General features: G+C 40.9%; 70 protein-coding genes, 3 tRNA genes and 1 other RNA gene (1 of these 74 only partly in view). 32 read left to right on the plus strand and 42 right to left on the minus strand.

Going from position 1 to position 94,943, the window contains the following annotated elements:
• Positions 1 to 142 carry the final stretch of a lysylphosphatidylglycerol synthase transmembrane domain-containing protein gene (locus tag JKG64_RS16360; protein ID WP_210355373.1) on the plus strand. The gene continues 740 nt to the left of window position 1, outside the view, so the window shows 142 of its 882 coding nt (coding positions 741–882); its start codon lies beyond the left edge, outside the window; it ends in the stop codon at positions 140 to 142.
• Positions 143 to 147: 5 nt separating this feature from the next.
• Here JKG64_RS16360 and miaA read toward each other — a convergent pair whose 3' ends face one another.
• The 4 genes from miaA to pdxA all read right to left on the minus strand — a co-directional run bounded on the left by miaA (position 148) and on the right by pdxA (position 4,292).
• A complete protein-coding gene (gene miaA / locus JKG64_RS16365; protein ID WP_317195851.1) occupies positions 148 to 1,065 on the minus strand; it encodes a tRNA (adenosine(37)-N6)-dimethylallyltransferase MiaA in 918 nt (305 codons plus the stop codon).
• 6 nt (positions 1,066 to 1,071) lie between these two features.
• On the minus strand, positions 1,072 to 1,659 hold the full coding sequence (locus JKG64_RS16370) for an IS1096 element passenger TnpR family protein (protein WP_210355374.1): 588 nt from the start codon (positions 1,657 to 1,659) through the stop codon (positions 1,072 to 1,074).
• A 49-nt stretch (positions 1,660 to 1,708) separates the two neighbouring features.
• Entirely contained in the window at positions 1,709 to 3,139 is a 1,431-nt protein-coding gene (locus JKG64_RS16375; RefSeq protein WP_210355375.1) for a CCA tRNA nucleotidyltransferase, read from the minus strand.
• A 97-nt stretch (positions 3,140 to 3,236) separates the two neighbouring features.
• The gene (gene pdxA, locus JKG64_RS16380) at positions 3,237 to 4,292 is read right to left on the minus strand and encodes a 4-hydroxythreonine-4-phosphate dehydrogenase PdxA (RefSeq protein ID WP_210355376.1); all 1,056 of its coding nucleotides are present in this window, start codon (positions 4,290 to 4,292) and stop codon (positions 3,237 to 3,239) included.
• A 189-nt stretch (positions 4,293 to 4,481) separates the two neighbouring features.
• On the opposite strand from pdxA, the gene rsmA reads away from it, so the two are divergent.
• The 3 genes from rsmA to JKG64_RS16395 are packed head-to-tail and all read left to right on the plus strand — an operon-like array spanning position 4,482 to position 7,362.
• A complete protein-coding gene (gene rsmA / locus JKG64_RS16385; protein WP_210355377.1) occupies positions 4,482 to 5,261 on the plus strand; it encodes a 16S rRNA (adenine(1518)-N(6)/adenine(1519)-N(6))-dimethyltransferase RsmA in 780 nt (259 codons plus the stop codon).
• Between the two features lie 12 nt (positions 5,262 to 5,273).
• Positions 5,274 to 6,434: an FAD-dependent monooxygenase gene (locus tag JKG64_RS16390; RefSeq protein ID WP_210355378.1), complete on the plus strand. Its 1,161-nt coding sequence runs from the start codon at positions 5,274 to 5,276 to the stop codon at positions 6,432 to 6,434.
• Between the two features lies 1 nt (position 6,435).
• The gene (locus JKG64_RS16395) at positions 6,436 to 7,362 is read left to right on the plus strand and encodes an NAD(P)-dependent oxidoreductase (RefSeq protein ID WP_210355379.1); all 927 of its coding nucleotides are present in this window, start codon (positions 6,436 to 6,438) and stop codon (positions 7,360 to 7,362) included.
• Here JKG64_RS16395 and JKG64_RS16400 read toward each other — a convergent pair.
• A complete protein-coding gene (locus JKG64_RS16400) occupies positions 7,351 to 8,211 on the minus strand; it encodes a UbiA prenyltransferase family protein (RefSeq protein ID WP_210355380.1) in 861 nt (286 codons plus the stop codon). The genes JKG64_RS16395 and JKG64_RS16400 overlap by 12 nt on opposite strands.
• Before the next feature lie 188 nt (positions 8,212 to 8,399).
• Here JKG64_RS16400 and acs point away from each other — a divergent pair, with 188 nt between their 5' ends.
• From acs to mnhG, 8 genes are all read left to right on the plus strand, one after another.
• Positions 8,400 to 10,316, plus strand: a complete 1,917-nt coding sequence (gene acs, locus JKG64_RS16405; RefSeq protein WP_210355381.1) for an acetate--CoA ligase — start codon at positions 8,400 to 8,402, stop codon at positions 10,314 to 10,316.
• Positions 10,317 to 10,574: 258 nt separating this feature from the next.
• Positions 10,575 to 12,884, plus strand: a complete 2,310-nt coding sequence (mbhE, locus tag JKG64_RS16410) for a hydrogen gas-evolving membrane-bound hydrogenase subunit E (RefSeq protein ID WP_210355382.1) — start codon at positions 10,575 to 10,577, stop codon at positions 12,882 to 12,884.
• 100 nt (positions 12,885 to 12,984) lie between these two features.
• Positions 12,985 to 13,410: a Na+/H+ antiporter subunit B gene (locus JKG64_RS16415; RefSeq protein ID WP_210355383.1), complete on the plus strand. Its 426-nt coding sequence runs from the start codon at positions 12,985 to 12,987 to the stop codon at positions 13,408 to 13,410.
• A complete protein-coding gene (locus JKG64_RS16420; RefSeq protein WP_021068689.1) occupies positions 13,410 to 13,766 on the plus strand; it encodes a Na+/H+ antiporter subunit C in 357 nt (118 codons plus the stop codon). Before JKG64_RS16415 ends, JKG64_RS16420 begins: the two co-directional genes overlap by 1 nt.
• The gene (locus JKG64_RS16425; RefSeq protein WP_210355384.1) at positions 13,763 to 15,271 is read left to right on the plus strand and encodes a proton-conducting transporter transmembrane domain-containing protein; all 1,509 of its coding nucleotides are present in this window, start codon (positions 13,763 to 13,765) and stop codon (positions 15,269 to 15,271) included. Before JKG64_RS16420 ends, JKG64_RS16425 begins: the two co-directional genes overlap by 4 nt.
• Before the next feature lie 4 nt (positions 15,272 to 15,275).
• Positions 15,276 to 15,752, plus strand: coding sequence for a Na+/H+ antiporter subunit E (locus tag JKG64_RS16430; RefSeq protein WP_133585489.1), 477 nt, complete (start codon positions 15,276 to 15,278; stop codon positions 15,750 to 15,752).
• A complete protein-coding gene (locus JKG64_RS16435; protein ID WP_133585490.1) occupies positions 15,749 to 16,021 on the plus strand; it encodes a monovalent cation/H+ antiporter complex subunit F in 273 nt (90 codons plus the stop codon). The genes JKG64_RS16430 and JKG64_RS16435 overlap by 4 nt, the downstream gene beginning before the upstream one ends.
• A complete protein-coding gene (gene mnhG / locus JKG64_RS16440; protein ID WP_210355385.1) occupies positions 16,014 to 16,439 on the plus strand; it encodes a monovalent cation/H(+) antiporter subunit G in 426 nt (141 codons plus the stop codon). The genes JKG64_RS16435 and mnhG overlap by 8 nt, the downstream gene beginning before the upstream one ends.
• Before the next feature lie 9 nt (positions 16,440 to 16,448).
• On the opposite strand, the gene JKG64_RS16445 is transcribed toward mnhG, so the two are convergent.
• The 3 genes from JKG64_RS16445 to tgt are packed head-to-tail and all read right to left on the minus strand — an operon-like array spanning position 16,449 to position 19,637.
• The gene (locus JKG64_RS16445) at positions 16,449 to 17,357 is read right to left on the minus strand and encodes a DMT family transporter (protein ID WP_210355386.1); all 909 of its coding nucleotides are present in this window, start codon (positions 17,355 to 17,357) and stop codon (positions 16,449 to 16,451) included.
• A gap of 15 nt (positions 17,358 to 17,372) precedes the next feature.
• Positions 17,373 to 18,455 carry an LptF/LptG family permease gene (locus JKG64_RS16450; RefSeq protein WP_210355387.1) on the minus strand — a complete coding sequence of 361 codons (1,083 nt, stop codon included), beginning with the start codon at positions 18,453 to 18,455 and terminating at the stop codon, positions 17,373 to 17,375.
• 51 nt (positions 18,456 to 18,506) lie between these two features.
• A complete protein-coding gene (gene tgt / locus JKG64_RS16455; protein ID WP_210355388.1) occupies positions 18,507 to 19,637 on the minus strand; it encodes a tRNA guanosine(34) transglycosylase Tgt in 1,131 nt (376 codons plus the stop codon).
• A 347-nt stretch (positions 19,638 to 19,984) separates the two neighbouring features.
• Between tgt and JKG64_RS16460 the strand changes: the two genes are divergently transcribed.
• Both JKG64_RS16460 and rsmG read left to right on the plus strand, forming a co-directional pair.
• Positions 19,985 to 21,124 carry a glycosyltransferase gene (locus JKG64_RS16460; protein ID WP_210355389.1) on the plus strand — a complete coding sequence of 380 codons (1,140 nt, stop codon included), beginning with the start codon at positions 19,985 to 19,987 and terminating at the stop codon, positions 21,122 to 21,124.
• Between the two features lie 61 nt (positions 21,125 to 21,185).
• The gene (gene rsmG / locus JKG64_RS16465) at positions 21,186 to 21,821 is read left to right on the plus strand and encodes a 16S rRNA (guanine(527)-N(7))-methyltransferase RsmG (protein ID WP_210355390.1); all 636 of its coding nucleotides are present in this window, start codon (positions 21,186 to 21,188) and stop codon (positions 21,819 to 21,821) included.
• A 69-nt stretch (positions 21,822 to 21,890) separates the two neighbouring features.
• Here rsmG and JKG64_RS16470 read toward each other — a convergent pair whose 3' ends face one another.
• Entirely contained in the window at positions 21,891 to 22,124 is a 234-nt protein-coding gene (locus tag JKG64_RS16470) for a hypothetical protein (RefSeq protein WP_210355391.1), read from the minus strand.
• A 115-nt stretch (positions 22,125 to 22,239) separates the two neighbouring features.
• On the opposite strand from JKG64_RS16470, the gene dprA reads away from it, so the two are divergent.
• The 3 genes from dprA (at position 22,240) to accD (ending at position 24,700) form a co-directional block, all read left to right on the plus strand.
• Complete coding sequence (gene dprA, locus JKG64_RS16475) at positions 22,240 to 23,340, plus strand: DNA-processing protein DprA (protein WP_210355392.1); 1,101 nt, start codon at positions 22,240 to 22,242, stop codon at positions 23,338 to 23,340.
• Between the two features lie 190 nt (positions 23,341 to 23,530).
• An RNA gene (gene ffs, locus JKG64_RS16480) (signal recognition particle sRNA small type) lies at positions 23,531 to 23,628 on the plus strand.
• Between the two features lie 229 nt (positions 23,629 to 23,857).
• Positions 23,858 to 24,700: an acetyl-CoA carboxylase, carboxyltransferase subunit beta gene (gene accD / locus JKG64_RS16485; protein ID WP_202101561.1), complete on the plus strand. Its 843-nt coding sequence runs from the start codon at positions 23,858 to 23,860 to the stop codon at positions 24,698 to 24,700.
• A gap of 118 nt (positions 24,701 to 24,818) precedes the next feature.
• Here the strand turns inward: accD and JKG64_RS16490 are convergent, their stop codons facing one another.
• Entirely contained in the window at positions 24,819 to 25,166 is a 348-nt protein-coding gene (locus JKG64_RS16490) for a hypothetical protein (protein ID WP_210355393.1), read from the minus strand.
• 138 nt (positions 25,167 to 25,304) lie between these two features.
• On the opposite strand from JKG64_RS16490, the gene JKG64_RS16495 reads away from it, so the two are divergent.
• A complete protein-coding gene (locus JKG64_RS16495) occupies positions 25,305 to 25,640 on the plus strand; it encodes a MerR family transcriptional regulator (protein WP_133585554.1) in 336 nt (111 codons plus the stop codon).
• Here JKG64_RS16495 and fbp read toward each other — a convergent pair.
• From fbp to JKG64_RS16510, 3 genes are all read right to left on the minus strand, one after another.
• Entirely contained in the window at positions 25,635 to 26,642 is a 1,008-nt protein-coding gene (gene fbp, locus JKG64_RS16500; RefSeq protein ID WP_210355394.1) for a class 1 fructose-bisphosphatase, read from the minus strand. The two genes, JKG64_RS16495 and fbp, sit on opposite strands and share 6 nt — an antisense overlap.
• A gap of 36 nt (positions 26,643 to 26,678) precedes the next feature.
• Positions 26,679 to 27,173: a metallophosphoesterase family protein gene (locus JKG64_RS16505; RefSeq protein ID WP_210355395.1), complete on the minus strand. Its 495-nt coding sequence runs from the start codon at positions 27,171 to 27,173 to the stop codon at positions 26,679 to 26,681.
• Positions 27,174 to 27,275: 102 nt separating this feature from the next.
• On the minus strand, positions 27,276 to 27,983 hold the full coding sequence (locus tag JKG64_RS16510; RefSeq protein ID WP_262897775.1) for a tRNA1(Val) (adenine(37)-N6)-methyltransferase: 708 nt from the start codon (positions 27,981 to 27,983) through the stop codon (positions 27,276 to 27,278).
• 125 nt (positions 27,984 to 28,108) lie between these two features.
• Between JKG64_RS16510 and JKG64_RS16515 the strand changes: the two genes are divergently transcribed.
• Entirely contained in the window at positions 28,109 to 29,191 is a 1,083-nt protein-coding gene (locus JKG64_RS16515) for a hypothetical protein (RefSeq protein ID WP_210355397.1), read from the plus strand.
• Here the strand turns inward: JKG64_RS16515 and mutS are convergent.
• Positions 29,188 to 31,794 carry a DNA mismatch repair protein MutS gene (gene mutS / locus JKG64_RS16520; RefSeq protein ID WP_210355398.1) on the minus strand — a complete coding sequence of 869 codons (2,607 nt, stop codon included), beginning with the start codon at positions 31,792 to 31,794 and terminating at the stop codon, positions 29,188 to 29,190. The genes JKG64_RS16515 and mutS overlap by 4 nt on opposite strands.
• A 90-nt stretch (positions 31,795 to 31,884) precedes the next feature.
• Entirely contained in the window at positions 31,885 to 32,874 is a 990-nt protein-coding gene (locus JKG64_RS16525; protein WP_246512633.1) for an isoaspartyl peptidase/L-asparaginase family protein, read from the minus strand.
• A gap of 167 nt (positions 32,875 to 33,041) precedes the next feature.
• Here JKG64_RS16525 and mtgA point away from each other — a divergent pair, with 167 nt between their 5' ends.
• Complete coding sequence (mtgA, locus tag JKG64_RS16530) at positions 33,042 to 33,770, plus strand: monofunctional biosynthetic peptidoglycan transglycosylase (protein WP_210355400.1); 729 nt, start codon at positions 33,042 to 33,044, stop codon at positions 33,768 to 33,770.
• 5 nt (positions 33,771 to 33,775) lie between these two features.
• Here mtgA and JKG64_RS16535 read toward each other — a convergent pair whose 3' ends face one another.
• On the minus strand, positions 33,776 to 34,876 hold the full coding sequence (locus JKG64_RS16535; protein ID WP_210355401.1) for a lactonase family protein: 1,101 nt from the start codon (positions 34,874 to 34,876) through the stop codon (positions 33,776 to 33,778).
• A 318-nt stretch (positions 34,877 to 35,194) separates the two neighbouring features.
• Between JKG64_RS16535 and JKG64_RS16540 the strand changes: the two genes are divergently transcribed.
• The gene (locus JKG64_RS16540) at positions 35,195 to 36,565 is read left to right on the plus strand and encodes a peptidylprolyl isomerase (protein ID WP_210355402.1); all 1,371 of its coding nucleotides are present in this window, start codon (positions 35,195 to 35,197) and stop codon (positions 36,563 to 36,565) included.
• Between the two features lie 52 nt (positions 36,566 to 36,617).
• On the opposite strand, the gene JKG64_RS16545 is transcribed toward JKG64_RS16540, so the two are convergent.
• The 11 genes from JKG64_RS16545 to JKG64_RS16595 form a co-directional block, all read right to left on the minus strand.
• Positions 36,618 to 37,487 (minus strand): nuclear transport factor 2 family protein, encoded by an 870-nt coding sequence (locus tag JKG64_RS16545; RefSeq protein WP_210355403.1) that lies wholly within the window; start codon positions 37,485 to 37,487, stop codon positions 36,618 to 36,620.
• A gap of 44 nt (positions 37,488 to 37,531) precedes the next feature.
• Positions 37,532 to 39,004: a cysteine--tRNA ligase gene (gene cysS, locus JKG64_RS16550; protein WP_210355404.1), complete on the minus strand. Its 1,473-nt coding sequence runs from the start codon at positions 39,002 to 39,004 to the stop codon at positions 37,532 to 37,534.
• 26 nt (positions 39,005 to 39,030) lie between these two features.
• Entirely contained in the window at positions 39,031 to 40,335 is a 1,305-nt protein-coding gene (gene der, locus JKG64_RS16555) for a ribosome biogenesis GTPase Der (protein WP_210355405.1), read from the minus strand.
• A gap of 248 nt (positions 40,336 to 40,583) precedes the next feature.
• Entirely contained in the window at positions 40,584 to 42,320 is a 1,737-nt protein-coding gene (locus JKG64_RS16560; protein ID WP_210355406.1) for a RagB/SusD family nutrient uptake outer membrane protein, read from the minus strand.
• Between the two features lie 18 nt (positions 42,321 to 42,338).
• Complete coding sequence (locus JKG64_RS16565; RefSeq protein ID WP_210355407.1) at positions 42,339 to 45,416, minus strand: SusC/RagA family TonB-linked outer membrane protein; 3,078 nt, start codon at positions 45,414 to 45,416, stop codon at positions 42,339 to 42,341.
• Between the two features lie 370 nt (positions 45,417 to 45,786).
• Positions 45,787 to 46,032, minus strand: a complete 246-nt coding sequence (locus tag JKG64_RS16570) for a GIY-YIG nuclease family protein (RefSeq protein WP_246512634.1) — start codon at positions 46,030 to 46,032, stop codon at positions 45,787 to 45,789.
• A 112-nt stretch (positions 46,033 to 46,144) separates the two neighbouring features.
• Positions 46,145 to 46,390: a GIY-YIG nuclease family protein gene (locus tag JKG64_RS16575; RefSeq protein WP_246512634.1), complete on the minus strand. Its 246-nt coding sequence runs from the start codon at positions 46,388 to 46,390 to the stop codon at positions 46,145 to 46,147.
• Between the two features lie 112 nt (positions 46,391 to 46,502).
• Positions 46,503 to 46,748: a GIY-YIG nuclease family protein gene (locus tag JKG64_RS16580; RefSeq protein WP_246512635.1), complete on the minus strand. Its 246-nt coding sequence runs from the start codon at positions 46,746 to 46,748 to the stop codon at positions 46,503 to 46,505.
• Between the two features lie 60 nt (positions 46,749 to 46,808).
• A tRNA-Met gene (locus JKG64_RS16585) sits at positions 46,809 to 46,880 on the minus strand.
• Positions 46,881 to 46,918: 38 nt separating this feature from the next.
• Positions 46,919 to 46,990: transfer RNA gene (locus tag JKG64_RS16590), tRNA-Met, on the minus strand.
• Positions 46,991 to 47,118: 128 nt separating this feature from the next.
• Positions 47,119 to 47,190: transfer RNA gene (locus JKG64_RS16595), tRNA-Met, on the minus strand.
• A gap of 116 nt (positions 47,191 to 47,306) precedes the next feature.
• Between JKG64_RS16595 and era the strand changes: the two genes are divergently transcribed.
• The gene (era, locus tag JKG64_RS16600) at positions 47,307 to 48,185 is read left to right on the plus strand and encodes a GTPase Era (protein WP_133585516.1); all 879 of its coding nucleotides are present in this window, start codon (positions 47,307 to 47,309) and stop codon (positions 48,183 to 48,185) included.
• Between the two features lie 61 nt (positions 48,186 to 48,246).
• Here the strand turns inward: era and uvrC are convergent, their stop codons facing one another.
• From uvrC to ispF, 4 genes are all read right to left on the minus strand, one after another.
• A complete protein-coding gene (uvrC, locus tag JKG64_RS16605; RefSeq protein WP_210355408.1) occupies positions 48,247 to 50,058 on the minus strand; it encodes an excinuclease ABC subunit UvrC in 1,812 nt (603 codons plus the stop codon).
• A gap of 137 nt (positions 50,059 to 50,195) precedes the next feature.
• A complete protein-coding gene (locus tag JKG64_RS16610) occupies positions 50,196 to 52,442 on the minus strand; it encodes a penicillin-binding protein 1A (RefSeq protein ID WP_210355409.1) in 2,247 nt (748 codons plus the stop codon).
• 16 nt (positions 52,443 to 52,458) lie between these two features.
• Positions 52,459 to 55,662: a type IX secretion system periplasmic lipoprotein PorW/SprE gene (gene porW, locus JKG64_RS16615; protein ID WP_210355410.1), complete on the minus strand. Its 3,204-nt coding sequence runs from the start codon at positions 55,660 to 55,662 to the stop codon at positions 52,459 to 52,461.
• A gap of 149 nt (positions 55,663 to 55,811) precedes the next feature.
• A complete protein-coding gene (gene ispF, locus JKG64_RS16620; protein WP_210355411.1) occupies positions 55,812 to 56,291 on the minus strand; it encodes a 2-C-methyl-D-erythritol 2,4-cyclodiphosphate synthase in 480 nt (159 codons plus the stop codon).
• A gap of 288 nt (positions 56,292 to 56,579) precedes the next feature.
• Between ispF and JKG64_RS16625 the strand changes: the two genes are divergently transcribed.
• Positions 56,580 to 58,085 (plus strand): SUMF1/EgtB/PvdO family nonheme iron enzyme, encoded by a 1,506-nt coding sequence (locus JKG64_RS16625; protein ID WP_210355412.1) that lies wholly within the window; start codon positions 56,580 to 56,582, stop codon positions 58,083 to 58,085.
• Between the two features lie 358 nt (positions 58,086 to 58,443).
• On the opposite strand, the gene pnp is transcribed toward JKG64_RS16625, so the two are convergent.
• The 3 genes from pnp to JKG64_RS16640 all read right to left on the minus strand — a co-directional run bounded on the left by pnp (position 58,444) and on the right by JKG64_RS16640 (position 62,447).
• Positions 58,444 to 60,624: a polyribonucleotide nucleotidyltransferase gene (pnp, locus tag JKG64_RS16630; RefSeq protein ID WP_210355413.1), complete on the minus strand. Its 2,181-nt coding sequence runs from the start codon at positions 60,622 to 60,624 to the stop codon at positions 58,444 to 58,446.
• 196 nt (positions 60,625 to 60,820) lie between these two features.
• Positions 60,821 to 61,099 (minus strand): 30S ribosomal protein S15, encoded by a 279-nt coding sequence (gene rpsO / locus JKG64_RS16635; RefSeq protein WP_210355414.1) that lies wholly within the window; start codon positions 61,097 to 61,099, stop codon positions 60,821 to 60,823.
• Between the two features lie 136 nt (positions 61,100 to 61,235).
• Positions 61,236 to 62,447, minus strand: coding sequence for an acyltransferase family protein (locus JKG64_RS16640; RefSeq protein WP_210355415.1), 1,212 nt, complete (start codon positions 62,445 to 62,447; stop codon positions 61,236 to 61,238).
• A gap of 315 nt (positions 62,448 to 62,762) precedes the next feature.
• On the opposite strand from JKG64_RS16640, the gene JKG64_RS16645 reads away from it, so the two are divergent.
• The 4 genes from JKG64_RS16645 to JKG64_RS16660 all read left to right on the plus strand — a co-directional run bounded on the left by JKG64_RS16645 (position 62,763) and on the right by JKG64_RS16660 (position 70,893).
• On the plus strand, positions 62,763 to 63,953 hold the full coding sequence (locus JKG64_RS16645) for an ROK family transcriptional regulator (protein ID WP_210355416.1): 1,191 nt from the start codon (positions 62,763 to 62,765) through the stop codon (positions 63,951 to 63,953).
• 11 nt (positions 63,954 to 63,964) lie between these two features.
• The gene (locus JKG64_RS16650; protein ID WP_210355417.1) at positions 63,965 to 67,063 is read left to right on the plus strand and encodes a SusC/RagA family TonB-linked outer membrane protein; all 3,099 of its coding nucleotides are present in this window, start codon (positions 63,965 to 63,967) and stop codon (positions 67,061 to 67,063) included.
• Between the two features lie 20 nt (positions 67,064 to 67,083).
• On the plus strand, positions 67,084 to 68,982 hold the full coding sequence (locus tag JKG64_RS16655) for a SusD/RagB family nutrient-binding outer membrane lipoprotein (protein WP_210355418.1): 1,899 nt from the start codon (positions 67,084 to 67,086) through the stop codon (positions 68,980 to 68,982).
• 174 nt (positions 68,983 to 69,156) lie between these two features.
• Positions 69,157 to 70,893 carry an alpha-L-fucosidase gene (locus JKG64_RS16660; RefSeq protein ID WP_246512636.1) on the plus strand — a complete coding sequence of 579 codons (1,737 nt, stop codon included), beginning with the start codon at positions 69,157 to 69,159 and terminating at the stop codon, positions 70,891 to 70,893.
• Between the two features lie 16 nt (positions 70,894 to 70,909).
• Here JKG64_RS16660 and JKG64_RS16665 read toward each other — a convergent pair whose 3' ends face one another.
• The 3 genes from JKG64_RS16665 to JKG64_RS16675 form a co-directional block, all read right to left on the minus strand.
• Positions 70,910 to 71,578, minus strand: a complete 669-nt coding sequence (locus JKG64_RS16665; RefSeq protein WP_210355420.1) for a copper homeostasis protein CutC — start codon at positions 71,576 to 71,578, stop codon at positions 70,910 to 70,912.
• Positions 71,571 to 72,560, minus strand: coding sequence for an isoaspartyl peptidase/L-asparaginase family protein (locus tag JKG64_RS16670; RefSeq protein ID WP_210355421.1), 990 nt, complete (start codon positions 72,558 to 72,560; stop codon positions 71,571 to 71,573). The genes JKG64_RS16665 and JKG64_RS16670 overlap by 8 nt, the downstream gene beginning before the upstream one ends.
• Positions 72,561 to 72,638: 78 nt before the next feature.
• A complete protein-coding gene (locus JKG64_RS16675) occupies positions 72,639 to 74,504 on the minus strand; it encodes an aminopeptidase P family protein (protein WP_317195852.1) in 1,866 nt (621 codons plus the stop codon).
• A 70-nt stretch (positions 74,505 to 74,574) separates the two neighbouring features.
• Between JKG64_RS16675 and dacB the strand changes: the two genes are divergently transcribed.
• The 5 genes from dacB to JKG64_RS16700 all read left to right on the plus strand — a co-directional run bounded on the left by dacB (position 74,575) and on the right by JKG64_RS16700 (position 86,753).
• Positions 74,575 to 75,996, plus strand: coding sequence for a D-alanyl-D-alanine carboxypeptidase/D-alanyl-D-alanine endopeptidase (gene dacB, locus JKG64_RS16680; RefSeq protein WP_210355422.1), 1,422 nt, complete (start codon positions 74,575 to 74,577; stop codon positions 75,994 to 75,996).
• Positions 75,997 to 76,067: 71 nt separating this feature from the next.
• Entirely contained in the window at positions 76,068 to 78,344 is a 2,277-nt protein-coding gene (locus JKG64_RS16685) for an NADP-dependent malic enzyme (RefSeq protein ID WP_210355423.1), read from the plus strand.
• Positions 78,345 to 78,431: 87 nt separating this feature from the next.
• Positions 78,432 to 79,016, plus strand: a complete 585-nt coding sequence (ruvA, locus tag JKG64_RS16690) for a Holliday junction branch migration protein RuvA (RefSeq protein ID WP_210355424.1) — start codon at positions 78,432 to 78,434, stop codon at positions 79,014 to 79,016.
• Positions 79,017 to 79,157: 141 nt separating this feature from the next.
• Positions 79,158 to 86,177 (plus strand): T9SS outer membrane translocon Sov/SprA, encoded by a 7,020-nt coding sequence (gene sov, locus JKG64_RS16695; protein ID WP_246512637.1) that lies wholly within the window; start codon positions 79,158 to 79,160, stop codon positions 86,175 to 86,177.
• Between the two features lie 102 nt (positions 86,178 to 86,279).
• A complete protein-coding gene (locus JKG64_RS16700; protein ID WP_210355425.1) occupies positions 86,280 to 86,753 on the plus strand; it encodes a GAF domain-containing protein in 474 nt (157 codons plus the stop codon).
• Between the two features lie 41 nt (positions 86,754 to 86,794).
• Here JKG64_RS16700 and JKG64_RS16705 read toward each other — a convergent pair whose 3' ends face one another.
• The 5 genes from JKG64_RS16705 to JKG64_RS16725 all read right to left on the minus strand — a co-directional run.
• Positions 86,795 to 87,688, minus strand: a complete 894-nt coding sequence (locus JKG64_RS16705) for a WD40 repeat domain-containing protein (protein WP_210355426.1) — start codon at positions 87,686 to 87,688, stop codon at positions 86,795 to 86,797.
• Positions 87,689 to 87,751: 63 nt separating this feature from the next.
• Positions 87,752 to 89,404, minus strand: a complete 1,653-nt coding sequence (locus tag JKG64_RS16710; protein ID WP_210355427.1) for a tetratricopeptide repeat protein — start codon at positions 89,402 to 89,404, stop codon at positions 87,752 to 87,754.
• Between the two features lie 151 nt (positions 89,405 to 89,555).
• Positions 89,556 to 91,499 carry an OmpA family protein gene (locus tag JKG64_RS16715; protein ID WP_210355428.1) on the minus strand — a complete coding sequence of 648 codons (1,944 nt, stop codon included), beginning with the start codon at positions 91,497 to 91,499 and terminating at the stop codon, positions 89,556 to 89,558.
• A gap of 11 nt (positions 91,500 to 91,510) precedes the next feature.
• Complete coding sequence (locus JKG64_RS16720; RefSeq protein WP_210355429.1) at positions 91,511 to 92,530, minus strand: PorP/SprF family type IX secretion system membrane protein; 1,020 nt, start codon at positions 92,528 to 92,530, stop codon at positions 91,511 to 91,513.
• Positions 92,531 to 92,541: 11 nt separating this feature from the next.
• Positions 92,542 to 94,943, minus strand: a 2,402-nt coding sequence (locus JKG64_RS16725; protein ID WP_210355430.1) for a DUF7507 domain-containing protein, incomplete at its 5' end; no start/stop codon positions are given.

Raw genomic sequence — 94,943 nt, forward strand, 5'->3', positions numbered from 1 at the left:
TGCTGAATACTATGCGCTAGATGCACAGATTGGCGTCGCAATAAGTTTATTTTTCTACGTTATATCAGCATTGGCTTCACTTCCTGGATTATACTTCGTCTTCTATAACAAGTCTCTGGAAGACTCACCCCTTGCGGACTAAAAAGACTAAGCCTTCAACTTATCAGCAACAAATTGAATTATCTCGTCCAGTTGTTCTGGCTCAAACCAAGTCGTATTACCGTATTTTTTAAACCAGGTAATCTGCCGCTTTGCATAGCGTCTTGAATTTTGTTTGATCTTGTCTACAGCCTCTTCCAAAGAAATATGTCCGTCAAAATAGTCGAACATCTCGGCATATCCAACCGTCAATAAAGCGGGTTTATTACGGAACTCGGATAAAGACCTAACTTCTTCTTGTAGTCCTGCTTCAAGCATCCTATCTACACGTAAGTTAATACGATCATATAGTGCACTCCTATCCATATTCAATCCAATGGTTACGACATCAAATGTACGCTCACGAACTTTATTCTTCTGGTAGTAAGACATAGGATTGCCCGTCGCTTCATAAACCTCTAGTGCACGTATCACACGTTGTGGGTTATCAATATCGGCAACTTCATAATAGGCAGGATCGACTTCTAAAAGACGTTGTTTTAAGGGCAACAGACCTTCCTTCTGAAATTGTTCGTTCAATCGATCTCGCACGCCTTCCGGCGCCTTAGGCAGATCATCGAGTCCCTCTGTAAGTGCCCTAACGAATAGACCAGAGCCTCCTACTGCGATAACGACATCATGTTTAGCAAAGAGTTCGCTTAGTAAACCCAATGCATCTCTTTCATAATCCCCCGCAGAGTATTCCTCTTCTATCGAATGAGAGTCAATAAAATGATGCACGGCAGCCTTTAATTCTTCCGAATCAGGTTTGGCAGTGCCTATAGACATTTCACGATAGAACTGTCGAGAGTCTGCCGATAGCACTTCTGTAGCAAAATGTTGTGCTAAAAAAATAGCCGTAGCAGTCTTACCTACTGCTGTAGGCCCAACCACTACGACTAGCGTCTTTTTTTTATCTGTAGCCACTATAGCTTAATAATCCTCTTCACCACCACCAAACTCCGCTTGGCCTTCTCCTTCTTCTCCATCCTCATCATCGCCATCCATAGTGTCATAGTCGTCGTCTTCATCGACGCCATATTCTTCTGTAGATTCTTCTACATACTCATCATCTTCGTCATCGTCACTGGCTACCGGGAAATTAGCTGCGGCAACCATTTTTGGTGCCTGTCCGACCGATTTAAAAATGGCAGGATATTCTTTTCCTTCCTCCTCTTTTAAAATCTTCACCAACTCCACATGAAAGTCATATGGACGATCAAAATTATAGATATAATAAAACTTCTGGTGCGGATCATCGATAAACTTACTCAAGCGAATATCTTCCATCAAGAGCACACCGGCATCGATCTTACGCTGAGATGGCATAAGTGCAATTTCAGTTCCCTTTTTCCATTGATCATTACTTACATAAAAAGAAGAAGAAGCATCGACCTGGTACCCCGTACTCTTATGGATTTCCTGATGCAATTCCACGAATGTACTTTTTGAAGGCATATCGATGTCACGATATATATCTTCGTAATCTTCAAATGTTACTCTAAATCTATAAATTGCCATAATCAAAATTGAAAATAAGCCTATGCCTATCCAAATGTAAAAATATAAATTATTTTGATGTCACTAAGGACAATGTTTCTTTCGGTTCTAAGTTGAGCCCCTTCGCTCGCGTTACCATAAATTGATACGCAGCTTCCCTTTCATTTGGGATTTCGCCTTCCAATATAGCTTCTCTAATAGCATTCTTGATTATCCCCACCTGCTTACCTGGCCCTAATCCAAAGACATGCATAATATCCTCTCCCGTTACCGGAGGTTGCCAGTTCCGCAAGTGATCCCGTTCTTCGACATCCTTTAGCTTCTGCTTTACCAGTTCGAAATTATCTCTATATTTCTTCTTCTTGAACTCATTTTTAGTAGTGACGTCAGCATGGCACAACAACATCAATGCATCGATATCATCCCCTGCTTCAAACAACAAACGTCTTACCGCCGAATCTGTCACAATATCTTGAGCTAATACGATAGGCCTCAAATGCAATTGTACTAATTTCTGAACAAACTTCATTTTTTCGTTCAGAGGCAGCTTTAGTTCTCCAAAAAGTTTAGGCACCATACGGGCACCTTTATCTTCATGTCCGTGGAAAGTCCAGCCTGCTTTCTTATCAAACCTTTTGGTGGCTGGCTTAGCGATATCATGCATAATTGCAGCCCATCTCAACCAAAGGTCATCAGAAAGCTCCGCAACATTATCCAATACCTCCAAGGTGTGATAGAAATTATCTTTATGACCACGACCTTCAACAATTTCAACACCGTACAGTTGTTGCATCGCCGGGAATATAAGCTCCAACAATCCCGTATCGAAAAGATAGCGAAAACCGATAGAGGGCTTCGTAGACAGGATAATTTTATTAAGCTCATCCGTAATACGCTCTTTCGATATGATTTTAATGCGGTCCTTATTATCCGCAATAGCCTGTATGGCTTTCATATCTATCTTAAAATTCAGCTGCGTTGCAAACCGTATAGCACGCATCATTCGTAACGGATCGTCAGAAAACGTTTCCTTTGGATCCAACGGTGTACGTATAATACGATTCTGTATATCTGCCACCCCATCAAATGGATCCAACAACTCTCCAAAAGTAGCCCCATTCAACGAATAGGCCATCGCATTGATGGTAAAATCGCGCCGATTTTGATCATCTTCCAACGTACCATCCTCTACGATAGGTTTACGCGAATCCCTTCTATAAGATTCTTTACGGGCACCTACAAACTCAATATCCAAACCATCATACACCAACATTGCTGTCCCAAAAGACTTATATAGTGCCACCTTGGTACGCAATTGTTCTCCCAACAGAGTAGCAAACTCAATCCCAGAACCAATCACCAATATATCCACATCGTATTTAAATGGCCGCCCCATAATGCGATCCCGAACATATCCGCCAATGACATAGCAGGTCGTATCCGTTTTATCGGCCAAATCTCTAATAATGGGAAATATAGGGTGTTGTAATTGTTCTATCATAGCTTGCGCATACAGACCTAGAGGCCTAACAAGTTACAAAAGTACTTATTTTAAAAGAATTTTCTGAACTATTAACAGAGTTAATTAAGTTATACTCCTAGTCTCTGTCTCTCGAAAGCTTACGGAAGGCTAGTGGACTTGCGCTCAGTTCAGCCTGCTCTCTACGATTCTTAACGATATGTACAGCCGTAAAAATAGCTTCTAGGAAAGACTCGTGCGATGCTAAGTTCTTTCCGGCTATATCATAACCCGTACCATGATCTGGAGAGGTGCGGACAATCGGAAGTCCAGCGGTGTAATTCACCCCTTTACGATCTGCAATATGCTTGAAAGGAATAAGCCCTTGATCGTGATACATAGCTAATACAGCATCAAATTTCAGATATGTCGTAGATGCAAAAAATCCATCGGCCGGATAAGGACCGAAGCATAGGATACCTTCCGCATTAGCTTTTGCTAAAGCAGGGCGGATGATCTCGTCATCCTCTGTACCGATTACACCATTATCTCCAGCATGGGGATTCAGACCGAGTACAGCGATTTTAGGTTTTTGAATCCAAAAATCCTTCTTCAAACTGCTATTCATAAGCCTCAGCTTCTTTAGTATTGCTTCTTCAGTAATCTGAACTGCGACATCCTTAATAGGAACATGTCCCGTCACCACGCCTACACGCAAATCATCACACAGCATAAACATGAGCACATCATCTGCACCAACCTTCTGCTGAAGATATTCAGTATGCCCTGGGAATCGAAAGCCTTCCTGTTGTATATTATGTTTGTTGATCGGAGCCGTGACCAACGCATCGATCTTTCCTGCTTCCAAATCTGCTACAGCCCTCTCTAAAGAAATAAATGCATACTTACCCCCGACTTCATTTTCTTCACCCAGGGTAATCTTTACATCTTCCTGCCAACAATTAATGATGTTAGCACGCTTCGCATTCGCTTGATCTGGACTTTGTATTACATTAAAGCTAAAATCATTAATATTATTTGCCTTACGGTGAAATGAAGCATTTTTAGTATTACCATATACAATAGGTGTAAAGTAATCCAGAACACGGCTATCTAACAGTGATTTAATAACCACTTCCATTCCGACTCCGTTTAAATCACCTATACTGATACCTACTTTTAATTTTTCACTCATTTCATTAAAGCATTTTATACTCAAAAGTAACAAAAATTAGGCAAGGAAAAACACTCGAACGCTGAAATTATCCTTATTATATGAAAAATAGTATTGCTCCATAACCTTTATTTTAAAGATTCATGACGTTTTTCTTCTTTTTACTTTTTACTTTTGGGCTTTGAGACATTTCATTTTTCGACATTTCACATGAGTACAGTACGTGCAAAAAAACATCTCGGTCAACACTTTCTAAACGATAAGAATGCCGCGCAACGCATTGTAGAGGCTTTGACCCCATCGCTAGGCTTCACGCAAGTGCTAGAGGTAGGCCCAGGGATGGGTGTTCTTTCTGATTTTTTATTACAAAAGACAGCGTATGAAACTTATCTCATCGATGTAGATGACGAATCCATTGAGTTTTTGGCGGACAAATACAGTGAACTGGGTAACCGTTTAATTCATGGCGATTTCCTAGCCCTTGACTTCTCTAAGTACTTTGGCGACAAAATGGCTATAATCGGCAACTTCCCTTATAATATCTCCTCCCAGATTCTATTCAAAATCTTGGACGAAAGACATCGCGTAATACAAATGGCGGGTATGTTTCAAAAAGAAGTCGCCGAACGCTGTGTAGCCAAACCTGGCAGCAAAGAGTATGGTATACTAAGTATCTTTCTACAAGCCTACTATAAGGTAGAGTACCTATTTACCGTCAAGGCTGGAGCTTTCAACCCTCCTCCCAAAGTGCTTTCAGGCGTGATGCGCATGACACGGAATGAGGTAGAAAAACTAGATTGTGACGAGCAACTATTCTGGAAAGTCGTAAAAGCGGGCTTTAACCAACGCAGGAAAACACTACGAAACGCATTGTCAGCTGTCGTCCAAAAAGATAAGATGAGTGACAATCCACTATACGAACTACGCGCCGAGCGCCTTACCGTAGGAGATTTTGTACAGCTCACCAACGAGATAGCGAATTCACGATAATTATAAAGTACTATGGACAGCGAATTTCTAATTATAGGAGGAGGTGTTGCTGGACTTACGACCGCAATAGCACTTCAATCGATCAACCGAGATTTTAGACTATTCGAACAAAGCCAACTACTACAAGGTATCGGTGCCGGATTTGGTTTGGCGGCAAATGCGATGCAAGCTTTAGAAATACTTGGGCTTAAAGAAGGAATCGAACAGTTGGGCTACTATATCGACAATTACAATATACGCAGTTCGAACGGTACCATCCTCTTCAGTCCTGACACCAAACGTCTCTCTAAACAGTACAGCCAAAAAAACTTCGCTATACATCGGGCCGACTTACATAGTCATCTACTGTCTCAAATTCGGACAGAAAACATCGTTTTAGGGAAAAGAGCAAACAGACTAGAACAGGACGAGCAATCTGTCCGTGTTTTCTTTGAGGACGGTAGCACACATACGACCAAATACCTGATAATCGCGGATGGTGTAAAATCACTGTTGCGCCAACAGCTTGTCCCCTTTTCCGTCCCTCGGTATTCGGGTTATACCTGCTGGCGTGCTACTATTGACAACAGTAGCATCAAACTAGACCAGGGCTTTGAAAGCTGGGGCAGTGCTGGTCGATTCGGAGTCACGCCACTCGTGGACAACCGTATCTATTGGTACGCCTGTGTCAATGGAGAGGCAAATAGTCCGGTATTTAAGAATACAACAGTTAATGACTTAAAAAAACGTTTCCAACACTATCATGCCCCCATCCCTATCATATTAGAATCGACCCACGACGAAGATCTGATATGGAGTGATATTATTGATATCAAACCGCTGGAACACCTTGCCTACCATAACATTTTGATCATTGGAGATGCAGGACACGCTACCACTCCCAATATGGGACAGGGGGCCTGTCAAGCTCTAGAAGATGTAGCTGTACTTATTGACGAATTGCAACAAAATAAAACTCCAATCGTAGCTTTTCGTTCTTTCGAAAAAAGAAGATTATCGCGCACCCGTTATATCACGGACACTTCTCGACAAATAGGCCAAATCGCACAATGGGACAATCCATTGTTAATTGCCTTACGTGACTCATTGGCCAGGATAGCGCCTAATCGAATAAAGCAACGTAGCTTATCGAAATTGCTTTCCAAAGACTTCATGCAAATAAATACGCTCTAAAATGAATATTTTAATTGTAGACGACATCCACAAAATACTACTCGACAAACTCGATGAAAGCAACATTTCCTATAACTACCAACCGGATATCAAGCGGGAAGAGGCTGCGCAATTGATTGCGTCTTATGACGGCCTAATCATACGTTCGAAGTTTCAAGTAGACAGCGAATTTATAGACCTAGGGACTAAACTCCAGTTTATAGGTCGCTCTGGTGCAGGAATGGATAATATTGACGAAGCCTATGCCAGCTCAAAAGGAATCACGCTGTTACCAGCCAATGAAGGGAATAGAGATGCCGTTGGCGAACATATGATCGGCATGCTCTTAAGTCTGATGAACAACCTAAATCGTGGCGATAAAGAGATCCGTAACGGAGCATGGCAAAGGGAAGAAAACCGAGGCTATGAACTTATGGGACGTACCGTAGCCCTCATCGGTTATGGCAACAATGGTCAGGCGATGGCAAAAAAACTTTCTGGATTTGGTGTTACCGTTATCGCTTATGACAAATATAAAACTGGTTTTTCGGACGAATATGCTACAGAAGTATCTATGGAAGAAGTTGTCAAACGAGCCGACATATTAAGTTTTCATATACCTCTGACGAGAGAAACCAAGGGATTGGTGGATGAGGAATACCTCTTTCATTTCCGCAAACCCATTTTCTTCTTGATGGGAGCTCGAGGGGGTATCGCACATATCCCTGCGGTATTAAAAAACCTAGACAACGGCAAAATCCTTGGAGCAGCATTTGATGTGCTGCCTGTTGAAAAATTCCCTGCATTGGCACAAGAAGAATGGTATACCGACCTTATAAAGAGAGACAATGTATTACTCAGCCCGCATGTTGCTGGCTGGACCTTTGAGAGTTACTACAAACTATCAGCTATCCTCGCGGATAAAATCATTCAATTACTAGACAAATAGTAATACGCAAAAGTATTGTACCAATAGGGCTACATCAAGCAAATAAACTTGATGATAGCCCACATTTTTTTTAAATAACACAAAGTACAAAGCGATTCCGATTAGAATATCTGTTAGAATAATACCTTCTTTAGCAGACACCTCAAACGGGACAACCGCCAACAGACAGATGTGTATTCCAATTAGAATATAACAAAGAAGCTTAGCTTTACGTTCTCCGATAAGGTGTGGAATAGTCTTCAAATGATAATAGGAATCCTGCTTCATATCCCTGATATCGAAAGGAAGTGTACAAATCAGTAGAAATAGGATTTTCAAGAGCCCTAGAGCATTTGCTTGCGTCCAATCTACCGGTACCGCTTCTGCCCAAGCTTCTACGACCGGCAACCCAACACTACTCAATGACCACACAACTGCTATATGAAACAATTTGAGCCCTGGAACTTGGCGCAAACCACCTGGTTTTCCAGAAAAACGGAAAATGGGTAGACTATACCCCACACTAACTATCCCTACCCCTCCCAAGAATAGCCAGGTATAAAAATGAACATGACCTAAACAATAGAGAAGCAATGCTGATGCGATCAGATTATTCAACCAGAATATGCGTTCATGTCCAAAAACCCATCTGGTTCGTAAATAAGGGGAATCTTTCGGGTTTTTAGGTTTAGATAAAAAAAGGCTAAAATTATAAAGCAGTAGCGTAGCTGCTCCCTCAATACCTACCACATACCAGTTAGATGGCAATCCGAGGACAATATAGGTCAAAAGACATTGAGCCATAGCAGCCGATGCAATCAGAATATTGCTAAAAATGATAAAATGATATATTTTCTTTAGTGGATCCATCCCCTTCTACCGCATCTATTTTTACAACAAATTAAAGTGCTTCTTGTGACAAAAATTAGTTTTTAATCGTAAAAAAAATTAAATTAGCCTTACAACAGACTCTTTTACAGTTCCAAATAAATTGATGTCTGTTTTGAATAACAAAATTATAATAATAATAGACCTATACTAAAAATCAGAAGTAAGAAATGAGTTTTCAAATTAAAAACTTTGAGGAGTATCAGGATGCTTATAAGAGAAGCGTCGACAATCCCGAGCAATTTTGGGGAGAAATAGCAGATAATTTTTTCTGGAAAAGAAAGTGGAACAATGTTCTTAACTGGAATTTCTCAGAACCAAATATCAAGTGGTTTGATGGAGGTAAGTTAAATATCACAGAAAACTGTCTTGACCGTCATATTTATAAAAATGGAGATACGCCTGCCATCATCTGGGAACCCAACGACCCGTCTGAGGCACACCGCATCTTAACCTATAAGCAGCTCTTGGCCAAAGTAGAGCAATTTGCAAACGTACTAAAAAACAACAACGTCCGTAAGGGTGACCGCGTCTGTATCTACTTGCCAATGGTTCCTGAATTAGTCATCGCCGTATTAGCCTGTGCACGGATTGGAGCTATCCACTCTGTCGTATTTGGCGGTTTCTCGGCACAGTCTATTGCTGACCGTATCAATGACGCGGAGTGCAAATTGGTAATCACTTCCGATGGCGGTTTCCGTGGGACAAAAACACTAGAGCTCAAATCTATTGTAGATGACGCCTTGATGCAATGTCAGTCGGTCGAGAAAGTCATTGTCTTAACACGTACACGTACCCCTATCTCTATGATCAAAGGTCGTGATGTATGGTGGGAAGATGAAATCAAAAAAGTAGAGACTCAAGGCAACCCTGCCTGCCCTGCTGAAGAGATGGACTCTGAGGATACACTTTTCATATTATACACCTCTGGTTCCACAGGTAAACCAAAGGGAGTTGTCCATACGACTGCAGGTTATATGATCTATACAGGTTATACCTTTGCCAATACATTCCAGTATAAACCTGGTGAGGTTTATTTTTGTACAGCTGATATCGGTTGGATTACAGGACACAGCTATATTGTCTATGGACCGTTATCCCAAGGCGCAACATCATTAATGTTTGAAGGTATACCGACTTTCCCTGATGCAGGTAGATACTGGGATATCGTTGATAAATACAAAGTCAATATTATATACACTGCTCCTACAGCAATCCGCTCGTTAATGGCTTTTGGCGACAGTTATGTAGACAATAAAGATCTATCTTCTCTTCGCGTATTAGGTTCTGTAGGTGAGCCTATCAATGAGGAAGCTTGGAATTGGTACAACGAAAAAATCGGAAAGGGTAAATGTCCGATAGCGGATACTTGGTGGCAGACAGAAAATGGGGGCCATCTTATCACCCCTATAGCAGGTGTAACACCTCAGGTACCAGGTTATGCCATGCTCCCTCTACCTGGTGTACAACCTTGTTTAATGGATGAAAACGGAAAAGAGATTGAAGGGAACGATGTTTCTGGAAACTTGTGTATCAAATTCCCTTGGCCGGGTATGCTACGGACGACCTGGGGTGACCATGAACGTTGTAGACAAACCTATTTTGCGACATACAAGGATATGTACTTTACAGGAGATGGATGTTACCGTAGTCCGGAGGGATATTACCGCATTACTGGCCGTGTAGATGATGTGTTGAATGTTTCGGGGCACCGTATCGGAACTGCAGAAGTAGAAAACGCGATAAACATGCACGCTGACGTAGTAGAATCAGCAATTGTAGGCTACCCACACCCCGTAAAAGGACAGGGTATCTATGCTTATGTAATTGCTAATCACCATATCGATGCAGAAAAAACACGTCAGGATATCTTACAAACTGTAACACGCCTGATCGGTGCGATTGCAAAACCAGATATTATTCAGTTTGTGACTGACCTTCCTAAGACTAGATCCGGAAAAATAATGCGCCGCATCTTACGAAAAGTCGCTGAAGGTGAATTATCGAGCCTAGGTGACACTTCAACGTTGCAGGACCCTACTGTAGTAGAGGCGATCATCGAAGGATCCAAAGAATTTAAAAAATAGACAATAAGGGAGCTCAAAAGAGCTCCCTTATCATTTCCCGCATCCGCTTTCTTCAAAAAAACCTAAAAAAATCAAGGTTTTTTTACTATTTTTATGACTTTCCATTAATGTGCATAAACTTTCGCACTCCCTCGGAGTGAAGTCAAAGACATGAAGGGCCTTAATGTCATCCAAGTGGCTCGCTCAACTAAGGGGAGCTCCTGATGCCATTGATTTATACAAAATCAATAAAATAGACACTTTCAGAAAAAGGGATAAATGCTATTAACTATATTATCGGGATTATTTTCGTCATGCTCAATGGTCTTCATTGGCAAACATTTAAAGTCTAGGTGGAGTTTTGTTCTACCTATTTTACCAGCTCTTTTATTTATATTTTTTGCCGCACACGTCCTTTTGATTTCAAGTGGAAACCAACAACTACAACATTTCAACTGGGTACCATCATTAGGCGTCAACTTTGATTTAAGGCTTGATGGGCTTTCTCTCTTATTTGCGTTACTGATTACGGGAGTTGGTACAGCTATTTTCACCTATGCCCGTTACTATTTAAAAGGGCATATCTATTTTGACCGCTTCTTCGGTTATCTTTTTTTATTCATGTCTGCCATGCTTGGTGTGGTACTATCGGACAATATCATTTTACTTTTCGTCTTTTGGGAGCTCACGAGTATTTCTTCTTTCTTCCTAATCGGCTTTAACAATGACAACCAAGACTCTCGTAAAAGCGCTTTAACCGCACTTAGCATCACTGGACTAGGAGGTTTCTTCCTGCTTGCGGCTCTTATACTTGTTGCCAATATCGCGGGCACATTTAGTATCTCTGAAATGATTGATAGCAGAGCATTGATTCTAGACGACCCGCTGTATCCATTGGTAATTTCTTTATTGTTTATAGGAGCGTTTACCAAATCTGCCCAATTTCCATTTCACTTTTGGTTGCCCGGAGCCATGAAGGCTCCGACGCCCGTTTCGGCCTATTTACACTCCGCTACCATGGTCAAAGCGGGAATATATATTCTCGCGCGCTTTACTCCAATTTTAGGAGGTACCGATTACTGGAACTATACATTAATAATCGTTGGTGGTATTACGATGCTCTACGCGTCTATACACGCTCTATTTCGTATTGACCTAAAAGGTATATTAGCCTATTCCACTATCTCTGCATTGGGTATATTGACCTTTTTAATAGGAATCGGAACCCAAGATGCTTTCATTGCTGCGATGGTTTTCCTCCTTGCCCATGCCCTGTACAAAGCAACGTTATTTATGGTTACGGGAATCATCGATCATGAAACCGGTACGCGAGATATCACGGTGCTAGCGGGGTTGAGAAAAGTTATGCCTCCAGTTGCTTTGGCCGCTGGGCTAGCAGCACTCTCTAGTGCGGGGCTTCCCTTTACCTTTGGTTTCATCGGCAAGGACTTGGTCTATGAGGCTACCCTACATAGCCCATGGAACGACTATATATGGGTACTCACAGGGTTAGCGATTGTGACAAACATCGGTCTTGTGTCCGCTGGTTTTATGGCTGGAATAAAGCCCTTTACAGGAAAACTACCTACACATTTAGAGCATGTACACATGCCTAGCAAATCGTTATGGATTCCACCATTGATGTTAGCTATCCTAGGCGTTGCATTTGGTATATTCCCGGCATTTGCAGGCAACTATTTAAGCATACCTGCCGCCAATTCACTCACCGCAGCTTTCTTCACTAAAAATCTGCAGATCTGGCACTTTAACCTGATTTTGATTCTGAGTATCGCAACCTTACTGCTAGGGACATTGGTATATGTAGTAAATAAACCAAGCATCGCTAAACTCGATAAGCTAGCAAAATTTGACAAGATTTCACCTCAGCGCATCATAACAGGCTACGCCAATGATATTGTGCGCTTCGCCACCTGGTTTACCAATCTTTTCCACAATGGCTATCTGCGCTCCTACCACCTTAAAATAATATTATTTGCAGAAGCATTGCTCGCCTATAAATTGTGGGTCAGTGGTCCAATAAAACTAGATCTATGGACACTTACCTATCCTGACATTTACGAGGTCGTTATTGTAGCGGTATTGATTGGAGCCCTCTACATTATTGTGACTACGCCTTCCCGACTTACATCTGTGGTATCTATGAGTGTAATTGGCTATTGTATCTGTTTGATCTTCGTAATCTATAGTGCACCAGACTTAGCAATGACCCAATTTACCATCGATACCCTATCTACTGTTCTATTTGTCCTTGTACTCTACAAACTACCGGGATTCATTAATTTTGCGAGCAAAAAGATACTTTATCGAGACGCGTTAGTTTCGCTTGGTTTTGGAGTCACCCTATCCCTAATTGCTTTAAAAGCCTGGTCCGAACCCATATCAAGAGAGGTTTCTAATTTCTATGGAGAGAATGCCTACCTCCTCGCAAAAGGAAAAAATGTGGTCAATGTTATTCTTGTAGATTTCAGAGGGATAGATACCATGTTTGAGACCGTCGTACTGAGCATTGCAGCCCTAGGGGTATATAGTCTAATCCGTTTACGCTTAAAATCCTCTGAGAGAGAATAGTATGAATAAAAGGAAAATAATATCCATATGAAATACTCATGTTTAGCGAAGCACAAACATGAATATTCCATATGACAGATAAAAAACAGATTATACACATATGAAAAGTCCAATATTACAATCTGCGAGTAAATACTTGCTACCCATATTACTGCTATTCTCCTTTTTTCTATTATTACGGGGACACTATTACCCAGGAGGAGGATTTGTCGGTGGCCTAGTTGCGTCTATAGCATTTGTACTACATAGTTTTGCTAATGGAACGGCGCAAACGATGAAACTTCTGAAAAGAAAACCACTTTCCCTGATTCCTATCGGACTTGGATTATCAACGATAAGCATGGTTATGCCTATGGCATTTGGTCTTCCACCAATGACCGGACTTTGGTTTGAACATCCTGTACCAGTAATTGGCATGGTCGGTTCTTCCCTATTTTTTGATTTAGGGGTCTATTTAGTTGTCATCGGTGTAGTCTTGACTATTTTGTTTACAATCGCCCTTAACAACGAGGAGGAAAATAGCTAATGGAATTATTACTCATCATACTGATAGGCCTTCTATATGCAGCGGGAGTTTATTTGATCCTCCGTAGGAGTATGGTCAAGCTACTACTCGGAATTATGTTACTCGGTAGTGGTGCTAATATCTTGATATTTTTGCTGGCGGGGATTACCAAAGGTAAACCACCGGTTATCGACGAAGATGCGAAATTATTTCAGGATGTCTTTGCCGACCCTATCCCTCAAGCATTGATACTGACCGCTATTGTAATCAGCTTTGCCTTGACGGCTTTTGCCATTGTACTTTTAAAAAGAGTCTACGCATTGGTAGATTCGGATGATTTAGATGATTTAAATACCCCTGAGGAAGAAGATATATGATAGACAACCACATATTAGCTCCAGTTTTCATCCACTTGTTTACGGCTATCCTGCAACTTATTGCCTGGAGAAAGACCGTTACACAGCGCTTTATGAGCGTAATTGGAAGTTTCTTGGCTGTCGTTCTTTCACTGCGTTTATTGCATCGTGTCAATGAGACTGGGATTTTGACCTTGAATGCTTCCAATTGGGAATCTCCATTTGGAATCGTGTTTGTAGCCGACCTGCTCAGCAGTTCCTTAGTACTCATCACCTCCTTTGCGGGGCTTGCAGTATCTTTATTTTCATCTACAGGTCTCAATAGACAGCGGATGAACTATGGTTACTTTCCTATTTTCCACTTTTTGGTCATGGGATTGAATGGTGCGTTTTTGACGGGAGACATTTTCAACCTTTATGTATGGTTCGAGGTGATTATTATTTCATCTTTTGTACTGATGACTTTAGGAGGTCGCAAGACGCAACTCGAGGGTGCAGTCAAATATATGGCCATGAACATCCTGGCCTCCACCTTCTTTCTGACAGGAATCGGTATATTATACGGGATGACAGGGGCACTGAATATGGCCGACTTAGCGATTAAGATTAAAGATGTTCAGAACTCGACCCTAGTCGGCATTACGGCCTGTTTCTTTTTATTGGGCTTCGGTATCAAATCGGCGGTATTTCCACTCTACTACTGGCTTCCATCTTCCTATCATACCCCACCATCCGCTGTGGCTGCGACATTCGGAGGCTTGTTGACTAAAGTCGGAATCTACGCTATGATTCGCGTATTCAGTCTGATCTTCATTCCGGACCAATTTACCAAAGACCTTTTGGTCTGGATAGCAGTATTTACCATCCTTACAGGAAGCTTCGGTGCCCTTATAAAAACCAATATCCGTCGGCTCTTCTCCTACCTGATTGTCTGTCACATTGGATTCATGATTGGTGGTATAGGTATGTTTACAAAAGTTGCGTTAATGGGTACTGTGTTCTATCTATTCCATGATATCTTGGTAAAAACCAACATGTTCCTGATTGCAGGACTAATCGGACAACTGAGAGGCAGTATGGATATGAAAAAAAATGGGGGGCTATATGCAGAATACCCAAAACTATCGCTACTTATAGCAATTGTCCTGTTCTCCTTAGTAGGTATTCCACCACTTTCAGGCTTTTGGCCTAAGATATTTTTATTTCAGGAGGCTTTTACACAAGCTCAGTATGTATTCATAGCTGCTCTGATTGTGGGAAGTTTCGTTACGCTCTATGTTATAGCAAAGATGTGGGCCGAAGTATTCTGGAAGAATGTACCGGATGAGGTGATAATAGAAAACAAATTTGAACCCTTGCCATTGGTCCGCAAGATATTACTTGTCTTACCAATAGGAATGTTGGGTTTGGCAACCCTATACATAGGGTTAAATTCGGAGATAGTTATTCAGTTGGTCGATAAGATTACAGACCAATTAATCAATACACAACCGTACATAGAGGCGGTATTAGGAAAAGGAAACTAAGCGTATGATTAAGCAGTTTTTAATGAACCTTCTGCTTTCCTTCATTTGGGTAGCATTAACGGGTTCGATGTATTATACCAATTTCTTATTTGGGTTTCTACTCGGCTTTGCTATTCTGTGGATCATGAGCCGAAACGATGGTGACCGTGGGTACTTCTACAAAGTACCTCGCATTGTCAGCTTTGTATTCTATTTTCTCTTTCAAATGATCAAAGCGAATGTGCAGGTTGCTTATGACGTAATGACTCCGCGCTATTTTATGCGTCCAGGAATCGTCAGATACCCTATGAATGCACAGACGGAAATGGAGATTAATCTTTTATCGATGATGATATCGCTTACTCCAGGCACACTGATCTTGGACATCAGTGAGGATAGAAAAACAATGTACATACATGTTATGTACCTCAACGATCCTAAAAAGTTCGTACAAGAGACAAAAACAGGATTAGAACGTAGACTATTAGAAGCTTTAAGATGACACTAGCCACATACTTCGATTATTTTATACTCCCAATCCTCACGATATCGGTGATTTTAGTATTTATCCGACTAGTGAAAGGTCCTAAGGTCGTAGACCGTGTGATCGCGCTTGATTTAATTATCACGATTGGGATTGGAATTATCACAATTTTCACCATAAGGTCTAACCAAAAAGTACTATTGGATGTCGCTATCATCCTAGCCCTTATTGCATTTCTAAGCACTGTAGCTTTTTCATTTTACATAGAAAAAAGAGAAGATGATTGATATATTAATTGCTATACTAAGCACGATCGGGGCATTAGCTATTTTCTTTGCCTCACTTGGTATCTTGAGGATGCCTGATTTTTACCTTCGCCTATCGGTCACCGTAAAAGCGGCTACAATGGGGGTTGGTCTGCTCTTATTATGTGCAGCTATATTATTCCCTGATATCTCTGTCAGCACAAAGGCAATTGCTATTATCTTCTTCTTAATTATCACCTCTCCTATTGCGGCCCATATGATAGGTCGTGCAGCTTACTTAACAGGCACGCCGTTATGGAAAGGAACTATTATCGACGAATTGGCGGGACAGTATGATAAGGAGACAGGGCTTCTCAAAAATAACAAACCAGCTGAGCAAAAAGCAGATAGCGAACAGCCTCAGGGACAGATTGCAGAGAGCGAAGAGGAAACGAAATAAAACCCAGTATTACTTATTCTCTAAACGTTTTCTATTTTTGGTCCGTGCTAATCCTGCCTTTAGAAGGGGATATAGAAATACGGCTCCCAATATGATCACAGCACCAAAATAAAAGCCAACACTCATGGTCTCTTTGTGTCCCAAAATCACAATAGCGAGCAGAATCCCATATACGGGCTCCAGATTGGTCGTCAATGCTACGGTAAATGCACTTAATTCCTTCATGACAGCTACCCCTAAGACATATGCAAATGCTGTACATACGCTCCCGAGCAACAATAAATAAACCCAATCGGTAGACGAAAGAACCATCTCCGCTGTAAACTGTCCTGAAAATAACATGATAATCGAAACGCCTATAAAAGCACCTATCATCTCATAAAAGGTAATAATCGTCGGGCTGTCCTGTTTCACCATCTTAGCATTGAGAATAGAGAATAGACTCGCACATAAGGCAGCTGACAATCCAAAGATAATACCTTGCCAATATTGAAACTCAAACTTAAAGATAAGATAGATACCGAATATGATAACCAAGCCAACAACAACATCCCCTATGGCTATAGTTTTACGGTTAAATAAAGGTTCTAATATGGCTGTAAACAAGGTAAGAGAAGACAACGTAACCAGGGTAACGGAAACTGTCGATATTTTAATCGCGTGAAAGAAGCATACCCAATGTAAACCTACAATCATACCTACCCCAAGAAACCGCAACATTTTACCCCAAGGCACCACAACCTTCTGTTTACTTAGCTTAAAATACACGAAAAGTGTGAGTGCGGCAATCAATACCCTGTACCAGACCAGATGAAGGGCCGATACGGTAATCAGATCTCCTAGCACACCTGTAAAGCCCCATATAAGGACCGTAAAATGCAAAATAAGCAGATTTCGATAACGTCTTATGAACTCCATATAGTTAGGTCCGCTCTATTTCGGGGCCTTTTTCAACAGCACCAATGCCAACAGTAAGAAGGTAACACTTGGGATCAATACCGCAATCAAAGGAGGAAGCCCCCCTTTCAAAGCAAACATTGTCGAAAACTGATTAAAAACCAAAAAGGTAAAACTTAGACCGATACCAAGCCCTAGGCTCAAGCCTATTCCCCCACGAACTTTTTTCGAAGAAAGAGCAACTCCCATCAGTGTCAGAATAAACGCTGAAAAAGGGTGAACAATACGCTTATACTTCTCCAGCAATAGATCACTCATCATACCTGTACCACGAGTTTCTTCTTTACGAATCCGTTCGTTGAGCTCATCTGTCCCCATCGCCGTAAAAATATTATCGTACGTTTCAAAATCCTGAGGTTTCATATCCAGAGTCGTGTCCCTTTTTTCCCCCTTCAACATCTCTTCGCTTAGACCATTGATAATACGATTTGTATAGTTTTCAATACGCCATTTGGTCATTACCGAATCCCAGACCACACGATCAGCCATCAGCTTTTCCTTCAACTCCCTGCCATCAAATTTCTCCATCACAAATCCTGTACCGGTAGCTCTTTGTGTATCGAAATTATCAATATACACATAGGTATTACTATCAATCTGCATATGAGTAGACGATGTCGTTGTATTCACCTTATGCGGTTTTACATAGACATTTTCAAACTGGACTTTTATCTTATTAGTAACTGGTAATATATAGAGATTGGAAACTAATGAAAAGGCAAAAATCAGTGATGCTGCGATCATATAGGGACGCAGTAACCTATTAAAACTCATTCCCCCATTGAGGATGGGAACAATCTCCGTCTGATCGGCCATCTTTGATGTAAAAAAGATTACAGCAATGAAATTAATCAGTGGAGTGAGCATATTAAGAAAAAAAGGCACTGAACCCAATCCATAATACCGAAATAGCACCTGCGTAAAAGAGGCCTTATATTTTAAGAAGTCATCCAACTTTTCAGAGACATCAAATATCACGATAACAACGATAAAAATACCTACTGTAAACAAGAAGGTCGTAAGGTATTTACGGATGATGTAACGGTCAATGATATTCATTTCTCAAAGTAATAATTTAAAAAGCAAAAGTCAAAAATCTATAGCCAACACTTACAATCGTTGTCCTAAGACTTTTACCATCTTTTCCTTCCACTCATAAAATGTGCCATCTATTATCTTTTCACGCGCTTGTTTTACCAACCACAGATAGAAATGTAGATTATGCAACGAAGCAATCTGTGCCCCTAGGATTTCCTGAGATCGGATTAAATGTCTGAGGTAAGCCTTGGTATAGAACTGATCCATCATCAGATCAGACTCTGCTTCTATTGGAGAGAAGTCTGCTTTCCACTTTTCATTCTTTATATTGATAATACCATTTCTTGTAAAAAGCATACCATTACGCGCATTCCGTGTTGGCATTACACAGTCGAACATATCAATACCGAGGGCTATATTTTCTAGAATATTAATTGGAGTGCCAACCCCCATCAAGTACCTTGGCTTCTCTTTTGGCAAGATCGCTGTCACCACTTCAGTCATCGCATACATTTCCTCAGCAGGCTCTCCTACGGATAGTCCTCCGATTGCGTTACCTTCCCGTTCGAAAGAAGCAATCACTTCTGCAGATTTGGCGCGCAAGTCCTTATAAACGGATCCCTGCACTATGGGAAACAAGGTCTGATCATATCCATACAATGGTTCGGTACTATCAAAACGATTACAACATCTTTTCAACCAACGGTGTGTCATATCCAAAGAGCGACGCGCATAATTGTAATCACATGGGTAAGGCGTACACTCATCAAATGCCATAATAATATCAGCACCGATGACACGTTGTGTATCCATCACATTCTCTGGTGTAAATAAATGCTTTGAGCCGTCCACATGCGAACGGAAAGTAACACCTTCTTCTCTAATCTTACGCACTTCAGTCAATGAATACACCTGATAACCTCCTGAATCGGTAAGAATGGGTTTGTCCCAACCATTGAACTTGTGCAGACCACCAGCTTTTTGCAACACGTCCAACCCAGGTCTGAGGTAGAGATGATACGTATTTCCCAATATAATCTGGGCCTGGATATCATTGACCAATTCATGTTGATGAACGGCCTTAACAGTTCCTGCCGTACCAACAGGCATAAAAATAGGGGTTTCAATCTTTCCGTGAGCGGTCTCCATCACTCCCGCACGTGCCTGGGAAAGTTTATCTTGAGCTTGAAGCGTAAATTTCATATGTAAATAATTTGTCCTTTAACGGTCATATGGAATATCCAAAGCATTTTCATTCGTCTTTGTGTAGCCTGTACTACATGGATATTGCATATATATTAAATTTGATTTTCAATGGTCATCCGCCAGCTGGCGGATCCAAAATATATTCATACCTGTTTGTACAGTATGTACTACATAGATATTTTATATTATTAAGTTGACCTTTGATAGTCGTATTGGAATATTCTAAATCCACTGCAAAAATACTATAAAATTTCAACCCGACGACACCTTTGCTATTTAATTAGCAATTCTTAACTACTAATGTTATAACTATTAAAAAGAACGCCTTATCTTTGAGTTTTCATATGAATTTTTACAACTACATCATTCCAAATATCGCCTATATAACTTATGGAGTCTTAGGTGTCCTATTATTGTTCCAACTCTACTACATTTTATTCGTGTACAGCAAATTAGCCGTATACAAAGTAAAAAGTTATAAGGAAACTGAAAGCCTCCCTCCATTGTCAGTCATCATCTGTGCACACAACGAACAGCAAAACCTAGAGGTATTTCTACCTAAGATTTTGTCTCAGGATTACCCACAATACGAAGTCATCGTCGTCGATGATTATTCTAGCGATGATAGTCAATGGATATTGCAGGCTTTTAAGGCAGAGCACCCTCATCTTCGTATTGTAGAAATCAAAGAACACATCCAGCTCAAGCACAGTAAAAAGTTTGCTTTAACACTTGGTATTAAAGCAGCAAAATACGAACACTTGGTAATGACGGATGCCGATTGTGAACCACAATCTAACGAATGGCTCAAAGAGATAGGAGGTGCGTACAATTCTTCTAAAGAAATCATATTAGGCTACTCACCCTATTTTAAAAAGAAAGGCTTTCTCAATAAGCTTATCCGATTCGAAACGACACACACCGCGATGAGCTACCTTTCCTATGCCTTAAAAGGCGATCCATATATGGGGGTAGGCCGAAACCTTTCCTACTTGAAAAGTCTATTTTTCAAAGGCAAAGGCTTCAATGCACATATGCATATCAAATCCGGAGATGACGATCTATTTGTAAACCAAAATGCTACAGTTCGGAATACCCGAATTGCTATAGCTCCGGATGCTCATATGTATTCTGCTCCAAAAGAAAGCTGGAGTTCCTACTACAAACAAAAAGCCAGACATTCGGGAGCCTCTGTAGCCTATAAAAGTAAGCATCAGTTTATGTTGGCCACGCAACTTGTTACAGCTTTTCTTTTTTACGTTGTACTTTTCCTGGCACTCGCCCTTTTACCCTCATTATGGTATATTGGTGTAGGCGTATTTTTCTTACGCTATCTATGTCAATTCATCGTCTTTCGCCCAATATTCCTTAAGCTTAAAGTCAAAGATTTACTCTTCTGGTTGCCGATATTAGATTTGTTCTTTTATTTCTACATCTGCTTAAACGGACTGTTCAACAGAAAAAAGAAGCAAAAATCTTGGTAATATTTTAAAACATTGCATTACGAACAACGTATTATATAACACCCTATAACTCTAATAAAACGTGAATCCAACAGTAGACATTATATACAAATACTTCCCAAACCTTACTGCGATCCAAAAATCACAATTTGAAAAGCTCGCAGAAGTGTATCCTTTTTGGAACGATCAGATCAATGTGATTTCCCGCAAGGATATTGAGAGCCTATATCTTAAGCATGTATTACACTCGCTAGCGATTGCAAAGTTTGTACAGGAACTTGCACCAGGCACACGGATCCTCGATGTCGGAACTGGCGGCGGCTTTCCTGGTATACCGTTAGCCATCTTATTTCCCGAGGTGCAATTTCATCTGGTAGACTCCATAGGCAAAAAGATAAAGGTAGTGCGTGGCGTCGCAGAGGCGATCGGTTTGACTAATGTGGAGGCTGACCATATCCGTGCAGAACAACTAGACTATACCTATGATTTTGTCGTCTCTAGAGCAGTGACGAGATTAGGCGATTTCGCACCTTGGATTAGAAACAAGTTTGAGAAAAAGGATAAAAATGGAATACCAAACGGTATTCTTTACCTTAAAGGTGGAGATTTGAAAGAAGAAATCAAAGAGTCGAGATTGAAAGCGGAGTTACATCCTTTGACTTCCTATTTTGAAGAGGATTTTTTTGACACCAAATACGTCGTATACGTACCGATGTAACGGTCTGTTTTTGAAATATTCCAGGAGTTCTTTGTAGCAAAGCTCCTGGAATATCAAGTTGTATGTGAACTAACTCCCGAGTTCTTCGATTATTTTGCTACCTATCAAGTTAATTTCTTCATCCATTCCAAACAAAGGTAACCCCGTCTCAGGGTGCAACTTCAACCAACTGGTCTCTGTGTCCTTGATGATCTGAACATATTCTTCTCCATCTTTAAAAATGGTGTAGGTATCTTTTTCATCGGGAAAAACCGAATAGGTGATGTCTCCGATCTCTATATCGAAAGGTTCTTGCATTTCCATGATTTTACTATTTTTAAACAGCAAAGTTAACAATCTCTATCCAAGTCCAAGCCAAACTCCCTAATAATATGATATTGGATATGCATTATATTTTAACTAATTTTATATACCGATTATGAATATACTTGATAAAATTGCCTTAACAAAAATAAAGGGCATAGGCCCCAAATTGAGCCGTAATCTACTGGAATACTGTGGTTCTGTGGACGCTGTATTCAATAACTCAAAAAAAGATCTCCTCGCTATCCCTGGTATAGGTCCTACTGCCGTTGAAAGCATTTTATCCAAAAGCTATCTTAGAGAAGCCGAAGCAGAATTAGAGTTTATCCAAAAACATCAGATTGAAGCAATCTGGATAGAAGATAACAACTACCCCGGCAGACTACGTCACTGTGAAGATGCCCCCATCCTATTGTATTATAAGGGCACGGCAGACCTCAACCCTAATCGTGTAGTAAGCATCGTCGGTTCCCGAAACTCGACGCATTATGGACAACGTATCTGCGAAAAGCTTGTCGAACAACTAGCGGCACTCGATGTTCATATCATCAGCGGACTAGCTTATGGTATCGATGTCTTAGCACACCAGTATGCGGTCAAGCAGCACATCCCTACTATCGGTGTATTAGGCCATGGATTAGATCGGATATATCCCGCTGCCCATCGGGAGATTGCCTCCAAAATGTTGAATAATGGTGGTTTGCTCACTGAATTTCCATCAGAGACGAATCCCGACAGACAGAATTTCCCTATGCGTAACCGAATCATAGCAGGGCTCGCCGATGTCACTATCGTCATAGAAGCAGCGATGAAAGGAGGGGCCTTGATCACCGCCGAAATAGCCAACGGTTACAACCGGGATGTATGTGCATTTCCTGGTTCCATTGAACAGGAATACTCCGCAGGGTGCAATTATTTGATTAAGACGAATAGAGCACACCTCATCCGCCATGCCGAAGACCTCTGCTATCTCATGAATTGGGACGCCATCTCGATCAAACCCGAAAAGCAACTTATTCTGTTACCGAAAAATCGGAGTCGGGATGAACAGAAAGTATATAACTTTCTTTCTGAACAGGAACTCGAGCAGGCCACAATTGATCAGATTGCCTGTTATTGCGATTGGCCCCAGAGCAAACTTGCTATTGTATTACTGGAAATGGAACTTGAAGGTCATCTTTTATCCTTGCCTGGTAAAGTTTTTAAGCTAATCTAACCTTTTTCCACCAAAATACCAGGTGATGTATTCTTCAAATCAGAATAAAAGAAAATGAAAACACCCTATTTAGGGATATAAAATGTGCTATCGTCCATAAAATACATTTTTTTCAACCTGTATATCAACACCGTACGATTTAAACACATTATAGTTCTTGTTAAATAGATTTTTTTTCTATTTTTGCGGTGGGTAAGTCCTTTACGACCAGCTCCCATTGACTCCCCCAGGTTGGGAACAAAGCAAGGGTATTTGGTTGAGCGGTGCGATAAAGGGAGCTTACCCATTTTTTGTGCCCAAAATTTTGAAACCAAGAATGGCACCATCTACTTAACAATTTCCACCAAGTCCCTATAAGTCCCCTAAAGTCTGTCCAAGTCCCCTCAAGTGCCCTGTAAACGGTGTATAGATCTGTTGATTCTAGCATCCACACAAGGGTGTTACAACTTTACTCCGCATTAACTTTTAAGTTTTAAGTTTCTTTTCGTTTATTTGTAGTTCGAATTAACACGAGTATATGAGTTGGTTTAAACGAAACAAAGCTGGTATCAATACCGCAACAGAAAATAAGAAAGAAGCACCTGATGGCATGTGGAATAAATGTCCTTCATGTAAAAAGCCTCTTTTAAACTTAGAGCAAATCGAAAACAATTATGTTTGTCAATATTGTGGTTACCATATCCGTATTGGATCGGCAGCTTACTTCTCTATTTTATTTGACGACAACGCCTTTACAGAATTATTTCCCAATCTCACTGCTGGTGACCCTTTACACTTTGTTGACAGCAAACCTTACAGCGAACGTCTGGTAGAAAGTCAAGCAAAAACAGGCTTAAAAGATGCACTCAGAAGTGCACATGGAAAGATGGATGGACGAGACATCGTGATAGCATGTATGGACTTCAATTTTATTGGCGGTTCTATGGGATCTGTTGTTGGTGAAAAGATTGCACGCTCTATTGATTACTGTATAGAGCATAAGTTGCCTTTCATGTTGATTTCAAAATCAGGTGGGGCCAGAATGATGGAGGCTGCATTTTCATTAATGCAGATGGCCAAAACATCGGCTAAACTAGCGCTGCTCAGCCAAGCAAAACTTCCGTACATCTGCTTGTTAACAGATCCTACTACAGGAGGTGTTACAGCATCTTATGCCATGCTTGGAGATATCAATATCGCAGAACCAGGAGCACTTATCGGTTTTGCTGGACCCCGGGTTATCAAGGAAACAATCAAGAAAGACCTTCCTAAAGGATTCCAGACATCGGAATTTGTATTGGAACATGGATTTTTAGACTTTATCGTTGATCGTAGACAACTTAAAGAGAAAGTCTCAACTTTCCTGAAGCTCGTTCAATAAAAATATTATATAAAAGAGAAGCAGTCCAAAAAAGACTGCTTCTCTTTTATAAATCTACGAGTAGTGAATACTTCTACATTTAGGCTCAATAAAGTTATTACTCCAATATAACCTAAGCTTATCGATAGTACTTTCTAAAACTCCACATCTTTCTGGTTCGGAGATAATGTAGATCGGATTGTTTCAAATACGCCTCCCTTTCGAAGCTAATATTCAGGTAGGCTGTTTCTACCTTCCTATAATAGATTAGTCTTATCAAAAACTCCACACCATACAACACGTAAAAAGGTAATACCAACAACTCGAGAGCCTGTGCAATATGAATCCGTTCATGGTTCATCAAGTCTTTATCTTTCAACATTATTTTACGCTGTACAAAGATAAAGGGAAAAATAGTCACCGCGCTGGCTCTACTGAAGGAGAACAGATTGGTTAAAAACGAGCTAACAATAACTTTACCTTTCATACCCCAAAAGTAATTAAAGGGATCAAAATAACCATAATCGAAGTTTCTGGGCTTCGGAGGCATTTATTTTTAATCAGGTATTCGTGAATACCAAGCATTTTGTCTAAGTTTGCTATGGTACAAACAGATATATTAAATATGCCTTACAAGGAACGAGAAATTAACAAATTGTATTATACAATGGGCGAGGTCACCAAAATGTTTGACGTGAATGCTTCGCAAATCCGTTTTTATGAACGCGAATTTGATATCCTACAGCCTAAGAAGAATAAAAAGGGGAATAGACTGTTTACGCAGACTGACATTGCCAACCTCAAAATAATCTTCAATCTAGTAAAAGACAAAGGCTATACATTGCAAGGAGCACGTGATTATCTCCGTACGAATAAGACTGAAGCAAAAGAGAACCAACGTGTCATTGATTCTCTTGAGCGACTAAAGTCATTTTTAGTTGAGGTTCGGGATAGTCTATGATTTATCCAAGAACTCCAATACTTTATTAACCATATCCGTACTACCCAATATTGCGGGAACGCGCTGATGTAGTTCTTCTGGTGCTATTTCTAATATTCTTTCCGTCCCGGTTGTCGCCTTCCCTCCCGCTTGCTCTATGATAAAGGCAATAGGATTACATTCGTACATCAATCGGAGCTTTCCTTTAGGCTGTAAGGCTGTCTGTGGATAGATAAACACTCCTCCCAACAACAGGTTCCTGTGGATATCCGCTACCATAGAGCCTATATATCGAGAGGTATAAGGACGATTGGTACCAGTATCTTCCTCCTGACAGTATTTGATATAATTCTTTATTCCTTGAGGGAATTTCAGATAGTTTCCTTCATTCACCGAATAAATATGCCCTTGCTGAGGAATTTTCATATTGGGGTGAGATAGACAGAACTCCCCTATCGATGGGTCTAAGGTAAATCCATTCACCCCTTTCCCAGTCGTATAGACAAGCATCGTCGACGACCCATAGATAATATACCCGGCAGCCACCTGACGTAACCCTGTCTGCAATAGATCCTCTTGCGTCAGTGCCTCACCGACCTGACTGATCCGACGATATATCGAGAAAATAGTCCCTACGGAGACGTTGACTTCGATATTGGAGCTTCCGTCCAATGGGTCGATACAAACGATATACTTCGCATTTTTGGAAATCCCCGTATCGGTCAGTTCCACACCCTCCTCCTGTTCTTCAGAGGCAACAAAACAACACTCTCCTCCATCTTTCAGTGCTGCTATAAACTGTTCATCGGCATAAACGTCAAGTTTCTTTTGATTTTCGCCAAATACATTGGTGTCTCCTACCGTCCCCAAGATATCCACCAATCCTGCTTTGTTGACCTCACGGTTGACAATCTTAGCTGCGATTCCAATATCGCGCAACAATCGGGACAATTCCCCTTTTGCATAAGGAAAATCCGTTTGTTTTTCAATAATAAACTGACCTAAAGTTTTTAAGGATTTCATAATTTATTTTTATAAAAAACAAAAATATGAAAATATTTACCGATTAAACAACTCTATTATTTCCAAATTTTTAATTTCACCCAAATCAAGGTCAAAACGCATCAATGTTCTTACGGTATGCCAGCCTTGTTTTCCTGCCGCACCGGGGTTTAAATGCAGTAAAGCTAGCTTTTGGTCATACTGTACCTTCAGAATATGGGAATGTCCACAAATAAATAATTTAGGAGGATTCTTAATAATTTCAGCCTTTATGCCCGCTGCATAGCGCCCAGGATACCCTCCAATATGTGTCATCCATACATCGACGCCTTCACAATTGAAACGTAGGTGTTCGGGGCACTCGGTCCGAATGTCCTTCCCGTCTATATTTCCGTACACTCCTCTGAATGGTTTAAAATCCTTCAATCGTTCTACCACATCGAGACTACCAAAATCTCCTGCGTGCCATACTTCGTCACAGTTTTCAAAATGTGTGAAAACAGCTTCATCTAAATAGCTATGTGTATCGGATAACAATCCTATTTTTTTCATATATAAACAATTACTAAATGATGCTCCAATGGAGCAATCAATTTGTTTAAGCGTTCTCGGTCCATTTTGTCAATGAGTGGCACATTCGCTGTACCACTTGTATTAAAACCCAAGAAAGAAGGGCTTCAAAAAGCCTTGATAAGCTTTAGAGTAAACTCCTTTCTCTTCGTAAATGACGAAATCAACTCGTTCTTGTTGGCAGAGATTTTCTTTACCCAAAATCATAATCTTACGGATTGGCTCCGTATGAGCAAAAGAACGGATACCAACCTCCTTAATCAATATCAATCCATTCTCGTCCGTGTACCGCAAGAGCTCATCACTTAGATCGACAGGCAGAACCAACTGTAGTGTACCCCGAGAAGAAAGCCTGCGACTGGAAAAAGTCAGAAGACGCTTAAAGAAATCCAAATCCGTATGCCTAGCAAGGCGCTTACGACCGTTTGGGTTATGCAACGCATTGATATAGAAAGGTGGGTTACTAACAATCAGATCATACACTTCCTGTTCGGACATCGTCTCAAAATCTCCAAGTCGAGCGTACATACGTTCTGCGAATCTAGATGTCTTAAAATTTTCCTCTGTCCGTTGATACGCGGTCTCATCAATATCAACCGCATCAACCATAGCATCTGGAAAACGTTGTGCCAACATCAACGCGATTACTCCTGTCCCAGAGCCAACATCTAAAATACGAATTGGTTCCTGAGCTTCGACCATTGCCCCCAGCAAGACCCCATCCGTATTAATTTTCATCGCACAACCTTCTTGATTGACTTCGAACTCTTTAAATTTAAACACCGACCCCATGGAGAGCAAAGTTAGCCTTTTGCCATTGATGAAACTAAAAAATAATTCGTACTTTCGAATGTACTTTTGTATTATCAAACCCTATGCGCTACCTTTATTTACCATTATTTATATTCATTTTTTTTGTGTCGTCCTCGTTTGCCCAAAATGGCTGTGAACCGGTCGTGAATGCTGCACTTCAGAAGTTACCAAACGTTTTAATTAAAAATGATTTTGGTCAATTGAAAACCATCATCAACACCTTAAAAGGAACCTGTGAGAAAAATGAGCTTGGGCGTCGATTAGAAATTATTTCGCAATTACTACAGAAACAGAACACTAGTCTATCTATCAACGCTTATCTCGAAGGACGCTATGATGATGTACTAATACAACGTTTTGATGCTGCTGCAAGCAGAAACCCCAATGGTACATATCGACAAAACCCGAAGAAATACCAATATTTCCCATTGAACCATCCAGTCGACTCTCTCCTAAAACAGAAAGCCGTAGCGCTATTACAATCGCAAAGCTATGTCTTGAATAAAGAGGAGACAGCCATCACCTATCTATTTGCAGATGATATTGATGAATTTCTTCGAGAACGCAATAAAAAACCAGCAAAATCAGTTTCTCACAGCACAACAGGCTATTACCCAACGAAAAATGTAATGAATGGCCCAACGATTGGGCTCAGTGCTGGTATCTTCAGTCCCTTTGACAGCAACCCTATCTTTGACCAGTCCGGGATATTTGGAATATCCTATATGGGATCCTTGAATAATTCTATCGTCTCTGAACTCGTTTATAAATTCAGGGTACATAATAATTCCCGTCCCTTTGATATGCGTTATAAACGGGAGATACGTGAGGTAAACCCTAACAGTAGCCATTTTATCGGTCTCGGCTTTGGTTACAAGGCCTATGACAATGGAACTCTTATCTTATTATTACCCAAAGTAAATACAGGGCTAGGATTTATTTGGACAGGTCTATCCGACTCTTACTACTATACAGATGAGTATGGCTTTGAACGTAAAAGTGTCTCACTCCGGAATATCAAGACCTGGCACAACAGTATTGGAGTCACAAGTATGGTACGCCTTCAAAGGAAAACCTTTATAGGCGTAGAGCTCAGTTATCACCTCATTCCTTACAATTGGGATGATAAATTAGTACCACATGTACCGAGTGACTATGGCAGTGCCGAATTCTTTATCCGTTTTTAATTCTTGAGTAGACGCTGTATCTCGTCCAATTTCATTAGGGCTTCTACAGGTGTCAGCGTATTCACATCTAGATTGTTCAACATATCCCTGATTTTCTCTAGGATAGGATCATCTATCGCAAACATCTGTAACTGGTACGCCTGTTTTTGAATCTTGCGCATACTGTCCTTGATCTTTTCGCCACCTGTACGTTCCTGTTCTAATCTTTTCAAGATCTCTGAAGCACGACCGATCAGTCTAGGTGGCATACCCGCCAACTTGGCTACATGTATACCAAAGCTATGTTCCGAGCCACCTGGCACGAGTTTACGCAAGAATATGATTTTGTTATTGACCTCTTTGACCGAGACATTAAAGTTCTTAATCCGCGGCATAGAATTACTCAATTCATTCAATTCGTGGTAGTGTGTCGCAAACAACGTCTTAGCTCTAGCACTTGGGTGTAAGTGCAAAAACTCTGCAATAGCCCAAGCAATAGAAATCCCATCATAGGTACTAGTTCCCCGTCCAATCTCATCTAATAGAATTAAACTCCTATCGGAAAGGTTATTCATGATACTAGCGGTCTCATTCATCTCGACCATAAATGTCGATTCTCCTGAGGAAAGATTGTCCGATGCCCCTACCCGGGTAAATATTTTATCTACAAGCCCGATATGCGCCTCCTTTGCTGGGACAAAGCACCCAATCTGTGCCATCAATACTATCAAACCTGTCTGACGCAATAAGGCCGACTTACCAGCCATATTGGGACCCGTTATTATTATAATCTGTTGCGAATCGGGATCTAGAAAAGTGTCATTTGTAATATAGTCCTCCCCAATCGGAAGATTCTTTTCGATAACAGGATGACGTCCCCCTTTTATATCCAGAATTTTGCTATTACTAATCTCTGGTTTGATATAGTAATTTTTCTCCGCTATTACAGCAAAATTAAGCAGTACATCAAGCTTCGCTATCAGTTGCGCATTTAACTGTACCGGTTTTATATATTCGCTAATCGCAAGGAGCAACTCAGCGTAAATCCGGTTTTCTATAGCCTGGATCTTCTCCTCTGCTCCGAGAATCTGCTCCTCATATTCCTTAAGTTCTTCTGTAATATATCTTTCGGCATTGACTAAGGTCTGCTTACGGATCCATCCTGTCGGCACTTTATCCTTATGGGTATTGGTTACCTCGAGATAATATCCAAAGACGTTGTTAAAAGCAATTTTCAGCGAAGGTATACCTGTTATTTCGGACTCCCGACGCTGGATTTCCAATAGATAATCCTTTCCTCCAAACGCGACTTTACGCAATTTGTCTAGATCGGCATCGATTCCATCTGCGATTACGTTTCCTTTATTCAGTGCTACCGGTGGCTCAGCTTGAAGTGTCTTTTCAATCTTCTCCCTGATCAAGGCACATGGATTCAATTGTTCAGAAATCATCGAAAGAGCCTCTGAAGCTTTAATATCAGTCAGTGCTTTTAGCTTTTCGACAGCATATAGAGAGCGCTTCAATTGAGATATCTCTCTTGGATTAGCCTTTTGAAGTCCAATTTTACTGATTAATCGCTCTAAATCTCCTACTTGTTTTATTTCACGGATCAGCTCATCACGCAGGTCCCGATGTTGATGAAAATAATCAACCACATTGAGACGTTCCTGTATTGATTTGATGTCTTTTAAAGGCATCACGATCCAGCGCTTCAATAGGCGTGCCCCCATTGGCGACGACGTTTCGTCTAATACGTCCGACAATGTAATCGCATTCTCATTGGCCGACCCAATCAGTTCCAAATTACGGATAGTAAAACGGTCCAACCACATATAGCGGTCTTCCTCTATCCGTGCAATATGAGAAATGTGCTGTAGATTACGGTGCTCCGTCTCGTTCAGATAATGTAATGCTACGCCTGCGGCAATAATCGCTGTAGGCATACGGTCGATACCGAAGCCTTTTAAAGATTGAACCTCAAAATGCTTTAAGAGATTTCCTTCGGCAAAATCTCCAGTATAAGGCCACTCATCCAGTGAATAGGTATAATATTGAGTTCCAAAATTTGTAGCAAACTCTTTAGACTGTTTACGTGGCATAATAACCTCTGTAGGTTTAAAACCTTGAAGCAATTTATCAATATAACCAGCACTACCTTGCGCTACAAGAAACTCTCCCGTAGAAATATCTAAAAAAGAAATCCCTACCGAATTTTTATCAAAAAAAACAGAAGCTAAATAATTGTTCGACTTTTGCTGTAGGATATTATCACTATATGATACCCCTGGGGTCACCAACTCAGTCACTCCTCTTTTGACAATAGTCTTCGTCATCTTAGGATCTTCCAATTGGTCACATATCGCTACACGCTGACCCGCTCGTACCAATTTTGGCAGATAAGTCTCCAGTGAATGATGAGGAAACCCTGCAAGTGCAGTTTCGGACTCAGACCCATTTCCTCTTTTGGTCAAGACAATACCCAGGATTCCCGCTGCTTTAATCGCGTCCTCACCAAAAGTTTCATAAAAATCACCAACACGGAATAATAATAATGCACCAGGGTACTTCGCTTTGATCGTGTTGTACTGCTGCATTAGGGGAGTTTCTTTCTTTACCTTTGCCAATGGAAATCTGTTTTTTGTTGAGGTGTAAAAATAAGAGAATTGTGGGGATTTGACAAACCGAATATCCTTCTATTAAAGCATTACGGCCTATTACTTATAAATCTCCACCTTAACCTCGCCAGATTCAGTAATATATCCCCTATACATACCTGCTGTATTGAACGGCAAGGCTACATTCCCATCTTTATCCAGAACAATCATTCCTCCATCACCTCCCACTTCACCAATTTTGCGAATCACTTCTTTTGACGCTTCTAAAGCAGATAGTGCTTTGTACTCCATCAATGCAGCGACATCATAGGCGGCGACATTGCGTATAAAATATTCTCCCCAGCCTGTACAGGAAATTCCGACTTGTTTATTCGCATAGGTACCGGCACCAATAACCGGAGAGTCTCCAACACGACCAAATTTCTTATTTGTCATTCCTCCGGTTGATGTACCAGCTGCGATATCCCCTTTGCCATCCAGGGCAACACAGCCCACCGTCCCGAATTTCTCATCCTTCCATTCAGGTTTTGTACCCGATTGCTTGTCATTATGATCTAACTCGACCGCCTTACTATCTTCTTTTAATATACGCTGTAAAGCATCCCAGCGTTCTTCTGTGTAAAAATAGGATGGCTCCACCTGTGTTATGCCCTGTTCTCGGGCAAATCGTTCGGCTCCATGCCCCATCATCATCACATGAGGTGAACGCTCCATCACAGCTATAGCCGCAGTTATCGGGTTCTTTATTGTGGTCACTCCTGCTACAGCACCGGCAGTTCCATCTTTTCCTTTCATGATAGAAGCATCCAGCTCATTTGTCCCTTCATGTGTAAAAACAGCTCCTTTTCCGGCATTAAATAAAGGCGAATCCTCCATAACATGGATAGCAGCTTCTACAGCCTTCTCGCTACTTCCACCAGTTTTAAGAATATCATAGCCAGCCAGCAATGAAGCACGGAGCGCATCCGTATAGGCCTTCTCTTTCTGAGGCGTCATTTTGGACTTCAAGATTGTTCCTGCCCCACCATGTATCACAAGGACTACCTTATCTTTAGGGACCGCCTGTTGTCCCATAGCAACTGAACTCATAAATATCAAAAATAAAAAAAGTGTGTTTTTTGCGATCATAATACAGATAATAATCCTGTAAATTAGTAATTTTTGTATAATGTATCTACTTATGACTTAAAAAAGCAATTGAGACTACATACTTTGTTGGTTTTTTTTTAGGTTTGCATCGAATTTGTGATTAGGTCATGGCAATAAAACGTGGTAACTATAAAAAGAAAAAAGTGTCTCCCACTTCTTGGAAGAAACAGCTAAAAAGTTGGTCTATCCGAATAGTAGTGGGATTTTTCGCGTTAAGTATCTTTTGGGTACTTTGTCTAAAGTTCATCAACCCGCCCGTCACCTACCTCATGATAAAAAGGGGATTCCAATGGCAGTCAGAAGGCAAGGGCTTTAAGATAGAAAAAGAATGGTTGCCTTATGATGACCTTTCAAACAATCTGAAGAGGGCAGCCCTGGCCGGTGAAGATGCCCACTTTATGAGCCATAATGGTTTTGATACAGACGCGATCAAACAGGCATTGGAGAAGAACCAATCCGGAAAACCACTTCGAGGTGGTAGCACCATCAGCCAGCAGGTTGCAAAAAATGTTTTTCTTTGGCCAGGACGTTCTTGGCTCAGAAAAGGTCTAGAAACATATTTCACATTTCTAATCGAAATCATCTGGAGTAAGAAACGTATCCTTGAGGTGTACCTCAACGTAATCGAAATGGGGCAAGGCGTCTACGGAGCGGAGGCAGCTTCACACTACTATTTTAACAAATCAGCAAAAAGTCTAACGAAGAAAGAGGCAGCTTTAATTATCGCTATCTTACCCAATCCAAGACAGTGGGATGCCCGCCGTCCGTCCAACTATGTCAACTCAAGGGCCAATAATATAGTCCGCTACCTTAATCATTACGACATTCCCGAGTAAAATAATCAAAAAATCAGGCAGACTGGCTTGCTAACAGGTATAGTCGCAGATTCGTCTATATGTAAAGCTCCTGTCCGTTTGTTTCTTTTAAAAACAGTAATCTGATTGGAGATCTGATTGGTTACGAAAGCCCAACGTCCATCTGCAGAGATGTTTAGGTTTCTAGGGGAATTACCTCCCGTAGAAACGATACTTTTTACCCGAAGCGTTTTATCTTTCATCACCTCATAGCATGCAATTACATTTGCATCACCCCGATTCGTTGCATAAACAAATTTTCCATCAGGCGACATCTTTATATCTGCGGCGCCATGTTCTCCCTTAAAACCTTTATTATATATAGGAAGCACCTGAGCATTGACCCACTGGTTATTTTTCTGTTGGAATACCGCTAGTTCTCCTGTCAATTCGAGCACGCTGTATATACATTTTGCATCATCCGAAATGACAACATGCCTTGGACCAGAACCCTTTGGAGCCGATATACTATCGATTCTATGAAAGCTGTATCTCGCTCCCTTCTGCTGTATCTCGTATATATAGATTAAATCGGCTCCTAAATCGGACACAAATAATCGAGAGCCATCCGCAGAGAAAAAAGCAGAATGAATATGTGAACTCGACTGCCTATCTTTATTAATGCTACTGCCTTCAAACTGGATAAAGTCTTCTTCCTGATTTAAGCTTCCATCATCTTTTAAAGAAAATAAAACTAACGAGCCACTACTATAATTGGAAACGACCAGCACAGGCTTAGTCGGACTGAGGGACACATGACAAGGGTGCGCTCCCTTGGTAGGTAAAGTCCCCATGATCGCTCTACTTTCCAAATCGATTGCCGTCACACTACCTTCGTTATTCTCATTGACAGCATACAGCATCTGCCCTTTTCTAGCTAAAAAAGAAGGGTTGTCCATCGGTATAGTTCCTAAAAAAGTAGAAGCACCTGTAGTGGCTTCAAAATCATAAAGCTGTGCTCCTTCACTTCCTCCTGCTGAAGTATATGTTCCTACATACAGCTTAGCCGTTTGTGCCTGAATATTCAAAAATAAACTTGGGACCGACAGCCCTAAAAAAACAGCAAACACTTTACTTAAATCAATCATATTATACCTGCGTTAAATTTCGTTAAAAACGATATTAGCCTTTGTCAAAAAGCTATATTCGTAACAAAATATAGAATAAAAAAGACATTAATAAATCAAACAAGATAATCTTACCGCGCCTTCTCTAATTATTTCAAGTCCAGGTTCGAGGAGATGATCTTATTCTGATGAAAAATACGACTTTTACAAATTATTCTGATATTTTTGTATACAAATATTGAATAACGCTTATTATGAAAGAATCATGATTTATACAGTCCCATTGAGGAATGAATAAATCAGATCACTTCATCACAAATTAAAAACAAATCAGAAAAGATGAAAAAAATCTTAGGGATATTTCTTATTCTATCCATATACTTTTCACCAACTTTTGGACAAGAAAAGCTGATAGACCGTGTCATATCAACTGTTGGTACAGGCCATATCTTACAGTCGGACCTGGAGTTGGAGTACACACAATATCTAGCGCAAGGAAACGCCCCTAATGACAAGATAAAATGTTATATCCTCCAGCAGTTGTTGACGCAGAAGCTTTTAGCACAACAAGCAGTAATTGACTCTGTGGAGGTATCTGAGAGCGAAATCGATGATCAATTGAACTTCCGTATCCGTTCTATGATCCAAAAAGCTGGAGGGAAAGAACGATTGGAAGAATTCTTAAACCGGTCAATATTACAACACAAAGAGGAAATGCGTCCTGCTGTTGCCGAACAATTAAAAGGAAACAAAATGCAAGGACAATTAGTGTCTAAAGTAGATGTCACTCCCCAGGAAGTAAAAAAATATTTCCAAAGCTTAAATGCAGATAGCTTACCTTATTTCAATACAGAAATCGAATATGCACAATTGGTTATCAACCCGGTATTAACCAAAGAAGAAAAAGAGCAGTTCCGCGCAAAAGCAGAGGGATATCGTAAGCAGGTATTGGATGGTTCAGATTTCGGAACTATTGCACGTCTATATTCCGAAGATGGTTCTGCCCCTTATGGTGGTGAACTGGGCTTCAGTACAAGGGATGCATGGGTAAAAGAATTCTCAGCACAGGCCTTTAAATTGAAAGCTGGAGAAATGTCTCCTGTATTTGAAACACAATTTGGTTTTCACTTCCTCCAGGTTCTTGAAAGACGCGGAGAAGAAGTAAATGTACGCCATATCCTAATCAAAAGTAGACCGACAAACGCAGCGCTGTCACGTACCAAAGCGAAAATAGATAGTATCTACGACCTTATTGTAGATACAAAACGTATGAATTTCAATACTGCAGCATCCTTATACTCGGATGACAAAGAAACGAAATACAATGGTGGTGTAGTGACCAATATGGAAGACCGTTCCACATTAATCCCGGTCGATCAACTGGATGATGTATCGGTATTCAATGCCATAGACCCTTTAAAAGAAGGTGAAGTATCTAAAGCTGTACTCTATACAGACAAAAGAACAGGGGAATCTTCCTATCGCATTTATTACTTAAAGTCCAGGATTGCTCCTCATAAAGCAAACCTAGATCAAGACTTTGCTAAAATTAAGGAAGCCGCTCGTCAGGACAAAGTAAACCGCACACTGAGTGAATGGTTTGAATCTAGAAGAGAGACAACTTATATCGATATAAATCCTGAGTTCTTATCCTGTGATGAATTAAAAGTCTGGGCAAAGACAGCAGATAAAACTGCTAAAGGCAATTAATAAAAAAGGCGAAAAGTAAAACTTTTCGCCTTTTTTATGCTTTAATCTATTACTAGCGCTCAAATAGCATTTCTAAAATCACGCGCCATTGATAGTCGTCTTTTAGCTGCCATATTCTAATATAGTTAAACTTTACCTCTTTATCTTTTGAAGATACCGTTGCATTACCTAAGGAATAGGCAAACTCACCACTATATGCACGCCCTACATCAGTAGGTTCGGTTTCAATGGTAATACGCTGTTTTTTAAGGAATGACAATACATTTTTCTTACCCGATATTTCCTCTTGCCATGGGTAATAGAAGCGCGCATCATCAGCTAGAAACTCTGAATAGGCTGTCTCATTATTCGCTTTCAGTACCGTTGAAAACAACTGATCAGTAGACATTACCACATCCTCCCGTTGCTGTAATCTGACTTTGGAACGATGTTTTAGATACCAGGAATCATCAGGCTCGTGATACCAAATCTCCTGAGGTTGATTCTTTCCAAAGTTTTCCACTTCGGCCCTTAGTTCGACTTTCCAATCTCCTTTCTTACCCCGCTTCCATACAGTCAAATACTGCCCATTTCTCTTTACCGCTCCTACCTTCTGAAACTCCATCTTACCAGACGTCACTCCCCAGTCAAGGCTTTTGGACACCAACGCAAAATTAGGATCCCAGCTCAAGACATCCGGAATATTCGGTCTGTTATTCAGATAATTGAAAGCATTCACTGCCGAAGGCACATAAAAAGTAGACTCTTTATCGATAATCGACGAAAACGCGGCGTGTGGAGACTGAGCTTTGGAAAGCATAGCCGCATTTCTATCTGCAGTGATCAAGCCTCCCACTTTGTCCGGCAACTGGGCAAACAGTACCTGAGCCGGAAATGCAATACAAACAAGAGATATACCGGTTAAAAAACTATTATATTTCATAAATACATGACCTATTTTTAGCTGTCATTTTTGAACCTACAATATCAAATCTTATTCCAAAGTGTTCCATCTTTGCTATCTTTCAGTTGAATCCCAATTGCAGATAGCTCTTGTCTTATTCTATCAGAAGTTGCAAAATCTTTGTTTTGCTTGGCTTCATTACGCATCGCTATCACCAAATCCATCAATCCCTCCATATCCTGATTATTACCAGCCAACTGATCATCTTTCAAGCCCATGATATCAAAGACAAACTCTTGCATCAATTGCTTTATTTGCTCCAGTGTAGCAACATTAACCTGCTGTTTACCATCGTAAATAGAATTAATAAGGCGAACCATTTCAAAAAGCTCAGCAATCAATATAGGACTATTAAAGTCATCGTCCATTGCCGCATGACATTTCGTAAGCACCTCATTCAGGTCAACATCAATCTTTGTTTTACCAGAAGGGGTAATTTTATCCAACAAAGCGATCGCTGTCATCAAGCGCTTATATCCCTTCTCTGCAGCGTCCAGCGCTTCATTAGAAAAGTCTAATGTACTTCTATAGTGTGCCTGTAACATGAAGAACCGTACAGCCATAGGAGAATATCCTTTTTCAAGCAAAGGATGGTCGCCTGTAAATAATTCGCCAGGTAAGAATCCATTACCTGCGGATTTTGACATACGTGCTCCATTCACGGTCAACATATTGGTATGCATCCAATACTTCGCTGGCTGTACATGATTACAGGCTTCTGATTGCGCAATCTCGTTCGTGTGATGCGTAGCAGCCAGATCCATTCCACCACCGTGGATATCAAACTGGTCTCCAAGATATTTACGGCTCATCGCTGAACATTCAATATGCCACCCTGGGAAACCAACGCTCCAAGGAGCAGGCCATTGCATAATATGCTCAGGCTTCGCCTTTATCCATAACGCAAAATCCAACCGTCCCTTCTTCTCATCCTGACCACCCAATTCGCGGGTGTTATTCAGCAGATCCTCCAAGTTGCGATTGGTTAAAATGGTATAATTATGTTCTTTTACGTATTTATCGACATCAAAGTACACCGTTCCATTCACCTCATATGCATAACCATTTGCGATAATCTGTTGGACCATCTCGATCTGCTCCGAAATATGACCGGTAGCTGTCGGCTCAATGCTAGGAGGCAGTGTATTGAACATCCGCAAGACATCGTGAAAGCCTAAGGTGTACTTTTGTACAATCTCCATAGGCTCTAACTGCATCAACTTTGCCTTTTTTGCAAATTTATCATCCCCCTCATCATTATCTCCTTCCAGGTGACCTGCATCTGTAATATTACGTACATACCGGACTTTATACCCTAAATGTAAGAGGTAACGAAAAATCAAATCGAAGGAAACAAAAGTCCTACAATTGCCCAAATGTACATCACTGTATACGGTCGGCCCGCACACATACATACCAACAAGATTAGAATGAATTGGTTCAAACTTTTCCTTTTTTCGCGTAAGGGTATTGTATACGACTAGATTGTGTTGCATATTGAACAGATAATAAATTGATTAAACTATTTTTGTCTAAAATACACTTGGATTGGAACACCATTAAAATCAAAATGCTCCCGTAATTTATTTTCTACGAAGCGTCTATAAGGCTCCTTGATATACTGTGGCAAATTACAGAAAAATGCAAACATAGGGCTTCGTCCTGGAAGCTGTGTTGCATATTTGATTTTGATATATTTACCTTTTATGGATGGTGGCGGATAGTTTTCTATTATCTCCAACATCACATCATTTAACTTAGATGTAGGTATTTTTTTCGTCTTATTCTCGAAGATTTGCATGGCCTTTTCTACCACTCTGAAGATACGCTGTTTTTCCGTCACTGAAGTAAAGAGGATAGGCACATCGGTAAAGGGTGCTATTTTCTCTTTAATTCGAGCCTCAAATTCCTTCATCGTTTTGTTGTCCTTTTCAATAGTATCCCATTTATTGACAACGATAAGGATACCTTTTTTATTTTTCTCAGCTAAATGGAAGATATTGATATCCTGTCCTTCGATCCCATCATTGGCATCTAACATCAATACCACTACATCTGAATCCTCTAAAGCCTTTATGGTACGCATAACCGAGTAAAACTCGATGTCCTCGTTCACCTTACTTTTCCGTCGCAACCCAGCTGTATCTATCAATAAGAACTCATGTCCAAATTGGTTGTAATGGATCCGAATAGAATCACGTGTAGTTCCTGCTACGTCCGTTACGATATTACGATCTACTCCTAATAAAGCATTAGTCATAGAGGATTTTCCGACATTCGGACGGCCCACAATCGCTACTTTTGGCAAAGGAGTTTCATCCTCTTCTTCCTCATCTGGAAAGTTAGAAACTACTGCATCTAAGAGCTCACCCGTGCCAGAGCCTGTAGCCGAAGACACATTATAGATTTCGCCCAAACCAAACGCATAGAACTCTGCAGAATCATGATGTAGCTTTGCGTGATCGACTTTATTTGCGACAACATATACCGGTTTAGATGTACGGCGCAGTAAATCTGCAATTTCATCATCCAAATCCGTAATTCCGGTAGTTACATCCACCATGAATATAATAACCGAGGCTTCTTCGATAGCGATATGAACCTGATCCCGGATAGCCTCTTCGAATACGTCATCTGACCCATGTACAAAACCACCGGTATCAATTACCGTAAATTTCTTACCGATCCAATCTGCGACTTCATAATGACGGTCACGCGTCACGCCACTAAAGTCATCTACAATCGCTTTTCTACTCTCTGTCAAGCGATTAAATAAGGTCGATTTTCCCACATTGGGACGACCTACAATTGCAACAATGTTTGCCATATCTTTAAAATTTTATCTCGCGCGTTACCCTCACGGCAACTAATCTTTTATTACTCAATAAATAGAACGGACAAAGTTACGCAAAAACAGTGGCATTATGTTTTGTTGCCGGCAACTTCCTAGATAATATTTTAATCTCACGAAAAGATCAGCCCCTATTCTTTCTTATACCAATAGGACAAAGAATCAAAAAGAAAGCCTCACATAAAATATGTGAGGCTTCTAAAAAAGCAAGTACCTGCTCAATCCTATTTATTGCCCGTAGGATTTTGCGTTAATGTACCTGGATATGAATTAATAACACTTTGAGGTATATAATAAACTACTCTATAATCCGTGGCTTTAATTTCTTCAGTTTGATTGTGAGGCCCTGGATATCTTCTCGTCAAAGATTCACCGTTTCTAAATACATCATAACTACGTTCAGCCTGATAAGCCAACTCTAACTGACGCTCCTTGTCTATACGTTCGCTCGCATTGCTCGCATCCAATGAAGTATAACCTCCATTTACAATAGAACGATTACGGATAAGGTTCAAATCCGACAAAGCTGCTCCATAATTATTTAGTTTCGCATAGGCTTCAGCACGATTCAAATAAACTTCACCAAGACGACTAATAACCGGTGAGTGCAGGTGTGAATCCTCACCTTCTCTTGATGCTTTTATGATATAGAACTGTGGATAAGCTCTATTCAAACTAATATAATAATCCAACACACCATTATAAGTTTTGCCATCTTTATATTTGATGCTGTATACACCTTGCTCGGCATTAATAGGAGTAAGCGTATAAACTTCTTTATTATTTTTAGTAGAGACTGTAGCGCCATTACGCACCACAGTATCCTGTACATAATCCCACGTCTGATTATCATTTTCCTTTATAAAACGGAAAACCTCCAGATATTTACCCGAATTCGGATTTTTGTAATAGGTAGGCTCTATAAATGCCGCTCTTGCATCAACCATTTTATAGCTATCTGGTCTCCAATCATTTCGACCTGCTTCATTTAATAGATCAATGTATTTTCCACTGGCATACATTTCCCCCCAACCTTGCCCACCAATATTCGCATACATCCCTCCGACTCCATAAAAATGATCATCACCAGAAAATTCTGAAGCTAAACGTTTAACAGCAAAGATTGTTTCTGGATTTGCTTCTGGAGTATAGGTATTATATTTCATAAATTGATCTCTCCCCAAAAGCACATATGCCCCTGATGAAATCACTTTATCAGCGTAATCTACAGCCAACTGCGCGTATTGCACATTTGGCGACTCATAAGTGCCGCTCATATACAAATACACCCGAGACAACAAAGCCTGCGCTGCACCTTTTGATGCTACAATCGGCATTCTTTTCTTACCATTCCGTTCCTTAGCAATCATCGTTTCAGCCTTTGTCAGATCACTAATAACCTGCTCATATACCTCTTTTACTGTAGAACGATCGGGCAATTGTAAGCCATCGATAACATTATCGGGCGTACCATTCACAATAGGCACACCTAGATTTGTTTCTGGATTCTGCGCGTAGGGCCTACCGTAAGCACGAACTAGGTAGAAATACAGCATTCCCCGAATATAATAACACTCACCGAGTTTACTGTCCAATTCTTCGCTCTGCCCTTCTTTTATCATCTTCAATATATTCGATGCCTGAGCAATTGCAATATAACTATCATCCCAAAATTGTCCCAATCGTCCATTTTCAGGAGTTCGAGAAAAGGAAATAAATTCATAGAAATCATCAGTAGAAGCCCCCCGAATCATCATATTATCCCCTGCATATTCACCCGCACGATGCATAGGATCAGACCATGCCTTCAACTGTGCATATGCTCCATTCAATAACCCATCTATGGCCGCCTCTGGATTATCTACTATATTCTCAGACTCCATCGAGCCATAAGGCATCCTATCAATATCACAAGCAGCAAGAGAAGCTGATGCGATCAATATCATTATTATTTTTTTCATAAAACTGTCTTGCTCTTCTTAAAATGAAACATTAACACCGAACATAAACTTACGTACGGATGGATATACATCAGTTCCCGTCGTACTTAATATCTTGCCGTTGTCTTCCTTAACAGGCAGTTCAGGATCTACGCCCGAATACTTCGTCCAAGTGAACAAATTTTCTCCTGCAAAAAACACACGTAGATTTTTTACTTTATATTGCTCAAGATTAAAGTTATATCCTATCGTCAAAGACCGTAGACGTAAAAAATCACTATCTTCTAAATACCGAGAAGAAACCTTATTCCCGTTCATATTATTTTCGTAACGTGCGACAGGGTGCGTAGCCTCATCCCCAGGCTTCTCCCAACGACTCCAACCATTCTGTAATTTCATTTGATTACGATCCGTATATGTCCCATCCGCATCGTACTCCTGCCGTGAGTAATTGTAAATCTTTCCACCGACAGAGTAACCAAATACCGCCGCTAAATCGAACTGTTTATAGCTTAAAAATGTATTGATACCTCCAAATATATCAGCAGAAGCTTTTCCTAATTTTTCTGTAGTCGCGGCAGCATAGTTTGATGTAGTCTTACGACCTATTTCATTTCCATCGCCATCACGATCTACAATATACCACATCGGCGCACCATTATCCGGATTAACCCCAGCCCATTCTTTCAAGTAATAGGTATCCACAGGACGGCCGATATCTAATACCCTACTCGCTGAACCAGCTATATTGGTATCGTCACCTATAATAATATTTTTGAACACATAAGAACCATCAGCCTGTCTTGTTTGATACATCCCCGTCAACTTATTTCGGTTATGTCCTAGATTAACATCCACAGACCAAAGCCAATCCTTCTTACGAATAATATCTCCGCCAACAGTAATTTCGAAGCCGCGATTATTCATCTCACCAATATTCTTCCATACATCCCTCACACCTGTAACTGTAGGAACACGCACCTTATAGAGGATATTATCTGTATTTTTATCATACCAATCCAGATTCAACCTCAAACGGCTATCCAATAAAGTCGCATCTATCCCAAGACCCGTTGTAGCTGTCTGTTCCCAAGTTAATCCCCTGTTACCAATTTGGGTAATTAGCATACCTGGCATAGCATCGTAACTATATCTTCCTCCTACCCCATATAAACTATACTGTGGGTAAAGTGATTCAGGCCTATTTCCTACTGTTCCATATGCGGCACGAAGTTTTAGGTTATTAACCCAAGAGGCATTGAACCAATTCTCCCGATGAATATTCCATCCTCCACTGATAGAGTAGAAGTTGCCGGACTTTTTACCAAAATTGGACGCCTCATCCCTACGAAAGGACACTTGTGCTAAATATCTATCATCGTAAGAATAATTCGCATTAGATAAATAAGACTGTGTCGCCCATTCGTTTATACTACTTCTAGTACGCTCAGGTATTGACACAGCATCCAAGACTTCGAACCCTGGAATAAATCCTTTACCAAAAACATCTAACACTTTTGCCCAATAGTCATTGAATTCATACGCTACAATACCGTTAACCGCGTGCTTACCCCATCTTTTATTGGCTCTCAAAATTTGCGTTGTATACCGTCTCGCATATTCTGTTCTATAATCTTCGTTACGTCCATCGACATTTAGTCCACTATTAGAACGAGGGTCGGTGTAAGTACTCTTACTGGATGTATTATACCTGTAGTTATTTATAGATGAATAGGTCAACCAATCCGTTATCTTAATATCGAAATCTAGATTACCCATTAACTCATAATTCGTTCTCGAACCATGATTCCACTGTAAATCGTACAGATAGTTGGTACTATTACTATTAACCCATCCACTATAACGGTGTGGCACAAGTTTCCCGCTTTCATCATACGGACTATCCCAAGGTAAATTCGAGTACATCGCACCTGTCGAATACTGACGGTCATCCACTCCTCTACGGGCACCTACAATAGAAGGCTTAATGGTCAACCAATCAAACGGTTTGTAAACCGTATTCATTCGCACGTTGTAGCGCTCATAACCATACCCTTTCACAGCACCAACTTCGTCATAATACCCAAGAGAAAGTAAAGATTGTAGCTTTTCTGTACCTGATTGCAATGATACATTATGATTCTGAACAAAACCTGTTTTCGTCGCTAGCTTCCACCAATCAAAATCACGTTCTCTTAAATCCTCATTCCAAAGGTTGAACTTAATTTTATCAGCATTCTGAAACGATTTATAATAATCATAAAGCTCCTCACCGTTCATCATCTCAAGGTTGCCATTATGGAGTTGATTAAACCCCATTTTCGTTGAGAAACTCAATCCTCCTTTTTGAGCAGAAGGCGTTTTGGTAGTAACTACGACAACTCCGTTAGCTCCCTGCGAACCGTAGATGGATGTGGAGGCCGCATCTTTCAAAATAGTCATGCTCGCGATATCATCTGGATTAATATCACCAGGACTAGATCCCACAATCACTCCATCAATAACCCATAATGGACTTGAAGTACCACTCAAAGTAGCTTGTCCACGAATAACTACAGCCCCGCTAGAACCAGGCTTTCCTCCTCCAGGAGAAACATAGACACCAGCAGCTTTGCCATTTAACATATTCTCGACAGCAGGAGTAGTTACATCTCTCAGTTTACTACCACTCACCGTTTGTAACGCTCCAGTCAAACTTTCTTTTTTCTGTTGGGTACCATATCCTACTACCACAACCTCTTCCAACGCTTCACTAGATTCAACCAACACAATCGCCAATACTTCTCCGGTTATTTTCTTTTCTAAAGGCTCATATCCCACAGCGGTAATAACCAATGTCTGTCCTATAGTAGCAGCAATCGAAAAATTACCATCTTTATCAGAAGATGTTGCTACGCCAGGGTTTTCCTTAACTGTAATTGTAGCACCGCTTAAAGCGCCTGAACTAGAAGTTACCTTTCCGGAAATGTTTTTTTGCCCTTCTACAGTATTACCATCGATTCCATTGACAACAAAGTTGGCGTGAGCCAAATTAGGCGCCACTAGTGCTAACATTACTGCAGAAGTAATCGAATAGAATCCATTGACAAAAAAAGGTTTTGAAAATCTTTTTATCATAAATATTAATTTAAGGTATTCGGCAAACTAGTCCTTATCACAATCTAGTTTTATGGCTCCAAATTACCCTAATGTTACAGTTTTAAAAACTTTGCGTTAACATCAAACGTTTGCGTAAATTGAACAATCGTTTGCACAAACAACAATTATGTAACATGTAAATATATACAGCTAAATCATTTTAACATAAATACACAAAAATTAAAAGTTGCAAATCGAATTTCAGGTATTTGGCACATTAAAAAAGGGTAAAATTTAACAAGAGGGGAGATTCTAAAACTAAGAAAGCCTAATCTTGCGATTAAGCTTTCTACTGAGTAGCGGGGACCAGACTCGAACTGATGTCCGCCAGCTGGCGGATAAGAGCCCTTCAAACTAACAGACCTCGGATAAAAACTCGCCCCTGAGCACTCTTTAACTCCCGCTCCCTCTTCATCGCCTCTGCCTTACTAGTGTATTCCTCATGATGGAGCAAATCCCATGGCCGATACCGAACCGTCCAGCCTTTTGTAGACAGCTCATTATGACTCAATAAACGATTAGCTAGATTACCGGTATAACCGATATAGATCTTATCATAAACAGGTGAATGCAATACGTAAACAGTATACATCATTTCGTTAATTTGGTTACAAAACTAAGAAAGCCTAATCTTGCGATTAAGCTTTCTACTGAGTAGCGGGGACCAGACTCGAACTGATGTCCGCCAGCTGGCGGATAAGAGCCCTTCAAACTAACAGACCTCGGATAAAAACTCGCCCCTGAGCACTCTTTAACTCCCGCTCCCTCTTCATCGCCTCTGCCTTACTAGTGTATTCCTCATGATGGAGCAAATCCCATGGCCGATACCGAACCGTCCAGCCTTTTGTAGACAGCTCATTATGACTCAATAAACGATTAGCTAGATTACCGGTATAACCGATATAGATCTTATCATAAACAGGTGAATGCAATACGTAAACAGTATACATCATTTCGTTAATTTGGTTACAAAACTAAGAAAGCCTAATCTTGCGATTAAGCTTTCTACTGAGTAGCGGGGACCAGACTCAAACTGATGTCCGCCAGCTGGCGGATAAGAGCCCTTCAAACCAACAGACCACGGATAAAAACACGCCCCTGAGCACTCTTTAATTCCCGCTCCCTCCTCATCGCCTCTTCTTTACTAGTGTATTCCTCCTGATAGAGCAAATTCCACGGCCGGTACCGAACCGTCCAACCTTTTGTTGACAGCTCATTATGACTCAATAAACGATTAGCTAGATTACCGGTATAACCGATATAGATCTTATCATAAACAGATGAATACAATACGTAAACAGTATACATCATCTCGTTAAATTGGCTACAAAACTAAGAAAGCCTAATCTTTCGATTAAGCTTTCTACCGAGTAGCGGGGACCAGACTCGAACTGATGACCTTCGGGTTATGAGCCCGACGAGCTACCACTGCTCCACCCCGCAATATGTTTTTAAAGCCAAGCTAGCACTTGGCTTTTTAGTAGCGGGAACCAGACTCGAACTGATGACCTTCGGGTTATGAGCCCGACGAGCTACCACTGCTCCATCCCGCAATATATTTTATTGCATTTTTGAGATTTGAACTGATGACCACCAACTGGAAGACAAGAGTCGACGAACTTTATAGCTCTATCTCGCAATACTTTCGCTTTTTTGAAGCCTCGCGCCTCAAGTTTTTTAGTAGCGGGGACCAGACTCGAACTGATGACCTTCGGGTTATGAGCCCGACGAGCTACCACTGCTCCACCCCGCAATATATTTTCATTTCAAATCTTTGCTTCTGCTAGCAAAATCAAAGATTATTTACTTCCTTAATTGGAGTACAAAGATATTATTTGTTTCTTTGCAAAACAAATAAAAAGCAAAATAATGTCACACAAAGCAGGATTCGTAAGTATTATTGGTAAGCCAAACGCAGGTAAGTCTACGCTAATGAATGCTTTAGTCGGCGAAAAGATGTCTATCATCACGCCTAAAGCTCAAACTACCCGTCATCGTATTATGGGAATTGTGAACGATGAAGACCATCAAATAATATTTTCTGACACTCCTGGAGTGATCGTCCCCAAATATACACTGCAAGAATCTATGATGAATTTTGTAGAAGGTTCATTAATCGACGCTGATATTATTTTATTTGTTACTGATATACACGAGAAGTATGACGAGAGTGATGTGCTAGATAAATTACGCAAAACCTCTTCTCCAGTAGCTGTTCTAATCAATAAAATAGACAAATCTTCTGAAGAAGAAGTAAAAGAAAAGATGGAATTCTGGAAAGAGAAACTCAATCCAGAGGCTATATTCGCAATGTCTGCTTTATTAGGATATAACGTCCCTCCCATTTTGACCTATATCAAGGACAAGTTACCTATACACCCTCCATATTACGAGAAAGACGAGCTTACGGACAAATCTATGCGTTTCTTCGTTTCAGAAATAATCCGTGAAAAAATCTTCAAGCTATATGACAAAGAAATCCCTTATAGTACAGAGGTCGTGGTAACCTCCTATAAAGAAGAACCTAAGATCACGCGGATCGCAGCGGAAATTATCGTAGAGCGAGACTCCCAAAAGAACATTCTTATTGGTAAAGCAGGTGCAATGATCAAAAAAGTAGGCACCTACGCAAGACAGGATATTGAGGAATTTATTGATGGAAAAGTTTTTTTAGAATTATTCGTGAAAGTCATTCCCGATTGGAGATCCAAGAAAAACCATTTAAAACGTTTTGGATACGACGATTAAATAATAAAGAGGTGCCAGCAAGGATATGCGGCACCTCTTTATCAATAATGCCCAGGCACAGCTACTCCCTAGGCATTTCAAAATAAGACCGTAGGGCTTTGAGTTGCTTCGCATTGAGCACCTGTCCCAAATTATCATCCGACTCTTCTCTAATCCGCTTCACAGACTTAAAGGTCTTTAAGAGCCTTTCAACCGTAGTCTTTCCAATACCTGGTATATTTTCCAATTCAGAAACAAAGGTCTTGCGGCTGCGTTGGTTCCTATGAAACGTAATTCCAAAGCGATGCGCTTCGTCGCGCAAATGCTGTATCACCCTAAGAGTTTCAGACTTTTTGTCCAAATAAAGGGGATACTGATCTCCCGGGTAATAAAGCTCCTCCAATCGTTTTGCAATCCCAATAACCGTAAGTTGCTTTTCTATCCCCAAAAGTCTTAAACTCTTTAACGCTGCCCCCAATTGTCCTTTCCCTCCATCTATAATGATCAGTTGAGGTAATTCCTGTTGTTCGTCCAACAATCGTCTATAACGTCGGAAAACAGCTTCCTCCATCGTCGCAAAATCATTAGGCCCCTCAACAGTCTTTACATTAAAATGCCTATAATCTTTTTTGGATGGTTTGCCATCTTTAAACACGACAATAGCAGATACCGGAAAATTACCTTGAATATTGGAGTTATCAAAACATTCGATATGTCGTGGCAACACATTCATCCTTAAATCCTTTTGCATCTGGTTCAACAAACGTTCTGTTTTTACCTCTGGATTTAATTTCTCATACTGAAGCAATCGCTCTTTCTTAAAATAGGCCACATTCTTAAGAGATAAATCTAACAACTTCCGCTTATCACCTAATTTAGGCACCACAAAATTAACTTCGGCCGGCAGTCCTTCAATCTCTAATTCAAATGGCACAATAATCTCGCGCGAAACACTTCTATAGCGATTTCTAATCTCCGGAATTGCGATAGCCAAGAGCTCTTCGTCACTTTCATCGAGTCGTTTCTTCATTTCCAATGTTTGTGTTTGGATTACAACTCCATTCATTACTTTTAGGAAATTGACAAAAGCGTAACCTTCATCCGAGGCAATGCTAAACACATCAACATTAGTAATAGACGAACTGACCACAGTAGACTTACTCTGATAGTTATCTAGTTTATCTAGCTTCGTTTTCAAAAGATGTGCTTCTTCAAAATTCAACGCGGTGATAGCCTCAGCCAATTGCTCTTTCAGCCTAGAAGTAACCACACCGATCTTACCGTTCAGAATATCTTTGATACTTTCTAAGTTTCGATCGTACTCTTCCTGTTTTTGGAGGCCTTCACATGGTCCTTTACAATTCCCGATCTGATATTCGAGACAGACTTTATACTTCCCTTTTGCTATGTTTTCCGGCGATAGATTCAACGAGCAAGTCCTTAATGGGAAAAGTTCGCGTATCGTATCCAGAACAATATGCATCATTCCTACCGAAGCATACGGACCATAATACCGAGAACCATCCTTGACATAGTTACGCGTCCAGAACACACGAGGATAAGCCTCATTCTTGATCACAATCCAAGGATAAGTCTTGTCGTCCTTGAGCATAACATTATACCTCGGCTTATTCTTTTTGATAAGATTGTTTTCAAGAAGCCATGCATCGATTTCCGTGTCTACAATGGTAAAAGCGATACGCTGTATTTTGCGGACTAGAACCTTCGTTTTTGAATTGAGCTGCCGTTCATTGACGAAATAGGACCCAACCCGATTCCGCAGATCCTTAGCTTTACCAACATAAATCAGCACATCATCTTTATCGAAATATTGATATACCCCAGGTTTGTGCGGAATCCGCTTTAATTCTGCTTTATAGTCAAATGAACCCATTACTTTTTCAACCTCTATCTTTTTTATCGTAGGACAATCCTAAGACTAGAACAACACCAAACAAAAAGCTCACCGAAAGAGTATTTTTCCTGCGGTGAGCATCTTATACTGTTGTGACCGCAAAGATCACATCTAATTTAAAAACCTAACCGATCGTCTTGCAGTTCAGGCTCCGAAGAATAACCTTCATACTTCGAATACTCCGAACAATCCATAACACGTGTCATCCCCTCTGGAGGTTTTGGAAAATCAGTCTTTGTATAATTTAAAGATTTATCACTATATACCTTCTTCATAAATAAACCGAATACAGGTAGCGCGGCGGCGGCTCCTTGCCCATATTGCATACTACTGAAACTAATCTTCGGATCTTCAGCTCCGGTCCATACCCCCGCAACTAATTGTGGCGTAAAACCGATAAACCAAGCATCAGCGTTACCGTTTGTAGTACCTGTCTTACCCCCCATAGGAATAGTCAACCCTCCATAGTCCGCTCTACGAACACGGGAACCTGTACCCCCATCAACAACACCTCTCAACATATCAACCATGATGTAGGCAGATTCGCTGTTCAGTACTTTGAGGACTTTTGGCGTACGCTCATAGATAGGCGTACCATTTTTATCTTCTATGCGTAGAATCATCGTTGGTTCGATCCACGTACCATGATTGACAAAAGCAGAATAAGCACCGACCATATCATACACCGAAGCTTCGTATGCCCCCAAAGCGATAGAAGGATAATTAGGCACATCTGAAGTCACTCCCATCTTACGGGTTAAATCAGCCACACTAGAGGCTCCGACTTCATTTATCACAAAAGCTGTAGCAAAGTTTTGGGAATACTTAATCGCATTCTTTAATGTAATAGGATCCCCCCCTTGCACAGTCCCACGAGGAGTCCAGTTACCATAGGTCTGCTGATGGTTAGGAACCGTATAACAAGGAGAATAACCATTATCTATCGCTACGGCATAGGTGAAAGGTTTGGCCGTTGATCCGACCTGTCTCGTCCCCATCTTCACGTGATCATATTTATAATGTTCAAAATTAACACCTCCGACCCAGGCCTTAATATGTCCAGTCGTTGGATCCATCGCCATCATTGAATTGCGGAGTATCAATTTATTGTATTTGATCGAATCCATAGGCGTCATGACGGTATCTATAGATCCACGCCAAGTGAATATACTCATAGACACCTTCGTATTAAATGCCTTTTTGATTTCTTCTGCCGAAGCACCATTTTCTTTTAACTCCCGATAACGATCAGAGCGTCTCATACCGGTCTCAAGTAATTTTGCTCTTTCGCCTGAAAACGCATCTCTACTACGCCATTGTTTATCGAATTCACGTTGCAGTTTTTGCATCCACTCCTTTTGCGCCTGCTCCGCATACTCCTGCATTTTATAATTTAATGGAGTATAAATACGTAAACCATCCCGATCTAAATCGTAAGGAGTACCGTCGGCTTTTGTAATAGAGAGTCGTTGTAGTTCCTTTTTGATCTCATCCTTTAATACCGATCTAAAGTATGGTGCTAATCCTTCTCCATAGCTAGAGATATTTATATCCAAACCTAAAGGTTTATTTTTAGCATCAGCAAGCTCTGCATCTGTCAGAAAATTCTCCGCATGCATATTAATCAGAACCTGATTACGACGGGTCAACGCTTTATCCGCAGCTCTTATAGGCGAATACATAGTAGGTCCTTTCAGCATACCCACTAACAACGCAGCTTGTTCCGCTGTCAGCTTATCAGGGGTTGTATTAAAAAACGTACGAGCACCGGATTTAATACCAAATGTATTTTTATACCCAAAATCCACAGTATTAAAGTACATCATAATAATTTCCTCTTTGGTATAATTCCGTTCTAAGCGTACAGATGTTATCCACTCCTGAAACTTCTGCATAACACGTTTGATCGTACTACGCTCACGTCTTTCAGAAAAAAGATTCAGTGCTAATTGTTGGGTTATTGTACTACCTCCTTGCTTGTCCCGCAAAACGACTGTATGAAAAATAGTCGTTAATGTTCTAAAATAATCGATACCTGAGTGGTCATAAAATCGCTTATCTTCTGTAGACACTAGCGCATGTACCAAGTGCGGAGACAACTCACTATATTTTACATTTGATCTGTTCTGAAGATAGTAGGTCCCCAGCACGCGATTGTCGTCTGTTAGAATTTCTGAGGCTAGATTACTGCGAGGATTCTCCAGATCCTCAAACGAAGGCAGCTTTCCAAACAATCCAACACGCACACCGACTAAAAACAAACATACTAGAGCTATTGCCCCTATTAAAATCTGCCAAAATGTACGCGTATATTTACTTATTTCTTCCGGTGTTAGTTTAATGTTCTTCGATTCTCTCTTCATCGTATAAAAATATCCGCTATTGTTCTATGTAATTCTGATGGTATTTCTTTATCTCTACACCATCTGTCAGCGCCGGGATAGATTGCTTTGTAATCACAAAAGTATTATAAATTTCTCCTGGTACTTTCATTATTTCAGGCATTAATGGCAACAGCCTTGACTCATATAATTTTACTTCTTCAAAAGTCTTAAATGGCCCTACAAAAATCAATTGGTTTTCTCCATTAATGACCGCTAGTTGATGGTTAATAGATAAATTACTATACCGTGTACGGTTAAACTGCCCTAAACCATAACGACTTGGTGCCATATTTACCTTAGGATCGAGGATGTTTATTGTAAAATAATACTCCGCCGTATCTGGAAACAACTTCTTATCCCTATAATCATTTGGACCAAAGTCTATTTTTGAATCTAATAGCTTTACGTCTTTACCAACTATTGTCACATCTGTATTTACTTTGCCATTAGCAGCAAGTTTATCTGTTCCTTTGACATCCACTAGAGACACCTCTTTCTTTTCCTCTTCCTTGACCTTCTCTTCTATCTTAGCTACTGCCACTTCCTTCTTAGGCTCCTCTTTCACCTTCTCCTCTACCTTAGCCACTACCACTTCCTTCTTAGGCTCCTCTTTCACCTTCTCTTCTACCTTAGCCACTACCACTTCCTTCTTAGGCTCTTCTTTCACTTTCTCCTCCACCTTGACTACTACAGCTTCCTTCTTCGGCTCCTCCTTCACCTTCTCTTCTACTTTAGCTACCACCTCTTTCTTAGGTTCTTCTTTTATTTTCGGTATTTCCCTAACAATTGCCGTACCAGTTCTATAATCCCCGTAGATACCAAGGCCAGGCCAAGCAGTCATATCTGGTTCATCGAGAAAAGCAATGCGGGATTTATCCATATCCTGAAGTGCATTGACGCGATTTATGAAATATTGAGGATTCTCTTCTATAAATGCTAAATTTTCCTTTGCCAGTGGTACGACCAGACTATCTGACGGATAACGTTCCGTAATACTTTGTAAAGCAGCGGTAAAATCTTCAACACGGCCAACACGACCAACAGCAAGCGCCCTTAAATATTCCACTTGCGCAACTAAAGCTGTATTTTCAAAACGTTCTTTTAGGTCGATATCAGCCTCTCTAATTACGGCAGCATGGTCTCCGCTTGCGTACAGCGTAAATAGTTTTTCGAAGACGCGGTCGAGAATATTTTTATCCCTTTTTATCTTATCCATGTAAGAAGGGTCCTTAGCCACTTTTGCATGCACACTATTCGGGAATAATGTTACAAGCCTGTTAAGGTAATCTTGTGATTTTACCTTATCAATACCGTCATACATTCGATACAATGAATAATATATCTCTGCAGCGGCTTCAGTATTTGGATATCTCCTTAAGAACTCCTCATATACCTTAATCGCATCTCTGTTATCCTGCGTATAATCCCTATAGATATTACCTATCACGATAAGTTTATCGTGTACAATTTTATGGCTTGCTTCAAAAGCTTCCTGACTTGTAGGAACTTCCTTTGTATAGCGAGCTTTTGCCGTTGCAACAAAAAGCTCTTCATCCAGTTCCTGTTTATCTCCGACACTATCCAGTGCGACAACGACCGCCTGTTTAACCGGCAAGTTTCCCGAATTATCACTATCATAGCGCCAATTATCCTTGAGCTGCCTATTTCCCCATTTACGCTTGAAGGCACTTTGCCCAACCAGTAGCTCATCGGGATTATTAAAATAAAAGGCACGATCTGTAGCTCCAGAAAAATCCATAGACTGTCCCTGTCCATACGCGGCATAAGCTGTATTGGTAACAGACATACCAGTAGATTTTTTCTTGGTTTTCTTTGCTAGTTTTTCCTGCTTTTCAATTTCTTTCTTCTTTAATTGCAACTGATCTTGTGCATATACCTCCAAAACAGCCTCACGCGCAGTATCACTCAGAGCAGCCAATTGAAGCAAGGTGTCCTGCCATGAAACCTCCTGATATAACTGGGTGATTTCATCCATATACCCCAGTTTCCGGCGCACCTTGTTTACATCAGTATAATCTGCAGGCAACACCATAGCTACCGAATCAAAGTAATTCTGCGCTTTAAAATAATATTGATTATTGAAATAATGCTCTGCCAACCTCAGATAGGTTTCTGTTGACTGATACTCATTACGCTTCGGTTGGACCAATGACCGTTCAAAATACGCTAGGGCTTCTTTCGTATCTCCTGATTCGTAATAAATATCCCCAATTTGGTAAAGAATCTGGTCCTGATAACCATCATTTTTCCCTTCTTTGAGCATCTTTTTCAAGGGCTTGATACGCTCTTCAACATTTCCTCCTTTATCCCCTTCTAAAAATGCAGCCTGCAGACTGGCCTCAAACGCCATATCAAAAGGAACGTTACTTTTTGAAATCTTCTCGAAATAGAGATATGCCTTCTCTTTTTTACCGTTATCCATATACAGCTGCGCTAACAAAAACGTCCAGCGTCTTTTGTCAATCAAGCTCGCACTGGACTCCAGCGCATATTCCAAATAAGGGATTGCAGCTAACTCTTCTCCTATCCGCACCTGGTAATTTGCGGCAGCGGCATTCACAAAAGCACGTGTACTTTTTTCTTCATCCAATGTAACGAACGAAGAATCCACCGCCAGTTTAGCGGCTTCATTCTTACCAATCTGTAAGAGTGCTCTCGATTTCCAGGCGTAGGCAAGAGGCAAGTATTCTTTCTGCTCTTCGACCGCCGACCGAAGCAAATGATTAAAAAACTCTATTGAAGTATGGTATGCTCCTTTATAGTAATTTGCCTTTCCGATTAAAAGGTAAGCCTCATTGACGTATTTACTCTCCTGTTTATTATTGACAATCTTATAAGCCTTTTGAATGAGCGAATCCATTAACTTGTGGGCTTCACCATCACCCTGAGGTTCATCAAACACAGTCTGACGTACTTGGTAATTCTTTTTAGCGCTATGAAAAATATTCTCCCGCTCCTCGTCTAGCATGAGGTTTGAGTTATAAAGGATGTTATATCTCGTAGTGAAATTCTGCCGAAAATTATACTCTTTATCTTCCTTAACACCATTAACCCTGTCAAAGGATCTGTTTTTGTTTTTAGCACTCTTACACGATGCCAAAAAGACAAAAAGGAATACCAACAGGGTAGCTCCTAACAGTATATAACGTAAGGCAGATTTTGAAATTAAAACTAACATTCTATAAACCTATATATAAAGGTAATCGGATTCAAACACTTCGCCCCCAAACACTACAAAAGTATTAATTATTACAGCATAATCGCAGTTAAAAAACACTAAATTTAAGGATTTTCACACCCTTAGAACATCCAACCATTAAATCACACCTATCCTTTCTGTATTAAACAGACCGCATAAGCTACAACTCCCTCTTCTCTCCCTATAAATCCCATGGTTTCGTTGGTTGTTGCCTTTATCGAAATATCGTCCACTTCTACCCCTGCTGCTTCAGCTATTTTTTCCTTCATTGCTACTATATAAGGCTTTATTTTAGGTGCTTCAAGACAAAGCATAGCGTCGATATTCCCTAACGTCCAGCCCTTTTCCCGAACAAGACGCACACATTCGGTAAGTAAAACCAAACTACTGATCCCTCTCCATCGTTCATCCGTATTTGGAAAATGATAACCGATATCCTCCAAATTTGCGGCACCAAGAATCGCATCACAAATAGCATGCACCAACACGTCTGCATCCGAGTGACCAAATGCTCCAGCGTGGTGATCCAACAACACTCCTCCGATAATAAATGGATGTCCCTCTTTGATCTGATGAACATCAAATCCAAATCCTACTTTGATTTTCATATGTATATAATTACTTCATGATCCACCAACTGGTGAACCGGTTTGTCTTCCCAATAGCGGTCAGCGTTTGATAGCGACCAACTATTCCTTAAAAAACGTCTAAATTACTACATATTTCGGACAAAGCCCAATACTAGAACAGCGGTAAAAACGCAAAGATTAGGACAATTAAATTTTCTTAACGACGCTATCTTATAATAGTAGATGATTTTATATCGTAAAGCATACCATATCTCTTAAATTATTTATATTTTTGGGAGTTAATTAAATGGACAATTGATTATTCATATGAACTATTTGAGATTTGTCATTACATCCGCGGTCTTAATTACCGCATCGTCACTGCTGATGACCTCCTGCAAAAGCAAAAGCCGACGTGGAGACGTATCCGCGAAGACGGGCGTACGATATAACGACCCTTACAATGGAGGCCTTCAAATCAACCGTAAGATTAAAGAGAGTCCCGGACCAGGCCTTGTCGGAATCGAAGGAGGTACTTTTGTTATGGGCGGGAGTTTGAATGAAGATTTAGCTTTTTCACATGACAATCTAAGAAGACGAGTTACCGTCGCTTCTTTCTACATTGACGAGACAGAAGTGTCCAATGCCGATTGGTTAGAATACTTACACTGGATTGCGCAGAACTATCCGCAAGACGGCAAACTGTACTATGATGCATTGCCAGACTCGTTGGTATGGAGAAATCCCCTATCCTATAACGAACCCTATGTAAACTTCTACTTACGCCACCCTTCTTTTCAAGACTACCCTGTCGTGGGTGTCTCTTGGGAGCAGGCCAATGCGTACTGTCAATGGCGTACAGACCGTGTAAACGAACATATTCTCCGCCAACGCGGTATATTAACAGATTACAAAACATTAAACGAGCAACAGCAACAAGCTGGACAGGCTTTCAACACCGAAATCTACCTAAACGGCCAATTACAGGGCGAGGGAATAGATGGTAAGAATATGCCTAAGGACAATAAAATAGGTGCACAAAAAGATGCTAGACGTACTGTCCGCATGGAAGATGGTATTTTAAAGCAACCCTACAGACTTCCAACAGAAGCAGAATGGGAGTACGCTGCACTAGGCCTTATTGGCAACACCTACGATGGTAATATCGAAACTAGCAAAGCCTATCCTTGGAATGGCTTAGGTGTACGTGATGGTAGCCGAAAAAACCAGGGTAGAATGATGGCCAACTTCAAGATTACTGGTGGTAATAATATGGGAGTAGCCGGAGATCTAAATGATGGCGGAGACATAACTGTACCTGTAACAAGCTACAAGCCAAACGATTTCGGCCTATATAACATGGCAGGAAATGTCAACGAATGGGTGAGTGATGTATATCGTCAGCTTTCATTTGAAGATTTTGAGGACTTCAATCCTTTCCGTGGTCATGTATTCATGGACAATCAATACGAAAACGCAGAGACTAGAACACTAGCAAAAGACAAATATGGCCGACCGATTAAAGTCCCGGCCAAAGCCCCTAGAAAACAAACCTGGGAAGAGCTACAAGCAGCTAAATCCGGTGATCCTAACAGTACCACTTATGACTATGATGTAAGAGGTTTTAAAGATGAAGAACAACAGGCTCTTTATGGCAAAACCACGCTTGTCAATGATAAATCCCGGGTATTCAAAGGTGGGTCTTGGAATGACAGAGCCTATTGGTTAAATCCAGCAACCAGACGTTATATGCAGCAAAACGAGTCTAATGCTATGACCGGATTCCGCTGTGCAATGACCATGGTCGGAAACGTATTCGGCCCAGGAAAATAAGCGAAAGACCAATAACAACATTAACATCAAATAATAAGCCCCGAAGTACAGTACTTCGGGGCTTATTATTTGACACAACTCTCCCCTCGGTCAACTTTAGCCTCTTCATTGGAACCACCTCGTAACAGGTTAAATATTAAAATAGCAATAGCATAGGGTTTACATAGCCTTTACATAGCCATAGCTTAGCCTTTGGCTATATTAAGGGTAGTTAAAGACCGTACTAACGGATACTTAATATATAGACTGGACCTACCTGTACACAAGCAGTAGACTCCAATGGGGATCAAAGATTAATGACATAAAAAAAGCCCAGCTAAAAGATAGCTGAGCTTTGTGTACTTATAATAGGAGATCCCTATGCCTTAGGAGCGTCTCCTGATGACGGCTTAGCATCCTGCTTTGGTTTCTCTTCTCTTGGAGGGCGAGGCAATAACACTTTGCGAGAAAGTTTCATTTTACCTTGTTTATCCACATCTAGAAGTTTTACCGTAACGATATCACCTTCTTTCAACACACCGTCCATTGTCTCTAAACGTGTCCAATCGATCTCAGAGATATGTAATAAACCATCTTTACCTGGCATAATCTCTACGAAAGCACCAAAAGGCATAATAGACTTCACTTTTCCTTCGTAGATTTCACCTATCTCCGGTTTAGCTGCAATGTTCTTAATACGTGTACTTGCATCATCAATTGCGGCTTTATTATCTGCAAAAATCTGAACGATACCTTTACCATCCACCTCTTCGATAGAAATAGTAGCTCCGGTCTCACGTTGCATCTCTTGAATGATTTTACCTCCTGGGCCGATTACAGCACCGATAAATTCTTTATCGATCGTCAAAGAAATAATACGAGGCGCATGCGGTTTATAATCCTCACGTGGCGCATCTATTGTTTTCTTCATCTCACCAAGGATATGAAGACGAGCTTCTTTCGCTTGATCCAAAGCTTGAGTCAACACTTCCCATTTTAAGCCATTGATCTTTAAATCCATCTGACAAGCGACGATACCTTTTTCAGTACCTGTTACTTTAAAGTCCATATCTCCCAAGTGATCTTCATCACCTAAGATATCGGATAGAATAGCATACTTGCCTGATTTTTCATCTGTGATCAATCCCATTGCGATACCAGACACAGGTGCTTTCAATTTAACCCCAGCATCTAATAATGCTAAAGTTCCAGCACATACTGTCGCCATAGATGAAGAACCATTAGATTCCAAAATATCAGAAACCACACGGATTGTATATGGGTTTTCAGAATCGCTCGGAAGAACTTGCTTTAACGAACGCATAGCCAAGTTACCGTGACCAATCTCACGACGACCTGCCCCTCTATTCGGTCTTACCTCACCAGTAGAAAATCCAGGGAAGTTATAATGTAAAATGAATTTATTATAGCCATTGATGAAAGCACCATCAATCATCTGCTCATCATCTTTGGCACCTAAAGTAACCGAAGTTAATGCTTGGGTTTCACCGCGTGTAAACACTGCTGAACCGTGAGCTGCAGGCAAGTAATCTACTTCAGACCAAATTGGACGTACAGTACGTACATTACGTCCGTCCAAACGGATTCCTTCATCCAACACCAAATTACGTACAGCATCGTACTGTACATCATGGTAGTATTTCTTCGCTAAGAATTTTGTCTCTTCATCAAGTTCCTCTCCTAATGTTGCGAAAAACTCTTCACCAATAGCACCAAATTTCTCTGAACGCTCGTGTTTAGTAGATCCGGATTTTGCAATTTCATAAACCTTATCATAAGTTGCCGCAAAAATAGCTTCGCGTAACTCTGGATTCGAAGGCTCATGGTTGAATTCACGTTTCACTTCAGAACCAACAAGCTTAGTCAACTCCAACTGAGCGGCTACTTGTTTTTTGATAGCCTCATGCGCAAAAGCAATCGCTTCTACCATTTCAGCTTCTGAAATTTCATTCGCTTCTCCCTCAACCATACCGATATCCTGCGCAGAACCAGCTACGATAAATTCTAAAGTCGCTTTTTCCAACTCTGAAAGACGAGGGTTAATTACTAATTGACCATCAATCTTTGCAACACGTACTTCTGATATCGGTCCGTTAAAAGGGATGTCAGAAACAGCAATAGCTGCAGACGCTGCCAAACCTGCCAATGCATCTGGCATAATATCTTTATCAGCAGAAATCAATGAAATCATCACCTGAGTATCTGCATGGTATGTTTCCGGGAACAATGGACGCAACGCTCTATCGACCAAACGGGATATCAACACCTCATAATCAGACAATCTTGCCTCACGACGTAAAAATCCTCCAGGAATACGACCTGTTGCTGCATATTTTTCTTGATAATCTACCGACAAAGGCAAAAAATCAACACCTGCTTTTGCTTCTCTGTTTGATACAACAGTAGCTAATAGCATAGTATCACCTTGTTTCAATACGACAGATCCATCAGCTTGCTTTGCTAACTTCCCTGTAGACAATTCGATTGGAGGAAGGCTACCGCCCATCTCAATCGTTACTTTCTTTTCGTTATAACTCATTTTGTTTTCTTTATTGGTGCATTTTCCTCTTTACTAATATGATGCACCTTGTTTTTTGACCTTTAAAAATCCTCACAAAGGTAAATAAAATTTAGAGTAAAAACGGAGTAAACTAAACTTTCGTCTGTCATTTTAGTTCATAAAAAAAGGCCATCCAAAATTTGGACGGCCTTTTAAGCTTTTCACTGTATCAAGCTTACTTGATGATATCACGTAAACCTAGACCTTTGATGATCGCACGGTAACGGTTGATGTCTTTTTTGAACAAATAAGCTAATAAAGCACGACGCTTACCTACCAACATTTGTAGGGAACGTTGTGTGTTAAAATCTTTCCTGTTTCTTTTCAAGTGCTCAGTTAGGTGAGCAATTCTCTTTGTGAATAAAGCGACTTGTCCTTCTGCAGAACCTGTGTTTCCAGCTGCACCAGCAAATTCTGCGAAAATATCAGCTTTGTACTCTTTACTTAAATACATCTCTTGAATAATATTAAAGCGTTAAAAAATCTATTAATTGCGTGCAAAGGTAAAAACTTAGATTGAAAGAACAAAGACAAAAGAATAAAGACTTACCTCGCCTTTGCTCCTTGTACTTTTTTCCTTATTCCAAAAATTACACTTTTACATATATTTTCTTCTGATCAAGCCAATAGCAGATAATCCACATAATCACCAAAAAGCAAAGCGAATAGATAAATGAACCTAACTCAGTAGGTCCAGGAATCTGCGCACAGACATTCTTATAGAACCAAGCAAAAGGCGTTGTAAACAAAGCTTCCCCCTTCTCTCCGATTCCATTTGGAATACGAATCAAGACCATTGCTTTGGGTAGCAGTCCGCTCAACACAAAGATGAACAACGGATTTTTACCAAAGACATCGAAAAACTGGGTCAACTTATTCTTTACACCTTGTACTTCGATATACCAAATCATTCCCCCGATGGTCATAATCCCCAAGCCTGTTGTATATAATACATAGGAACTACTCCATATTTTTTTGTTAATAGGAAAACCTAATGACCATGTCCAACCTAAAACCACCAAGATAAATCCTGTAACGAATAAACCGGACAGCAATTTAAAATGAGGTTCATTACTTTGTGGCACTTTGGTCCAGAGCCAATTGACCTGACCCTGGTTCTTAATAAAAGTACCCGCCAAATAGCCAAAGACAACCTGTACCACAGCAGGTATCGTACTCAAAAGTCCTTCCGGATCAAATGGCACCCCCTCACCTTTATACATATGAGCAACTCCCAGAATCTGCTTATCATAGGCTGTACCAAACCACCCTTCTAAGGAGTAAGGGTCTCCTGTACCTAAAAACGCACACAGCCCCCAATAACCTAATAAGATGAAAGCACTCAAATAGATCAAGGTTCGTGGTCTAAAATAATAGGCTAGTACAGAAGCAAAGAAATAGGCTATTGCTATTCGCTGCAATACACCGAATATGCGTACACCTTTAGTCGGATCTACACTGCTCACCCATTCCCTAAATTGCAACCCGGTATCCCCCCAATGTACGAAAGGGAACCAATTCAATCCTAAACCAATTAAAAAAATCAAAATAGTCCGTTTGACCGCCTTCTTCCAGAAAACCCCAGCCCCTGCATCCTGCATCCGTGGAATAACAAATGACATCGCATTACCAACTGCAAATAAAAAAAAGGGAAACACTAGATCCGTTGGTGTACAGCCATGCCAAGGCGCATGTTTTAATGGTGCAAACATCGAAGACCACGTACCAGGATTATTTACCATAATCATCAGTGCTACTGTAGCCCCTCTAAACACGTCCAAAGAATAATATCGTTGCTTCATAATTTATAGCGTATTGCACGAAGTTACTATTTTTCATTACAAATACGCAAAAACAGACACACAACTTTACTGACACCTATTTACTATCAGGACTTTTATTTGTTACAAAAGGAAGGAATACAGCATCCAGAGAAAAATTAATTTATCAAAATCTTACTAAATATACAGGTCTCTAATGCTCAGAAATAGCTTCATAAGATTTAACAACACAAAACTTATTAAAAAAATTAAAAAGTATTTTGATGTTAAAATTATTTTAACATATCTTTATCAATAGATTAAATCCAGTTATTTACATTGATATAGTTTCTTAAATTGAAAACGCTCAATCAGGCAATATTAACCGCTCTATACTATCACACTCCTCAATCTATTGCCGAGTTAAGTAATACTATTGGAAAAAGTGTTCCTAATATCACTCGTAGCGTACAAGAGTTACTAAAAGACAACTTGATCAATTCCGATGGTCTCGCTCCGTCTACAGGAGGACGTCGCGCTATCCACTACTCGTTAAACATTCCCGTACTCCCTAATTTATTGGCGATTGCTATCGATCAATATAACACGAGCATCTCCCTCTTGGACTTATCCAATCATATCATCAAGGAGCTAGAGCAGTCTCCCATTCATCTTGATCAAAGTGAAAACCCTGTTCAAGAAATCCTACTATTGATTGACAGATTTCTAGAGGGACAAGACAAAGAGAATATTCTAACGGTCGGCATTAGCATGCCTGGTTTTGTCGATTCCGAGAAAGGAATCAATACCTCCTACTCAAGCACACATCCGCTTTACAGCATTAAGAATACAGTAGAGAAACATCTGCAACTCCCCACTTATATCGAAAATGACTCTACCGCAATTGCGATTGCAGAGCATCAATTCGGGAAAGCCAAAGGAAGCAACAATGCACTTGTTATAAACCTAAATTGGGGAGTTGGTCTAGGAATGATATTAGAAGGAAAATTATTCAAGGGCCATAGCGGTTATGCCGGAGAATTCAGTCACATACCACTGTCCAATCAAAACAAGCTCTGTTCCTGTGGCAAACGGGGCTGTCTCGAAGTAGAGGCTTCATTAATTGCGGCTTTGGGGCATGCAAGCGAACAAATAGAAAATGGACAAATATCTCAATTGACAGCCAATTATGGTCAAGTTGGCCGAATTGACATCGACCAACTCATAGGAGCCGCACTTAACGGCGACCAAGTCGCGATTGAGTCCTTTGCAAAAATAGGCTATATGTTGGGCAAAGGCATCGCTACCCTAATCCACATCATCAATCCAGAGAAGGTGATCATTAGTGGCAAGGGCTCTGAAATTGGTCAGATATTATTACCTCAAATTCAAGCATCGATGCTCGAATTCAGCATACAGCGCTTATCAAAAGACACCACTATAGAAATTTCAACATTACACAATGCACAAATAATAGGAACAGCTTCCGTAGCTGTCTCTTCATCAAGTTGGGAAATAACACATAAGAAGAACACAAAAACGAACTAAAACTAAACTTTATGAGCACTTTTTATCTCAAATGTTGCAGTCTATCGACCCTAATGCTCTTATGCATATCGATGGTATTTGCACAGCAGTCTGTTACAGGGATTGTATCGGATGCATCTGGCCCATTAAAAGGCGTCAGTATATCTGTCAAAGGCACTAACAAAGCTACACAATCGGATAGCCAAGGAGCATATTCTATACAAGTCGAAGCAGGACAAACGTTACGTTTTTCCATGATTGGCTACATTTCACAAGAAATTATTACCTCATCAGCTAAAACGATTAATGTATCTTTAATAAACCAAGATGGAGCTCTAGATGAAGTTGTCGTGACGGCGATGGGAATCAAGAGAGAAAAGAAAACACTAGGTTATTCTTTTCAAGAGGTCAAAGGAGACCAACTCGTTGATGCAAAAGAAACAAATATTGCTAATGCTTTAGTAGGCAAAGTGTCTGGACTTCAAATCATAAAAGGGTCAGCAGGTCCTGCATCTTCTACCAAAATTACACTTAGGGGCAACAACTCTCTAACCGGGGATAATCAACCTTTAATAATCGTAGATGGTGTACCCATGAACAATTTCCTTGGTGGAATAAAAGGTAATGGAGACAAAAACAATGACATTTGGAATCCAGCAACCGATATGGGAGGAGGATTAGGCGACATCAACCCAGATGACATCGAAAGTATGTCTGTTCTCAAAGGCGGAGCTGCTTCTGCACTTTACGGTTCGAGAGCGGGTAATGGCGCTATTGTCATCACTACAAAATCGGGTAAGGCACAAAGCGGTGCTGGTATCACTTACTCTTCGACACTTGGTCTAGAAACTATATTTATGACACCCGAACTTCAGGATAATTTTGGACAAGGAAAAGATGGTGTATACAATCCCACAATAACCAATAGCTGGGGCGAAAAAATTTCAGGTAAAGCATACGATAACATTGGTGCCTACTTCAATACGGGAGTCAATCACACGCAAAACTTGGCTTTTCAACAGCAACTTGGTGAAACCAATATCTACACTTCTGCAACTTATCTCAACGACCAAAGCAAGATTCCAGGATCGTCCTTAGAGCGTTTAAATTTGATGACTAAAGTAAATTCGTCCTTTGGTCCAGACAAACGCTGGACAACAGATGTCAAGGTGCAATATATGAACATCAATGCTAAGAATAGACCTGTCTCTGGGCACAATAATTCCAACGTGTATAGCACGCTGTTTACAATGCCTCGTTCAATGAATATTTTAGACTTCAAAAACCCATTGAATTCAGTTGGTGATATGGCTTGGTATGGAACTTCTGAAAATAAAACCATGAATCCATATTGGTTGGAAAAATACCGTTTGAACAATGACACCCGTGATCGCTTTATCATGAACGGAAACATCAAATACAGATTCAACGATTGGTTAGACACCGAAGCTAGATTTGGTCGTGATCAATACACAACCAACTACGAAACTAAAACTTATGGTGGCAGTCCTTTGATTACAGGCGGAAGCTATGTTTTAGGAAAAAACACATTCTTTGAAAACAATTTCACCCTAGCAATAAATGCACGCAAAGACAACTTATTCGGAAAATGGGGTGGATCGGCATCTGTTTTTGGACAAATCATGAAAACAAAATCTACAGGTATAGACGCCAACACTGGAGAACTGCAAGTACCTAATCTGTTCTACATCAACAATAGTAAGTCTTTTCCTACAATCGAACAAAGTTTGCTACGTAAACAAATAAACTCTTTGTATGCTACAGCGGAGATTAACTATGACAATTACCTTTTCCTGAATGTAACAGGAAGAAATGACTGGTCATCGGCTCTAGGTCTAGATAACAGATCTTTCTTCTATCCATCTGTTAGTGCTTCGTGGGTTATCTCTGACATGATTACGAAAACAGGTGGTACACTACCTCAATGGTTATCTTTTGCTAAATTACGTGGGTCTTATGCAGAGGTTGGAAACGACTTACCTGCCTTCCAATTATACAATGTATATAATATAGGAAAGGATCCTAACGGAAATACCACTGCGGGGATGGGTACAACCAAATTTAGCCCTGATATCTTAAGCGAGAACATCAAAACATTAGAGTTTGGTTTCGACACTAGATTATTCAACAGCAGATTAGGTTTAGATTTTGCATGGTACAAAACAAATGCAACAAATCAGTTGATTGACTTACCAATGAACCCTTACAGCGGTTATGAGTTCGAAAAAATCAACGCAGGTAATATTCAAAACTCTGGTTTCGAAGTTGTACTCGACGGTAGAATATTAACGAACACAGATAAATTGACGTGGAATTCAAGTGTGAACTTCTCGACAAACAAAAATAAGATAATTCGCCTTATCGATGGAGTAGACATGTATCCATTGGGATCATATGACAATGTTTCCATAAGAGCTCTCGAAGGCGGTCTCTATGGTGATATTTACGGCACTAAATTTTTAAGAGTTCAGGATTCGGATAGTGAATTTAATGGGCAACTGATTCTAAACGGAAATGGAGTACCCCAAGCAGCTGACGGTCTTCACAAACTAGGTAACCAAGCACCTAAAGCACTAGTTGGCTGGAATAATAGCTTCGCTTATAAGAATTTTGGCCTTAGTTTCCTAGTAGACGGAAGATTTGGCGGAGAGTTCTTTTCTGGTACCAACCTGAATCTTCAAGCCAATGGTAGCGCGGCCATAACTGCTCCAAACGGAGAGCGCGCACCTTTTGTTGTTGATGGCGTTGTCAGATCTAACAGTAATTACGTAAAAAACACACAACAGACTACACAGCAACTGTATTGGACACAAGTCACTTCGACCTCAGGAAACTATGGTATTACAGAGCAAAACGTATATGATGCTACTAACATCCGTTTGAGAAATGTGACATTAAGCTATAACTTTCCAAAAATCATTCTAGGCAACAGCATTGTACAACGTGCTAAAGTGAGTTTTACAGCAAATAATGTCTGGATGATCAAAAGTTATGCAAATGGCATAGATCCGGAGTCGGTCTTCGCAATCAATTCGAATGCAACAGGTTTTGAGAACTTCTCGACTCCGACCTCTAGATCATTCTTTCTCAATTTAACGTTAGGATTTTAATCAAACAAAAAAAGAAAACAATGAAAACTATCATATCAAAAATAAGCCTTGCATTACTCATAGGAGGAGTCTTTAGTTCCTGTTCTAAATTTAACGACATGAACGTGAACCCCCTAAAGGGTAATGACGAACAAGTAAAGATTGAGTTTTTCTTTAATAACTCACTTACAGGAGCGCAACAAGACCCTAATATTGCTGAACGTATTTTCGTTTTAGATTGGAAAACTACGGGAAGACAACATATGACAAATGGTCTTGCGACAGGTACTGTCAATGATGACTGGTCCAAAGAATATTACAGATATTCCTCGGAGTGGATTAAAAACGCCACAAAAGGAATAGAAATCGCTACCAATCAAATTAATGCTGGCTCTGCAAATGAATACACCAACAACTTACTACAGATCTCACGTATATGGAGAGCGTATTTGATTAGTGAGGCTGCAGACAATTTTGGTCCCATGCCTATCGAATATGCTGTGGGGACAAACCCAAAATATAGCTCTGTAAAAGATGTCTATTACTATCTTTTTGAAGAGTTAAAAGATGCTATCTCCAAAATAAACCCTAGCGTCAAAATTCCGGATGACATCGCTAAGTTTGACCGAGCCTACAAGTTTAACCATGAAAAATGGATAAGGTATGCCAACTCCATGCGTCTACGCTTAGCAATGCGTTTGTCTGAAGTTGATGCTCAAAAAGCAAAAACAGAGTTTGAGACTGCCGCTGCGACAAACCTTTATATCATCAATAAAGAGGATAACTTCACCGTTGCCGAAAGAGATGGTTGGGATCCTTTAGCAGGAGTTATGAGCCGTTCATGGAACTACCAAGCACTTTCATCTACGTTAAACAACCTTTACCTCGGATTAGGTGGCATAAAAACTGAAAGACAAGTTGCTGATTCTCTAAAATCCTCTATAAAAGCGGAAAACTATATAGGGAAACGATATGCTGATCATTTCACCTCTATGACCAATGACCCATCTGCAGGATACTGGTTAGACGGGTTACCCAATAAGATAGATCCTCGTGCATTGAAAGCTTTCTTCATACCTGGCGATATCAATAATCAGAATTTCTTCTTGAATGGCAATGACTCTAAAAAAACAGTAGATACGTTAGTGACTCCAAGCAGCAAAATCCCTGTTCACACTAAATTTACCTGGAATGCTTTTGCTTTGGGCGACTGGGCCGCTAAAGGCACCAACAACAGATTACGGAGTACCCTTGTCGGAAAAGTACCAGCGCTTGCCGTTCAATTTAGAAAAAGCACCAATAGCCGAATTTTCTTTGCAAATTGGGAGACCTACTTCTTGTTAGCAGAAGCCTCGCTAAAAGGCTGGACTACAGGAACCTCTACGCAAATTGCCTATGAGAATGGTATCAAAGCCAATTTCGATTATTGGGGTGTAAGCCAATTCGCTTCAGACTATTTAAGTTCAACAGAATATAATCGAGTTGGAACCTCTGTTAGCTTTGCCCATATCGCTGAACCTGGTAGTGAACACACAATGGACTTCATAGATGGCTATACACAGACATTAGGAACAGTCAATATCAAATATCCTATCAATTCGCTCTATAAAAATGGATCGGTACGCAATGATATATTGACAAAGATTATCACTCAAAAATTCATTGCCAACTTACCTTGGTTACCACTGGAATCATGGAATGACCAAAGAAGATTGGGCTTACCTTTCTTCGAGAATCCAGCTATCGAAAATGCATTACCAAATTTACCTGACCTAAACTCAGGCAATTACATGACAAGTAGCATCAAATTCTTTCCACAACGGTTACCATTCCCTTCTTCATTGAGAGATTCCGACCCAGCAGGATACCAAGAAGCTGTAACACTATTAGGTGGTAGCGATAAAGTGCTAACCCCACTCTGGTGGGCCAAACAAAATTAGCTCTGCTATAAAAATCCCCGTTGCTCACCACAACGGGGATTTTTATATTCTATATTATCCTGATTTATTTACATACAACCTACTTTTTTCGGTATATTGCTACGTACACCAACCTTTACCACCATGTATTACAATCTATTAAAGACCACTTTAATATTCTTAACATGTCTCATCATGTACTTACAAACCTTTGCTCAGCCTTCTTCCACAAAGAGCCAATGGTTTCAGGAAGTTCGATACGGCATGTTTATCCACTGGGGGTTATACAGCGCTGCCGAAGGACTTTGGAAAGGAGAAAAACTACGCTATCTAAATAATTATGCAGAATGGATAAGGTATCGGAACCGCATCTCTAAAGAAGAATATGGCGAACTGGCTCATCGTTTTGACTGGACTAAGATAAATCCGGAGGAGTGGGTATTATTAGCAAAGGAATCTGGCATGAAATACATCATCATGACCAGTAAACATCATGACGGAGTAGCCCTATGGGACACTAAAATCGGAGACTACTCCCTACCTCACCTATCTGGTTCCGACAGAGACATTATCAAAGAATTAGCCGAAGCCTGTCGTAAACACGGCATGAAACTAGGCTTTTATTATTCCCATTGGATCGACTGGGAACATCCCTATGCCTGGGATCACAATCAAGAGTTAAAAGGTCATGTCAGTGATGCACAATTTGACCAATATTGGCAGAAAAAAGTTATCCCCCAACTTACCGAGCTATTGACCGATTATGGCGACGTCGCCCTGATGTGGTTCGATATGTGGATTCCCTATCAAAAATCAATTATCAAAAAAGAGCAACTATTACAAGTTGTCGAACTCATACGCCGTCTACAGCCTAACTGCCTTATCAATTCCCGTCTCGGTCTACCTACGGACAAAAGTGCCGTAGACTTTGAAACCTTTGGCGACAATCAATTTGGCACCACCTACATTGATCACCCCTGGGAAACACCTGCTACGATCGCACACTCTTGGGGATACAACAGTCAGGAGAATGAATGGAAATCGACATCGCAGCTATTTCATTCCTTGATTTCCAATGTCAGCCTGAATGGTGGCCTCACCCTCAATATAGGCCCTCGAGCAGATGGGAAAGTGCCGTACGAGAGTATACAACGCCTCCATGAGGTAGGAGACTGGCTCAAAGCATATGGCAATAGCGTCTATGGAGCCACAGGACTTCCATTCCGATCAGGGCAACATGACTGGGGATACCTCACGACCAAGCAAGAAGGCAACTCTACTTTTGTATATGCCCAAGTCTTCAACTGGCCATTGGATCACACTCTACGCATCTCAGGAATCAAGACCGTGCCACAAGAGGTCTACCTCATGCGAGGCGCAACAAAAAGAAAACTTTCATTTAAGTCTGACGGACCGTTATTGCATATCGACTTAAAAGGTGAAGAACAAGACAACCATGTCTCCAATATCATATTAAAATATAACCAACCACTGGCAATAGACAGCGATATTGTTGCAGAATCGACTTTTGGAGGTTTTGCCCTCACCGCAACAAACCATCAGGACAAAGGAATCGCTTTTCAAAAATATGATGGAAAACAACCTAACCGTATCAAACTAGACGGGACAAAGAAGGTCAGATGGGTTGTATATATTGCTGAACCGGGCTTGTACAAGTTGGATCTATCAGCCTACAATCCGCTTAAAACAGATAAAAAAATCAGTATTATAGCAGATAAAATCACGATCAAAGGACTATTGGAGCCAAACTCGATGATGGTAGCCGAGCCAAATGAGAACAATTACAATCCGGAATTTACAGATCGACGGATAGGTCAGATTTCCTTTCCAAGCAAAGGAACCTATACCATTGAACTCACCAATGAAGGAACAGATGCGTTTTGGTTTAATCGGATATGGATCAATAAATAAAGCGAAAGAGAAGGTATTAAGATACCTTCTCTTTAAGCTCTTTCACTTCTTGAGCGACAGCGGTGTTTCCACCATCAGTGATTGCCGAAGAATGAAAATACACGGCAGCCGTTTCACGTAAAACCTCTTCCACATTCGTCGAGCGGAGACCTCCTCCCGGCATGATGACAATACGACCTTGAGCCTTTTGTACAAGATATTTTAGATTCGCTAAACCGTCCATCACATTGGGTTCGCATCCTGACGTTAGAATGGTCGTAAAACCACAGGAGATAACATCTTCCAAAGCAACATCCATATCTGTAACATCATCAAAAGCACGATGGAACGTACAAGGCAAGGGGGAAGCCAATTCGACTAGCGCTCTATTCTGCTCCAGACTCACGCTATTATCTTTATTTAATATCCCAAAAACAAAGCCATTCACATCCTGTTGCTTCATACGGATCAGTGCTCTTTTCATCTGATCAAATTCGTCCTCATTATACACAAAATCTCCCCCTCTTGGACGCACCATTACATTCAGATCGATATCGAGTTCTTTGCGAAGCGCGATAACATCTTCTATATTTGGAGTGGTCCCTCCCACCTCCATACCGGCACAAAACTCAATCCGGTCTGCGCCATTTTCTTGCGCGATCAATGCTGCCCGACGATTGAAACTTGCAATCTCTATATTAGCCATTCGTTTTTAGATAAGAATTTGAAACAATAAGCTCATTCCCCTTAGAATCATATTTCGCATAATTGAAGCCCCCGTGGATACAATATGCACCGTATTCTCCCTTTTTGTTCAAGGCAATAAATCCTACCTGTATATTATCCAAGGTTTTTTTCCGGTTATGGGTAAATTTAACGATTCGCTTTACCGCTTCTTCACATGCTTTTTGAGGAGCATATCCCTGCCGCATCAACTCCACCACCAAATGACTTCCTACCGTACGGATTACCTCTTCACCATGTCCCGTAGCTGTAGCTGCCCCGATTTCATTGTCTACATAGAGTCCAGCCCCAATAATTGGAGAGTCCCCCACCCGACCATGCATCTTAAAGGCCATTCCGCTAGTGGTACAGGCGCCAGACAAGTTGCCTTGGCTATCTAGCGCAATCATACCAATCGTATCGTGATTTTCAATATTGACCACCGGCTCATATTTTGCAGTTTTTAACCACTCCTGCCATTCCTTTTCCGATTCCGCAGTCAAGAGATTTTCCTCTGGGAATCCCTGCTCTTTAGCAAATTGCAAAGCCCCATCTCCCACCAACATCACGTGAGGAGTTTTCTCCATCACTGCCCTAGCTACAGATATCGGGTGTTTAATATGCTCCAATCCAGCTACAGAACCTATACCCGCATATTCGTCCATGATACAGGCATCCAGCGTCACCTTGCCATCCCTATCAGGGCGCCCTCCATATCCGACACTCCGTTCTGTAGGGTCAGCCTCTGTAAGTCGTACCCCCTGCTCCACCGCATCCAACGCGCGTCCTCCTGCGGCAAGCACTTCCCACGCTGCTGCATTGGCCTTTAGTCCAAAATCCCATGTCGACAGCACTACTGGCTTATTCACTTTCTCCAACGACATCCCTTTTGACAAATTCGGAGCCAAACCTATAGCCAGCGAGCCTACGCCTATTTTACGTAAAAACCTTCTTCGTGAGTTCATCTATTTTATGCTAATTTGAGGTTATTTCAAAGAGCGATAGGAGGTTTCCCTTCCAAAGGACAACCTCCTATCGTAATATTAAATTGCTTGCGTCTTATCTTTTAGCCAGCCAGCCTCTTCCTCGGTCAATAGCGGAGACAATTTGTCGTATACCCATTGGTTGTAGCCGTTTAGCCAGTCGATATGGCTTTGCTGCAACAGGTTCTTTTCGACCAGATCCGTCGCAATATAACAAATGGTCAAGGTCTCGAAATTCATAAAATCTCCAAATTGAGAGCTCTTATAATTTGCTGATAACACAAGATTTTCGATACGGATTCCGTGTTTACCTTCCCGATATAGTCCAGGTTCGATAGAGGTAATCATTCCTTCTTCCAGTGGTATATCTACATTGGTCGGATTGATGACCTGAGGCCCCTCATGTACATTTAAAAAGAAGCCTACTCCATGTCCCGTACCATGTCCATAATTACGCAACGTCTCCCATATAGGACGTCTCGTTATCGCATCAATCTGATAACCTCGTGTATTCTGTGGATATATCGCCTGACTACCTTCAATAGTACCTTTCAATACGATGGTATAGTCTTCTTTTTCTTCTTGTGTGACATTACCCAATGATACCACACGCGTAATATCCGTAGTCCCAGTTTTGTACTGCCCTCCAGAATCTACCAGTAATAGGCCCGAGGGCTTTAATGTATAGTTACTAGCTTCCGTAGCATGATAATGCGGTAATGCACCGTGGTCCAAATAACCAGCAATAGTATTAAAACTGATATCAACAAATCCCGGTTGCGCTGCCCTGAACCCCTGTAATTTCTCGGCGATGGAGATCTCTGATAATTCTTCTTTACCCAGCGTTTCTTCCAACCACTTAAAAAACTTCGTCATAGCTACCCCATCATTGACCATGGTATTGCGCACATGAGCGATTTCAGTCTTGTTTTTAATTGTTTTCAAGCTTGTCGATGGATTGATCCGCTCCACAATCTTCACTCCCGCCGGAATATTGTCATATATCGCAAAACAAGTCCGCTTTGGGTCGATAAGGATACTGCTGATCGATATATCCTTCACAAATGCAAATGCATTCGCATAGTCCAATACACGTACCCCCTCACGCTCTAATTCAGCGACCGCCTCTTTATCCAGTTTTGAAGATTCGACAAAGAGGATCGCTTCCTCCTGCGTCACATATACAAAGCCCAGCACAACCGGATTACACGGCACATCCTGTCCCCTAACATTGAGCAACCAGGCTAAGTCATCCAGTGAAGATATGAAATGCCCTTCCACACGATACTTTTGTAGAGCCTTCCGGACCTCTTCCAATTTAGAACCCGTACGCTGTCCGGTTATATCTTCGCCTAGCAGATAAGCTTTCACCTGTGGCAAAGCAGGTCTCCCCTCCCATATTGTCCCTAGCAAATCCACATGTCCATCTACCACAATACCTCTAGGTTCCAAACTGTTCTTGACTGTCTGTGCGACAAGCAAGGAGGCAAGATTACCATCAAAGGCAACTTTCGCTCCTTTTTCCAGTCGCTGATCCAACCACTCCACATATTCTGCGGCAGCCTGCACTTTAAGTTTTACCAATTCAAATCCCGTTCCTGCAAGTTGCTCCGCTGCCTGCACAAAATAACGAGCGTCAGTCCATAGTCCAGCAAAATCAGGAGTTATTACTAAAGTACCCGCAGATCCACTGAAACCGGAAGTCCACTCTATACACTTATAACGCTCAGGGAGGTATTCACTAATATGAGGATCCGATGAAGGAATAATATACGCATCAATTCCCTGTTCCTTCATTAAACCACGGACCTTGGTTAATCTTTCTAAATGTGACATATTTTTATAACTAAATATCTCCTGCAAGTTAGCGATTTCTATTCCTTTACGGAACTGCGCGCCAGCATTTCTTTCTTTAACAATCATCATATGCGAGCTTCACGATTATATTGGATATCAAAATGAATTTATTTAGGTTTGTCAAAATGCTATTATGATTATGAACACAAAACAATACGTTGCGCTATTCTATCTTTTGCTATTTTCTATTACAGCATCCCAAGCGCAGTCTATCCAACAGAATTTAGACAAAGGGTTTCAGTCGTTCCTTGCACAACCCGGGTTGAAAAATGGAATGGCGAGTTTACACGTCATAGACAAGAGCACGGGCAATATCGTGTTTGAAAAAAACAGCAACATAGGTCTTCCTACCGCTTCGACCCTTAAAGTAATTACGTCTATCACAGGCCTTGACCTTTTGGGAGCGAACTACACTTACAAGACGCGGCTTTATTATACGGGCACCATAGATAGCCTAGGCATCTTACATGGCGATATAGTGATCCAGGGTTCTGGAGATCCTACCTTAGGTAGTGATCGCTATGAACAAACCAAAGGACAGACGCTACTAAACAAATGGGTGAATGCCATCAAAACCGCAGGTATTATAGCGGTCGAAGGGCGTATCATAGGTGATGACCGTCTTTATAACGGCCATGATGTCCCTGGAGGATGGATATGGAACGACATGGGCAACTACTACGGCGCTGGCATATCAGCATTAAACTGGCAGGAAAATAAAGCGGGGATTAATTTCCAAACCGGCAGTCCCAACAGTGCGGCTCCGATAGCATCCACCACCACCGATCTTTCTTACCTCCAACTGATCAACACGGTAAAAATCGGGAGACCCGGCAGTGGTGACAATGTCTACGCCTACTCGGCACCCTATTCCGAAAAAATATACCTCCGTGGCACCTATGGCCAGGATTTAAAGAAAACAATTGAGATTTCTCTTCCGGATCCCGCTTTTGCATTAGCTTTCGACCTTTCTAAAGCTATCAATACTTCTGGAATAGTTGTAAGCTCGCCCCCGACCACAGGGCAAAGGCTGGTAGAACAGGATTCTATATTTCCAAACAAGACCGCAGAACTAGATCTACACACCTCTCCGGCGCTAACAGACATTGTGTACTGGTTTAATCAAAAAAGTATCAACCTCTATGGCGAAGCCATCTTAAGAAGCATAGCCTACATCAGTGGGGGCAAAACCTCCACCTACGACGGTGCAAACTACCTACAGAAGTTCTGGCAACAAAAGCTTCAGATCAATAGTAGCGAACTAGGTATTATCGACGGTTCAGGTCTTTCTCCACAGAATAATGTAACGACCAACGCGATGAATCAAATCATGCAATACGCTATAAAAAGGCCTTGGTACGATTCCTTTATCAAGAGTCTACCTACCTATAATGAGATGACGATGAAGAGTGGCACTATAGGTGGCACCTTAGGGTACACAGGTTATCATAAAGCAAAAGATGGCAAAGCATATACTTTCACTATTATCGTCTATAACTATACGGGGAGTGCGTCAAAAATGCGTCAAAGTATGTTCACTGTTCTAGACATCCTGAAATAATAACTTTATTATTGTATATTATAAAAACAGAATAATACCTTTGGAGGCTTAAATTTGACACCCATACTAAAATGAGTAATATCAATAGAAAAAAAGAGGCTTTGGACTATCACGCCCTTGGCCGTCCCGGCAAAATTGCAGTTGTTCCAACAAAACCTTACAATTCTCAACGCGACTTATCGTTAGCCTATTCTCCTGGAGTAGCAGAGCCGTGTCTTGCTATCGCCGAAAATCCAGAAGACGCCTATAAATATACCGCAAAAGGAAACCTCGTTGCTGTAATCAGTAATGGTACTGCCGTATTAGGTCTAGGCGATATCGGTGCTCAGGCAGGTAAACCTGTTATGGAAGGAAAAGGTCTTCTTTTTAAAATATTTGCAGACATCGATGTATTTGACATCGAACTGGATACCAAGAACGTAGATGAGTTTGTCAACATCGTTAAGGCCTTAGAACCAACTTTCGGCGGTATCAACTTAGAGGACATCAAAGCACCGGAATGTTTTGAGATTGAACGCCGCTTAAAAGCGGAGATGAATATCCCGGTCATGCATGATGACCAGCATGGTACAGCCATTATTTCTGGAGCGGCTTTAATTAATGCCTGTGAGCTTCAGGGTAAAGACATTGCTTCTGTTAAAATCGTCGTAAATGGTGCAGGTGCCGCTGCAATATCCTGTACAGGTATGTACGTAGCAGTAGGTGCAAAAAAAGAAAACATCGTTATGTTGGATAGCAAGGGAGTAATCCGCAGCGACCGCGAGCAATTGGATGGTTCCAAAGCAGAGTGGGCTACGAACCGGGATATCCACACCCTAGCCGATGCAGTTGCAGGATCGGATGTATTCATTGGTCTATCGGCAGCAGATGTCCTTACTGCGGATATGCTAAAATCCATGGCAGACAAACCGATTGTTTTAGCAATGGCTAATCCAAACCCAGAGATTGCCTATGATCTAGCAGTAGCTACACGTTCAGATATCATCATGGGAACAGGCCGTTCAGACTTCCCTAACCAGGTTAATAATGTATTGGGATTCCCTTATATTTTTAGAGGAGCTTTAGATGTCCGCGCTACAGCGATTAACGAAGACATGAAAATCGCAGCGGTTCATGCCATCGCTGATCTAGCAAAACAGACGGTACCAGAAGAGGTAAACCAAGCGTACAATACAAACAATCTACGTTTTGGAATAGATTACGTAATCCCAAAACCGACAGATCCTCGTTTGATTACAGAAGTCTCTATTGCCGTAGCCAAAGCTGCTATCGCCTCAGGTGTGGCAAGACAGACAATTACGGACTGGGAAGTTTACAAAGATGAACTACGCAAACGTCTTGGAAAAGACGACGGTATTATGCGTAAGGTAACTTCTATTGCGAAAAACAATCCTAAAAGAGTGGTCTTTGCGGAAGCAGATAATGCGAAAACACTTCGTGCCGCACAAATTGTCAAAGAAGAAGGAATTGCGATCCCTATTTTATTAGGAAACAAAGAGCGTATAACCAACATGATTGAAGAGTACGCTTTTGACCTAGACAATGTTACAATCATTGATCCTAAAGCAGAAGAAAAAACAGAGCGTTTTGAAAAATATGCAGAGCATCTTTACAAAAAAAGAGCTCGTAGAGGTGTTTCTAAAATGGATGCCATCAAGCTGATGTCTAACCGCAATTATTTTGCAGCTAGTATGGTTGAATTTGGAGAAGCTGATACTCTCATTTCTGGATTGACACGCAATTATGCATCCACCATTAAGCCCGCATTACATGTAATTGGAGCCAAAGAAGGAAGCCGAATTGTAGGAATGTACATGATGCTGACATCAAAGGGACCATTATTCCTAGGCGACACGACAGTAAACACAGATCCTTCTGCTGAGGAACTTGCAGACATCACTGTCTTGATTGAAAAAGCGGTACGTCGTTTTAATGTAAAGCCACGAATAGCGATGCTTTCTTACTCTAACTTTGGTTCTAGCGACGGTCCGACGCCGACAAAAGTACGTGAAGCTGTAAAACTACTTCACAAAAATCACCCTGAAATCATCGTAGATGGCGAATTACAAGCCAACTTCGCATTGAATAAAGAGATGTTGGACAGCAATTTCCCATTCAGTACCCTGAAAGGTGAAAGTGCCAATACCCTTATATTCCCAAGTTTAGCATCAGGTAACATTGCTTACAAACTATTGCAAGAAGTTGGAAATGCAGAAGCGGTTGGTCCTATATTACTAGGCATGAACAAACCGGTACACGTATTACAATTAGACAGTTCCGTTCGTGAGATTGTGAATATGGTAACCATTGCGGTGGTTGATGCACAGGCACACGAGACTTCAAAATAAAGTTACAAAGGAGATAAGTTACGATGGTTACAAAAGACGCCTTCATAACTTTATAACCTTATAACTTCATAACTTTAAAATACAACCATGTACGATTATTTCAATGGTAAACTCGTATTCAAGGCCCCTACCCATGTCATACTTGAGGTAGGGGGCATTGGATATTATGTCCATATTTCATTAACGACCTATTCACTGATCAAAGACCAGGAAAACTGCAAACTCTTTATCTCTTTTCAGGTCCGCGAAGATGCTCATACATTATTCGGTTTTGCGACCGAAGGCGAGCGCCATCTATTTAATCACCTAATTTCTGTTTCGGGAATAGGCCCAAACACAGGCCGGATGATGCTTTCCTCCATAACTCCAGAAGAAATTCAATCTGCCATCGTAAATGGACAGGTTGCTATCATCCAAAAGATAAAAGGGATAGGTCCTAAAACCGCCCAACGTGTTATTCTCGAATTACAGGACAAACTCAAGAAGCAAGGAGATCATGCCTTACTTCCGCTTCCTACTACGACACAATCTGTACCAGACGAAGCACTATCAGCTCTCGTAATGCTCGGTTTTCAAAAAACGCAAGTCGAAAAAACGCTTGCGGCACTCGTGTTAACAGAAAGTAATCTGACCGTAGAAGGGCTTATCAAAGCTGCCCTTAAAAAGCTATAACGTTTGTAGTAAACAAACCACATTAACAATCTTTTAACATTTTACTCCCAGGAATATCTTGGGAGTTTTTGTTATTATTAATTAAAACATAGATATTTGCTTGAATAATAGCAATTATTAATTTTATTTAGCCAAACTCTCTTGAAAAAGCACAGGTCATTATTTTCATTATTGATACTTGTTTGTGTACTGATAAATATTGGCTATGCCCAAGTGGTAACACCTGTCACAAATCTTTCAGCCGGTGATTCCACAAAATTAAAATATCACCTTAAGGACAATCCCTTTATCAAACTGCCGAAATCCTATCGCCCCATTTCTTTGGATATACCACAGAATATCGAGAGGGAGATCGTTTTTGACCCAGAAACAAAACAATATATTATTAGGGAGAAACTCGGTACAAAGATGTACCGCCCTCCCCTATACCTCAGTATTGATGAATTTAAAGACTATGAATTCAAAAGGCTGAAGAAAAACTATTGGGAAGAATTGGCCGGGAAAGAAATGGCAGAAGAACGGCGACGCAGGCTCTTCCCAGTCATTGAAATAAACAGCCCCACCTTTGAAAAAATATTTGGAGGAAATACCATAGATATCAATCCACGCGGTAGCGTGGATGTTGGCATTATGGCCCAATACAATACTAATGAGAACCCAATGTTTAACGAGCGTCAGCGCAAACAATGGGGGATGGACTTTGACCAGAACATGAATCTTAACCTAGTAGGTAATATTGGTGAACGGGTAAAAGTAAATGCCAACTTCAATTCCCGTGCTCAATTCGGTTTTGAAAACCAAATTCGATTCGACTATGTCGCTGGCGACGATGATATTATACGTCGATTGGAGATTGGTAATGTGAACATGTCGCTCAACTCTACCCTCATTCAGGGTGCAGAATCACTGTTCGGAGTAAAAACACAACTACAATTTGGAAAGCTTGCCGTTACGGGTTTACTCTCTCAACAACGCTCAAGTAAAAAAGAGATTACCTTATCTAATGGTAGCCGCGAAAGCGAAATGACATTAGAACTCAGTAATTACGAGGCTAACCAGCACTACTTCTTGGGACAATACTTTAGGGACACCTACGCTCAGTCCTTGGCTATGGCCCCGATCATCACTACACCTATAAATATTACGCAAATAGAGGTTTGGGTCAATAACCGGTCTAATACGTTCGAAGATTCCCGGGACATTATGGCCTTAATGGACCTTGGAGAATACAACCCTCACAACACGATCATCAATCGTGTATCTCCCAACCGGTTACCGTCCACTGGGATACCGGGTTCGCTAAGCCCTGATATTTCCAACGACTTACTATCCCAATTGGGTGAACCTGGACGGGAGTCTACCGGCAATGTCGTGCAAAGTTTCTTCTCAGGAACCGGTGCCAATGACAACTATGCGAAGCTAACCTATGCCCGCAAACTTATCGAAGGTAGAGACTACACCGTAAATAGACGTCTAGGATACATTTCCCTAGTATATCCACTGGGACAGGATCAAGTATTGGCCACTGCTTATCGTTACCTGGCCAATGGTAAAGAGTATCAGGTCGGAGAATTTAGCACCGATATCCCCGTAACTCCTTCCGCTCCCAAGATGCTTTATACAAAGCTACTGAAGAATGAAATTTTGAAAACAAACCTTCCGATATGGAATTTGATGATGAAAAATATTTATTCTCTCAATGCGACCAACATCTCCGAGAATAATTTATTTCTACAGATTTACCGTACTGAAACAGAGACTGGAGCCGACCGACCATCAATGTATGAAGGTAGCCAAACAGCCGACAAAACCTGGTTGCAACTCACGAGTTTGGATCGTGTCACGCAAAATCTCGCTGCAGGATCAGATGGTTTATTCGACTTCTTGCCAGAAATCACTATTGAACCTGTACGCGGAAAATTAATTTTCCCAGTTGTAGAGCCTTTCGGTAAGGATCTGGCCGCCCGTTTTAATGCAGGTGAAGTTGATCTGATTGAAAAATACACCTATCCTGAACTATATACACATACCAAGGTTGACGCGGAACAAAAATTCCCAAATAAGAACCGGTACAAATTAAAAGGGAGGTATCAATCCGGATCCGGCACAGAGTATCAGTTGAGTGTTATGAACCTCCGTCCTGGGCAATTACGTGTCATGTCAGGAGGTGCTATTCTTACCGAAGGTACCGACTATATGGTCGACTATCAGATTGGTACATTACGGATACTAAATCAAGCCCTTGTCCTCTCTGGACAACCTATAAGCGTTTCTGTAGAAGATGAAACCTTATTCGGCCTACAACAGAAGACATTAATGGGTGGCCGCTTAGATTACACTGTTAATAAAAATCTAATGGTAGGCGCTACCATCATGAACCTGACAGAGAAGCCGATATCCGAAAAGGTATTCATTGGTGAGGAACCTATATCCAACACGATGTTTGGGGCTGATATTACTTACAACGCGCCTTCGCGCTGGCTGACGAGAATGGTTGACAAATTACCTTTCTTAAGTACAAAAGAAGAGTCCCATATCAGTTTCTATGGTGAGTTTGCACACTTAAAACCGGGGCATCCGAAAGGCTTAAATACCGCAAACGGGAATACCGGTACCACCTATATTGACAATTTTGAAAACAATTTTTCTTATATAGACATTAAAGGGCAGCTGGGCTGGCAGATTTCAGGAACACCGCGTATGTTCCCGGAATCAAACCTAAACAACGATTTGGCCTACGGCTACAACAGAGCGCAGCTCGCCTTCTACAATATCGACCCGATCTTCTATCAGCCTTCGAGTCTCAATCCACGTATAAACGACCGCTTTCTACTCGACCACAGAACCCGAAAAGTGACCGAGAAGGAGGTCTTCCCGTACAAAGAAATCAAAACTGGCGGTGATGCATTCTTACCCACCTTGGATTTGGCCTATTACCCTATGGCTCGTGGTCAATTCAATTACACCACCACAAACATAAGTCCTGATGGCAATCTCTTGAATCCGAAGACGCGTTGGGGCGGTATGTTCCGTAAGATTGACCAAACAGATTTCGAGGCCCAAAATATTGAATTTTTAGAAATGTGGATGATGGATCCAACATTGACTAATCCAAATAAAGCCGGTGGAGATATCTATATCAACTTAGGAAATATTTCAGAAGATATCCTAAAAGATGGAAGAAAATCCTTGGAAAACGGCCTCTCGCCTACAGGAGACAAGTCACTAGTAGACCAGACTGTATGGGGTAATGTAGTACGTAACCAGCCCGTAGTACAGGCCTTTGAAAATTCAGATGCCAGCAGATTAAATCAAGATGTCGGACTTGATGGTTTGACAAACGATGACGAACGCTCTTTTCATGCTAATTTCTTGAATCAGATGCGAGGCATTCTTGATCCGCAGGCATTTGCAAAACTAGAAAATGACCCTTCTTCAGATGACTATATCTATTTTAGAGGTAATCACTTTGATCAAAGTGTAGGCATTCTCGAACGTTACCAGTACTATAACGGAACCCAGGGCAATACACGGACCAATAATCAGTCTATGACAGATTTTGGAGTCGAGACCTCTGCCAGTACATTATTGCCAGACGGCGAGGATATCAACCGGGATAACACCATGAACGAGACTGATGAGTATTATCAGTATAAGCTATCTCTCCGTCCTCAGGACATGGTGGTGGGCAAAAACTTTATCGTCGACGAGCAGACATCTACAGTCCGTGTACTGAGTAAGGACATGGATGTAAAGTGGTATAAATTACGTATTCCTTTAAATGAATTTGAAAGTCGGGAAGGCAACATTCAGGATTTTAAATCCATCCGCTTTGTCCGTCTATTTATGACCAATTTTACAGATACTGCCGTAGTTCGTTTCGGAAGAATGCAATTCGTTCGTGGCGATTGGAGAAAATATAATGCAGAAAACGTAGCGAGCAAAGTTATTGCAGATCACAGCATGGGCGTTGTTGCCTCAGACAACTCGACATTCAACGTAGCCAACGTCAGTATCGAAGAGAATGGTAAACGCGAACCTATCCCCTACGTTGTTCCTCCGGGCATCAACAGGCAGATCGATATTTCCAACAACAATCTAGACATTCAATTGAATGAGCAATCCATGAGTCTCGATGTAAAACAGCTTCGGGACGGTTATGGGCGAGCGACATTCAAAACAGCCTCGCACGATTTCAGACCTTATGGCCGTCTTGAAATGTTTATCCATGCCGAAGGTGATAACCTTAACGATGGGGACTTCAGGGCCTTTATTCGTGTTGGAACAGATGACAAATACAACTACTACGAATACGATATGCCTTTGCGCATTACTCGTCCTGGAACAACTGCTGCAGATTTAATCTGGCCTGAGGAAAACAGGATGAACATTCAGATCAAACTATTCCAAGACGCTAAATTGGCACGGGATAATGCGAAGCTAAATGGACAACCTTGGCCATTGGATGTACCTTATGAGCACTCCGACGGTAAGAACCGAATCCTCATTATCGGAACTCCGGACATTTCCAAAGTACGCTTCTATATGATTGGAGTCCGCAACCCATTACGTGGCTCATCGACCAGTACACCGATGGACGACGGCAGAGACCTTGCAGGAGAATTCTGGTTCAACGAACTCCGACTTACCGACTTCGATGATAAAGGTGGATGGGCTGCTACAGCACGTCTTAATGTCAAGCTCGCGGATTTTGCCAATGTCGCTGTAACAGGTACCAAATCAACGATTGGTTTTGGTTCGATATCCCAACGTGTTGGAGAACGCAACCGCTCGGACAACTTCTTCTTCGATATTACGACAAATGCCGAACTTGGAAAATTCATACATCCTAGACACGGCGTCATCATTCCATTTTATTTCAACTATTCCAATCAGACAGCAACACCAGAATTCAACCCACTGAGTCCAGATATCGAATTAAATAGTGCCCTAGCGACCCTGTCAAACAACCAAAGAGACTCTTTATTACGTCTTGTACAGGATTACACCACTCGAAAAGGCTTTAGTTTTACTAACGTACGGAAAATTAGGACCAACAATGAGAAGCCGGTCCGTCCATGGGATATCGAGAACTTCGGTCTTTCCTATGCCTTCAGCGAGTACTACCATAGGGATTTTAACACGGCTTCGGCTTTACAACGTAATTATCGCGGTTCATTAGATTACACTTTTAGTAGTCCAACGGTGACATTTTTTGAACCGTTCAAAAGTATCAAGTCCAAAAACCTAGCGTTGATACGCGACATGAGCTTCAACCTTATGCCTTCGTTATTAAACTTTAGGATGGAAGTAAACCGTATCTATAACGAGAATACGCTACGGGATAATTCGTCTAACAACGTACTACCGACTTATTATAATAAGAACTTTAATATGAATCGCATATATGGTATCAGCTGGGACTTGACTAAAGCGCTTCGTTTAGATTTCAATGCGACCAACTACTCCATTATCGATGAACCAAACGGTCGGATCGATGGAGCCAAACGGGATACCTTATGGTCAAATTTCTGGAAGATGGGTAGAACGACAGATTACAACCATATGATGAATCTGACTTATACTCTTCCAATCAATAAGATTCCTTACTTGGAGTGGATAAATGCTACTGCTCGTTACGGTACACAGTTTAACTGGCAGAGCGAACCATTGTTGAGTTTACGAAATGAGAACATTAACCTGGGTAATAGCATACAAAATAATAGGACAATACAGATTAACCCAACGTTGAATCTGAGTGCACTCTACAACAAATTTAGTTTCATCCGTCAAAATTCAGGCAGGAATAGCACAGGGACTGTTCCATTTTTGGTCCAGTTGCTGACTTCTATCCGCAATGTAAACGGAGCGTATACAAAAACGGAGGGCACGTATCTTCCGGGTTATTTACCTTCGACCAATGTGCTTGGCTATGACTTCAACTCGAATGCTCCAGGCTGGGGCTTCCTATTCGGCGGACAAGGAGATATCCTAGATAAAGCGGCCCGAAATGGCTGGTTGTCATCTGATACGCTACAGACGAATATGTATACCAAAACATTTGCAGAGAACATCTCCGTTGTAGCCAATCTGGAACCGATTAAAGGCTTAAGAGTAGACTTAACGATGTCACGCATAGATAACTATAACCTGACGTCTGCTATTCAATTTAATGCCACTACAGGTCAGCTGGAAAGTGCATCCCCTTATGTGACCGGAAACTATACTGTTTCTCAGATTGCTATCCGTACTTCGTTTAAAAACAGTGATGCGTTATTCCAAAAATTTGAAGAACATAGACAGGCAATATCACAACGTCTAGGAGAGAAAAACATAAACTCGGTAGGACAATCTGCAGACTTCTATGCCGATGGATACAGTAAAACACAACAAGATGTAGTCGTCAATGCATTCCTAGCGACTTACCTTGGCAAAGATGCGGATCAGGCAAAACAGGGAATTAAGCCAACCTTCCCTCTTCCGAACTGGAGAATTTCTTACAATGCTTTGGCCAATGTACTGGGAGTACAGGATTTCATCAGCTCGATCAATATCAACCATGCTTATCAGTCTCAATATATTATTGGGGGATATACTTCAACAGCAAGATATGAGGAAGCCGACGGGATGCCGTTTGCGCGGGATGCAAATCAAAATTTCTTACCGAAGAATCAATATGGTCAGATATCAATCATCGACAGATTTGTTCCCCTTATCGGAGTCGATATGCGTTTTGCAAATGCCCTATCTGTAAACTCCGAATACCGTAAAACACGGGATATGAACATGAGCTTACAGAATAGTCAATTGGCAATGATGACCGAACAGTCTTTCATCGTAGGTATGGGATATCGGAAAAACAATATCCGTCTTCCTTTCGGAATTTTTGAAGACCGCAAGTGGGTAAATGATATGAACTTCAGAGTAGACTTTGCTTTGAACGACAGAAAAACTACCGTATACCGCTCAGATATCAACCAAGCAGAGATATCTGGAGGCAACAAGAGCTTAACGATCAACCCGTCATTGGATTATACCGTTAATCAATTCTACAATATTCGTCTATTCTATAATTCGAATGCTGTAAAACCATACACTTCCCAAAACTATGCAACATCGTATACGTATTTTGGGATTAACGTACGGATACAGTTTCAATAGGGAAGTGAACATGTTATCCTGTTAACTAGATAACTCATTAACAAGTTAACCAGTGGTGAACAAGATAACTCGTTAACAGGATAACTCGATAATAATAAAAAAATGGCAGAAGACCTTAAAATAAATACCGGAAATAAAGAGGAGCAGTACAAAAGTCTGATTCCACAGATTAAAGCACTATTGACGGGAGAACCGGACAAAATTGCTAACCTCGCAAACGTTGCCGCTGCTTTAAAAGAGCAATTCAATTTCTTTTGGGTCGGTTTTTATCTTGTAAAAGGAGATCAACTTGTGCTGGGCCCATTCCAGGGACCTGTAGCCTGTACACGTATAAGCTTTAATAAAGGAGTATGTGGCGCTTCTTGGGCACAAAAACAAACTCTAATTGTACCCAATGTAGAAGAGTTTCCAGGTCATATTGCTTGTAGTTCAATTTCTAAATCTGAGATCGTCATCCCTATGATGAAGAATGATGAAGTCGTTGCCGTATTGGATGTAGACAGTGATCAACTGAATACCTTTGATGAGATAGACGAAAAATTTTTAACAGAGATAGTTAATCTTGTTGTCCTGTAATCGAGTTATCCTGTTATCTAGTTAACAGGATAACTTCATAACTACTTCACCAACCAGACTTTGATCAGTTTATCATCTCCGGCCGTACATAACAATTTGAGCATTCCATCATAGGCCATACTATTGATTGAAAGATGATGTGAGTCAATCCCCTTATCACGGGATATATTCTTAAGCAGTCGAAAATCTTTATCCCATACTTTAATCGTTTTATCCCGACTTACCGTGACCAGTCCGTTTGACAGCCCAGTTATTCCATAAACGGTAAAAAAATGTGGAGTCAACTGGTTTTCCTTCATTAAGGTAGGAAATTTCAATTTATACATCTGGGCATCCCGTCCACCCGTATAAAGGTGCTCTTTGTCAAAAAACATACTCGCGATTGCCATCTCATGGACTTTCTCTGCTACAATCTGATTGAAATCTTGCGCATCATGAAGGTATACCCAACCTTGTTTATCACCAAAAGCAATAAGCTGTCCGTCCGTAGAAACAGCCATCGCCCGTACTCTATCTTTAGATACCTGAAAAGTATATAATAACTGGAAGGTCTCTAGACTCCAAACGTAGGCCCGACCTTCTTCTCCGATCCCAATAATTTCATTCTTGGCCTGAAGGAACTGAATATCAAAAATAGCTCCCTTCTCGACCTTCAGTTTAGCAACCAACTCGGGTTCGGTCCGTTGAATAATAAAGAGCTCTCCGTTACGCATTCCTGCAACAATCCAATCTGTACCGGGAATAATCTTGAGACAATATACAGAAGCAGGCACAGCGCAAAGTATCCGCTTAAATTTCATTTCGGTCAGATCCCATTCTACAATTCCCTTATCATTGCCTGCAGAATATAGAATATGGGTATCCTTATCAACCTCTAGTGTATAAATAGGATTTTGATGCCCTGCAAGTGTTCCATGTAAACTAATTTCCGTCATATCGAATAAGTAATCATTCCATCACGAAATTAGACAAATATAGCGGAGAGACAAAGTTATTATCTAGTTATAAACAATATGGTCACTGAGTTTCTTTTTAAGGCGTTGTTTAGCCTTCTTAACTCCGTCTAAGGAAACGGATAGCTTATCTGCAACCTCTTTATTCGAGAGATTAAGATTGATTAATGCCAATAAACGTAGATCAGAATCGGTGAGCTCTGGGTAACGCTGTAGCAGATCACTAAAGAAACATGGGAAGCTGTTTATATAAGCTAGTTTAAACTTTTCCCAATTACGATTATTCATCAGATTTCCACCTAACAGCTGTCTCAGTTCCAGACTAATCTGAACGCTTCGATGGGAATCTTCCGTATGGAAACGCTTATCACTCAATATAATTAATGGACAGTATTCCTCTTCCTCTTCTAACACATCATTTTTGACCACTTCCAGATTTTGGGTTCCACGTTTGCTCTTCTTATATAAAACAACAAGAAGGACGGAGACTGCAATACCTAAAGTGATAACCAGCAAGATGCTTAATCGTTTATACTGACGGGATTCACGATAGAACTGATCATAATTCGATTTTTCATCCTCCAATTTCGCCAACTCAATAGAAGAGCTACTATGCAATGTAGCAAGTAATCTGTTGTATTTAGTAGCTTCTTTCAGTGTCGACAACTGTCCCTCTTCAATAGCCAACGTATCCAACAATCTAGCCTTTAGATCGTAAGCTTCGACCAGACTTTCATACCGGATAGGCTTTTTCTCCATCTTGCTGAGATAGATATCAATATTCACCAATGCTTTAGCAAATTCACGTTGTTGAAACTGTATTTCGGCAATTTTTTTCAAGGAAATTAAACCCGATATAAGATCCCCAGAAGCCTGCGAATTGTATTTGTAATCAAGTTCAAAATAAGAAAGAGCTTTGTTGACATCATGCTTTTGGGCATATACGTTACCCATGTTTCCATAGGCTATCCCCATCCATGCAGAATCCAATACAGCATTAGATTTTTCCAATACTTTTTTAAAATATTCCAATGCCTCATCGGTCTTCCCTGTATTCAGTGCAATAAGACCTAAGGTGTTTATAATATCAAACAGTTCTCTAGGAGCTAGCTTATTATTATAAACAAGTGCTTTTTCAAGCAGTTGCGATGCCATATCATATTCCTTGATATCAAAAAAATAACGTGATAAGGTAATATAATATTGCCAGACATGAGCCACACGACTCTCATCAAGTTTCTCTAGGAGAGAAAGAGACTGTCTAAAATAACGATAAGCATCTGCGTACTTAAAATACGTATAGTAATAATTGCCAAAGCTAAAATTTTGTCGGAAAAGCTGCTCCCCTAAAGCGTTGTCCTGAGCAAACTGGACTGCTTTTTCATGATTCATGGTCGCCAAACTGTTGACCCGATCATAACGAAGGGAGAAATAGTGACCTAGCATCTCATAATAGACCGAAATGAGATTTTTGTCCTCTTTCTCTTTCGCTAGTTTATGTATAAATTCGATATTCTTAAGAACAGAATCTGCCTCATGGAGATCCATATCGATACGTAAAATAGAGAAAGCTTTTACTGCAACAAATTCACTTTTTAAAGCTCTTAATTCCTCATAAGGATTCACTTCACCTTTTGCTCCTTTACAAAGGGTGACGAGTAGCAAAGCACTAATCCAGAGAGAATGTAACAGTTTCACTTTAGTCTCGTAATTGATTTACAAGACAAATAACTCAAAGGAAAATGACATGACCAAAAGTAGCTTCTAAATTGTAGAACTATAGCTACAAATGAAGCTACTTTTGTTTAATATACCCAAAAAAGGGTAGTTGGCAGTTAATTATTAGCCACTAGTAAGACAGTACCTCCACCTCTGTTCTTCTGTTGGCTTGATGCTCTGCTGCAGAACATTTTACACCATCGGCACAGCGATTGACAAGACGACGTTCGCCATAACCTTTTGCTACAAGACGGTCACGCTCTATTCCCCGGGAGACAATATAATTCACCGCACTCTCTGCTCTTCGTTGTGATAGCACATCATTGTACCGGTGGGTACCTCTACTATCCGTGTGGCTTGATAGCTCGATACGTAACGTAGGATTATCCCGTAGCGTTCTGACCAGTTGATCCAGTATCACGGCAGCATCTTTCCTAATGTTATACTTATCGAAATCGTAGTATATATTTTCAAGTACAAACTTATGGCCGACTTCCATTATGGGTTCTAAATATAGAGCAACTTGATACACCGTATCTTTTGTCGGCACAGCGGTCAGTAGGCTCACCGAGTCAGCATGAAATCCGGAGCGCTCTCCCAAAATCTTATATCTCGAGTTTTTGTCTGCATCGAATGTAAACTCCGCCTTCCCATTACTTAGTGTTTTGGCTAACATCTCTCTTTTATCTCCATACAATGTGACATTAGTCTCCGTTAGAAGTTCACGCGATTTCTTATTGAACGTTTTTCCTTCAATGATAATTTTAAATACAGGCTTTTTATTTGCGTAGTGATAGATATCGTCTCCTCCTACTGTCCCTTTTCTGTTGGAAGAAAGAAATCCCTTTTGTGCTGTTTCATTGTCTTCCTGTACAAAATACGCGAAGTCGTCGGAGGCGCTATTAATAGGGAACCCCATGTTTTTCACCTGTACAATCTTCCCACTTTTCACCTTTGCCTCAAAGATATCTAACCCTCCCATCCCTGGTCTACCATTACTCGAAAAATAAAATTTATTACCGGATACCATAGGAAACATCTCATCATATTGAGTATTCACCTCCCCTCCTGCATTGACGGGAGAACCCCAGCTACCATCCGCCTGAAAATCAGAATACCAGATATCCACACCGCCTAGACCTCCTGGCATATCCGAAGCGAAGTAAAGCCTATTCTCACTGTCACTCCATGCGGCATGTCCTAAAGAATATTCTTTTACATTATTAAAAGGGAAGGCTGTCTCTTTCCAGTCGTTTCCTACCTTTTCATATATCATCAATTCTAATGTCGAGCGCGACCATTTCTGTCCCCCCTTACGGTATTTTTGTACCTCCTTGTCTGGATTAGTACGTGTTACGTACAATTTGTCTCCTGTACCGCTACTTGCAACCGGGCCGACGTGATATTTAGCATCGTTCATATTACCATCTGATACGATTGTTCCCTTACCTGATGCATTGACATCTTTAGAGAAAAGTCGAAGAAACGAATGCCCTGTCATTCCCGATTTACCCACAGTAATGTCGTTGGTTTCTCCTGCATAATACAGTTTATTCGGTGTCGCTATCATACCGAATTCAGAAAGTGGCGTATTAACATCGCTAAAGGGTAAGATCTCTACTTTTCCTGGGTGAGCGATCCAGCGCACAGCCGAGTCTGCTCCTTGTAGAGCGACCTTCACGAAATCGTCATCCCCTTGCTCCTCCATATAACGCCCGTACATAGCTTTCGCTTCTGCGTACTTTCCGTTTTGCTTCAGTACATTTGCGTATTGCAGTAGTGAATTCTTATTATAATCAGTTCGTTGTGCGACACGAGCGTACCAGTTTTCCGCCAGATCATAGTTATTGATCTGAGCGTAGCTCTCCGCTAAGCGTTCTAAATTTCTTGTTTTTACTTTTTTTGACTCACTCAATTTACCATATAACTGGGCTGCATTATAGTACTCGTATTTCTCAAAAAGTAAATCTGCTTTTGCCTGTAAACTGAGTTGCTCCTGTGCACAAACCGTAGTCGTAAGGAACATCAGTCCCAAGACGAAGTAGTGGTTTAAAAATATACGGTTATATTTCATTTTAGTAAGTTTTAAAAGAACCTTGGACTTAATATCTGTTTCAATGCACGATCGAACGTAATTCCCAACGTCACTTCATGGGTACCGCTTTGTAATCCTTGCATCTTATTCAGCATGATATCGTAGGAGTAGCCTATTCTGAACTTAGGTGTGACATAAAACTGTGCTATCCCTTGCACAGAATTGAGTGCGCTAAGCTTTGCCGGCGAATTATCGTAGTATTTTCTATCAAAGACCTTAGCACGTGTCCTATACCCTCCACCTATCCAAAACTTATTATTGAAAATAAACATCGCATTCACATCAAGAGATGTAGGTCCTTTGAAATCATCCTTCACCAAAAGACTTGGCCTTAAATGTAGACCTTCTTCTAATGAGATCAATCCTCCAGCAATAACGTAAAGGCTCACGTTTTTATAAAGGCTTTCGAGCGAGTTCTGATTAAATACAAATTCATCATTATCCACTGAATTAGAGAACAAATCGTGCACCGCTACTCCAGCATATATTTTGGGAGTCGTATAATAAGCTCCCAATCTAACATCAGGTACCCAGGTTGAAAGTTTGCCATCAGGAAGAACCTGATCCTTTTTAGTTACAGGATCAAGCTTAGCTCCATCCAATCCATACTGTGTAACCCCTGCAGCTACCCCCAAACTAATTCGCTTGGTATCCTCAGGATCTAGCTGTAAACGTAACGCATAGTTGGCGTATATTGAGGTTGCAGACTGCGCTCCCAGTCCATCTGCAGTAACTTGCAGACCGACACCGTGTCTTCTACTGACAGGGTCTAGAACCCCGTCAATAGAAATACTACCGGTTTTTGGAGCGCCATCCCAGCCCGTCCATTGACTTCTCAGTCCGACCTGTGCGAACCATTCTTCTTTATACCCTGCATAGGCCGGATTCACACTCAGCGAGTTGAATATATACTGTGTAAATTGTATGTTCTGTTGTGCTTGTGATGTTAAAAAACAGGTTACGCCCATCAGTAACAGTACAAATCTTTTCTTTATATTATTCTTGTTCATGACCTTAAGCTTTAGCGTGTTTTGATTAGTACATGACCCTTATACAGATCCTCTTTAGTGCCCTTTATTGTTTTAACGATATAGAAATACGTTCCCTCGTTAAGTCCATGTCCGGTCCACTCATTTTTATAATTACTGTTTCTGTAGACCTCATTACCCCAACGGTTCAGGATAGTTACTTCTATACGATCAAACCCTTCTATTCCTTCAATCTCAAACGTATCATTCGTACCGTCATCATTTGGTGTAAACACATTCGGGATGAAGAAAGGCATTTTCGCTATTCCCACTATCCGTTCGGCACGTCCGTCTAATTGTCCACCCGCTAAGTCTTTCGCTGTAACAAGCACTTCGTTAACGATACTGCCTTTGTCGAAATCAGCGCGTCTCACCTTATAAGTCGTTTTGAAAGTCTTCTCTGCTCCTACAGCCATATTTCCAACTGTCTCCATCATACCAGTCAATGGATCTTTGACCACCACATCGGTAAGGTCATAATTTCCTTTATTAGCGACCTTAATGGTATACGTAATAACCTCACCTTCCTTATTGACCTCGGTTTTGTCTGCATCCTTAGTTACTTCAAGAACATTATTGAATATCACTTTAACTAAGACCTCATTGGAAAGCTTCTCTATTACTCCAGTAGCTGGGTTGAAAGAACGCAATGTGACCGCTCCGCCTACCTTACCTTGAACGCGTGCTGTATTTCTGATTTCACCTCGGATGATATCGGCCAATACAGACTCATAGGTAAGGTCAAACTTCCGGGTTTCACCCTTTGCAAGATTACCGACAGTACCTGTAAAATTAGGGAACATAGGATCTGTGACAACCACACTGACCAAATCGACAGTACCCGTATTAGTTACCTCAATAGTATACTCGACCAGCTCTCCTAAGAAAGTAATTACGCTCTTATCTGCACTCTTCACGATACTTATCTCAGGTTCAAACCTAACTTTAGTCGATGCCTCATCAGTGACTTTTTCCCTGGTTTTCAAAGTTGCCGAAGCGATATTGTCTAACGACGTTTTCAATAAGTCATTGTAGGTGACTGTATACTTCAATTGGTACGTCTTCACCTCTCCAACGGTCAAGTTAATAACCTCTTTAAGATTCAACATTGCATCTTCGACCGTCACTTCTTCTAAATCGGTGTTACCTGTATTCGTTACTTTAATGGTATAGGTCAGTTCTTCTCCGACTTTAGATACCTCTTGTTTATCTACTGTTTTCTCAATTGCGACCTTACCTGTTTGACAGATATTAACACTCACTTCATTTGAAGGAACTTCTACTTTTCCGCCTACAGCTCCAGTGATCTGTCCGACTGGCGTATTAGCAATAACTTTTGCTGTACCAGTTACAAAGCCTCTGTTGATATCTGCCTGATTAATGACATACTCTGCCGTAAACTCACGTGTAGCTCCTGGCAACAATGCTCCCTGTGCGGTAGAAGTAATATTCCCCAGTCTAGGCGACAATGTGCTCGTTAAATCTAAATTATTCAACGCGACATTACCAGTATTCTTGACAGTGAAGGTATACGTGATCTTGTCATTGACCTTCAAGCCGAAACAGTCATTGCTAGTTCCCAGATTATGTTTCTGATCTAGGGAGATACGAGCGAATCTATCTGTTTCAATTATAGCTGGAGGTGTATCCTTGTCACCCACAGTCGCGATGTTGCGAATCTCTGCTGCCTCCGTCAAATCACCATTGACTTTTACTTTGAAGCTCAATGAAAGTGCCTGTCCAAATGGTACGTTTACTGTCCATGTTAGCTTACCACTATTAAAGACAGCACCATTGCTAGCTGTACCTTCTTCGTAAGTTGTATAAGCCGGAATCATGTCTGTGACAAGTAGATTCTTCAGATCGACATCTCCGTCATTTTCTATTTTGATCGTGTAAGTCAATAATTCTCCAGCCTGGGCCTTGTTATCACCGCTCGCATCCACAACGGTTTTAACCGAGCTGTGCGATGGTTTGCTGTCTGTAGGGATCTCAACCTCTGGGGTATCACCGCCAACAGTAGCGATATTCTTGATTGACGTTACTCCGGTAAGGTCAGCATTTACTGTAACCTTGAAGCTAACGGAAACCTCCCCACCGAACGGTACAGCAACAGACCAGTCTAAGGTGTTGCCTGTAAGGGTACCGCCTCCGGTTGCACTGTTAGGCACATAGCTGGTGTTCGCTGGGATAGCATCGCTGATAGCGATACCTGTCAACGCAACGTCTCCGGTGTTCTTAACAGTGATCGTATAGGTCAGTTCCTCACCGGACTGAGCCTTGTTATCGCCATTCTCATCCACAACGGTTTTAACCGAGCTGTGTGATGGTTTGCTATCTGTAGGGATCTCAACCTCTGGGGTATCACCGCCAACAGTAGCGATATTCTTGATTG

Source organism: Sphingobacterium tabacisoli (assembly GCF_017908035.1).
Classification (GTDB): Bacteria; Bacteroidota; Bacteroidia; order Sphingobacteriales; family Sphingobacteriaceae; genus Sphingobacterium; species Sphingobacterium tabacisoli.

What these genes read in the sequence shown, in the direction of transcription:
- JKG64_RS16370 (WP_210355374.1), bottom strand. Translation starts at nt 1,659, where the DNA reads ATGGCAATTTATAGATTTAGAGTAACATTTGAAGATTACGAAGATATA.
- JKG64_RS16375 (WP_210355375.1), bottom strand. Translation starts at nt 3,139, where the DNA reads ATGATAGAACAATTACAACACCCTATATTTCCCATTATTAGAGATTTG.
- pdxA (WP_210355376.1), bottom strand. Translation starts at nt 4,292, where the DNA reads ATGAGTGAAAAATTAAAAGTAGGTATCAGTATAGGTGATTTAAACGGA.
- rsmA (WP_210355377.1), top strand. Translation starts at nt 4,482, where the DNA reads ATGAGTACAGTACGTGCAAAAAAACATCTCGGTCAACACTTTCTAAAC.
- JKG64_RS16390 (WP_210355378.1), top strand. Translation starts at nt 5,274, where the DNA reads ATGGACAGCGAATTTCTAATTATAGGAGGAGGTGTTGCTGGACTTACG.
- JKG64_RS16395 (WP_210355379.1), top strand. Translation starts at nt 6,436, where the DNA reads ATGAATATTTTAATTGTAGACGACATCCACAAAATACTACTCGACAAA.
- JKG64_RS16400 (WP_210355380.1), bottom strand. Translation starts at nt 8,211, where the DNA reads ATGGATCCACTAAAGAAAATATATCATTTTATCATTTTTAGCAATATT.
- acs (WP_210355381.1), top strand. Translation starts at nt 8,400, where the DNA reads ATGAGTTTTCAAATTAAAAACTTTGAGGAGTATCAGGATGCTTATAAG.
- mbhE (WP_210355382.1), top strand. Translation starts at nt 10,575, where the DNA reads ATGCTATTAACTATATTATCGGGATTATTTTCGTCATGCTCAATGGTC.
- JKG64_RS16415 (WP_210355383.1), top strand. Translation starts at nt 12,985, where the DNA reads ATGAAAAGTCCAATATTACAATCTGCGAGTAAATACTTGCTACCCATA.
- JKG64_RS16420 (WP_021068689.1), top strand. Translation starts at nt 13,410, where the DNA reads ATGGAATTATTACTCATCATACTGATAGGCCTTCTATATGCAGCGGGA.
- JKG64_RS16425 (WP_210355384.1), top strand. Translation starts at nt 13,763, where the DNA reads ATGATAGACAACCACATATTAGCTCCAGTTTTCATCCACTTGTTTACG.
- JKG64_RS16430 (WP_133585489.1), top strand. Translation starts at nt 15,276, where the DNA reads ATGATTAAGCAGTTTTTAATGAACCTTCTGCTTTCCTTCATTTGGGTA.
- JKG64_RS16435 (WP_133585490.1), top strand. Translation starts at nt 15,749, where the DNA reads ATGACACTAGCCACATACTTCGATTATTTTATACTCCCAATCCTCACG.
- mnhG (WP_210355385.1), top strand. Translation starts at nt 16,014, where the DNA reads ATGATTGATATATTAATTGCTATACTAAGCACGATCGGGGCATTAGCT.
- JKG64_RS16445 (WP_210355386.1), bottom strand. Translation starts at nt 17,357, where the DNA reads ATGGAGTTCATAAGACGTTATCGAAATCTGCTTATTTTGCATTTTACG.
- JKG64_RS16450 (WP_210355387.1), bottom strand. Translation starts at nt 18,455, where the DNA reads ATGAATATCATTGACCGTTACATCATCCGTAAATACCTTACGACCTTC.
- tgt (WP_210355388.1), bottom strand. Translation starts at nt 19,637, where the DNA reads ATGAAATTTACGCTTCAAGCTCAAGATAAACTTTCCCAGGCACGTGCG.
- JKG64_RS16460 (WP_210355389.1), top strand. Translation starts at nt 19,985, where the DNA reads ATGAATTTTTACAACTACATCATTCCAAATATCGCCTATATAACTTAT.
- JKG64_RS16470 (WP_210355391.1), bottom strand. Translation starts at nt 22,124, where the DNA reads ATGGAAATGCAAGAACCTTTCGATATAGAGATCGGAGACATCACCTAT.
- dprA (WP_210355392.1), top strand. Translation starts at nt 22,240, where the DNA reads ATGAATATACTTGATAAAATTGCCTTAACAAAAATAAAGGGCATAGGC.
- accD (WP_202101561.1), top strand. Translation starts at nt 23,858, where the DNA reads ATGAGTTGGTTTAAACGAAACAAAGCTGGTATCAATACCGCAACAGAA.
- JKG64_RS16490 (WP_210355393.1), bottom strand. Translation starts at nt 25,166, where the DNA reads ATGAAAGGTAAAGTTATTGTTAGCTCGTTTTTAACCAATCTGTTCTCC.
- JKG64_RS16495 (WP_133585554.1), top strand. Translation starts at nt 25,305, where the DNA reads ATGCCTTACAAGGAACGAGAAATTAACAAATTGTATTATACAATGGGC.
- fbp (WP_210355394.1), bottom strand. Translation starts at nt 26,642, where the DNA reads ATGAAATCCTTAAAAACTTTAGGTCAGTTTATTATTGAAAAACAAACG.
- JKG64_RS16505 (WP_210355395.1), bottom strand. Translation starts at nt 27,173, where the DNA reads ATGAAAAAAATAGGATTGTTATCCGATACACATAGCTATTTAGATGAA.
- JKG64_RS16510 (WP_262897775.1), bottom strand. Translation starts at nt 27,983, where the DNA reads ATGGGGTCGGTGTTTAAATTTAAAGAGTTCGAAGTCAATCAAGAAGGT.
- JKG64_RS16525 (WP_246512633.1), bottom strand. Translation starts at nt 32,874, where the DNA reads ATGAGTTCAGTTGCTATGGGACAACAGGCGGTCCCTAAAGATAAGGTA.
- mtgA (WP_210355400.1), top strand. Translation starts at nt 33,042, where the DNA reads ATGGCAATAAAACGTGGTAACTATAAAAAGAAAAAAGTGTCTCCCACT.
- JKG64_RS16535 (WP_210355401.1), bottom strand. Translation starts at nt 34,876, where the DNA reads ATGATTGATTTAAGTAAAGTGTTTGCTGTTTTTTTAGGGCTGTCGGTC.
- JKG64_RS16540 (WP_210355402.1), top strand. Translation starts at nt 35,195, where the DNA reads ATGAAAAAAATCTTAGGGATATTTCTTATTCTATCCATATACTTTTCA.
- JKG64_RS16545 (WP_210355403.1), bottom strand. Translation starts at nt 37,487, where the DNA reads ATGAAATATAATAGTTTTTTAACCGGTATATCTCTTGTTTGTATTGCA.
- cysS (WP_210355404.1), bottom strand. Translation starts at nt 39,004, where the DNA reads ATGCAACACAATCTAGTCGTATACAATACCCTTACGCGAAAAAAGGAA.
- der (WP_210355405.1), bottom strand. Translation starts at nt 40,335, where the DNA reads ATGGCAAACATTGTTGCAATTGTAGGTCGTCCCAATGTGGGAAAATCG.
- JKG64_RS16560 (WP_210355406.1), bottom strand. Translation starts at nt 42,320, where the DNA reads ATGAAAAAAATAATAATGATATTGATCGCATCAGCTTCTCTTGCTGCT.
- JKG64_RS16565 (WP_210355407.1), bottom strand. Translation starts at nt 45,416, where the DNA reads ATGATAAAAAGATTTTCAAAACCTTTTTTTGTCAATGGATTCTATTCG.
- JKG64_RS16570 (WP_246512634.1), bottom strand. Translation starts at nt 46,032, where the DNA reads ATGATGTATACTGTTTACGTATTGCATTCACCTGTTTATGATAAGATC.
- JKG64_RS16575 (WP_246512634.1), bottom strand. Translation starts at nt 46,390, where the DNA reads ATGATGTATACTGTTTACGTATTGCATTCACCTGTTTATGATAAGATC.
- JKG64_RS16580 (WP_246512635.1), bottom strand. Translation starts at nt 46,748, where the DNA reads ATGATGTATACTGTTTACGTATTGTATTCATCTGTTTATGATAAGATC.
- era (WP_133585516.1), top strand. Translation starts at nt 47,307, where the DNA reads ATGTCACACAAAGCAGGATTCGTAAGTATTATTGGTAAGCCAAACGCA.
- uvrC (WP_210355408.1), bottom strand. Translation starts at nt 50,058, where the DNA reads ATGGGTTCATTTGACTATAAAGCAGAATTAAAGCGGATTCCGCACAAA.
- JKG64_RS16610 (WP_210355409.1), bottom strand. Translation starts at nt 52,442, where the DNA reads ATGAAGAGAGAATCGAAGAACATTAAACTAACACCGGAAGAAATAAGT.
- porW (WP_210355410.1), bottom strand. Translation starts at nt 55,662, where the DNA reads ATGTTAGTTTTAATTTCAAAATCTGCCTTACGTTATATACTGTTAGGA.
- ispF (WP_210355411.1), bottom strand. Translation starts at nt 56,291, where the DNA reads ATGAAAATCAAAGTAGGATTTGGATTTGATGTTCATCAGATCAAAGAG.
- JKG64_RS16625 (WP_210355412.1), top strand. Translation starts at nt 56,580, where the DNA reads ATGAACTATTTGAGATTTGTCATTACATCCGCGGTCTTAATTACCGCA.
- pnp (WP_210355413.1), bottom strand. Translation starts at nt 60,624, where the DNA reads ATGAGTTATAACGAAAAGAAAGTAACGATTGAGATGGGCGGTAGCCTT.
- rpsO (WP_210355414.1), bottom strand. Translation starts at nt 61,099, where the DNA reads ATGTATTTAAGTAAAGAGTACAAAGCTGATATTTTCGCAGAATTTGCT.
- JKG64_RS16640 (WP_210355415.1), bottom strand. Translation starts at nt 62,447, where the DNA reads ATGAAGCAACGATATTATTCTTTGGACGTGTTTAGAGGGGCTACAGTA.
- JKG64_RS16650 (WP_210355417.1), top strand. Translation starts at nt 63,965, where the DNA reads ATGAGCACTTTTTATCTCAAATGTTGCAGTCTATCGACCCTAATGCTC.
- JKG64_RS16655 (WP_210355418.1), top strand. Translation starts at nt 67,084, where the DNA reads ATGAAAACTATCATATCAAAAATAAGCCTTGCATTACTCATAGGAGGA.
- JKG64_RS16660 (WP_246512636.1), top strand. Translation starts at nt 69,157, where the DNA reads ATGTACTTACAAACCTTTGCTCAGCCTTCTTCCACAAAGAGCCAATGG.
- JKG64_RS16665 (WP_210355420.1), bottom strand. Translation starts at nt 71,578, where the DNA reads ATGGCTAATATAGAGATTGCAAGTTTCAATCGTCGGGCAGCATTGATC.
- JKG64_RS16670 (WP_210355421.1), bottom strand. Translation starts at nt 72,560, where the DNA reads ATGAACTCACGAAGAAGGTTTTTACGTAAAATAGGCGTAGGCTCGCTG.
- JKG64_RS16675 (WP_317195852.1), bottom strand. Translation starts at nt 74,504, where the DNA reads ATGATGATTGTTAAAGAAAGAAATGCTGGCGCGCAGTTCCGTAAAGGA.
- dacB (WP_210355422.1), top strand. Translation starts at nt 74,575, where the DNA reads ATGAACACAAAACAATACGTTGCGCTATTCTATCTTTTGCTATTTTCT.
- JKG64_RS16685 (WP_210355423.1), top strand. Translation starts at nt 76,068, where the DNA reads ATGAGTAATATCAATAGAAAAAAAGAGGCTTTGGACTATCACGCCCTT.
- ruvA (WP_210355424.1), top strand. Translation starts at nt 78,432, where the DNA reads ATGTACGATTATTTCAATGGTAAACTCGTATTCAAGGCCCCTACCCAT.
- JKG64_RS16700 (WP_210355425.1), top strand. Translation starts at nt 86,280, where the DNA reads ATGGCAGAAGACCTTAAAATAAATACCGGAAATAAAGAGGAGCAGTAC.
- JKG64_RS16705 (WP_210355426.1), bottom strand. Translation starts at nt 87,688, where the DNA reads ATGACGGAAATTAGTTTACATGGAACACTTGCAGGGCATCAAAATCCT.
- JKG64_RS16715 (WP_210355428.1), bottom strand. Translation starts at nt 91,499, where the DNA reads ATGAAATATAACCGTATATTTTTAAACCACTACTTCGTCTTGGGACTG.
- JKG64_RS16720 (WP_210355429.1), bottom strand. Translation starts at nt 92,530, where the DNA reads ATGAACAAGAATAATATAAAGAAAAGATTTGTACTGTTACTGATGGGC.